Annotated in this window: 115 protein-coding genes and 6 pseudogenes (2 of these 121 only partly in view); 59 read left to right on the top strand and 62 right to left on the bottom strand. The window is 70.5% G+C overall.

Annotated elements, in window-relative coordinates:
• A protein-coding gene (locus QIY60_RS30265) for a class I SAM-dependent methyltransferase (protein ID WP_283145356.1) crosses the window boundary here: on the bottom strand, window positions 1–389 show its 5' portion. Its footprint begins 355 nt before the window's first position; 389 of the gene's 744 nt are visible here — the first part of the coding sequence; the start codon lies at window positions 387–389; the stop codon falls past the left edge of the window.
• A gap of 247 nt (window positions 390–636) precedes the next feature.
• Here QIY60_RS30265 and QIY60_RS30260 point away from each other — a divergent pair, with 247 nt between their 5' ends.
• Complete coding sequence (locus QIY60_RS30260) at window positions 637–966, top strand: hypothetical protein (RefSeq protein WP_283145355.1); 330 nt, start codon at window positions 637–639, stop codon at window positions 964–966.
• A gap of 308 nt (window positions 967–1,274) precedes the next feature.
• Window positions 1,275–2,528 (top strand): phosphatidylserine decarboxylase family protein, encoded by a 1,254-nt coding sequence (locus QIY60_RS30255; protein WP_283145354.1) that lies wholly within the window; start codon window positions 1,275–1,277, stop codon window positions 2,526–2,528.
• Window positions 2,529–2,546: 18 nt separating this feature from the next.
• On the opposite strand, the pseudogene QIY60_RS32815 reads toward QIY60_RS30255, so the two are convergent.
• Window positions 2,547–2,648, bottom strand: a pseudogene (locus QIY60_RS32815) (MerR family transcriptional regulator); the annotation flags it as partial.
• A 90-nt stretch (window positions 2,649–2,738) separates the two neighbouring features.
• Here QIY60_RS32815 and QIY60_RS30250 point away from each other — a divergent pair.
• Complete coding sequence (locus QIY60_RS30250; protein WP_283145353.1) at window positions 2,739–3,479, top strand: 3-oxoacyl-ACP reductase family protein; 741 nt, start codon at window positions 2,739–2,741, stop codon at window positions 3,477–3,479.
• A 110-nt stretch (window positions 3,480–3,589) separates the two neighbouring features.
• Here QIY60_RS30250 and QIY60_RS30245 read toward each other — a convergent pair whose 3' ends face one another.
• On the bottom strand, window positions 3,590–3,967 hold the full coding sequence (locus tag QIY60_RS30245) for a hypothetical protein (protein ID WP_283145352.1): 378 nt from the start codon (window positions 3,965–3,967) through the stop codon (window positions 3,590–3,592).
• A 247-nt stretch (window positions 3,968–4,214) separates the two neighbouring features.
• Between QIY60_RS30245 and QIY60_RS30240 the strand changes: the two genes are divergently transcribed.
• From QIY60_RS30240 to QIY60_RS30230, 3 genes are all read left to right on the top strand, one after another.
• Window positions 4,215–4,541 (top strand): hypothetical protein, encoded by a 327-nt coding sequence (locus QIY60_RS30240; RefSeq protein WP_283145351.1) that lies wholly within the window; start codon window positions 4,215–4,217, stop codon window positions 4,539–4,541.
• Complete coding sequence (locus QIY60_RS30235; RefSeq protein WP_283145350.1) at window positions 4,531–6,444, top strand: caspase family protein; 1,914 nt, start codon at window positions 4,531–4,533, stop codon at window positions 6,442–6,444. Before QIY60_RS30240 ends, QIY60_RS30235 begins: the two co-directional genes overlap by 11 nt.
• A gap of 225 nt (window positions 6,445–6,669) precedes the next feature.
• Window positions 6,670–8,043, top strand: a complete 1,374-nt coding sequence (locus QIY60_RS30230; RefSeq protein WP_283145349.1) for an esterase-like activity of phytase family protein — start codon at window positions 6,670–6,672, stop codon at window positions 8,041–8,043.
• A gap of 43 nt (window positions 8,044–8,086) precedes the next feature.
• Here the strand turns inward: QIY60_RS30230 and QIY60_RS30225 are convergent, their stop codons facing one another.
• Window positions 8,087–8,848: a helix-turn-helix domain-containing protein gene (locus tag QIY60_RS30225; RefSeq protein WP_283145348.1), complete on the bottom strand. Its 762-nt coding sequence runs from the start codon at window positions 8,846–8,848 to the stop codon at window positions 8,087–8,089.
• 6 nt (window positions 8,849–8,854) lie between these two features.
• Here QIY60_RS30225 and QIY60_RS30220 point away from each other — a divergent pair, with 6 nt between their 5' ends.
• The 3 genes and pseudogenes from QIY60_RS30220 to QIY60_RS30210 all read left to right on the top strand — a co-directional run.
• The gene (locus tag QIY60_RS30220) at window positions 8,855–9,226 is read left to right on the top strand and encodes a hypothetical protein (protein WP_283145347.1); all 372 of its coding nucleotides are present in this window, start codon (window positions 8,855–8,857) and stop codon (window positions 9,224–9,226) included.
• 502 nt (window positions 9,227–9,728) lie between these two features.
• Complete coding sequence (locus QIY60_RS30215; RefSeq protein WP_283145346.1) at window positions 9,729–10,229, top strand: VOC family protein; 501 nt, start codon at window positions 9,729–9,731, stop codon at window positions 10,227–10,229.
• A 106-nt stretch (window positions 10,230–10,335) separates the two neighbouring features.
• A pseudogene (locus QIY60_RS30210) lies at window positions 10,336–10,569 on the top strand (beta/gamma crystallin domain-containing protein); the annotation flags it as partial.
• 77 nt (window positions 10,570–10,646) lie between these two features.
• On the opposite strand, the gene QIY60_RS30205 reads toward QIY60_RS30210, so the two are convergent.
• The 6 genes from QIY60_RS30205 to QIY60_RS30180 all read right to left on the bottom strand — a co-directional run bounded on the left by QIY60_RS30205 (window position 10,647) and on the right by QIY60_RS30180 (window position 16,396).
• A complete protein-coding gene (locus QIY60_RS30205) occupies window positions 10,647–12,509 on the bottom strand; it encodes a glycoside hydrolase family 9 protein (RefSeq protein WP_283145345.1) in 1,863 nt (620 codons plus the stop codon).
• A gap of 129 nt (window positions 12,510–12,638) precedes the next feature.
• On the bottom strand, window positions 12,639–13,865 hold the full coding sequence (locus QIY60_RS30200) for a HAMP domain-containing sensor histidine kinase (protein ID WP_283145344.1): 1,227 nt from the start codon (window positions 13,863–13,865) through the stop codon (window positions 12,639–12,641).
• Window positions 13,862–14,527, bottom strand: a complete 666-nt coding sequence (locus QIY60_RS30195) for a response regulator transcription factor (protein WP_283145343.1) — start codon at window positions 14,525–14,527, stop codon at window positions 13,862–13,864. The genes QIY60_RS30200 and QIY60_RS30195 overlap by 4 nt, the downstream gene beginning before the upstream one ends.
• An 88-nt stretch (window positions 14,528–14,615) precedes the next feature.
• Window positions 14,616–14,993, bottom strand: coding sequence for a VOC family protein (locus tag QIY60_RS30190; protein WP_283145342.1), 378 nt, complete (start codon window positions 14,991–14,993; stop codon window positions 14,616–14,618).
• Between the two features lie 95 nt (window positions 14,994–15,088).
• Window positions 15,089–16,009: an NADP-dependent oxidoreductase gene (locus QIY60_RS30185; RefSeq protein ID WP_283145341.1), complete on the bottom strand. Its 921-nt coding sequence runs from the start codon at window positions 16,007–16,009 to the stop codon at window positions 15,089–15,091.
• A 186-nt stretch (window positions 16,010–16,195) separates the two neighbouring features.
• Entirely contained in the window at window positions 16,196–16,396 is a 201-nt protein-coding gene (locus QIY60_RS30180; RefSeq protein ID WP_283145340.1) for a hypothetical protein, read from the bottom strand.
• 222 nt (window positions 16,397–16,618) lie between these two features.
• Between QIY60_RS30180 and QIY60_RS30175 the strand changes: the two genes are divergently transcribed.
• On the top strand, window positions 16,619–17,440 hold the full coding sequence (locus QIY60_RS30175; RefSeq protein ID WP_283145339.1) for a helix-turn-helix transcriptional regulator: 822 nt from the start codon (window positions 16,619–16,621) through the stop codon (window positions 17,438–17,440).
• A gap of 187 nt (window positions 17,441–17,627) precedes the next feature.
• On the opposite strand, the pseudogene QIY60_RS30170 reads toward QIY60_RS30175, so the two are convergent.
• A pseudogene (locus tag QIY60_RS30170) lies at window positions 17,628–17,801 on the bottom strand (3-oxoacyl-ACP synthase); the annotation flags it as partial.
• Between the two features lie 66 nt (window positions 17,802–17,867).
• Between QIY60_RS30170 and QIY60_RS30165 the strand changes: the two are divergent.
• Window positions 17,868–18,320: an ASCH domain-containing protein gene (locus QIY60_RS30165; protein WP_283145338.1), complete on the top strand. Its 453-nt coding sequence runs from the start codon at window positions 17,868–17,870 to the stop codon at window positions 18,318–18,320.
• A 25-nt stretch (window positions 18,321–18,345) separates the two neighbouring features.
• On the opposite strand, the gene QIY60_RS30160 is transcribed toward QIY60_RS30165, so the two are convergent.
• Entirely contained in the window at window positions 18,346–20,535 is a 2,190-nt protein-coding gene (locus QIY60_RS30160; protein ID WP_283145337.1) for a PQQ-binding-like beta-propeller repeat protein, read from the bottom strand.
• A 265-nt stretch (window positions 20,536–20,800) separates the two neighbouring features.
• Here QIY60_RS30160 and QIY60_RS30155 point away from each other — a divergent pair, with 265 nt between their 5' ends.
• A complete protein-coding gene (locus QIY60_RS30155; protein ID WP_283145336.1) occupies window positions 20,801–21,505 on the top strand; it encodes a class I SAM-dependent methyltransferase in 705 nt (234 codons plus the stop codon).
• On the opposite strand, the gene QIY60_RS30150 is transcribed toward QIY60_RS30155, so the two are convergent.
• Window positions 21,470–21,784: a MarR family transcriptional regulator gene (locus QIY60_RS30150; RefSeq protein WP_283145335.1), complete on the bottom strand. Its 315-nt coding sequence runs from the start codon at window positions 21,782–21,784 to the stop codon at window positions 21,470–21,472. The genes QIY60_RS30155 and QIY60_RS30150 overlap by 36 nt on opposite strands.
• A 476-nt stretch (window positions 21,785–22,260) precedes the next feature.
• Between QIY60_RS30150 and QIY60_RS30145 the strand changes: the two genes are divergently transcribed.
• A complete protein-coding gene (locus tag QIY60_RS30145) occupies window positions 22,261–23,496 on the top strand; it encodes an MFS transporter (protein WP_283145334.1) in 1,236 nt (411 codons plus the stop codon).
• A 35-nt stretch (window positions 23,497–23,531) separates the two neighbouring features.
• Here the strand turns inward: QIY60_RS30145 and QIY60_RS30140 are convergent, their stop codons facing one another.
• Both QIY60_RS30140 and QIY60_RS30135 read right to left on the bottom strand, forming a co-directional pair.
• Window positions 23,532–24,011, bottom strand: a complete 480-nt coding sequence (locus QIY60_RS30140) for a hemerythrin domain-containing protein (RefSeq protein WP_283145333.1) — start codon at window positions 24,009–24,011, stop codon at window positions 23,532–23,534.
• 155 nt (window positions 24,012–24,166) lie between these two features.
• Window positions 24,167–24,493, bottom strand: coding sequence for a plasmid stabilization protein (locus QIY60_RS30135; protein WP_283145332.1), 327 nt, complete (start codon window positions 24,491–24,493; stop codon window positions 24,167–24,169).
• A 348-nt stretch (window positions 24,494–24,841) separates the two neighbouring features.
• Between QIY60_RS30135 and QIY60_RS32810 the strand changes: the two genes are divergently transcribed.
• Window positions 24,842–25,276 carry a hypothetical protein gene (locus tag QIY60_RS32810; RefSeq protein ID WP_349253969.1) on the top strand — a complete coding sequence of 145 codons (435 nt, stop codon included), beginning with the start codon at window positions 24,842–24,844 and terminating at the stop codon, window positions 25,274–25,276.
• 90 nt (window positions 25,277–25,366) lie between these two features.
• Here QIY60_RS32810 and QIY60_RS30125 read toward each other — a convergent pair whose 3' ends face one another.
• The 3 genes from QIY60_RS30125 to QIY60_RS30115 all read right to left on the bottom strand — a co-directional run bounded on the left by QIY60_RS30125 (window position 25,367) and on the right by QIY60_RS30115 (window position 29,051).
• Window positions 25,367–26,713 carry a phosphatase PAP2 family protein gene (locus QIY60_RS30125; RefSeq protein WP_283145331.1) on the bottom strand — a complete coding sequence of 449 codons (1,347 nt, stop codon included), beginning with the start codon at window positions 26,711–26,713 and terminating at the stop codon, window positions 25,367–25,369.
• A gap of 269 nt (window positions 26,714–26,982) precedes the next feature.
• Window positions 26,983–27,669: a CatB-related O-acetyltransferase gene (locus QIY60_RS30120; RefSeq protein ID WP_283145330.1), complete on the bottom strand. Its 687-nt coding sequence runs from the start codon at window positions 27,667–27,669 to the stop codon at window positions 26,983–26,985.
• A 101-nt stretch (window positions 27,670–27,770) separates the two neighbouring features.
• The gene (locus QIY60_RS30115) at window positions 27,771–29,051 is read right to left on the bottom strand and encodes a serine hydrolase domain-containing protein (RefSeq protein WP_283145329.1); all 1,281 of its coding nucleotides are present in this window, start codon (window positions 29,049–29,051) and stop codon (window positions 27,771–27,773) included.
• A 337-nt stretch (window positions 29,052–29,388) separates the two neighbouring features.
• Between QIY60_RS30115 and QIY60_RS30110 the strand changes: the two genes are divergently transcribed.
• From QIY60_RS30110 to QIY60_RS30100, 3 genes are all read left to right on the top strand, one after another.
• Window positions 29,389–30,177 (top strand): VOC family protein, encoded by a 789-nt coding sequence (locus tag QIY60_RS30110; RefSeq protein WP_283145328.1) that lies wholly within the window; start codon window positions 29,389–29,391, stop codon window positions 30,175–30,177.
• 253 nt (window positions 30,178–30,430) lie between these two features.
• Window positions 30,431–31,009, top strand: a complete 579-nt coding sequence (locus QIY60_RS30105; RefSeq protein WP_283145327.1) for a dihydrofolate reductase family protein — start codon at window positions 30,431–30,433, stop codon at window positions 31,007–31,009.
• A 711-nt stretch (window positions 31,010–31,720) separates the two neighbouring features.
• Complete coding sequence (locus QIY60_RS30100; protein ID WP_283145326.1) at window positions 31,721–32,209, top strand: hypothetical protein; 489 nt, start codon at window positions 31,721–31,723, stop codon at window positions 32,207–32,209.
• Between the two features lie 107 nt (window positions 32,210–32,316).
• Here the strand turns inward: QIY60_RS30100 and QIY60_RS30095 are convergent, their stop codons facing one another.
• Window positions 32,317–32,529 carry a hypothetical protein gene (locus QIY60_RS30095; protein ID WP_283145325.1) on the bottom strand — a complete coding sequence of 71 codons (213 nt, stop codon included), beginning with the start codon at window positions 32,527–32,529 and terminating at the stop codon, window positions 32,317–32,319.
• A gap of 183 nt (window positions 32,530–32,712) precedes the next feature.
• On the opposite strand from QIY60_RS30095, the pseudogene QIY60_RS30090 reads away from it, so the two are divergent.
• The 3 genes and pseudogenes from QIY60_RS30090 to QIY60_RS30080 all read left to right on the top strand — a co-directional run.
• Window positions 32,713–33,465, top strand: a pseudogene (locus tag QIY60_RS30090) (hypothetical protein); the annotation flags it as partial.
• Between the two features lie 346 nt (window positions 33,466–33,811).
• Entirely contained in the window at window positions 33,812–35,038 is a 1,227-nt protein-coding gene (locus QIY60_RS30085) for an epoxide hydrolase family protein (protein ID WP_283145324.1), read from the top strand.
• Between the two features lie 23 nt (window positions 35,039–35,061).
• Complete coding sequence (locus tag QIY60_RS30080) at window positions 35,062–35,607, top strand: GNAT family N-acetyltransferase (protein ID WP_283145323.1); 546 nt, start codon at window positions 35,062–35,064, stop codon at window positions 35,605–35,607.
• Between the two features lie 9 nt (window positions 35,608–35,616).
• Here the strand turns inward: QIY60_RS30080 and QIY60_RS30075 are convergent, their stop codons facing one another.
• The 8 genes from QIY60_RS30075 to QIY60_RS30040 form a co-directional block, all read right to left on the bottom strand.
• Window positions 35,617–36,915: a zinc ribbon domain-containing protein gene (locus QIY60_RS30075; RefSeq protein ID WP_283145322.1), complete on the bottom strand. Its 1,299-nt coding sequence runs from the start codon at window positions 36,913–36,915 to the stop codon at window positions 35,617–35,619.
• Window positions 36,912–37,421 (bottom strand): phage tail protein, encoded by a 510-nt coding sequence (locus QIY60_RS30070; protein ID WP_283146120.1) that lies wholly within the window; start codon window positions 37,419–37,421, stop codon window positions 36,912–36,914. Before QIY60_RS30070 ends, QIY60_RS30075 begins: the two co-directional genes overlap by 4 nt.
• 53 nt (window positions 37,422–37,474) lie before the next feature.
• A complete protein-coding gene (locus QIY60_RS30065) occupies window positions 37,475–39,433 on the bottom strand; it encodes a putative baseplate assembly protein (RefSeq protein WP_283145321.1) in 1,959 nt (652 codons plus the stop codon).
• The gene (locus QIY60_RS30060) at window positions 39,433–39,903 is read right to left on the bottom strand and encodes a GPW/gp25 family protein (RefSeq protein WP_283145320.1); all 471 of its coding nucleotides are present in this window, start codon (window positions 39,901–39,903) and stop codon (window positions 39,433–39,435) included. Before QIY60_RS30060 ends, QIY60_RS30065 begins: the two co-directional genes overlap by 1 nt.
• A gap of 43 nt (window positions 39,904–39,946) precedes the next feature.
• The gene (locus tag QIY60_RS30055; RefSeq protein WP_283145319.1) at window positions 39,947–41,857 is read right to left on the bottom strand and encodes a VgrG-related protein; all 1,911 of its coding nucleotides are present in this window, start codon (window positions 41,855–41,857) and stop codon (window positions 39,947–39,949) included.
• Window positions 41,857–42,609, bottom strand: a complete 753-nt coding sequence (locus tag QIY60_RS30050; RefSeq protein WP_283145318.1) for a LysM peptidoglycan-binding domain-containing protein — start codon at window positions 42,607–42,609, stop codon at window positions 41,857–41,859. Before QIY60_RS30050 ends, QIY60_RS30055 begins: the two co-directional genes overlap by 1 nt.
• A 90-nt stretch (window positions 42,610–42,699) precedes the next feature.
• On the bottom strand, window positions 42,700–43,122 hold the full coding sequence (locus QIY60_RS30045; RefSeq protein WP_283145317.1) for a phage tail protein: 423 nt from the start codon (window positions 43,120–43,122) through the stop codon (window positions 42,700–42,702).
• Window positions 43,123–43,178: 56 nt separating this feature from the next.
• The gene (locus tag QIY60_RS30040; RefSeq protein ID WP_283145316.1) at window positions 43,179–43,574 is read right to left on the bottom strand and encodes a hypothetical protein; all 396 of its coding nucleotides are present in this window, start codon (window positions 43,572–43,574) and stop codon (window positions 43,179–43,181) included.
• Between the two features lie 2,359 nt (window positions 43,575–45,933).
• Here QIY60_RS30040 and QIY60_RS30035 point away from each other — a divergent pair.
• Window positions 45,934–46,347 carry a hypothetical protein gene (locus tag QIY60_RS30035; RefSeq protein ID WP_283145315.1) on the top strand — a complete coding sequence of 138 codons (414 nt, stop codon included), beginning with the start codon at window positions 45,934–45,936 and terminating at the stop codon, window positions 46,345–46,347.
• A 197-nt stretch (window positions 46,348–46,544) separates the two neighbouring features.
• On the opposite strand, the gene QIY60_RS30030 is transcribed toward QIY60_RS30035, so the two are convergent.
• From QIY60_RS30030 to QIY60_RS30015, 4 genes and pseudogenes are all read right to left on the bottom strand, one after another.
• Window positions 46,545–46,703 carry a DUF6760 family protein gene (locus tag QIY60_RS30030; protein ID WP_283145314.1) on the bottom strand — a complete coding sequence of 53 codons (159 nt, stop codon included), beginning with the start codon at window positions 46,701–46,703 and terminating at the stop codon, window positions 46,545–46,547.
• Window positions 46,700–47,200 carry a hypothetical protein gene (locus QIY60_RS30025; protein WP_283145313.1) on the bottom strand — a complete coding sequence of 167 codons (501 nt, stop codon included), beginning with the start codon at window positions 47,198–47,200 and terminating at the stop codon, window positions 46,700–46,702. The genes QIY60_RS30030 and QIY60_RS30025 overlap by 4 nt, the downstream gene beginning before the upstream one ends.
• A complete protein-coding gene (locus tag QIY60_RS30020) occupies window positions 47,200–47,646 on the bottom strand; it encodes a phage tail protein (RefSeq protein ID WP_190092937.1) in 447 nt (148 codons plus the stop codon). The genes QIY60_RS30025 and QIY60_RS30020 overlap by 1 nt, the downstream gene beginning before the upstream one ends.
• A gap of 89 nt (window positions 47,647–47,735) precedes the next feature.
• Window positions 47,736–49,343: pseudogene (locus tag QIY60_RS30015) on the bottom strand (phage tail sheath subtilisin-like domain-containing protein); the annotation flags it as partial.
• 370 nt (window positions 49,344–49,713) lie between these two features.
• Here QIY60_RS30015 and QIY60_RS30010 point away from each other — a divergent pair.
• The gene (locus QIY60_RS30010; protein ID WP_283145312.1) at window positions 49,714–51,117 is read left to right on the top strand and encodes an RICIN domain-containing protein; all 1,404 of its coding nucleotides are present in this window, start codon (window positions 49,714–49,716) and stop codon (window positions 51,115–51,117) included.
• A gap of 1 nt (window position 51,118) precedes the next feature.
• On the opposite strand, the gene QIY60_RS30005 is transcribed toward QIY60_RS30010, so the two are convergent.
• The 3 genes from QIY60_RS30005 to QIY60_RS29995 form a co-directional block, all read right to left on the bottom strand.
• On the bottom strand, window positions 51,119–53,161 hold the full coding sequence (locus QIY60_RS30005) for an AAA family ATPase (RefSeq protein WP_283145311.1): 2,043 nt from the start codon (window positions 53,159–53,161) through the stop codon (window positions 51,119–51,121).
• Window positions 53,158–53,835 carry a DUF4255 domain-containing protein gene (locus QIY60_RS30000; protein ID WP_283145310.1) on the bottom strand — a complete coding sequence of 226 codons (678 nt, stop codon included), beginning with the start codon at window positions 53,833–53,835 and terminating at the stop codon, window positions 53,158–53,160. The genes QIY60_RS30005 and QIY60_RS30000 overlap by 4 nt, the downstream gene beginning before the upstream one ends.
• Before the next feature lie 163 nt (window positions 53,836–53,998).
• The gene (locus QIY60_RS29995) at window positions 53,999–54,646 is read right to left on the bottom strand and encodes a LuxR C-terminal-related transcriptional regulator (RefSeq protein ID WP_283145309.1); all 648 of its coding nucleotides are present in this window, start codon (window positions 54,644–54,646) and stop codon (window positions 53,999–54,001) included.
• 271 nt (window positions 54,647–54,917) lie between these two features.
• On the opposite strand from QIY60_RS29995, the gene QIY60_RS29990 reads away from it, so the two are divergent.
• Window positions 54,918–57,770, top strand: a complete 2,853-nt coding sequence (locus QIY60_RS29990) for an AAA family ATPase (RefSeq protein ID WP_283145308.1) — start codon at window positions 54,918–54,920, stop codon at window positions 57,768–57,770.
• Between the two features lie 172 nt (window positions 57,771–57,942).
• Here the strand turns inward: QIY60_RS29990 and QIY60_RS29985 are convergent, their stop codons facing one another.
• On the bottom strand, window positions 57,943–58,332 hold the full coding sequence (locus QIY60_RS29985; protein WP_283145307.1) for an SHOCT domain-containing protein: 390 nt from the start codon (window positions 58,330–58,332) through the stop codon (window positions 57,943–57,945).
• Window positions 58,333–58,593: 261 nt separating this feature from the next.
• Here QIY60_RS29985 and QIY60_RS29980 point away from each other — a divergent pair, with 261 nt between their 5' ends.
• Complete coding sequence (locus QIY60_RS29980) at window positions 58,594–60,915, top strand: PAS domain S-box protein (RefSeq protein ID WP_283145306.1); 2,322 nt, start codon at window positions 58,594–58,596, stop codon at window positions 60,913–60,915.
• Between the two features lie 22 nt (window positions 60,916–60,937).
• On the opposite strand, the gene QIY60_RS29975 is transcribed toward QIY60_RS29980, so the two are convergent.
• The 3 genes from QIY60_RS29975 to QIY60_RS29965 all read right to left on the bottom strand — a co-directional run bounded on the left by QIY60_RS29975 (window position 60,938) and on the right by QIY60_RS29965 (window position 64,338).
• Complete coding sequence (locus QIY60_RS29975; protein WP_283146119.1) at window positions 60,938–62,209, bottom strand: phosphatase PAP2 family protein; 1,272 nt, start codon at window positions 62,207–62,209, stop codon at window positions 60,938–60,940.
• Window positions 62,210–62,509: 300 nt separating this feature from the next.
• Complete coding sequence (locus QIY60_RS29970; protein WP_283145305.1) at window positions 62,510–63,658, bottom strand: winged helix DNA-binding domain-containing protein; 1,149 nt, start codon at window positions 63,656–63,658, stop codon at window positions 62,510–62,512.
• A 155-nt stretch (window positions 63,659–63,813) separates the two neighbouring features.
• Window positions 63,814–64,338 (bottom strand): hypothetical protein, encoded by a 525-nt coding sequence (locus tag QIY60_RS29965; protein WP_283145304.1) that lies wholly within the window; start codon window positions 64,336–64,338, stop codon window positions 63,814–63,816.
• 232 nt (window positions 64,339–64,570) lie between these two features.
• On the opposite strand from QIY60_RS29965, the gene QIY60_RS29960 reads away from it, so the two are divergent.
• The 5 genes from QIY60_RS29960 (at window position 64,571) to QIY60_RS29940 (ending at window position 67,754) form a co-directional block, all read left to right on the top strand.
• Window positions 64,571–64,978 carry a DUF1992 domain-containing protein gene (locus tag QIY60_RS29960; RefSeq protein WP_283145303.1) on the top strand — a complete coding sequence of 136 codons (408 nt, stop codon included), beginning with the start codon at window positions 64,571–64,573 and terminating at the stop codon, window positions 64,976–64,978.
• 194 nt (window positions 64,979–65,172) lie between these two features.
• A complete protein-coding gene (locus tag QIY60_RS29955) occupies window positions 65,173–65,397 on the top strand; it encodes a hypothetical protein (protein WP_283145302.1) in 225 nt (74 codons plus the stop codon).
• A 19-nt stretch (window positions 65,398–65,416) separates the two neighbouring features.
• Window positions 65,417–65,902 (top strand): hypothetical protein, encoded by a 486-nt coding sequence (locus QIY60_RS29950; protein WP_283145301.1) that lies wholly within the window; start codon window positions 65,417–65,419, stop codon window positions 65,900–65,902.
• 165 nt (window positions 65,903–66,067) lie between these two features.
• Window positions 66,068–67,060, top strand: coding sequence for a winged helix-turn-helix domain-containing protein (locus QIY60_RS29945; RefSeq protein ID WP_283145300.1), 993 nt, complete (start codon window positions 66,068–66,070; stop codon window positions 67,058–67,060).
• 109 nt (window positions 67,061–67,169) lie between these two features.
• Window positions 67,170–67,754: a TerD family protein gene (locus tag QIY60_RS29940; RefSeq protein ID WP_283145299.1), complete on the top strand. Its 585-nt coding sequence runs from the start codon at window positions 67,170–67,172 to the stop codon at window positions 67,752–67,754.
• Window positions 67,755–67,862: 108 nt separating this feature from the next.
• On the opposite strand, the gene QIY60_RS29935 is transcribed toward QIY60_RS29940, so the two are convergent.
• The gene (locus QIY60_RS29935) at window positions 67,863–68,822 is read right to left on the bottom strand and encodes an SMP-30/gluconolactonase/LRE family protein (RefSeq protein WP_283145298.1); all 960 of its coding nucleotides are present in this window, start codon (window positions 68,820–68,822) and stop codon (window positions 67,863–67,865) included.
• Between the two features lie 107 nt (window positions 68,823–68,929).
• Here QIY60_RS29935 and QIY60_RS29930 point away from each other — a divergent pair, with 107 nt between their 5' ends.
• The gene (locus QIY60_RS29930) at window positions 68,930–69,382 is read left to right on the top strand and encodes an Lrp/AsnC family transcriptional regulator (protein WP_283145297.1); all 453 of its coding nucleotides are present in this window, start codon (window positions 68,930–68,932) and stop codon (window positions 69,380–69,382) included.
• A 48-nt stretch (window positions 69,383–69,430) separates the two neighbouring features.
• Here QIY60_RS29930 and QIY60_RS29925 read toward each other — a convergent pair whose 3' ends face one another.
• Window positions 69,431–69,859 carry a MarR family transcriptional regulator gene (locus tag QIY60_RS29925; RefSeq protein ID WP_283145296.1) on the bottom strand — a complete coding sequence of 143 codons (429 nt, stop codon included), beginning with the start codon at window positions 69,857–69,859 and terminating at the stop codon, window positions 69,431–69,433.
• A 138-nt stretch (window positions 69,860–69,997) separates the two neighbouring features.
• Between QIY60_RS29925 and QIY60_RS29920 the strand changes: the two genes are divergently transcribed.
• On the top strand, window positions 69,998–70,882 hold the full coding sequence (locus tag QIY60_RS29920; RefSeq protein ID WP_283145295.1) for an MBL fold metallo-hydrolase: 885 nt from the start codon (window positions 69,998–70,000) through the stop codon (window positions 70,880–70,882).
• Between the two features lie 240 nt (window positions 70,883–71,122).
• On the opposite strand, the gene QIY60_RS29915 is transcribed toward QIY60_RS29920, so the two are convergent.
• Window positions 71,123–71,464 (bottom strand): hypothetical protein, encoded by a 342-nt coding sequence (locus tag QIY60_RS29915; protein ID WP_283145294.1) that lies wholly within the window; start codon window positions 71,462–71,464, stop codon window positions 71,123–71,125.
• Window positions 71,465–71,864: 400 nt separating this feature from the next.
• Between QIY60_RS29915 and QIY60_RS29910 the strand changes: the two genes are divergently transcribed.
• On the top strand, window positions 71,865–72,926 hold the full coding sequence (locus QIY60_RS29910; protein ID WP_283145293.1) for an amidohydrolase family protein: 1,062 nt from the start codon (window positions 71,865–71,867) through the stop codon (window positions 72,924–72,926).
• A gap of 184 nt (window positions 72,927–73,110) precedes the next feature.
• On the opposite strand, the gene QIY60_RS29905 is transcribed toward QIY60_RS29910, so the two are convergent.
• Both QIY60_RS29905 and QIY60_RS29900 read right to left on the bottom strand, forming a co-directional pair.
• Complete coding sequence (locus QIY60_RS29905; RefSeq protein ID WP_349253968.1) at window positions 73,111–73,728, bottom strand: GNAT family protein; 618 nt, start codon at window positions 73,726–73,728, stop codon at window positions 73,111–73,113.
• A 391-nt stretch (window positions 73,729–74,119) separates the two neighbouring features.
• On the bottom strand, window positions 74,120–75,025 hold the full coding sequence (locus QIY60_RS29900; RefSeq protein ID WP_283145292.1) for a LysR substrate-binding domain-containing protein: 906 nt from the start codon (window positions 75,023–75,025) through the stop codon (window positions 74,120–74,122).
• Between the two features lie 249 nt (window positions 75,026–75,274).
• Between QIY60_RS29900 and QIY60_RS29895 the strand changes: the two genes are divergently transcribed.
• Together QIY60_RS29895 and QIY60_RS29890 are read left to right on the top strand one after the other, a co-directional pair.
• Window positions 75,275–75,982 (top strand): hemerythrin domain-containing protein, encoded by a 708-nt coding sequence (locus QIY60_RS29895; RefSeq protein WP_283145291.1) that lies wholly within the window; start codon window positions 75,275–75,277, stop codon window positions 75,980–75,982.
• A complete protein-coding gene (locus QIY60_RS29890; RefSeq protein WP_283145290.1) occupies window positions 75,979–76,137 on the top strand; it encodes a hypothetical protein in 159 nt (52 codons plus the stop codon). Before QIY60_RS29895 ends, QIY60_RS29890 begins: the two co-directional genes overlap by 4 nt.
• Before the next feature lie 127 nt (window positions 76,138–76,264).
• On the opposite strand, the gene QIY60_RS29885 is transcribed toward QIY60_RS29890, so the two are convergent.
• Window positions 76,265–78,091, bottom strand: coding sequence for an ABC transporter ATP-binding protein (locus QIY60_RS29885; RefSeq protein WP_283145289.1), 1,827 nt, complete (start codon window positions 78,089–78,091; stop codon window positions 76,265–76,267).
• 139 nt (window positions 78,092–78,230) lie between these two features.
• On the opposite strand from QIY60_RS29885, the gene QIY60_RS29880 reads away from it, so the two are divergent.
• The 3 genes from QIY60_RS29880 to QIY60_RS29870 all read left to right on the top strand — a co-directional run bounded on the left by QIY60_RS29880 (window position 78,231) and on the right by QIY60_RS29870 (window position 80,146).
• Window positions 78,231–78,641 (top strand): hypothetical protein, encoded by a 411-nt coding sequence (locus QIY60_RS29880; RefSeq protein ID WP_283145288.1) that lies wholly within the window; start codon window positions 78,231–78,233, stop codon window positions 78,639–78,641.
• Between the two features lie 221 nt (window positions 78,642–78,862).
• Entirely contained in the window at window positions 78,863–79,369 is a 507-nt protein-coding gene (locus QIY60_RS29875; protein WP_283145287.1) for a hypothetical protein, read from the top strand.
• A gap of 267 nt (window positions 79,370–79,636) precedes the next feature.
• Entirely contained in the window at window positions 79,637–80,146 is a 510-nt protein-coding gene (locus QIY60_RS29870) for a hypothetical protein (protein ID WP_283145286.1), read from the top strand.
• 52 nt (window positions 80,147–80,198) lie between these two features.
• Here QIY60_RS29870 and QIY60_RS29865 read toward each other — a convergent pair whose 3' ends face one another.
• A complete protein-coding gene (locus QIY60_RS29865) occupies window positions 80,199–80,699 on the bottom strand; it encodes an alpha/beta hydrolase (RefSeq protein ID WP_283145285.1) in 501 nt (166 codons plus the stop codon).
• A gap of 116 nt (window positions 80,700–80,815) precedes the next feature.
• A pseudogene (locus QIY60_RS32805) lies at window positions 80,816–80,886 on the bottom strand (alpha/beta hydrolase); the annotation flags it as partial.
• A 228-nt stretch (window positions 80,887–81,114) separates the two neighbouring features.
• Between QIY60_RS32805 and QIY60_RS29860 the strand changes: the two are divergent.
• Window positions 81,115–82,365 carry an MFS transporter gene (locus QIY60_RS29860; RefSeq protein WP_283145284.1) on the top strand — a complete coding sequence of 417 codons (1,251 nt, stop codon included), beginning with the start codon at window positions 81,115–81,117 and terminating at the stop codon, window positions 82,363–82,365.
• A gap of 40 nt (window positions 82,366–82,405) precedes the next feature.
• On the opposite strand, the gene QIY60_RS29855 is transcribed toward QIY60_RS29860, so the two are convergent.
• Window positions 82,406–83,146: an NAD(P)H-binding protein gene (locus QIY60_RS29855; protein ID WP_283145283.1), complete on the bottom strand. Its 741-nt coding sequence runs from the start codon at window positions 83,144–83,146 to the stop codon at window positions 82,406–82,408.
• A gap of 147 nt (window positions 83,147–83,293) precedes the next feature.
• Between QIY60_RS29855 and QIY60_RS29850 the strand changes: the two genes are divergently transcribed.
• The 3 genes from QIY60_RS29850 (at window position 83,294) to QIY60_RS29840 (ending at window position 85,173) form a co-directional block, all read left to right on the top strand.
• Complete coding sequence (locus QIY60_RS29850; RefSeq protein WP_283145282.1) at window positions 83,294–83,785, top strand: Rrf2 family transcriptional regulator; 492 nt, start codon at window positions 83,294–83,296, stop codon at window positions 83,783–83,785.
• A gap of 312 nt (window positions 83,786–84,097) precedes the next feature.
• On the top strand, window positions 84,098–84,505 hold the full coding sequence (locus QIY60_RS29845; protein ID WP_283145281.1) for an STAS domain-containing protein: 408 nt from the start codon (window positions 84,098–84,100) through the stop codon (window positions 84,503–84,505).
• A complete protein-coding gene (locus QIY60_RS29840; RefSeq protein ID WP_283145280.1) occupies window positions 84,502–85,173 on the top strand; it encodes a hypothetical protein in 672 nt (223 codons plus the stop codon). The genes QIY60_RS29845 and QIY60_RS29840 overlap by 4 nt, the downstream gene beginning before the upstream one ends.
• A gap of 46 nt (window positions 85,174–85,219) precedes the next feature.
• Here the strand turns inward: QIY60_RS29840 and QIY60_RS29835 are convergent, their stop codons facing one another.
• The 3 genes from QIY60_RS29835 to QIY60_RS29825 form a co-directional block, all read right to left on the bottom strand.
• Entirely contained in the window at window positions 85,220–85,924 is a 705-nt protein-coding gene (locus tag QIY60_RS29835) for a hypothetical protein (protein ID WP_283145279.1), read from the bottom strand.
• Between the two features lie 476 nt (window positions 85,925–86,400).
• Complete coding sequence (locus tag QIY60_RS29830; RefSeq protein WP_283145278.1) at window positions 86,401–86,757, bottom strand: PRC-barrel domain-containing protein; 357 nt, start codon at window positions 86,755–86,757, stop codon at window positions 86,401–86,403.
• Window positions 86,758–86,948: 191 nt separating this feature from the next.
• On the bottom strand, window positions 86,949–87,227 hold the full coding sequence (locus QIY60_RS29825) for a hypothetical protein (RefSeq protein ID WP_283145277.1): 279 nt from the start codon (window positions 87,225–87,227) through the stop codon (window positions 86,949–86,951).
• 362 nt (window positions 87,228–87,589) lie between these two features.
• On the opposite strand from QIY60_RS29825, the gene QIY60_RS29820 reads away from it, so the two are divergent.
• The 5 genes from QIY60_RS29820 to QIY60_RS29800 all read left to right on the top strand — a co-directional run bounded on the left by QIY60_RS29820 (window position 87,590) and on the right by QIY60_RS29800 (window position 89,946).
• A complete protein-coding gene (locus QIY60_RS29820; protein ID WP_283145276.1) occupies window positions 87,590–87,829 on the top strand; it encodes a hypothetical protein in 240 nt (79 codons plus the stop codon).
• 118 nt (window positions 87,830–87,947) lie between these two features.
• The gene (locus QIY60_RS29815; protein WP_283145275.1) at window positions 87,948–88,112 is read left to right on the top strand and encodes a hydrophobic protein; all 165 of its coding nucleotides are present in this window, start codon (window positions 87,948–87,950) and stop codon (window positions 88,110–88,112) included.
• Window positions 88,113–88,129: 17 nt separating this feature from the next.
• On the top strand, window positions 88,130–88,303 hold the full coding sequence (locus QIY60_RS29810) for a CsbD family protein (RefSeq protein WP_283145274.1): 174 nt from the start codon (window positions 88,130–88,132) through the stop codon (window positions 88,301–88,303).
• A 76-nt stretch (window positions 88,304–88,379) separates the two neighbouring features.
• Window positions 88,380–89,147 (top strand): GAF and ANTAR domain-containing protein, encoded by a 768-nt coding sequence (locus QIY60_RS29805; RefSeq protein WP_283145273.1) that lies wholly within the window; start codon window positions 88,380–88,382, stop codon window positions 89,145–89,147.
• Between the two features lie 82 nt (window positions 89,148–89,229).
• Complete coding sequence (locus QIY60_RS29800; RefSeq protein WP_283145272.1) at window positions 89,230–89,946, top strand: GAF and ANTAR domain-containing protein; 717 nt, start codon at window positions 89,230–89,232, stop codon at window positions 89,944–89,946.
• A gap of 36 nt (window positions 89,947–89,982) precedes the next feature.
• Here the strand turns inward: QIY60_RS29800 and QIY60_RS29795 are convergent, their stop codons facing one another.
• Together QIY60_RS29795 and QIY60_RS29790 are read right to left on the bottom strand one after the other, a co-directional pair.
• Entirely contained in the window at window positions 89,983–90,615 is a 633-nt protein-coding gene (locus QIY60_RS29795) for an STAS domain-containing protein (RefSeq protein ID WP_283145271.1), read from the bottom strand.
• A 54-nt stretch (window positions 90,616–90,669) separates the two neighbouring features.
• Window positions 90,670–91,137 carry a DUF5994 family protein gene (locus QIY60_RS29790; protein WP_283145270.1) on the bottom strand — a complete coding sequence of 156 codons (468 nt, stop codon included), beginning with the start codon at window positions 91,135–91,137 and terminating at the stop codon, window positions 90,670–90,672.
• Between the two features lie 407 nt (window positions 91,138–91,544).
• Between QIY60_RS29790 and QIY60_RS29785 the strand changes: the two genes are divergently transcribed.
• From QIY60_RS29785 to QIY60_RS29775, 3 genes are all read left to right on the top strand, one after another.
• Entirely contained in the window at window positions 91,545–92,138 is a 594-nt protein-coding gene (locus QIY60_RS29785; protein ID WP_283145269.1) for a DUF5994 family protein, read from the top strand.
• A gap of 5 nt (window positions 92,139–92,143) precedes the next feature.
• Window positions 92,144–92,416 (top strand): hypothetical protein, encoded by a 273-nt coding sequence (locus tag QIY60_RS29780; protein WP_283145268.1) that lies wholly within the window; start codon window positions 92,144–92,146, stop codon window positions 92,414–92,416.
• 250 nt (window positions 92,417–92,666) lie between these two features.
• Window positions 92,667–93,668: an acyl-CoA desaturase gene (locus tag QIY60_RS29775; RefSeq protein ID WP_283145267.1), complete on the top strand. Its 1,002-nt coding sequence runs from the start codon at window positions 92,667–92,669 to the stop codon at window positions 93,666–93,668.
• 28 nt (window positions 93,669–93,696) lie between these two features.
• On the opposite strand, the gene QIY60_RS29770 is transcribed toward QIY60_RS29775, so the two are convergent.
• Window positions 93,697–93,927: a hypothetical protein gene (locus tag QIY60_RS29770; protein WP_283145266.1), complete on the bottom strand. Its 231-nt coding sequence runs from the start codon at window positions 93,925–93,927 to the stop codon at window positions 93,697–93,699.
• Window positions 93,928–94,042: 115 nt separating this feature from the next.
• Between QIY60_RS29770 and QIY60_RS29765 the strand changes: the two genes are divergently transcribed.
• Entirely contained in the window at window positions 94,043–94,624 is a 582-nt protein-coding gene (locus QIY60_RS29765; RefSeq protein WP_283145265.1) for a TetR family transcriptional regulator, read from the top strand.
• A gap of 82 nt (window positions 94,625–94,706) precedes the next feature.
• On the opposite strand, the gene QIY60_RS29760 is transcribed toward QIY60_RS29765, so the two are convergent.
• Complete coding sequence (locus QIY60_RS29760) at window positions 94,707–94,970, bottom strand: hypothetical protein (protein ID WP_283145264.1); 264 nt, start codon at window positions 94,968–94,970, stop codon at window positions 94,707–94,709.
• A complete protein-coding gene (locus tag QIY60_RS29755; RefSeq protein WP_283145263.1) occupies window positions 94,967–95,590 on the bottom strand; it encodes a hypothetical protein in 624 nt (207 codons plus the stop codon). The genes QIY60_RS29760 and QIY60_RS29755 overlap by 4 nt, the downstream gene beginning before the upstream one ends.
• A gap of 405 nt (window positions 95,591–95,995) precedes the next feature.
• Here QIY60_RS29755 and QIY60_RS29750 point away from each other — a divergent pair, with 405 nt between their 5' ends.
• On the top strand, window positions 95,996–96,415 hold the full coding sequence (locus QIY60_RS29750) for a TOBE domain-containing protein (protein ID WP_283145262.1): 420 nt from the start codon (window positions 95,996–95,998) through the stop codon (window positions 96,413–96,415).
• 61 nt (window positions 96,416–96,476) lie between these two features.
• Window positions 96,477–97,073: a GNAT family N-acetyltransferase gene (locus QIY60_RS29745; protein WP_283145261.1), complete on the top strand. Its 597-nt coding sequence runs from the start codon at window positions 96,477–96,479 to the stop codon at window positions 97,071–97,073.
• A 43-nt stretch (window positions 97,074–97,116) separates the two neighbouring features.
• Here QIY60_RS29745 and QIY60_RS29740 read toward each other — a convergent pair whose 3' ends face one another.
• Window positions 97,117–97,350, bottom strand: a complete 234-nt coding sequence (locus QIY60_RS29740; protein ID WP_266989503.1) for a hypothetical protein — start codon at window positions 97,348–97,350, stop codon at window positions 97,117–97,119.
• A gap of 729 nt (window positions 97,351–98,079) precedes the next feature.
• On the opposite strand from QIY60_RS29740, the gene QIY60_RS29735 reads away from it, so the two are divergent.
• Both QIY60_RS29735 and QIY60_RS29730 read left to right on the top strand, forming a co-directional pair.
• Window positions 98,080–99,189, top strand: a complete 1,110-nt coding sequence (locus QIY60_RS29735) for a serine hydrolase domain-containing protein (protein ID WP_283145260.1) — start codon at window positions 98,080–98,082, stop codon at window positions 99,187–99,189.
• Window positions 99,190–99,493: 304 nt separating this feature from the next.
• On the top strand, window positions 99,494–99,676 hold the full coding sequence (locus tag QIY60_RS29730) for a hypothetical protein (RefSeq protein WP_283145259.1): 183 nt from the start codon (window positions 99,494–99,496) through the stop codon (window positions 99,674–99,676).
• Between the two features lie 54 nt (window positions 99,677–99,730).
• On the opposite strand, the gene QIY60_RS29725 is transcribed toward QIY60_RS29730, so the two are convergent.
• Window positions 99,731–100,198, bottom strand: coding sequence for a MarR family transcriptional regulator (locus QIY60_RS29725; RefSeq protein ID WP_283145258.1), 468 nt, complete (start codon window positions 100,196–100,198; stop codon window positions 99,731–99,733).
• Window positions 100,195–100,689: a MarR family transcriptional regulator gene (locus QIY60_RS29720; protein ID WP_283145257.1), complete on the bottom strand. Its 495-nt coding sequence runs from the start codon at window positions 100,687–100,689 to the stop codon at window positions 100,195–100,197. The genes QIY60_RS29725 and QIY60_RS29720 overlap by 4 nt, the downstream gene beginning before the upstream one ends.
• 43 nt (window positions 100,690–100,732) lie before the next feature.
• On the opposite strand from QIY60_RS29720, the gene QIY60_RS29715 reads away from it, so the two are divergent.
• Window positions 100,733–101,497, top strand: coding sequence for a methyltransferase domain-containing protein (locus QIY60_RS29715; protein ID WP_283146117.1), 765 nt, complete (start codon window positions 100,733–100,735; stop codon window positions 101,495–101,497).
• Between the two features lie 19 nt (window positions 101,498–101,516).
• Here the strand turns inward: QIY60_RS29715 and QIY60_RS29710 are convergent, their stop codons facing one another.
• Entirely contained in the window at window positions 101,517–101,960 is a 444-nt protein-coding gene (locus QIY60_RS29710; protein WP_283145256.1) for a GNAT family N-acetyltransferase, read from the bottom strand.
• 234 nt (window positions 101,961–102,194) lie between these two features.
• Between QIY60_RS29710 and helR the strand changes: the two genes are divergently transcribed.
• The 3 genes from helR to QIY60_RS29695 all read left to right on the top strand — a co-directional run bounded on the left by helR (window position 102,195) and on the right by QIY60_RS29695 (window position 106,694).
• Window positions 102,195–104,366: an RNA polymerase recycling motor ATPase HelR gene (helR, locus tag QIY60_RS29705; RefSeq protein ID WP_283146116.1), complete on the top strand. Its 2,172-nt coding sequence runs from the start codon at window positions 102,195–102,197 to the stop codon at window positions 104,364–104,366.
• A 112-nt stretch (window positions 104,367–104,478) separates the two neighbouring features.
• On the top strand, window positions 104,479–105,444 hold the full coding sequence (locus QIY60_RS29700) for an aminoglycoside phosphotransferase family protein (protein ID WP_283145255.1): 966 nt from the start codon (window positions 104,479–104,481) through the stop codon (window positions 105,442–105,444).
• A 152-nt stretch (window positions 105,445–105,596) separates the two neighbouring features.
• Window positions 105,597–106,694, top strand: coding sequence for a methyltransferase (locus QIY60_RS29695; RefSeq protein WP_283145254.1), 1,098 nt, complete (start codon window positions 105,597–105,599; stop codon window positions 106,692–106,694).
• A gap of 80 nt (window positions 106,695–106,774) precedes the next feature.
• Here QIY60_RS29695 and phzG read toward each other — a convergent pair whose 3' ends face one another.
• Window positions 106,775–107,476: a phenazine biosynthesis FMN-dependent oxidase PhzG gene (gene phzG / locus QIY60_RS29690; RefSeq protein WP_283145253.1), complete on the bottom strand. Its 702-nt coding sequence runs from the start codon at window positions 107,474–107,476 to the stop codon at window positions 106,775–106,777.
• A 62-nt stretch (window positions 107,477–107,538) separates the two neighbouring features.
• Window positions 107,539–107,931 carry a nuclear transport factor 2 family protein gene (locus QIY60_RS29685; RefSeq protein ID WP_283145252.1) on the bottom strand — a complete coding sequence of 131 codons (393 nt, stop codon included), beginning with the start codon at window positions 107,929–107,931 and terminating at the stop codon, window positions 107,539–107,541.
• 99 nt (window positions 107,932–108,030) lie between these two features.
• Here QIY60_RS29685 and QIY60_RS29680 point away from each other — a divergent pair, with 99 nt between their 5' ends.
• Window positions 108,031–108,474 (top strand): MarR family winged helix-turn-helix transcriptional regulator, encoded by a 444-nt coding sequence (locus tag QIY60_RS29680; protein ID WP_283145251.1) that lies wholly within the window; start codon window positions 108,031–108,033, stop codon window positions 108,472–108,474.
• A gap of 81 nt (window positions 108,475–108,555) precedes the next feature.
• Here the strand turns inward: QIY60_RS29680 and QIY60_RS29675 are convergent, their stop codons facing one another.
• Window positions 108,556–109,058: the 3' portion of an acyl-CoA dehydrogenase family protein gene (locus QIY60_RS29675; protein ID WP_283145250.1), read on the bottom strand. 1,216 nt of this gene lie beyond the right edge of the window; only the last 503 of its 1,719 coding nucleotides appear in the window; the start codon falls outside the window, past its right edge; the stop codon is at window positions 108,556–108,558.

Raw genomic sequence — 109,058 nt, 5'->3', positions numbered from 1 at the left:
ATGTTGCGGCACATCCGCTCCATCACCGCGATGTCCTCGGCGTAGTTGAGGCACTGCACCCCCAACGCGATGTCGAAGGGCCGGGCGAGAGGCTGTAGTTCAGCCACGTCACCGACCTCGTAACGCACACCCAGCGGGTCACGCTGCTCGATCTCCCGCGCGGCCGCGATCATCTCGACCGAGATGTCGACGCCGAAGACATCCGCGGCGCCGCGCCGCTTGAACTCCCTGCTGTAGAAACCGGTGCCGCACGCCAGGTCGAGGACCGACTTGCCGCGCACGTCCCCGACCAGGCCCAGGAAGCTCGGCACCTCCCCGAAACGCATCAACGGCAGGGACTTGAACCCCTCGAACGCCTCGCCGATCTCGTCGTACTGCTGCACGCTCACGTGCCGTCCCCTCCTGTGGTTCATCCTGTACGTGGCCACGCCGGCCCTGCGAGCCCAGAGGCCCGCCAGGTCGTCGCGGCAGTGGCAGAAAGTCTCCACCGCCCCTCACCGGCCGCCGTACTGGCAGATGACACAAAGAAGTTGGCCGGCGGCCCTCGTATCACCCAACATCACCGGCGCACCCTGGCAGGGCAGCGCGGGGCCGGGTGACGGTATGTTGTCGCGAGGAGCTGCGACTGTCGACGGCATGACGATCACCGATGAGGGCTGCCTCCCCGAGACCCTGGCGTTCAACGAGCAGTTCGAGGCCGCCGCCGCAAACCGTCCAGCTCGTGTGCAGGCGCCGAGCGCGGCCACGCTGGCACTCCTGCGGCGCAACCGGCTCGGCGGTGACGTACCACCGATAAGGCTGCCGTACGGCCGAGACCGTGTCGTTGAGGGCAGGGTGAAGGCACGGGTCTTCGTGCCGGACCACGTCGACGGCGTATACCTACACATCCGCGGAGGCGGCTGGGTGTTCGGGTCCGCGGACGGACAGGACGATCCTCGACGGGGACACCCGGCCCGTCGTCGGTGACACGCACGCCGCCGTCCGGCGTGAGAGTGCCGTCGACAGAGCGGGCGCGGCCGTGCCAGGAGCTCGTTCACCGCCCGGCCGACGACCTCGAACACCGGTTGATGCAGGCCGCGTTGACGGGTCGAGCCGACATACATCCAGGGCCGCTTCCGGATGGCTTCGCACCCTTCCAGCACTTGGATACGGGTGGCTTCGTACGTGTTGGCGGCGGGCGGTGGCCCATTTCCCTCTCTTGTGGCGCATGCGCGAGGGAGGGAGGTTGGGCTCCGGCCGAGTCGTGGAGCAATGGACGCAGGGAGATGTCTGCGATGGGTGACCTCACAGAAGCCGTGATGGATGCGCGGTACCGGAACTCGTTCGGCCGGATCGCCGGCTATCTGCCGGAGAACCGGCAGGCGGTCGAGGCCTGGCTGACGGGCTTCGCGGGCCAGGCCCTGGAGCGCAAGGAGGAACTCAGCTCATCAGTGGCCGCCTTGAAGCAGGTGATCAAGGCCGATGGCAGCATCCAGATGCTGGTCGACGGCATGCTCGAAAAGCTCCCGCGACAACTCCGGTTCTTTGAGGGCATCGACCACCTGCTGAAGTGCGTGGACCAGGTCATCACCACCGCACCCGAGTACCACCCCGACCCGAACGAGCGGATCCTCTTCCCGCTCTCGGCCCTGTTCGCCCCTCTGTCGCTGACCCCGCCCGGCGCGGCCGTGCTGCGTATGCCCGCGTTCAACACCGCGCTGCGCAACGTCCTCAAGGCGTGGTGTGTGTTCCTGGACAGCGCGCAGAGCCGGTATGTCCTCACCGAGACGGGCAACGGGTGGCTGGCCGCACAATCGGTCGAACAGAACAAGCTGGATCAGTACGTGATCCCCGACCGCACCGCGGAGCACTGGGGCTTCGCCTCCTTCAACGACTTCTTCCACCGTAAGGTCAAGCCCGAGGCCCGCCCGATCGCCACGGACCCGAACGCCGTCATCGCGTCCGGCGACGCCGCATACGTCCGCGTCGATCAGAACGTCGGGAAGAGTGCCGGGAAGAGCGCCGGATTCCCCCTCAAAGGGCAGGGTTACACGCTGGCCGAGATGTTCAACCACCATGCCTACGCCGACCAGTTCATCGGCGCGAGCGTGGTCCAGCTCGTCCCTCCCGCCATGGGCTACCACCGCTGGCACTCCCCTGTCGACGGCGTCGTACGGCACGTGGAGACCATTCCGGGCCAGGTGTTCAGCGTCGCCGAGTCTTCCGGCCCCGCCCTCGCTGCTCAAGACGTCTCGTTCAGCGCCGAGGTGGCGGCCAACACCCGGGGCCTGATCTTCATCGAGAGCACCGCGCCGCGGATCGGCATGGTGGCCCTGGTGCCCGTCGGCATGAGCGAAGTCTCCTCGGTCACCATCACGGCGAACCAGGGCCAAGAGGTCAAGAAGGGTGATGAAATCGGCTACTTCAGCTATGGCGGCTCCGACATCGTCATGGTGTTCCAAAAGCAGAGCAACGTCACCGTTCTCCCGAACGCGGACAAGCACTACCGCGTCGGCGAGCAGATCGCCCTCGCGCACCTCACTTCCTAGCCCGCACCTGATGCAATCGGCAGACCGTTTGCTTTTCAGGCCCGCTGCGTAGAGCGTCTGGATGCGTACGACGCGGTCGACCGCCCACTCGCCATAGTCCTAGTGACCGCCGGGGGTACGTCACCTCGCACGACGGCGACTTGAACCTGACACCCGTGTCAACTTCTCACATGCCGACATCGCGAGCACGTCGTACATGGAGGAACAGCGATGGGTGAGTTGACCGGCAAGGTGGCCCTGGTGACCGGCGGCAGCCGGGGGATCGGCGCGGCGATAGCGAAGCGGCTGGCTGACGCGGGAGCGGCGGTCGCGCTGACCTACGTCCAGGCAGCGGACCAAGCACACGAGGTGGTCAAGCAGATCGAGGCCGATGGCGGCAGGGCTTCGGCCATCCAGGCCGACCTGGCCCGTCCGCCGGACGCGGCGGAGGCGGTGGAGCAGACGGTACGGGAGTGGGGCCGCCTCGACATCCTGGTGAACAACGCGGGCTTTCTCACCTACGGCCCGCTGGCGGAGGTGTCCGCCGCGGAACTGGACCGGGTGCTCGCCGTGGACGTCCGGTCGGTGTTCCTGGCCGCCCAGGCCGCCGCCCGGCACATGGGCGACGGCGGGCGGATCATCAGCATCGGCTCGTGCTTCAACGGGCGCGTTCCCGGCTCGAACTTCGTCCTGCAGGCCATGGCCAAATCCGCACTCATCGGGCTGACCAAGGGACTTGCCCGGGAGCTGGGGCCGCGCGGGATCACCGCCACCATCGTGGATCCGGGCCCGATCGACACCGACATGAACCCGGCCGACGGCGACACCGCCGCCTTCCAGCGCTCCCTCACCGCCCTGGGGCACTACGGCGAGGCCGAGGACATCGCCGACGCGGTCACCTATCTGGCGGGCCCCGGCGGCCGCTACATCACCGGCACCGCCCTCGCTGTGGACGGCGGCTACACCACCTGACAACAAGGCGCCCGTGGCCCCAACGACGGAGTCTCCGGGCAGACACCTCCGGTCACGCCGGGAATCCCCGAGCGTGACCGGAGACGCAGGTAGGTGCGGGTCCGCCGGGCTTACGCGAGGTGCAGCTGGGTCACCTTGCCGTCGATCCAGCTGACCTTCACGTAGAAGTTCTTGTACTCCACGATGCCGTTCTTGCCGTTGGCCTCGACGACCTCGCTGATCCGGCCGTTGGCGTAGATGTCGCCCCGGTAGTGGTTGGGGCCTACGTAGTAGACCCTGATGACGCTGCCGTCCTTGAGGGTGGCCGTACGGACGAGCTCCTCGTTGCTGACGTAGATCTCGCCGCTGCTGGAAGAGAACTTGATCTGCCGGCCCTTGTACTCGATGACCGAGGTCCCCTGGAAGGCGGTTCCGGTGGCGACGACCTTGCCGTCCTGATCGACGACTTCGACGCGGGTCATGTCGTTGCCGGTCTCGTACACCTTCACGAGTTCCATCTTCGCGTCGGCCGGGGCCTTCGGGTTGGGCGGTGCTACTGATGAGGAATCTATTGATCACGTATGACCGCAATTTCACGTCTACGTCACCAAATATCAACAGGAAACGGGCTAGGTTCCGCTGTTTCGTTCGAACGTGATACCTCCCGATCCCACGGCCCACGGCTTTTCGGTACGTCGGTGCCCGCTTTCTGGAACCATGGCAGTCAGGAACAGGCCAGACCCGAAGGGGGCGCGGGTGCGCACGGTCGAGATCTCTGCGGAGAACCCGGACGATTTCGACGTCCTGTACGGCGAGTTGCAGGGCCTCGGCGGAATCGCGGTGGAGGCAGTCCCCGCGCCGATGGAGCCCGGGGACCAGGGCTCGGTCGTGGACCTGCTGACGGTGGCCTGCGCGTCGGGCGGTGCCGTCGCGGTGTTCTTGGGGATCGTCAAGTCGCTGCTGGATTCCGGGGGTCCGGGTTTCGTCCTGAAGGTCAGGCGCGGCAACGTCCGGCTGAAGATCACCGCCGACACCTTCGAAGAGGTCCGGCCGGTCCTGGAGGAGCTGCTGGGTGGACCGTGACCTGACCAGGTCCCGCGCGATCCTGATCGGCAACGGCACATACCAAGACCCCCGCATCCCGGATCTGCCCGCAGCCGAGTGCGTGATCGCCATGACGGACCTGCTCACCGGCGAGCTGTGCGGATGGCCGGCCGAACGCGTCACCTCCCTGGTGGACGTGGCGTCCCCGGATGACCTGGCCCGCAAGGTGATCGAGGCGATCCGCGACACCCAGGACGTACTGCTGGTGTATTACGTCGGCCACGGGGTGCGCACCAGTGAGGGGCAACTCGCTCTGACTGTAGGCAACACCGACCCGGACTGGGAAGCGTTGCCGCACACCGCGATCCTCTACGAGAACCTCGCCAAGATCCTGCGCCGCTGCCGGGCGGCCACCAAACTGGTCCTCTTGGACTGCTGCCACGCCGAACTCGCCAACAAGGCCAATCACTTGTTCCAGTCCGTCGACTTCGGGGAGACCTACCCGATCGACGGCGTGTACGTCATCGGCGCCAGCAGCAGGGACAAGAAGGCCAAGACTCCCCTGTCCGGGACCCTGACCTGCTTCACCGAGGCCTTCTTGAACGTGGTGCGCACCGGCATCCCCGAATCGCCGGATCCGGCACTGCGCATGGAGCAGATCTTCCTCGAACTGCACGCCCGGCTCCGGAACGACGGCCTGCCCGAGCCGGTGGACAGCGGAGCCCGTGGAGCACGCCGTTTCCCCTTCGCCCTCAACGCCGCCCACCTCGATCATCACGTGGAGCTCCCCGAGGACACCCCGGAAGCACCTCCCGGACGGCTGCCCCGGGTGGACCGGCGTACGCTGCTGACCGCCGTCGGCGCCGTCGGACTGACCGTCGGCACCACGATCCTGACGCTCAAGGGCCATACCACTGATACGGCGACAGCCTCGCATCCCAGTAGGACGCCGCCGAGCAGCCAGGCCCCGAACACGGTGTCGCCGGTCGCGATGACCTCACTGGGGCAGCCGCTCCTCGGCCACACGGACGCCGTCCACTCGGTGGCCTTCCAGCCGGGCGGGCGGGTCCTGGCCAGTGGCAGCGCCGACCAGACGGTCCGATTCTGGGACCTCACCGATCCCCCGCAGCCCAAGCCCATCGGCGGCCCTTTCTCCGGCCATACCGACACCGTCTATTCGGTGGTCTTCAGTCCCGACGGAAACCTGCTGGCCGACGGCAGCGCCGACCAGAAGGTCCGGCTGCTGAAGGTGACCGACCCCGCGAAGCCGGTGCCCCTCGGCCGACCGGCCACCGGCCATACCGACGCCGTCTTCTCCGTGGCCTTCAGCCCCAGCGGCGAACTGCTGGCCGGCGGCAGTGGCGACCGCACGATCCGCCTGTGGAGGGTGACCGACCCCGCACACCCCGAACTGGTCGGCGAGCCCGTCATCGGACATACGGACGCGGTCCTGTCGATGGCCTTCAGCCACGACGAGAGCGTCATGGGCAGTGGCGGGTCCGACCACGCGGTCCGGCTGTGGAACGTGGCCGACCCTCCGGCACCCATCGGCCCCGCCCTCCCCGGCCACACCGACCGCGTCTACTGCGTGACGTTCAGCCCGAACGGGCACCTGCTGGCCAGCGGCAGCGGTGACCGGACGATCCGCCTGTGGAAGGTGGCCGACCCCGCGAACCCGGTCCCCCTGGCAAACCTCACCGGGCACACGGCCGCCGTCAACACGGTCGCGTTCCACCCCGACGGACGTGTGCTGGCCAGCGGCAGCAGCGACAAGACGATCCGCCTGTGGCGTGTAACCGAATCCGCGAACCCGGTGCCCCTCGGCCGACCCTTCACCGGGCATGGCGGCGCCGTCTACTCAGTGGCCTTCAGCCCGGACGGAAACCTGCTGGCCAGCGGCAGCGCCGACCAGACGATCCGCCTGTGGAGACTGGCCCGCTGAACACCCCTGGGCAGCCAGTGGATCCCCCCTGCGGAGCAGGAGACGACCGGTACGCAGTTCGGTCATAGCGGCCGACCAACCCGATCTGCATCCGGGGGTCGAAGGATGACGCCGACCCCTACAGTGCGCGCCCGTGCAAGCTCGAGTTCACCCCGGCGTCTCATCACGTTCGGAAGAAGCGGTCAGCTTGGCCCCTGTCACATGACTTGCCGGCCAGGAGGCCCGATGCCATCGCACGCGCACAAGCAGCGCACCACCGTACGACGTTCCCTGGCCGTGGGCGTGCCCATCGCCCTGCTCGCGGCGATCGGCGTGGCCGGGGCCGGGACCGCAGCGGGTGTGCCGGGCCCCGAAGGTGACAGGGCGCGGGGTGCGTATGTCGAAGGCACAGCCACCCTCGCAGACATCCCGCTCGGTGCGTTCAGCAATGGCCTCCTGCCCGGTTCGGTCGCGGACGACCGCGGCATCGACCTCGGTGGGATCGGCAGCGACATCTATCCCGCCGGCCGCAAGGGCGAGTTCTGGACGGTGAGCGACCGCGGTCCCAACGGCCAGATCAAGGTGGACGGCACGAAGCGCCGCACCTTCCCCGTCCCCGGCTTCGATCCGGCGATCGTCAAGGTCCGGGTGTCCGGCGACCGCGTGCGGGTGCTCCAGGCGATCGCGATCACCACGCGGTCCGGCAAGCCCGTCACGGGGCTGCCCAACCAGGCCTCGCGTGACGAGGCCCCGTACACGTACGACGCGAAGACTCCGCTCTCGTACGACCCGAACGGTCTGGACACCGAGGGAATCGTGCGGGCGGCGGACGGCACCTTCTGGCTCGCCGACGAGTACGGGCCGTCCCTCGTGCATGTCTCCGCCCAGGGGAAGGTGCTCACGCGGTACGTCCCCAAGGGGCTGAACCTCAAGGGGGCCGACTATCCCGTCGTGGAGTCGCTGCCCGCCATCCTGCTCAAGCGCAAGACCAACCGGGGCTTCGAGGGCCTGGCCCAACTCCCGGGCGGCGACCTGGTCCTCGCGGTGCAGAGCCCGCTGTCCGTTCCCGACACGGCCGCAGGCGAGAAGTCCCGCAACGCACGTCTGCTGCGCTTCTCGCCGAAGAAGCGCGCCGTGACGGCCGAGTACGGCTACCGCTTCGACGCGGTGGACGTCGTCGATCCGGGCGAGGACAAGACCTCCGAGCTCAAGATCTCCTCGCTGGTGGCGATCGGAAGCGACCAGCTGCTCGTGCAGGAGCGCACCGACAAGGCCTCCCGGATTCACCGGGTCACACTGCCGCACGGCCGAGGCATGCTGGGCAGTGCCTGGGACGACTCGGCGACCTCCCCTTCGTACGAGCAGCTGGACGACCCCGTCGCGGCCGGTGCGCCGGTGCTGCGCAAGACCCTCGTGGTCGACTTCAACACCGTCACGGGCGTACCCGGCAAGATCGAGGGCATCGCGCTGACGGGCCGGAACACCCTCGCGCTCATCAACGACAACGACTTCGGCATGACGGACGGCCCCGGAGCCTTCGACGCGCACGGCCGGCTGGTGGACAGCGGCATTGATACGACGGTGACGTACGTGCATCTGTCCAGGCCACTGCGCGGCTGAACTCAGGCAGGGGGCCGCCCCGACTACGCCGCTGGGCAGGTCGTCAGGGCGCCCCCTGTGCTTCGGCACGTCGCAAGGAGGCGGGCGTGCGCCCGGTGAAGTCCCGTGCCGTACGGGTGAGGTGGGCTTGGTCGGCGAAGCCTGCGGTGGCCGCGGCCAGAGCGGCCGTCGAGTCCGGCAGGCCTGCGATCGCGGTGCGCAGCCGGCCCCATCGACGCAGGCGGGCAAGGGCGATGCCCACATCCTCGCGGACCAGGGCGCGCAGCCGCGGGGCCGACAGGCCGACCTCGGCAGCGATGGAGGCGATGGGCAGGTCCGGATCGCGCACCGTACACAGCTCGACAGCGTGGGCGACTCTCGGATCGAGCGGGGGCGGGCGCCCGGTGAGTGTCCGCAGCTCGGCGTATCCGCCGCCCAGGTCAGCGCAGGTGCCGGGGCCGTCGGAATCGGTGGTGCCGAGCGCAGCGAGCAGGCGGCGCACCTCGCCGACACTGAGCCGTACCGGCCCCGGGCGCGGGGGCAGCAGCCAGGAGTCGATGAACAGGGCGAGGTAGGGCGCGGTCGCCGTGCAGGAGTGGGCGAGCCGGGGCGGAACGATCAACCCCGGCGCCGCCACCAAGGGCCGTCCCGGCTGAAGGAGTTCGGCGTGGCCGCCGATCGGCAGCACGGCTTTCCAGGCGGGCAGCCGGTGTTGGGCGACGCGGAACGGGCGGGACTCGGCGAACATCGTCGCCTCGGGGCCGGTCGCGAAGACGGTGCGGCGATCGTTTTGTTCAAGTGCCCAGGCACGAGGTGAACGGATCATCGTGCCATGCACGCTATCGCTTCCGTCGCCTTGGCGGTGTTCCTGGTCGTCACGGGGGTCATGCATTTCCTGTCCCCCGGCTACTTCCGCACGCTGGTACCCGCATGGATCGGCCGGGAGCGGCTCCTGGTGGTAGGTAGTGGGGTAGCCGAGATCGTGTCGGGTGCGCTGGTACTGGTTCCGGGCGTCCGGCAGGCCGGGGGCTGGGCCGCTGCCGCGCTGATCACCTGTTACCTGGTGTCCCACGGGGACGCGCTACGACGGGCGCGGCCGGACCGGCCCAGGCTGCTGGAGCGGCCGGTCGGTGCGGTGGCTCGGCTGGTGGTGAACGCCCTGTACATCGCCTGGGCGGTGGCAGTGGCCGGCTCCGCGCCCTGACGCCGATGCGCGGCGCCCCGAACGGGACGCGCCGCAGCGGTTTACAAGGAGGCTGTCGTGCTAAGCACGGTGGGTTTCGGGGCGCGGGGTGTGCCGGTCGGGGAGGAGCCGGATTCCTGAGCTCACGGCGGCAGGGGGGGCTCTGGTCGGTCGCAGCACCGCGATGCAGCGCCGGCCCGGCGGCCGGGACGGGCATCGTCACGGGCGACGGAGCACGACGGCCAGGAAGTGCGGCTGCCTCTGGGTCTTCTCACACCGGCGGGGATCGACAGGTGACGGGGACGGCACAGGCAACAGGCCACCCGGCTCGGACCGGCGGGTCGAGTGATCACGGCAGGGTGTCGTCGAGCCACGCCTCACCCCACGTAAGCCCATTCGATCAGCCCGATTACGCACCGTAACGCAAGACTCGCGGATCCGAGGGATTTACTTGAAGTCTCACATTGTTTTATGGTCGCAAGCGAGGCCACCGCCTCACCCTTCGCTGCCCCGGGAGAGCCCCATGCCTGTACGCCGCCTCAACCACGCGGTGCTCTACGTGCGTGACGTCGCACGAGCCGTCGAGTTCTACACCGACGTCTTCGGCTTCAAGCTCGACGTCGACATCCCCGGCCGCGCCGCGTTCCTCAGCGCCGAGGACACGCTCAACGACCACGACCTCGGCCTCTTCTCCGTCGGACCGGACGCGCCCGGCCCCGAGCGCGGCCGCGTCGGCCTCTACCACCTGGCCTGGGAGGTGGGCACGCTCGGCGAGCTGGTCGCTGTCGCCGACAAGATCAACAAGCGTGGCGCCCTGGTCGGCTCCACGAACCACGTCGTGTCGAAATCCCTGTACGCCAAGGACCCCGACGGCAACGAGTTCGAGATCATGTGGCGCGTACCCCGCGAGGACTGGCCGACCGCAGGCGAAGAAACCCGCCCCGGCCCGCTCGACCTCGAAGAATCGCTCAAGCGCTGGGGGCCCGACCTCAAGACGGGCGCCGCGGCCGGATCCGCCACCTGAAGGACGATCCATCGCCGAGGCCGAGTTGCCCCTTCCTGAAGACGTCTTGCCCCTTCGTCCCGCCCGCGCTGCCCTCGCATACCTGGTCCACGCAACGCACTGCCCCATGGCCATGCCGACCGGCAACGCCTTCGCCATCGATCACGTCACCTGTCGCGGTGGGAAGAACTTCCTGAAGATCTGGTCGCACAGCGGGGCGCGTCAGAGCGTGGACTGCTACGCGAACCGCGGGAAGACCGACTTCGGCGGGTGGCGGGTCGACAAGATCTCCACCGGGAACAACGACCTGATCTACTACGACGCCAACGGCGACTCGGTGAAGATCGAACGCTGGCACGAGAGACACCGCCAATTACCGGGCGAGCTGGAGGGGGTTCCGCCGCTGCCGTCGTCGGGCGCCGTGACCTCGCCGGGCTCTCACCCCGCCGTCAGCGCGAACGCGAGCAGCGCGGTGGAGGTGAAGTCGTCGGCCGGTTCCACCGTCTGCCACGCGCCGACGTGGTCGAGGTAGCGGGCACCCTTGCCGTCGAAGCGCTTCCAGGTGTCCGTTCCGTACGCGCAGGGGCGCATCGTGTCGAAGGAGTTGAGCTCGGACAGCTTGGCCGCCGCGTTCGGGCCGTTGACCACCGCACCGCGCAGGGGGGCGCCGGTGAGGTTGGCCGCCTGGTGCTCGGGGCAGTGCGGAGAGGTCTCGCCCGCGCCGACCATGAAACCGGTGCCCCAGGCGTTGGCACCCAGCGCCCAGCCGCGCTGACGCTCGGCGAAGGCGTCATAGCGGTGGTCGCCGGTCGCCCGCGCGTACAGCCGTGCGGTGGCGACCAGCCCGAAGGTGTGAGGCACCGCGTCGAAGTCCGTGTAGACGGCGCCCGCCCGGAACGGGTCCTTGTCGGCCCGCCGCTCACCGTCCGACAGCTGCCGCCGCAGATCCGCCACGGCCGCGCCGGACGGCGCGAGGCGCAGCAGGTCGGCGTGGGCGAGGGCGCTGACATCGGCGACGCCGAGTGTGCCGCGCGCGTCCGACGCGAGGTACTTCCGCATCCACTCCCCCGCCTCGCGCTGCCACCTCCCCGCCCGCTCATCGCCCAACTGACGTGCCGCCAGGGCCAGTTCCGCGGCGCCGAACTCCATGTCGTCCTGCCAGGACTCCTCCGGGTAGAAGCCGTGCGGGAACGCGGTCACCAGCTCGCCCGAGTGCTCGGTGTCGGCCTGCCCGTAGACGGCCGCGGCCTTCTCCAGCCACTGCCGGGCCCGCTCCGGGTTGTCCTCGGCGTCCGCCTGGGCGGCGAGCGCGAAGGCCCCGGCGACCCGGCCCGCCAGGTTGGGGCTGATGGGCTCGCCCGGCTCGTTCGCCCGGAAGACCGGCCGGTGCTTGATGGTGTAGTCGGGGTCGCCCTGGCGGACGTCCAGCGCGTCGTCCGCCTCCGGCAGCCGCCAGACGTCGTGGTCGCTGCGGAACTCCTTGCTGCCCGCGCCGATCCCGACCTGGGCGTAGAGCGTGCCAGTGCGGCCGTCCCACATCCGGTCGAGCCAGGCCAGGCCGTGGCGCGCCTCGGCGTCGAGCCCCGGCACGTCGCCGAACGAGCGCTGGGCGAGCAGCAGTTGGGCGGTCGAGTAGGACGCGGTGTGGGTGAACTTGAGGAAGTCGCCCGCGTCGAACCAGCCGCCCGAGACGTCGACGGGCCCTGCGACGCGCCGCAGCGGCTCGGTCAGTTCGGTGCCCTCGTCGTCGTAGCGGGGCGTGGCGTACACGGTCGCCGCGCGGTCCGCGAGGTGGGAGGGCTTGCGGTCCAGTACGCCGGGTACGACGTCGGCACCGTCGCGCTGGGCCTGGAAGAACCGCACGTTCTCGGCTGCCAGGCCGCGCATCAGCTCACCGGCCGGGGCGACCTTGAAGCGCGGCGAGGTGCCGGTGGCGGTTCCGGTCAGCTTGAGCCGGTAGGTGCCGGGTGTGGTCAGCGCCGTGAGGTCGAGGGTGCGGACCGTGTCGTACTCCGTATTCCAGGCGCCGGTACGAGGTCCGGTCCTGCCGCTCAGAACCGGACGGCCGGACTCGTCGACCACCTGGAAGCCCGCGCTCGCGACCGCGTCGTCGTCGCTGCCCATGGCGAACGCCTCCTTGGGACCACCGGTGAGGTACCCGGCCTGGTTCACCCGGACCACGACGGGATGTGCCTCGACTCCCCGCGAGGGCAGGGCATACCAGACGGCTCCAGAACCGATGAGGACGGCGGTGGCCAGGGTGACGGATGCGGCGCGCGGGCGCCTGACTTTCGCGAACATGCGGCCAGACTGGCGGACGCATCATGAGGAGAAGATGAGGGCTCCCGCCGTGCGGAGAGAATCCCGCCATGCGGAGGGAATCCCGCCGTGTCGGCGGATCGCCGCTCAGGAACGGCCCGGCCGGTCTGCTCAGGAACTCGCCCGGTCCGACCGCTCCGGTTCGAGCCGCAGCCGCAGCCGCACCAGCGCGCCGCCACCCGGTGCGGCCCCCGCCTCGACCGTGCCGCCGTGCAGCTCGGCGACCCAGCCGACGATGGCGAGGCCGATTCCGTTGCCGCCCGCGCCGGTGCGGGTGCCGAAGCCCGGACCGTGGTCGCGCACCGCGACCCCGTCGGGGTGCACCCGTACCTCGACGGGAGTCGCGCCGCCGTGCCGCAGCGCGTTCTCCACGAGGTTGCGCACCGCCTGCTCCAGCAGGTCGGGGTCCCCGGCGACCACCACGGGCTCGGCCGACACCGTGACCTCGGCCCCGGGATGGGCCCGTGCCACCTCCTCCACCGCCTGCTCCACCAGCTGGTCGAGCCGGAGCGGGGTCAGCTCCACCTCCTGGGTGCCCGCCTCCACCCGTGCCCGGGTGAGCAGCCCGCCGACCAGGCGGCCCATGCGGTCGACGATCCGGGCGGACTCGGCGCCGCCGTCCGACTCCAGCGTCGCCCGCAGCGTGGCGAGCGGGGTGCGCAGCTCGTGGGCCGCCTCGGCGAGGAACTGCTCCTGCTGGTCGAGCGCCCGCAGCGCGGGACGCATGCTGCGCCCGGAGAGCAGATGCCCGATCAAGGCGGCGGCCAGGACCAGGGCCGCGCAGCCCAGCGCGAGCCAGCGCACCAGGAGGGCATGGTCGCGCCGACCCGGGCCCGGATCGGCGCCGGCCAGGACGGCCGCGCCGATGCTGTCGTCGTCCCACACCGGCGAGACGGCCCAGCGCAGGGTCGTACCGTCCCGGGAGGTCTCGGTCGCGTACACCGTGTCCTGCTCGGACAGGACCCGCCGCCACAGCCCGTCGAGACGGTCGGGCGCGGGCAGCGCGCCCGGGCCCGGGCGCGACCAGCGCACATCCGGGTCCCGCCGCCCGCCGACGACCGTGAGCGCGCCGGGCTCCCGGGCCAGCGCGTCCTCCGCCAGGGGTTCGAGGTGGAGGACACCCTTGTCCATCCACACGGCCCGGGCCAGACCGTCGGCCCGGCGGCCGACCTCCTTGTCGAGCCCTTCGGTACGGGAGTGGGCATCGATGGAGGCGGCGACGACGGCGAGGACGACCAGGCAGGCGGCGGTGGTCCCGGCGAACAGGACGGTCAGCCTCCGCCGCAGCCGGGCGAGGCGCGCCACGGCCGGGCGCGGGCGCCGCCGCGGAGCGCTCACTCGGGGCCCGCGATGCGGTAGCCGACACCACGCACGGTCCCGATGAGCTCCGGGGGACCGAGTTTGCGGCGCAGCTGTGCGATGACGACATCGACGACGTTCGACATCGGGTCGCTCATCTCGTCCCAGCAGCTGTCGATCAGCTCGCTCCGGGTGACGACCTCGCCGGCGCGCACCATCAGCGCCTCCAGTACGCCGAACTCCTTGGCGGTCAGGGTGAGGAGCACCCCTGCCCGGCGTACCCGGCGGCGCGGCAGGTCCAGCTCCAGGTCCTCGACACGCAGCTCCGGCAGCCGCGCGGGGTGCCCCCTGCGGCACAGACTGCGCACACGCGCGGTGAGCTCGGCGAAGGCGAAGGGTTTGACCAGGTAGTCGTCGGCGCCGTGCTCGAACCCGGCGACCCGGTCGTCAACGGTGCCGAGCGCGGTGAGCAGCAGCACCGGAAGTGCGGACCCGGCGCGCCGACGGTCCCGTACGAGGTCGAGGGCGTCCCCGTCGGGGAGCCCCCGGTCGGCGACCAAGCAGTCGTACGTATTGACGTCCAGCTTGAGATCGGCCTCGTCGATCCGCACGGCGAGGTCCACGGCGAACCCGGCCGCACGCAGCCCCTCCACGACGACGGGCCCCAGCTCGGGGTCGTCCTCCACCACCAGCACACGCATGGGACGGCAGCTTACGGGCAGTCCGAAGCAGCTATCCGGCTCCGGTCGTGAACCCGCGGGGCTGCGGCTCCATTCCGGTGGTCTGCCTTCAATGACGAACCAGGCAGAACGGATGCCCCGCCGGATCGGCATAGATGCGCCAACTCCGCCCGTCGGAGCCGTCATCCAAGAGCGTCGCCCCTTGCGCCAGCACCTGCTCCTGGGCCCGGTCCAGGTCCGCGACACCGAGATCCAGATGGAACTGCTGGGGCCGGGCCGGGTCGGGCCACCGCGGCGGCCGATAATCCGCGGCCCGCTGGAAGGCGAGGACAAGGCCGGACGGCGTGTGCAGAGTCGCCCAGTCATCGTCGAGCGCCCACCGCTTGTCCTGCTGGTTGACGGTACCGCCGAGCAGGGACCGGTAGAACGCGGCGAGTTCCGCCGGATCCGGGCAGTCAAGGACCACGCATTGCAGATCAGCGATCATCCACCGATCCTAGGCGCCCCAGAGCGCCCCGGCCCTCGCACAGTCAAGACCGCAGGGGCACCACCCGGTCGCCCAGCTGTAGGTGAGTCAGGGTGCTAAACGGTCAGGACGATCTTTCCTCGGGTGCGGCCCGCCTGGCTCAGGCGCCACGCTTCGGCGGTCTCGGCCAGCGGCAGCGCGTGTTCCACGGGCACCGTCAGCTTGCCCGCGTCCGCGAGCGCGGCGAGCTCCGCCAGATCACCGCCGTCCGGGCGTACCCAGACGTAGTGGCCGCCCCGGGCCGCGGCCTCCCCGTCGGTGATGGACGCGATCCGCTCACGCTCGCGGAGCAACTGCTGCGAGACGTCGACCGCACCCTCGCCGATGAAGTCGAGGGCCGCGTCGACACCGTCGGGTGCCAGCTCCCGTACGCGGTCGGCGAGCCCGTCCCCGTAGGTGACCGGTTCCGCGCCGAGCTCGCGGAGGAAGTCGTGGTTGCGTTCACTGGCGGTGCCGATCACCCGGGCACCGAGCGCGACGGCGATCTGCACGCCGAGCGAGCCGACACCGCCGGCCGCGGCGTGGATCAGCACGGTCTCGCCCTTGGCCAGACCGACCCGCTTGATCGCCTGGTAGGCGGTGAGCCCCGCGAGCGGCGCTCCGGCGGCCTGCTCCCAGGTCAGCGCGGCGGGCTTCTTGGCCAAGGTACGGACGGGCGCGGCGACGAGCTCCGCGTACGTGCCGTTCTGCGCCCAGTCCTTGCGCACGTTGCCGAAGACCTCGTCCCCCACCGCGAACTCGGTGGCGTCCAGGCCGACCCGTTCCACCACGCCGGCCACGTCCCAGCCGGAGATCAGCGGGAAGCGGACTTCCATGATCGGGTCCAGGTAACCGGCCGCGAGTTTCCAGTCGACCGGATTCACCCCGGCCGCCTTCACCCGGACGAGGACTTCACCGGGCGCGACCTTGGGATCGGGCAGCTCGACCAGCCGCAGATCGTCGGCGGCTCCGTACGATTCAAGCGCAATTGCCTTCATGGTCCAGGACCGCTTTCCGGCCGGTCGCTGCGCTCCGGCCCAGTCGACGGGGGCTCTCCCCCTCCTGTGTCCAGCATTCACACGGCTGGGCGACATGGGCAACTCCAGCCGACAGCCGGAGCCGGCGGGACCTCGGACGCCCACCGGAGACCACCCACTCGCCGCGTCGGGGCGGGCGACCTCTCGTCAGTGCCTGGACGCCGACGGTGGCGCGGGTGCGAGGACGTAACCGCTGACCAGCCTGGCGACACCGAGCGCGCAGTCCAAGGCGATGACCGTGGACTGCGAGGTGCCGCCGCGCGCGATGATCAGGACGACGCCGGTCACGAGAACGGCGAGAAAGGTCGAGTAGTGGCGGCGGAGTGACGCCGCGAAGTCGATCGGCATGTCGTGCTCCCCTTCCTGTTCCTGGGCACTGCTGGACTGAGGTGTCCTCCATTCGACCGGTCGCCGTACCGGCCGTCCAGGGAATCCAACGGACCTCGATGTGCCGGGAAAGGGACCAGAAGTTCGGCCTTTTTCGGTGGAATTCGGTGAAGTTCCACGCTCTCGGCGTACGAGGTGCGAGCATCTCGGCCATCCGGCGTGTGTCAGGCACTTGGGGGGAACATGGAGGGCTACCCACGCGGCGCGCTGCCGCCCGTGCAGCGGTTCGCCGCGGCTCTGCGACGGCTCCGCATCACCGCGGGCGACCCCCAGCTCAAGACGATCGCCGCGCGGGCACAGTGCAGTCAGGCGACGGTCTCCGAAACGCTCAACGGCCACCGCCTGCCCAGTGAGACTCTGACCCGTCGGTTGGTCACCGCTCTGGGCGGCGACTGGGAGCGGTGGAAGGAGCTCTGGCGGGACGTCCGGACCGAGCTGGACGACCTGAAGCACAACACACCCGAGCCTCCGCGGACGCTGCAGGCGGAGATGGTCTGCTATCCGAACCCGCCCGCGTTCTACCGGGCCGCGGCCGACCGTGTACGCGCGGCCCGAAGCGAGATCCGTCTCACCTACGTACGGCTTCATCCTCCCGGCCAGTGGGTCGCCTCGGAGGTGGCCGCGTACTACGAGACGGTGCTGCAGTGGGCCAGGGAGCACGCCGGCGACTCCGCCAGCGTCCGGCGCATCATCGGCGTCCCGGAGCGCGACGGCATGCCGCCACCGGCCTATCTGGCCTGGCTGCGAGAACACCAGTCAGAAGTCAGGGACGTGTACTCGTACGAGGCACGGGTGATGTCCTGGAACAGCTCCTGCGCCTGGCACAACACAGCCCTCATCGACGACTCCGTCACCTTTCTCTCCTTTTCCGGCGCCGGCCGCCAACAACTCACCGGCTTCAGCGTCGAAGGGCCAACCTTCCTGGCGCACTTCGCATCCACTTTCGACCGAGCGTGGGGTGCGTTGCAGACGCTCGACGAATACGTTGCCCGACAGAGCCGGTGACGGCACACGTCGGCAACGGCTCTGCCCCCACGCGACGCGGCAGTTCCAGGCTCTCGAAGGTGCAGTCGCCGGTGAGTTCGTCCGTGGGCAGGCCGAACGCCGAGACCAGGTAGGTGCGGATGTAGTCGAAGGGCTGCTGGGCTGGCTGGCTCATGGCCGTGGTCTCCTTCACGGCGTGGGCACCCACGGCCAGGCCATGGGTGAATCCGGAGCAGGCGGCCGCGATGTCGAATGCCGGGACCGTACCGAGGTCCAGTCGTGCGGCAACCCAGGGGGCCGTCCCCGGCGAACGGTGATCGGGTGTCGTGGTCGTCAACACCACCAGATCCACCACCCGGTCGCCCGCGCTGCGCAGAGCGGCCCGCAAGGAGGCCCCCCGCCCGTTAATTGCTACCGCTTCGAGCGAGCGGATCGCTACCGTGACCGTATGACCACTGACGCCGCCTCACCCGATGACATCACCTTGCTGCCCCGGGCCGAGTTCGCCTTCCCCGGTCCGCTGCGCGACCAGCTCGTCGCGGCCATCCTCGATGGTTCCAAGACCTCCACCACCGGACTCGTGATCGACTACGAGCATGAAGGGGAGACGCCGCCGTCCATCGGGAGCCGCGCGGTCGTCGTCGACTCGGACGACCGTCCGGTCGCGGTCATCGAGGTCACCGGCGTGCGTGTCGTGCCGCTCGCGCAGGTGGATTTCGCTCACGTGGTGGACGAAGGCGAAGGCGACACCAGTATCGCCGGGTGGCGGGCGAACCACGAGCGGTTCTGGCACAGCGACGAGATGCGCGCGGCGTTGGAAGACCCGGAATTCACCGTGGACGACGAGACCTTGGTGGTGCTGGAACGCTTCCGCCTCGTCACCGACCTTCACCCGGTCTGATTGACCGTCCGAATGGTCTCCACGTTTACACCGGCACCGCATACAGTCGCTCAAAGGTACTGACGTAGACCAGCCCGTTCACCACGACTGGCGTGGACGCGGCATCGTGGGTGGGGAACCTCCACCGCTGTTCGCCGCTCGCGGCATCCACCGCGTACAGGTACTTGTCGTCGCTGGCGGTGGCGACGTACACCACCCCGTCGGAGACCGCCGGTGAGGAAAGGCTGCTGCCGACGGGGAAGATCCACCGCTGGCCTCCGGTGGCGACGTCCAGCGCGTGCAACTGCTTGCCACCGCAGACGTACACCAGCCCGCCTGACACCGCCACCGAGCCACCACCGCCGTTGGAGAACTCCCACTTCGGCTTGCCGTTGGCGGCATCTACCGCAAAGAGCCGACCGCCGGAGGTAGTGCAGTACACCACGCCGTCAGCCAGCACGGGCGGCGCCCAGGACACGATTCCGACGTGGGATTTCCACCGCTGCTCACCGGTGACGGCGTCCAGCGCGTACAGCAGCCCATCGTCGATTTCACCGACGTACACCACCCCGTCGGCCACCGCCGGCGAGGCCCGGAACGCCGTGGCGTCGGTGCGGAATTTCCACCGCTGTTTGCCGTCGGCGGCATCCACCGCGTACAGGTACGCGTCGCCGCTGACGTAGACCAGCCCGTCGGTCGCCGCCGGCGCATACGCATCCCCGCTGGTGGGGAAGTTCCACCGCTGCTTGCCGGTAGCCATGTCCACCGCGTACAACCGCTTGCCGCCACAGACATACACCAGCCCACCGGACATGGCCAGCGACGAAGGCTCTTCGGCGTCCTCCACGGTGCCGAACTTCCACCGCTGCCTGCCCGTGGCGGCGTCCACCGCGTACAGGGATGCTTCGCGGCCGCTCACATACACCACCCCGCCGGACACCAGCGGCGTCGCGTAGTTGGAACCACCCTTGGTGAACGTCCACTTGGGTTTGCGGGAGCCGCCCTTCACGAAGTACCAGCCCGCGACACCGAGTCCGCCGGCCGTGACGGTCCCGGCGAGGCCGAGCAGAGCCCGTCGACGGGAGACTCCGGTGGGCCCGGCGGCCGCAACCGTGGAGGGCTGGGGCACCCGGCGGGGAGAGTGCGCGTACGCCCGGGGCACGGGCTCGGTGGTGCCGATGACAGGAGTGGTCGCGGGGGACGTGTTACGTGGGTGAGCATCCGTACGGTCCTGCTCGGCGATGGTCGGCCGGGGCGGCACCGGGTCGGTGGCGGGTGGGGCGGCGCTCTGCGGGTCGGGGGTCCGCGCCGACGTGGGGCTGGGCGGCGGCTCCGGCGAGGGCGCGGTGGTCCGCAGCCGTACGGTCCGGGCGACGGCCTCCGGCATCCACTCGGCCTCTGTGAGCACAACGGGGGTGGCCCGCCCTCCTCTTGCGGACTCGGCCAGCTGGTCCAGCAGTTCGGCCGGGCCGGGCCGTTCACCCGGGTCCTTCACCAGGCACCGCGCCACCACTGCCCGAAGGGGCGCAGGCAGCGCGGCGAGGTCGGGTTCTTCATAGACGGTACGGAAGTTGAGCACGTGCCCCGAGCCGGTGCCGAACGGCCCTACACCGGTGGCGGTGAACGTCAGCACCGCGCCCAGGGCGAACACGTCACAAGCCGGTCCCACCGGCCGAGCGGTCAGTTGTTCAGGGGACATGAAGCCGGGTGTGCCGGGCATGACGCCGGTCCGGGTCAGCACGCTCGCCTCACCGGCCAGCGAGATCCCGAAGTCGATCACCCGGGGCCCGTCGGCGGCCAGGAGCACGTTCGACGGCTTGAGGTCCCGGTGGACCACCCCGGCCGCGTGGATGACCTCCAGCCCTTCGGCCAGCCCCGCCCCCAGCGCCAGCACCGGCTCCAGCCGCCACGGCCCGTGCGCTGCCACCGCCTCCCCCAGCGAAAGACCCGGCACGTACACCGTGGCCAACCACGCCGGCGATCCCTCTGGATCGGCGTCCACCACCCCTGCGGTGAAGGCCCCGTTCACCCGCCTGGCCGCGGCCACCTCCCGGGCGAACCGGCGCCGGAACTCCGCGTCCTCCGCCAGCTCGGGACGCACCACCTTCACGGCCACGGCCCGCCCGCCGGGCGAGCGGCCCAGGTACACCCGCCCCATGCCACCCGCGCCCAGTCGCGCCACGACCCGGTAGCGCCCCACCCGACGCGGGTCCCCCGCCTCCAGCGCCTCGAACACCCTTACCCCACAACCCTTTTGGCCTGCCGGACGGGCCGACCCCTCCGGCCTGAACGGAGAGAGCCCACATGATGCCCGAATCCTCATCAGCGTGAATACGGCCCTGCGCGTGGCGTAGCACGAGCGGGACGCGAGGGCGACACCCCGGCGACCCAAGCCTCGGCCCCTTCATGGACAAGCCGCTGCATCTGGCAGTCTCAGTGATAATCTGTCCTCCTGTCGATTTGCTCAGGGCTCTTCCCAACACGCGGAGGTACGAGCGCAGATGACGGATTCGGCGGAGTTCTGGGACCGTCGGTACACCCACGGCAACCTCGGCTGGACACTCGTTCCCCATCCGCTGGCGGTCGCGGAGCTCGCGCTCGTGCCCCCGGACGCGTCCGCCGGGCCGAACGCGCCGGGACGCCTGGCACTCGACCTCGGCGCGGGTGCCGGACGCCATTCCCTGTGGCTCGCCCGCCGCGGTTGGCGGGTGACGGCCGTGGACTTCTCCGCGACGGCCCTGGAGCGCACCCGCCGAGATGCCGCGGCCGAGGAACTGGATGTGACGACCGTCCTCGCGGACCTGGATTCCTACGAACCGCGGCAGGGCGCCTTCGGTGTCATCCTCATCACGTACGTGCACCCCGAGCCGCCGCTGCGGGCCGCGCTGTTGGCCCGTGCGGCCAAGGCGCTGGCTCCGGGCGGGCGGCTGGTCGTCGTGGGGCACCATCTCGACAACCTCGGCAGGGGCCTCGAAGGCCCGTCCGACCCGGAGCGGATGTTCACTCCGGAGCGCCTCTCCGCGGAGCTGCCGGATCTGCGCGTCGAACGGGCCGAGCGGGTGGTCCACATCGTCCCCACCGCGTCGGGCGAGCGCGAGGCGTACGCCACCGTGATCAGGGCGAGCCGCGCCACCGCCGACCGCCCGGACCTGCCCGCGTCAGCGGCCGGGCTACCGCACCACGAGACGTACCAGGAGACTCCGTAGGGCATCACACTCCTCGGCGGACAGGGGACTGAGGAACTCCCGATGGACCTCGGCCAGCACCTCCTGCGCCTCCAGCAGCCGTGCGATGCCCTGTTCGGTCAGGTGCAGGGCCGACGTCCGGCGGTCGGGGCCGCGTCTGCGCTCCATCAGCCCGGTCCCCTCCAGCTTGTCGACCAGGGCGACGATGGTCGTCCGGTCGATGCGGAGCTTGTTGCCCACGGCCCGCTGGTTCAGCCCCGGTTCGGCCGCGACGACGCTCAGCACACCGAATTGACGCATCGTCACATCAAGGGGGCACAAGTCGCGTTCGGCGCATCCCGTGACCGTCTGGGCGGCCTTGCGCAACAAGAAGCCGTGCCACTGCTGAAGCCCTTCGAACAAAGGCCGGTCCCCAACACCGAGTTCCCCGCTCACCGTCAATTCTCCGGCCCCCCTCGGATCCGACAGCGGCACCGACTGTCTTTCGGACAGAACATCAACGCTGCCGCGACCCGTCAAGCCTTCAACAGCGGGCGCGCGCACCCGTGACGAGCCGGGCAGGTCGCCCGTTACCCCAACTGAGCTCTCCCTTCGACCAGTTGGCGCCCGCGAGGGCCGCCCCCCGCGTTGACGATTCCGTCGGGCAGTCCCATACTGACCCATCAGGGCCTCTGACTATCAGCTTCATTGATTAATTGGCCTTCCGGGACAGTCATGGAGGCGCGGGCGCAGGCAGCCGCAGCCCGTCAGCAGGCCACGGGGCCGGAGGGAACACGATGAACAAGCACGTCAGCGACGCCCAGGACATGCGGCTGGTCTACGCCGGGTCCTTCCTCGGCAACTTCGACCGGATCGTGATCACACCGCTGCTGCTGCCCGCGTCCAAGGGGCTGGGCGTCAGCGTCTCCCACGTCACGATCGCGCTCACCGTCTATCTGCTGCTGTTCGGCCTGATGCAGCCTGTACACGGCCTCATCTCCGACGTATACGGGCGCGTACGGGTCATGCGCGCGGCCCTGTTCGCCATGTGCGTCGCCGACCTGGTGTCCGCGCTCGCCCCCAACCTGGGCGTACTCATCCTCGGGCGCGCGCTCGCGGGCGCGTCGGCGGCCGCCCTGCTGCCGGTGATGGTGGCGTACGTGGGCGACCGGCTGCCCTTCGCCCAGCGGCAGCGGACCGTGGCGAGCGTCCTGGCGGCCGGGGCGGTCGGCACGGCCGCCGCGACCGTGGTCGCCGGTGTGTTCACCCACTTGTGGAGCTGGCGCGCGGCCATCCTGCTGGTCGCGATCTGCTCACCGCTGCTCGCCCTCGCCTTCGGCCGCCTGCCGGAGGCCTCCGCCCCGGCGCCCAGCGGCACGAGCGTCAAGGCCCGGCTCGGCATGGTCTTCCGTATCGGCTGGTTCCGGTTCCTCGTGGTGTTCGCGGTCTTCGAAGGCGCGGCCATGCTGGGCTTCTTCAACTTCTTCAACACCGCGCTGCAGTCGGGCGGGCACAGCGTCGTGTACGCCGGTCTCGTCACCGGCAGCTACGGACTGGCCGCGGTGGCGGGCGGCGTGGCGGTGCGCACCCTGGGCAATCGGGTGTCGGCAGCGACCCACTTCGCCGTCGGCAGCGTACTGCTCGGCGTGGGCTATCTGGTCTGCGTGCCCGCCCAGTCGATGGTGACCGTGCTGGCGGGCAGCGTGTTGTCCGGACTCGCCTTCGCACTGGTCCAGTCCACCGTGCAGACGTGGGGAACCGAGGTCGCGCCGCCCCAAGTACGCGGCATCGCCACCTCATTGGTGGCCTGCGCCGTGTACACCGGGGCCGCCCTCAGCACGTATCTGGTGAGCGGGCTGGCGGACGACGAGCACTTCGGCACGCTCTTCGCGATCGCCGCCGCCGTCACCCTGCCCGTGGCACTCGTCGGGCCGGTCGCCCGCGCGCGGTTCTCGGCCGCGCTGGCCGACCGGCGCGACCAGCACCACCCGGCCGAGGCGCCGCCGGCCAGTCCCGCGAGCCGAAACCCGTAACAGCAGCGCTTCGGGGCGCGCTCAGCCGGGGGCTGTCACGCGGCCACGGTGTCCCACATCGCCCGTGAGGAAGGGCGGCGGGGGTGCTGAGGAGCGCGCTCGGCGAGCGTCGTCATCCAGGCGCCGATCTCCTGCAGTTCCTTGCGCCCGACGGCGGCCCGTACACGCGGGAACCACCTGCGGTCCTCCGCGTCCATGTGCCGTTCGACGATGTCCATCAGCAGACGGGCCTTGGCGTCGAAGGCAACGGCGTCGGGGCGCATGTCGTACAGCTCGGCGGCCAGCACGTCGGCGATGTGGTGCTCCTCCACGAAGCCCAAGACGTCCGGCTCGGTCTCGGGGACGAGGACGCAGACGCGCGGATACATGCCCTCCCGCTCGATGTACGTGTACACGGTCAGGGTGCGCAGGAAGGGCTCTATCACCTCGGCGTTCCGCTCGACCCGATAGGAGCGGATCAGCCGCCTGATCTCCTTGTGGCCTTCCCTCAGCATCACGATCGCGTCGGTGGACATGGGCAGCTCCCTGAGGCACAGGACTCACTTCCGCTCAGCCCCCTACCCGGCAAAGCGGATGAACATGCGCCGCTTTCGGGGCTGGCGGGCGTCGCGGGCGGGCTGATGCGCCCGGCCCCTCCCCCGACCTCGAATCCGGGGTCAGGCGTGTTCTGTCACTTGCCGTCGAGCGCGCGCTTGAGCTGGGCCTTGTTCATGTCGGAGCGGCCGTGGATGTTGCGGCGCTGGGCCTCGGCATAGAGCTGGTCGTACGTCGGCCCCTGCGAGCCGCTGTGCGAGCGCCGGCCTCCGCGCTCGGAGGACGACATGTCCTGCGTGGAGCTCTTGCTGGCGGTCTTGGACTCACCGGAGCGGGCGCGCTCCTTGTTCACGGTCCTGGCGGCGATCTCCTTCGCCCGCTCGGTGCTCTCGCCGCGCTCTTCGGCGCTCTCCTTGATGTGTTCGTACTGACGTTCCCGCTTCGGGCTGGATCCACGAGGCATGACGACTCCTTGGCTACCCTGGGCGATTGTTTACCTACTCAATCTCACCTTGTGCTGCTGCAACCGGCTCCGCAATTGGGGGGGGCGGGAGCGGCTGGGGGGCCGGGTCCTGGAGAACGCTCCCCTCGGGGTCGAACGTATGCGTCCATGGCCATCGGGTGCCCCGCCCGCGTCCGACGATGCGTTGCTCCGGCGGTTTCAAGTGAACGACGGCTCTCAGCCCAGGTCCATCACTTCGGTCGCCGCCGGAGCCCGTACCTCCACCGGCTTACGGCCCTCGTCACAACCGCCGGTGCCGTACGCACGACGTCCTCCCTGGTCACTCCTGCTGACGATCTGTCCCACTTCATGGAAGCGCTGTTCCGCGGTGCGCTGTTGCCGAAGCACATCAGGGAGAAGCTGTTCACCCTGCCACCTGCCGGGGTGCGCATGCTGGACGGGAGTCCGGCCCGCTACAGCATGGGGCTGCAGAAGGCCACGGTGAACGGTGTGACCTTCTGGGGGAAGACAGGAGAGTGGTACGGCTACCGCACAAGGGTGTGCTCCACGCGCGATCAACAGGCCCGGGCCGGTCGCGCCGGAGCACTTCTCCCCGGACGTCGCGTACCCGGCTCCAAGGCGGTGAATGCCGTCGGCCCCGGCTTCACGGCCACCGGGCTGAACCACGGCACCGGGAGCCAGAGCGGGGAGCAGGGCGCCGAGGTCATCGTGCGCTTGCCGCGGGTCGGCGCCGACGGCCCGACGGGGACGTTCCAGAACGCGGTCGGCGTCCTGCCCTGGTGACCGCGAGCCCGGCGCCCTGACACCGGCGGGGCCGACGCGCCGGTGTCAGCCGAGCGCCCCGGCCCTGCGCCGCGCGTCCTACAAAGACACTCACGCCATTTCGGGCTGCGGTTGCAATTCCCGTTGCCGCGCCAGCGCGGTCTGCGGTTCCCACGATTTCGTGGTCCGCACATAGGCGTAGACAACTGAACTCAGCGCCAGAAGGAGAAGCGGTCCGAACACCCACGGGTGATCGGCCATCTGCATCGGCAGATAGCGGTACGACACCAAGAGCGCAGCGAAGACCACTGTGCCGTAAGCGACCAGCTGAATCGCCGACCGGTCCCAGCCGCGGTTGAACGAGCGCATCGCCGCCTCGATCGTCAGCGCGAACACCACACCGGCAATGAGATCCGCACCGTAGTGGTAACCGAATCCCAGCGTCGCGCTGAGCGTGGCGACCAGCCAGAACGTGCCTGCGTATCGCACACCCCGTGAGCCCTTGCGGGAATGAATGAAGATCGTGGTGGCCCACGCCGTGTGCAGGCTGGGCATGCAGTTGCGAGGGGTGATCTGGTCGTACGGCATCGGGTGCGGGTTGAGCGGCGGCGGCGTGTTCGGCCACAGGTCGGCCACCACCCAGTGCCCGCCGCCGGTGCCGAAGGCGCCGTCGCCGTAGGCGAAGACCGGCCCGACCACCGGGAAGATCATGTAGATGGCCGGCCCGAGCAGTCCGATGACCAGGAAGGTGCGCACCAGATGGTGCTCCGGGAAGCGGCGCTCGACCGCCACCTTACGCAGCTGGTACAGCGCGACGAGAGCCGCTGCCAGCGGAAGCTGGCTGTACACGACGTGGAGAAGATGGGAGCCGACGGGGCCGGTCGCCTCGACCACTTGGCCGGCCAGCCACGACGGGTTGCCCAGCGCGTGGTCGGCGGTGGCCACGTACTGGTCGAGCACCATCGGGCGGGTCTTCGACGTGATGAGCAGCCAGGTGTCGCCGGTCTTGTGACCGGCCACCAGCAGCAGGCCCAGCCCGACGCCCTTCAGCAGCAGCGCACGCTCCCGGCCGGTGCGGCGCGTAATAGCGATGACCGCGCAGCCCAGAATCACCCACAATGCGCCATTGCCGAAGGCCAGCTTGGCATCGAGCGCCCACCGCAGCAGCAGGATAACGGCGTCGATACCGATCGCGACACCGATCGCGATGAACCGTTGCCTCCAGGTGAGCACCACCATCGTCAACGCCATACCGGCGTACAACAGCGGCCCCGATTTGGGGGCGAATACCACCTCCTGCGCCTGATTGGCGATCGGACCCGGCAGTCCGTAGTGACGCGCGGTGATCTCCAGGCCGATGAGGAATCCGAGGGTTACCACACCCGCCGTGGCCCACAGAATCGCCCGCGGCTGACGCCACGCGGCGAAGTCAATTCTATGGGCTATTCGCGAAAGCACCCGCGTTGTTATAGAAGTCAATTGTATGGCCGATTTGTTAGATTTTATTTGTATAGGTCATTTTCCGTGCCGGACAGCATAAATTTCCGGTGAAGGGCGGGCGACGGGAAGGCGACCACCGTTCGATCATGTTATAGGAGCGATGCGGGTGGGTTTCGCTGGTCACCCTTAGTACGGAGACCACTCGATCCTGCACGCTCAGTGACCCGGCGTTTCGGCATGACCATGAAAACTCGCGACGCCCGGCGGGCGGGAAATCAGGGGAACACTCATTCCCCTCTTACGCCTCGGAAGCCCTTGGGGGCAGCCGCTTCCAGAGCCCTTGGGACAGCCGCTTCCAGGTCGGCGATGCTGCCGGACATGATCGTCCGTACGTGCTCGGTGATGTGCTCGGCCGGCCAGTCCCACCAGGCCACGGCCAGCAGCCGGGCGATATCCTGCTCGCTGTAGCGGGTACGGATGAGGCGGGCGGGGTTGCCGCCGACGATCCCGTAGTCGGGTACGTCACTGGTGACCACGGCGCCGGAGCCGATGATCGCGCCGTGTCCGATCCGTACGCCGGGCATCACCGTCGTCTCGTATCCGAACCAGACATCGTTGCCGACGACGGTGTCCCCCCGGTTCGGCAGGCCGGTGAGCAGGTCGACATGCTCGGACCAGGAGCCGCCCATGGTGGGGAAGGGAAAGGTCGAGGGACCGTCCATGCGGTGGTTGGCTCCGTTCATGATGAACTTCACCCCCGTGCCCAGCGCGCAGAACCTGCCGATGATCAGCTTCTCCGGCCCGTAGTGATAGAGCACGTTGCGCGTCTCGAACGCGGTCGCGTCGTCCGGGTCGTCGTAGTAGGAGTACTCCCCGACCTCGATCAGCGGGGACTTCACCAGCGGCCTGAGCAGCACCACCCGCGGCTGCTCGGGCATCGGGTGGAGGACCGTCGGGTCGGCGGGCACAGGCATGGCGAGTGATTCCTTCCGGGCTGTGTGTTCGTGTCCATATCCGCTCCATGATCGCGGCACCGCGCCGGCCAGGAAACCGTTTTGTGTGTATGAGGACAGGATCAGCTGATCGGTTCCGCGATCGGCGCGGGCTTGTCGAACAAGGCGCACATCGCCGCGGTCTGGAGCGTCTTGGCCGCTGTGGCGAGCTCGGGGAAGGCGTCCGGGTGCTCGGCGAAGGCCTCCGTCGCCACGAGGACGGTCGCCGTGCGCCTGCCTGTGGAGTCGGTGACGCTCGTGCTGAGGTAGCCGGGGATGCCGCCGTCGTGCGCCCACACCGTGCCGCACGGGGTCGCGGCGGTCTCGATGCCCAGCCCGTAGCCGGGCCCGTCCGGCCGGTCCGGGAAGATGGGCACGGTGGTGCGCATCTGGGCCAGCTGGGCGGCGGGCAGCAGCCTGCCGGACATCAACGCGGCGTGGAACCGCCCCCAGTCCTGCGCGGTGGACACCACGGCCCCGGCCGCGCCGCCCCACGAGGGATTGTTGTGGGAGACGTCCACATGACCGCCGCGGTGCACCCCGGCGAAGTCCCTGAACTCGGCCGGCACACCCGGCGGCATGTGGGCCGCATCGGGTTCGTAGCCCCGGGCGTGCGGGCCGTGCCAGGTGGAGTCCGTGGCGTAATAGGTGTGCTCCAGGTGGAGCGGACGGGCGATCCGGTCACGGACCAGATCAGCCAGGCTCCGGCCCGTGGCCTTCTCCAGGACGGCACCGATCGCGGCGTAGTCGGTGTTGCTGTACGCCCACCGGGTGCCCGGCGCGAAGAGCGGATCGTGCCGCACGCCGAGTGCGAGCAGTTGCTCCGACGTCCATCGCCGCTGGTCCTTGCCCATGGCCGAGGGCAGGACCGCGGGATCCTCGGTGTAGTCGAACAGGCCGCTGGTGTGGTTCAGCAGCATGCGCAACGTGATCGCGCGGCCGTTGGGCACCTGGCCCGGCAGCCAGGTGTCCACCGGGTCGGCCAGGGCGAGCTTGCCCTGACCGACCAGTTGCAGCACGAGCGTGGCCATCATGGTCTTGGTGTTGGAGCCCATCCGGAACTCGTCCTCCGCCCGGAGCCGGTGATCCTTCCTGGTCCAGGGGGCCTGCTCGGCAATCTCCAGGGGGCGGCCCTGGCCGTCGTCCACTCGTACGATCACGCCGGGTGCTCCGGCAGCCACCAATTCCCGTACCAGTCGGTGCAGTTGGGTACTCTGCCGCGACTTGACCCCGGTGGCGAAGGCGGAGCGGGCTGGTGGAGCGGCAGAGGCCGTACGGGCGGCCGCTTGTCCTTCTTGATCGAGTGCGCCGACCAGGCAGGTCAGCGTCAGGCCGGTCACCGCCAAGAGGGACGCCGACGCCATGAGGCGCTCACGGCGTCGGCGGGCAGCAGGTCGAGTCCGGGATGGTTCGTGCGCGCTGGTGGAGCATAAGTCCGTCGTCATGCCGATCACCCTTACGCACTTGCGGGCGCCGTGTCACGGCGGTACGCCACCCACTTGAGGTGGGGCCAGCCCCCAGGCAACTCCCGGCCAACCAGACCCAGTCCACGGCGGCGTCACCGGTAACGCGACCGTACGCGCGCGATCCCCCGCTCCCCTGGCTTCCTTGTTCGGGAGCCATACCGGTGGAAAAATCACTGGTTGCTCAGAGCCGCGCCGCCCTTTCGCATTCCGTTCCCTCAGCTTACGGAGACTGCTCATGCCCGACGTCAACAGCCCCTACAAGCCCGGCACTCCCTGCTGGGTCGACCTCATGGTCCCCGACCAGCAGGCGGCACTCGACTTCTACCGCGGCCTCTTCGGCTGGGAGGGCGAGGTGGGGCCGCCGGAGACCGGCGGGTACGCCGTCTGCACCCTCGGCGGCAAGCCGGTGGCCGGCATCGCGACCGCGATATCGCCCGAGGACGGGCCCACCCCACCGACCGTGTGGACCACCTACCTCGCCACCTCCGACGCTGACGCCGACGAGAAGAGGATCACCGACAACGGCGGCACCGTGGTCATGCCCGGCGTGGACGTGCTCACGCTCGGCCGCATGGCGCTCGCCGCCGACCCCACGGGCGCGGTGTTCGGCCTGTGGCAGGCCCGTGACTTCCTCGGTGCGCAAGTCGTCAACGAGCCCGGTGCGTTCATCTGGAGCGAGCTGAACACCAGCGACCCGGATGCCGCTGCGCGCTTCTACTCCAACGTCCTGGGCATCACGAGGGCCCCGATGGACGGCGAGGACGGCTACTTCGCCCTCGAAGTCGACGAGCGGACCGTCGCCGGGATGCAGGGGCTCGACAAGATGCCGCCGGGCACGCCCTCGCACTGGCTGACGTACTTCGCCGTCGACGACACCGACAGCACCGTCGAGGCCCTGATCCGCGCCGGCGGCAACGTCCTCAAGCCACCGTTCGACATGGCCTCCGGGCGGATGGCCGTCGTGCGGGACCCGCAAGGCGGCAAGTTTGCCGTCATCGCCCCTTCTGCCACCGAATCCAGCTGACCCCGGCTGACCCCGGCGCATAGACGCGGGGCGAGCTCTCCTGGTGCCCGGATCGGCCCGTCTGCCCATGTTGGTAGGCGGGCCGGACATCGCCTTCCACACCGACCACCCATTGCCGCCCTGGACCCGGGTGGTTCGAACGGGTGCACTTTTCCCTCCGGCTGCGCAAGTGCGATGAGTTTCGCGGTGGGCTCCGGTCTGTATCCACACACGCGATCAACCGCGCTCATCAACCGCACCCGAGGAGGGCATCATGACCGCCACCTACACATTCGACGTCTTCTCCAGCCTCGACGGCTTCGGCGGCGCCGGCGGCAACTGGACCGGCTACTGGGGCAAGCAGGGCCCCGAGCTCCTCGACCACCGCCTCGCCCTGTACGGCGAGGAGCAGCGGATGGTCTTCGGGGCCAACACGTATCGCGCGTTCGCGCGGATGCTGGCCGAGAGCACCGAGGAGTCCGACGTACGTGACCCGTGGGTCACACGGATGAGGAGCCTGCCGGCAACGGTGGTGTCGACCACACTGGAAGAACCCCTCGACTGGCCGGATGCGAACGTCGTGAGCGGCGACGCCGTCGACGTCGTCGCCCGGCTCAAGGAGGAGTCCGACGTACCGCTGCGCTCGCACGGCAGCCTGTCGATGAACCGGGCGCTGATGGCCGCCGGTCTGGTCGACCGCGTCCAGGTGACGGTCTTCCCTGTGATCACCGGCCAGACCGGGCTGGACCCGATCTTCCAGGACGCGGCCGACTTCGACCTCGAACTGATCGAGCACCGGACGCTCGACGGCCACATCCAAGAGCTCGTCTACCGGCCGACCCTGCATGTCTGAGTCCATCCATGGGGCGTTCGACGAGCTGCCCCGCCGAGCCGCTCGTCGCGTTGGACTCGGCCTCCGACTGCCGCCACGACCGCAAGCGGCAGCCCATGCACACGGTGGCGGTGCGATTGCGGTGAGTGCTTGAGATGTGGCGCGGGGGGTGAGAAGGTCGCAGAGCGCAAGGCCCCTCAGGCGCGGCCGAAGAACGTTCGGAGGGATACCGCGATCCTTCGCGGTCCGCTCGGCCGACACCGGCGAGATCATCCACGTACACGAAGAGCTCACGTTCCCCCACACACCTCCCGGCGAAGACCGCGGCGAGGACCACGGCGAGGACCGGGTACTCCGTCTCGTCGGAGAACGCGCCCGCGACGCCACCGTCGAAGAGGTCGAACCGGGCTACCGCCACCCCATTGCCCTCCCGGGCGGCCCCTCACTGGCCTGACCCGGCGGGGTTTACCTTCGACAGCCCCCGGCGCGCCCTGTTGCTCCCAGGTGCGCAGCCGTGGCTGCGCGGTGCTGTGCCCACTGTACGGACGGTCACCTTGACGGCCATCGATACTTAGGCCAGCCTTACCTTCGCTCGCCGATTGCTGGTGCGAGCGCACCCTGCAGAAGATCCCTGGAGCAACCATGTCCGCCGCCGACGCCACCGCGAGCCCCCACAGACCTGGACGGGATGCGGAACTGCTCCAGCTTCCCCACTGGTGTCGGACCGCGGCGGTGTCCCTCGCGGTATGTGTCGGCTGGGCGGCCACGACATGGATCGCCCTGCACCTGCAAGCCGACACCGCGCTTCACACCGCGGCGCTGTTCGTCCACCTCGCCTCCCTGGTCCTGGGCTTCGGTGCGGTACTCGCAGTCGACTACTACGGTGTCCTGTGGCTCACGGGCCGCAAGACCCTCCGCGAGGTGCTCGACTTCACGGCCCCCTTGCACGTCCCGGTGTGGGTCGGCCTCGGCGGTCTGCTCTTCAGCGGTGCCTTCCTGCATCCCGATCTCGGTTCACCGCTCACGTGCGTCAAGCTCGGGCTCGTTCTCGTGCTCTCACTCAACGGTGTCCAGGCGTCGGCCCTGCACCGCCGACTGACCGCCGTCAGCGGCGCCCCGGTCCGCCTCTCGCTGTTGATCCGCAGTGCCGTGACAGCAGTGGTTTCACAGGCCGCTTGGTGGGGCGCGGTCACGATCGGCTTCCTGAACAGCCAGCACTGATCGCCCCGACCGAAGCCGTGTGTGGCGCCTTCGGCTCCGCTCCGCTGGGACAGCTCCCAGCGAAGACCGCCAGGCGCCGGAGTGAGTGCACGGCCCTTCGGCGGCCTTCAGCTGAGCTGCTCGGCCAGACCGACGATGATGCCCTCGATGTCGTCGACGGCGAACATGACGCGACGAATGCCCAGCGTGTTCGCCGGTGCGTCCTTCGGCTCGGAGCGGATCGCCTTCGGCGTGTGGAACATCGCCAGCTCGATACGGCCGTGGCCGTCCGGGGTCCGCAGCACGGCGACGTCCTGTCGGACGTCATCGATCCCGATCACCCGCTCCACCCAACGTCCCTCGATCGGTCCCTTGCCCTCCAAGCAGGCCGACGGCCACTGGCTGCTGACCGCCTGCCAGACCAGGTCGCCGCCGACTAGGAATTGTCCCGGCCCATCATGGGCGGAGCCAAGAGACAACGACCGTCGGTACTCAGGTGGAGACCCAGCAGCCCGCCGAGTGGCGCTGCCCAGGCGGTGCTGGCCGAGGTCTACTCGCTGGCTCAGTTCTTCGTGGCCTACCAGCCCGACAGCAGCCTGCTGTGGCGCATCGCCGAGCGCGGCATGGTCGCAGCCCAACAGAGCGACAACCCCCATGCGGTGGGCGTCGCAGCCTGGTTGATGGCACGGGCTCACCGCGACTCGGGACCGGGCCACTACGACGCCGCCGACACGGTCACCCTCGAAGCACTGCGGTACTTGGCGCCTCAGCTGCCGGACGCGGCTGATCCTGTCCTGGCCGTCGCCGGAGCCGTCACGTTCGGGCCGGGTATACGGCGGCTCGCCGGGGCGACACGGGGACGGCGTGGCGATACTGGGACACGGCGCGGGACATGGCCGGACGTCCACCGGGCGACTACTTCCACCCCGTGACCAGCTTTTCGCGGGCCATCATGGGTGCGCATGCCGTGACAGTGGCGGTCGAGCTGCACGCCGGTCCGGAGTCGGTGAGGCAAGCCGCGCGCGGACACCACCACGATCCCCTCGCGGCCGCGCAGGGCCCGGCATCGGATCGAGGAGGCTCGGGGCTTCCGACTCGACGGCCAACCGGACGTGGCGATCGTGACGCTGGACAAGGCGTACGAGGCGGCCCCGGAGACGATCCGGTACAACGGCTACGCGAAGTCGATCCTCCTTGAGGAGACAGAGTCGAAGATCAGCGCCCGCCGACGCCGAGCGTCCGAGCTCGCACTGAAGATCGGCCTGCTCGCCGCGTGAGCAAGGGGACACCATCAGTGTCCTCGACTTCATTGGCCCACCCCTACGTTCGTCATCGAGCAGACCACCGACGACGACAGGGGCTCACCTGTGTTCGCAATCCCCATCGGAACCGGCAGGGCCGACAGCCGTGCAAGCGTCGCTCTATACGCCTGGAGGATGCCCGGATCGAGGGCGTGGTGACGCCGTCGGCGGCTCACCTCGCCGTCGCCCTGCCGCTCAGCAGCCGTCGACGGATCCCTCGCGCCATCGCCGCGCCGACCGTCCGCACCTCGCACCCGCTACCCGCTCACCCCCATAAACCCCCTTGATCTCTCATCGGAGCGGACACCTAAGCTGCGCCATCATGACGACATCTCCGGACGACAGCATCCGACCGTTCCGCATCGCCATCCCGGACAGCGACCTGGACGACCTGCGGCTCCGCCTCGATCTCACCCGTTGGCCCGACGAGCTGCCGGGCGTAGGCTGGGCCTACGGTGTTCCGCGTGACTACCTGCGGGAGCTCGCGCACTACTGGCGGCACGAGTACGACTGGCGGGCGGCGGAAGCGCGTCTGAACCAGTGGCCCCAGTTCATGACCACGATTGACGGCGCGGACATCCACTTCGCGCACATCCGCTCCCCCGAACCGGACGCCACGCCCCTGATCATCACGCACGGCTGGCCGGGCTCCATCGTCGAGTTCGAGCACATCGCCGGCCCGCTGACCGACCCCCGGTCGCACGGCGGCGACCCCGCGGACGCCTTCCACCTGGTCCTGCCGAGCATCCCCGGCTTCGGGTTCTCCGGCCCCACCCGCGAGAGGGGCTGGGAGTACCAACGCGTCGGGGCCGCCTTCGCCGAGTTGATGCAACGCCTGGGATACGAGCGTTACGGCGCTCAGGGCGGCGACTGGGGGTCGGCCGTCTCCCGCGAACTCGGCCGTATCCGCCCCGACCAGGTCATCGGCGTCCATCTGAACATGATCCCCGGCGCCGGGGCGACGGCCGAGCCGACCGACGAGGAACTCGCCGCCCTCAGCCCCGCGGAGCAGGAGCGCACCCGGGCCTCCTGGGCGCGGATGCAGGCGTGGAGCCGTGAGAAGCAGGGCTATGCCGACCTCCAGTCCACGCGGCCGCAGACCCTCGCCTACGCGCTCACCGACTCCCCCGTTGGCCAACTCGCCTGGATCGCCGAGAAGTTCAAGGAGTGGACCGACTCCGTCGACCGACCGGAAGACGCCGTCGACCGCGACCACCTCCTCACGAACGTGATGCTGTACTGGCTGACCGGGACCGCCGGCTCTTCCGGGCGCATCTATTACGAGCGCACCCACGCGTCCTACTCGGGGCAGCCGCCCGAGCCCTCACCGGTCCCCACCGCGTTCGCCGCCTTCCCGCACGAGAACTTCGTCATCCTGCGCCACATCGCGGAACGCACCAACAACATCGTGCGCTGGACGGAGTTCGACCGGGGAGGCCACTTCGCCGCGATGGAGGCGCCCGATCTGCTCATCGGCGACATCCGAGCCTTCTTCCGCGACCTGCGCAACACCGGAACAGGAGGGGATGGCAAGGAAACAAAGGCGTAATCTGCGCTGGCTACCGTCATCCGATGAGCATCAGGGTGAACGGGGCAGCCGTGGGTACGCAGGTCCGGGCCGGTACCGAGGACGACCTGGAAGAGTTGACCCGTATCTACAACCATTACGTCGTCGCGACCCCGATCACCTTCGACATCGAGCCGTTCACGGTCGAGCAGCGCCGCCCGTGGCTGGCGGCCCACCCCGATCACGGCCCGCACCGGCTTCTCGTGGCCGAGGAGGGTGGACAGGTCCTCGGGTACGCGACCAGCAGTGCGTTCCGGCCGAAGCAGGCGTACGAGACCTCTGTCGAGACCAGTGTGTACGTGGCGCCCGAGCAGGTGGGGCGCGGCGTCGGCGGTCTGCTGTACGCCTCGCTCTTCGAGGTGCTCGAACAGGAGGACGTACGCCAGGCCCTCGCCGGAATCGCCCTGCCCAACGAGGCGTCGCAGCGGCTCCATCTGCGCTTCGGTTTCCAGCCCGTCGGGGTGTACCGGGAAGTCGGGCGGAAATTCGGGAAGTTCTGGGACGTGGCCTGGTTCCAACGACCGCTGTCGCCAGGCCCCGCCACACCCTGATCCTTTCGGTCAGATGCGGTTCGAGCTGGAGCGGCCGAAGAACTCGACCTCCGCGAGGGCTACCTGTTTGTCGCCGGAGGCCGCGTAGGCCGACTCGATGGTGAGGCGGACCTTGACGGCCTCGCCGACGCGGAAGGGGCGGCGCTGGCCGCCCGCCCCCTGGTCGAGGGTGATGTCGCGGGTCGTGGTCTTTCCGTCCTTCAACGTCACCGTCGCCTTGATGCGGTGCGGCAGCGCCGACGCGCCCAGTTTGTCGGCACGGGCGGAGACGCCGGGGGTGATGATCACGTCCAGGAGGCGGGTGGGCTCGGCGAAGGTGACTTCGATCCACTCGCCCTGGCCGGACTGTGCGACGCCGGGACCCCACCAGGTGTTGCTCCGCTTGTCGAAGGCGAGCTGCGGCTGGTGCCCGGGGTAGGAGCGGGAGGCCCGGACGCCGTCCGGGGCGACCGGGGCGCGCTTGGCGAAGTGGTCGCGCCCGGCGTCGACGCCGTCGGGGATGTAGAGGATCCCGAGAACGATGAGGGTCAGGGCGACCGCGGCGGCGATCCAGGTGCCGATGCGGTCGAACACGCGGCGCAGCGGCGGCCGTTCACCGGCCCAGGGGGTGTCCCGTTGCCGGTCGAAGAGCCTGCGCCACCAGGGGCGGCGGCCCGGGGGCTGTGCGGCGGCGCCGTCGTCGGCGAGGGGCATCGCGCAGCGGGCGCAGAAGTGGCGGTCGGGGCGGTTGGGGGTGGAACACCAGGGGCACGGCGGACCGTTGCCGACGTCCTCGCTGAAGCCGGGGCCGCGAACCTGCGGACGGTCGGCGTCGGGGCGGCCGGGCAGGACGGGGGCGACGCTGGGAGGTGGCGCGGGACTGGAGGCGTCCGGGTCGGCGACGGGGACGAGCAGGGAGCGGGCTCGGTCGCTCTCCGGGGAACTGTCCGGTGCGTCGGCGTCGGCGCCCGATGCCGCTACAGGGGCCACTGGGACGGTGGGCGCGGTGTCGCCCGCTTCGTGCGCAGCGGGGGCGGCGGGAGCGTGCGCTGGATTCTCGACAGTGGCAGGGCGGTTGCGTCCGTCCGTGGTCGCATCTGCCGTCGTGTCGGTGTCGTTCCGGCCGCCGACGGGAGCCGAGTCCGGCATACCCCGTGGGGCGGGCGCCGGGCCGGAGTGGTCGGCGGCCTCCCGGGGGACGGCTGCGGCCGCGGGGCGGGATGTCCGGGCACCTGCCCGGTCCCAGCCGAGTACGGCGCCGCAGGAGTCGCAGAAGGACTGGCCCGGTTCCGCGCGGGTTCCGCACTCGGCGCAGTGCTGGGTGGTCATCGCTGCGGTGTCCTTTCAGCGGTGGTTACTTCGACGGTGTAGGGCATGTGGGCGGGGCGGGCCGTGGCGACGAGGGTGTCCAGGCGGTGGGTGTCGGCCGGGGCGGGGTCGGGCAGCCGGAGGGTGACGTGGAGGTGGGGGCGCGGGGTGCCGGGGAACGGGCCGAGGGGGCGCGCGTTCCAGGCGGCGCCGCCGCTCTCGGTGATGTCGGGCGTGACGCCGAACACGAGTCGTATCGCCTCTTCGAGACCCCGCCGGGTGCCGCGTACGCGGTGCAGAGCGGCCGCGGCCGCGACGGCGGCGCGCAGGCGGGGCTCGGGTTCGGTGCCATCGGTCTCGGCGCCGACCCAGGTGCCGAGCCACCGGGCGAAGTCGGCGGGTGTCAGGGCGGGGTCGAAGTAGGTGTCGAGGCAGTCGAGGACGTTGAGGACGGGGGCGAGGACGTCGTCGAGTCCGGCGACGAAGCGCAGGGCGAGGTCGTCGTCGGCGAACACGGCCGGGAGCATGGCGCCGATGGGCGCGGAGGAACCCAGGCCGTCGACGGAGCCCCTGCCGCCGCTCACGTTCCGTCCCCGATGACACGGACGCGGTGGTCGTAGGAGAAGACGAGGGACGGGGCGTCGAGGTCGATGCGGTCGGTGGGGTCGCCGCGCTTGCCGGTGAGGGGGTCGGCGGGGTGCAGGACGACCTCGTCGACGAGTTCGACGCCGGGGACGCGTTGCAGGACGGCGAAGACCTCGCCGGACTGGACCGGGCGGCCGAAGGGCCAGCCGCGGCCGTCCGCGCCGCCGGTGAGCGGGTCGAGATGGCGGTAGAGGGCGTCGTGGGCCTGGCGGCGTACGCGGTCGGTGTCGGTGCCCCGGAAGGCGTGCAGGGTGGCGACGACGGTGACGCCTTGGTAGTAGGGCGGGCCGACGGCGAGGCGGGTGCCGATGAGGCGGCGTTCGTCGAGGTGGCGCGTGATGCGGCCGAGCAGGTCGTCGCCGGGCACGAGCTGTTCGAAGCGGAGCCGGCCACCGGGGTCGGGGACGGCCTGCGGGACGACCACGACACGTACCGCGTAGGCGCCGTGTTCGCCCTCCTCGCCCTCCAGGCAGGTGATGCGGGCGGTCTCGGGGGCGGCGCGGCGGGCGAGTTCCTCGTAGTCGCGCAGGGTGACGGCGCGCTCCTGGGCGCGCAGGGTGACGGGGGCCCGGAGCTTGGCCTCCTCGACCGTCTCGCCGTCGACGCCGCCGCGGGCGGCCTCGCGGTTGACGACTTCGGCGACGTACGGGATGGAGGTGCGCAGCACCTGGACGGCGCCGCGGGCCACGTTGCCCGACCGGCCGCCGCCGGTGCGGTAGCGGCGGGCGCGGACCACGGCACCCTTGGGGGCGACGGCTCCGTACTGACGCAACGTGCCGTCGGGTTCGCGGACGGCGGGGCCGAAGGCGATCTCGCCGGTGGTGGCGTCCAGGGTGATGTGCCGGTCGTCGGGGCGGGAGGCGGCGAAGTGGGGGACGACCCGCCAGTCCTGCCATCCGTCGTGCGCGGTGGTCTGGAGCAGCAGGGGCGGGTCGTCGGCGACGACGGGGGTGTGGGCCAGGCGCAGGCGCTGGCCGGGCAGGCCGGTGGATTCGCCGAGGGCCTCGTTGTAAACCGTTTCGGCGTGCACGGCGCGGGTGGTGGCGCCGATGGTGTACGCCTCGGCGGAGCGGATGGTGGGTGTGGTGGTGTAGAAGGGCTGGCCGGGTCGGGGGTCGGTGACACGGCAGCGCACCCACCCGGCCTCCTGGCCGCCGGTGCGGGACAGGACGTGGCCGCCCGGGACGTGGAGGACGATGTCGCCGGGGCGGTTGAGGCCGCCGGTGCCGTCGCGGTCGACCTCGCAGGGCCGCCAGCCGTCCTCGGTCCACGCCTCCCACACCAGCGGCGGCTGACGGGGGTCGACGCCGACGCCGTCCACGCGGCTGTCGAGTTCGAGCGCGAGCGCGCAGTGCGGGACGGCGGCGCTGAGACCCAGGAGCAGACAGTCGCCGGGGCGGGGTGACTCGGCGAAGCACGCCAGGTCCCGGCCCTCGACGAGGTCGGCGGTGCGGTCGGCGACGGGCTCGCCGTGGTGCTGCACCACGAGGTGGCCCAGCGAGCACGGGACGACGGTCAGGTCGCGCTCGGTGGCGAAGACGACGGCCTCGTCGCGTTCCGTGCGCGTGGTGGAGACCTCGGTGCCCATCGGCACGGATATGGGCTCCTCCTGCGGTGCGGACAGCCAGAAGGTGACGTCGGTACGGGCCGCGCCCGGCGGGAACAGGGTGATGCCGACCAGGTCCAGGAAGGCGAGGTGGTTCTTCTCCGGGACCCGGTTGAGGCGGTAGACGATCTGGTCGGCCATGTGAGCGACCGTCTCGATGAGGGTGACGCCGGGGTCCGAGACGTTGTGGTCGGTCCACTCGGGGGCGCGCTGCTGGATGTAGCGCTTGGCGTCGTCGACGAACTGCTGGAAGCGGCGGTCGTCGAGGTTGGGCGAGGGCAGGGACATCAGTGTTCGCTTTCGGGGAGGGTGCCGGGGCCGGCCGGTCCGCCGGGACCGTCCGAGGGACCCGGCACTCCGGGCTCCTCGTGGGAGGGGATGACGTAGAAGGGGAAGACGAGGCTGCGCGGGTTGTTGGTGCCGCGGATCGAGTAGCGGACGTCGATGTACAGCACGCTCTGGTCGGCGCCGGCGGTGACCTCCACGTCGTGGACCTCGATGCGCGGCTCCCAGCGGTCGAGGCTGACCAGTACCTCGTGCTGGATGCGGCCCGCGGTCTGCTCGTTGACCGGGGCGAAGACCAGGTCGTGGATGGCGCAGCCGAATTCGGGGCGCATCGGCCGCTCCCCGGGCGAGGTGGCCAGCACGAGCCGGATGGCCTCCTCCACCTCGCGCTCGCCGCTGACCAGGGCGATGCCGCCGGTGGGCCCGATGCGCAGGGGGAACGCCCAGCCGGACCCGACGAACTGTTCGGCCATCAGAGAACCACCCGTCCCTTCCCGTAGATCACTTGAGTCCTCGTCATGAGGGGAGCGGGTACTTCTTGTTGTTGACCATGACCAAACCGTTGAGCAGGAGCGTGCCGGCCCGGATGCCCACATTGGCGGTGGAGTTGATCTGCACACCGGCGTCGGCGAACATCGTCGCGGCGGCACCCGCCTTGATGTCGAGGACACTCGCCGCGGACACGCCCACCACACCCCCGAGAGACCGGAGGCTGACCAGACCGCTGCCCTGGATGCTGATCGAACCACCGCCGCGGATGGACACGTTTCGCTTGGCCCGGAGGGTGAGGTCGGTGCCCGCCTCGACCGACACCGCACGCCCGCCCTTGATGGTGACGGCACCCGCACTGTCCACGGTGATCTCGGTCTCGGTGCGGTCGAGGTTGATGGTCAGCTTGTCGTTGCCGGTGGCGATCCGCACACCCTGCTTGCGCCCGCCGCTCTGCTGGCTGAGCAGGTCGACGCGGTTGCCCTTGCGGTCGGACAGGGTGTGCCGGGCGGCCTGCTTCTTCAGTCCGTGGTGCAGGGGCACGTCGTTCACCGTCGGTTTGTCGCGGCCGTTGTAGAGCCCGCCGATCACGAAGGGGTGGTCCAGGGCGCCACGGTCGAAGGCGACGAGCACCTCGTCGCCCACGTCCATGGGGAAGACACCGCCGCCGCCCTTGCCGCCCAACTGCACGCTGCGCGCCCAGTCGCTGACGTACGCGTCGTCGAGCCAGGGGAAGGTGAGTTTGACCCTGCCTTGCTCAAGGGGGTCCTGTACGTCGGTGACGACGGCGTTGACGACGCCGGGCAGCCGCGCCCCCGCGCCGTCCGCGCCCGCCCCGCCGGACACCAGTCCGTACAGGGAGCGCCACTGTCGTCCGCTGACGGTCACCCAGGACTCGTAGTGCTTGCCGTCGCCGAAGACGGGCCGGACCGAGGTGGCGGTGTACTTGCCCTCGAAGGGCCTGCCGACACGGGAGAGGGCCACCGGCACGCCGGGCCGCAGCTCGGGGTTGCCTCGGACGGCCACCTCCAGCTCGGCGAACGACGAGGTGACGTCGGCGGCGAGGGCGTCGGCGGCGTGCCGGACCTCGGCCTGCTTGTCGTAGGGCACACCGGTCTCGACGAGCCTGGCGGCCTTGAACTTCTTCGCGATCCGGCTCGGGGTGGTGCCGATGCTGATGCCCGTGTCAGTGCTGACGTTCTGGGTCTCCTTGATCTTCTTCTTGGTGGTGACGTTCCAGCCGCGCGACTCGACCTTGCCCACCTGGTCGGCCGCGGTGACCGCGGCCCGCAGCCGCAGGATGTCGCGTTTCGCCCGCAGCACGAACGGGCTCGTGTCGCTGTCGGCCCGGGGCGAGGGTGCGCCGGAGGACGCCTTCGGCTTGACGAACTGGAAACGCCCCTCGGCATCCAGCGACATGACCACCTGGTTCTCGTCGGCGAGCCGGGCGAGGAAGTCCCAGTCGGTGACGTTGGGCTGGCTGATGAACTCGTACAGCGTGTCCGTCGACTGGATCCGGCCGATCCGGACCCCGTCCTGGACGGCGAGCGTGCGGGCGATGTCGGACGCGAGCTGATTGCGGTAGGCGACGACCCGGCGCTGGCGCATCAGGCGGTGGCCGTAGTCGTAGCCGCGGATGACGGTGTAGGTGCCGGTGCCCTCGAAGTCGGCCTCCAGACCGGTCACCTCCCCGGTCAGCAACGGGTCGCCCTTGCCCCGTCCGTCGGCGATCGGGGTCAGGACCACCTCGGTGCCGAACTGCGCCTTGAGTTCGTCGAGGACCAGTCGGCCGGGGTCGCGGAAGGTGAGCCGGAACGCGGCGGGCACGCCGGCCCCCTGGTCGACCCAGCCGTCGACGAGCAACGGGGCGATGTCCGGCGGCAGTTCCTTGCCGCCGATGGTGACGTGGATGAGGGTGGAGAACGCGGGCTGCACCATCAGCGGCGCACCTCCTCGGCGGCCGGCAGGACGAGTTCGGTGCCGGACCCGAGCCGGGACGGGTCGTCGATGCCGTTCGCCTCGGCGATCGCACGCCAGACGGTGGCGTCCCCGTATTCGCGCCAGGCCAGCGACGGCAGCGTGTCCCCGGCGACGACCCGGTGCACCCGCCGCGCGGTGAGCGCGCCCGAGGTCGGGTTCTGCCGCTTCGTCTTGGAGGGGATCTCGTGCAGCCGCATCTGGCACGTGGCGCGGATGGGAACACCGGTGGTGCCGAACAGCGTGTAGGAGGCCTCGACGGAGGAGACGTACGCGGTGAACCGGGCCGTGGAGAACGACCCCCACTCGAAGACCACCCAGGGCGGCGACGGCTGGTCGGCGAACATGCTCGTGTCCGTGGTCTCGCAGCAGCTCAGCAGCGTCTCCACCTTCTTCAGAACCGTGTCGCCGGTCGGCTCGTCGGAGGAGTCGAGGAAGATCTCCAGGCTCATCTCGCGGGCCTCCGGGCCCAGGAACTCCGGCTTGGAACCGTCCCGTACGGCCGGGGCCACCGTTACGTGCCACTGGGCGCGGCGGCTGAGGGAGAGCTGCGCGGGGTTGAAGTCGAAGTCGAACGTCTCGATCAGCCCGCCGGGCGTGGTGCTGGTGCCGAGCGGGGGCTCGTGGATGGCGAGGGTGGCGCGTACGAGACTCTTGCCCGCGCCCTTACCGCCCGAGCCCTTGCCGCCCGCGCTCTTGCTGTTCTTGGCCATGCTCTCTTCCTCTGCGGTCCTTCGTGCTGTGGGCCCTCGGGCCTGTCGTCAAATTCCCCGGGAATTTGGCGACAGGCCCCAGGGCCGCCGTCAGTCGGTGAAGCCGTGGTGGGCGATCTCCAGCACCTCCGTGGCGACGGCGGGACTCGACGGGTCGAGGGTCGGTCCCTGCCAGCTGACGGGCAGGACGTCGATCAGCCCCCAGCGGGCGACCTCCGACCCGTCCGCCCGCAGCGCCGAGATCTGAGCGGTGGGCCGCTTGACCCCGGTCTGCACGGAGGAGATCCACTTGGCGACCTTGGTGGTGTCCGGGGTCAGCGGGCGGGTCAGCCGGATGGTGGAGAAGGTGACGCGGGTGGGCAGCGCCCAGACGAAGCCGTTGTTGCCTCCCTCCTGCCGGTGCTCGATCTCCACCTGCGACGACAGGCCCTGACACCCGTTGAAGTAACCGAGGCTCTCGCCGTCGATGGCGAGGGTGAACCAGATGGTGGAGCCCGGGTCCTGACGGGGCATCGGGGTGAGCCTTTCTGTTCTGTCGTGGCCGTGGCCGTTTCGCTGGTGGTGCCCGGTCAGGGGCGGGGATCGCGGAGCCGGCCGATCCGCTCGCGGTCCAGGCGCAGTTCGGTACGGATGAGGCGGGTGATCCGCCCGATGATCCGGTGCACCAGCTCGTCGAGCTGGAACTCGGTGAGCTCGCGCGGATCGAACCCGCCCGCGGGCACCGCCGTGTACGCGGGTAGCGAGTCCGCCGCCGCCGAAGGCGTGGGGCCCGGTGTGTAGGAGGGCAGGCCGTCATCCGGTGTCGCGCTGTACGACGGCAGAGGGTCGGCCGATGGGGCTTGGCCGGTCGAGGAGCTCCCCAGGTGGTCCAGCGTGGTGGCCACGGTGGACGCCGTGGAGGCGGCGAGCGCGCCGATGCTCCGGCCGGGCAGACGCTGGACCGTCGGCATCGACGTGGTGCCCACGGGGGCCTGGGCACCTGCTGCTGGTACGGGGGCGGAGTGGAGCGGGTGAGGGGGTGTCTGCGGGGGCGGAGTGAGACGGGTGACGGGCAACGGGGTCCGGGTGCCGACGGCACCGGGCGCGGAAGGGCGGAGCAGGGGCACGGTCTTGGAGGGCGCGGGACGGGTGCCGAGTGCGCGCTGGACCAGGGGGTCGCTCCCGGTCGCCGGGGTCGTGGCCGGGGCGTGGTGGACCGGCGGCGGGGGCGCCATGGGCAGGGAAGGGGCGACCCCCGGCGAAGGGGGCGGGAGCGGCACCGCACCGCTGGTGGTCGGTGCGGCGGCTCTCTGGACCGGCGCGGGTGTACCGCCGTTGGTGCTGCCGACGCCCGGGCCCGGTGCCGTACGCCGCCCGGCGAGCGGCATGGTGTCGGCGGGCGGGGCGGGGAGCGGGGGACCGAGCGGTGAGCGCCGGGCCGGGGTGGAGTTGTGCGGAGCCGGAGTGGTGGCGGCCGGACCCAGCCCGGGAGCCGGAGCCGGGCCGGGAGTCGGGGCCGGGCCAGGAACCGGACCCGGGCCAGGAACCGGGGCCGGGTTCCCGGGCGAGGAGGCTCGAACGGCCGGGCTCGGGCCGATGGCGACGGGCCTCGACAGGACGGGGGCGCCGAGACCCGCACGGGCTGCCGAAGTACTGCGCTGGACCGGGTGTACGGAAGTGTCGACGGGGTGCCGGAGGGTGGCCTTCCCGGTCGTCGGTCCCGGCAGGGAGCTGGAGGTGGCCGGGGTGGCGCCCGGGATCGTCATGGATCGCTGCACCGGAGGCGTCGCAGGACCCGGAGGGACGGCGGGAGCGCTGGTATGCCGAGCCGTACCGGACGTCGACGGAGCCGGTGTGGTCGGCGTGCGGCGCGCCTGTGCCGGGGAGGGCTGCCTCGTCTCCGGTCGGCGACCGGGGGCTGCTGCCCGTCGCTGCACGGTGTCCGCCGCGTCGGTTACCTGGGGCGAACGATCTCCGTTGGACGGTGCGTTCACCGAGGGCCGCACCGAAGGCAGCTGCGCCGCAGGCGCGTCGGCCGCGGTGCGCATCGGCGCAGGGGCAGGGGCAGGAGCGGGTTGGCTCCGGGCGCCGACAGAGCCGGGGGACGAATCCCCGGTGCCGGACGGTCGGTTGGCGCCCGGCACCCCTCCCCCGCCGGAGCTCGGCGCGGACGTCGGTTGGGACACGGCCCGCTGGACCGACGCAGTCGGCAGCGGCGCGCGTGACGTGCCGAGACCTCCACCGGCCGAGACTCCTGACCGCGCCGTGCTGGACGTCCGGTCGGCGCCGGGCGCACGCTCCGGCCGGTCGGCGGCCCGGGAAGGGCGGCCGTCGTTGGGCATCGCGCCGTCAAGGGCGGCTGTGGGCCCACTCGTCGGCGTACGACGGGGCGCCGGGGAGGGTCGGGAGCCGGACGGCCCGGCAGATTCGGTCCGGGCGGTCGATGCGGGGCTCTGCGCCGAAGCCGCCCGCTGTACGACCGGGCTGCCGGGCGCCATACGGGTGTTGGGAGCAGAATCCGCACCGCCGCCGGGCGAGGTCGCGGGGCGTATCGGGTCGGGACGAGCGCCGGGCTCGGTCGGCGCGGGCCCGCGCGCGGGCACAGCACGCTGCACCGGAGCGCCCGGAGACGTACCCAACCCAGGGCCAGACGCAGCAGAGCCGCCGGGCATATTCACGCGAGATCCCGCATCGGGGCGCGGCCCATGCCCGGTCGGTGCGGAGCCACGCGTGGGCACCCCACCCCCAGCCCGAGCGCCCGGAGACATACGCGCCCCGGCGTCAGACGCAGCAGAGCCACCGGGCGTATTCACACGAGATCCCGCATCAAGGCGCGGCCCATGCCCGGTCGGTGCGGAGCCACGCGGCGGCACCCCACCCCCGACCTGGGCACCCGGAGACGTACGCGCCCCGTTGTCCGGCACAGTCCGGTCGACTGGTCGATTCGCGGTACGTACCGGATCAGGACCAGCAGCATCGGGAGTACGGACCGTGGCGGCGGGCCTGGGCTCCTGCGCGGACACCGCCCGCTGCACCGGCCGACCGGCCGACGCCGGGGCATCGGCGGGCGCGGATCCACGGGTCGCGGACGAGCCCGTCGCAGGCGCGACGGGGACAGGATGCGGCGAGGCCTGGCCGGTTCGGTCGTCGTCGGGGGACGACTGCGCCGCCGCGGAGGACCCCGGCTCGGCACCCGTCGTACGGCGGGTGGCGGGCAGGGCGCGGCGCTGTATGGCCGCCGCCTCGGTCGGAGCCTTGGTCAGGGAGGGCCGCGCGGGCGGGGCGGAGGGCACGGGTGTCGCGCGAATGCCTCGGGCGGCCCGGGGATGCGTGTTCACCGGTGCCGTGAGAGAAGCTGCCCGCGCGGAGTGCGCCGCCCGCTGGACCGAGCGGGCGGGGGCCTTGGACCGGGCCGTGGGTGCGGCAACCGCGCCCGGCCGCACCGCCGTAGGTGCGGACGCCGTGCTCGCCGCCGGTACCGACCGCAGCGGCGCGACCGGCATCCGTTGCGACACCGGACCACCGGCGGACGAGCCCAACAGGCCTGCTCGCGTGGGCTGTTCGGGCTCCGCCGAGAATGACGCCGAGCCGGTGAACGCGCGCGAGAGCAGGCTGCTGCCCGCCGCCGGGTTCAGCACGGCCGGGGACGGCGCTGCCGTGAACGACGGGTTCTGCCACGTCGGCAACCGTCCGCCGAACCCGGCGTCCACGACCCCCGCACGCGCCCCGCCCACCGCCCGCTGGATCGGCGGCATGTGAGGCCAGGCCGCGACGGCCGTTCGCACGGGCACGTCCGGACTCGCCGGGCCGCTGACCAGGAGGTCCGGGTCGGAGCCCGTCGCCACGCCCACACCCGCACCCACACCCACAACGGCACCAGGACCGCCGCCGTCCCCGCCGACACCCTCCCCGCGCTCGTCCCGACGGCCCCGCAGCCGGTCCAGGAATCCCACCGCTCAGCCCTCCGCCGCGCCGCGCGTCACCAGGGACGCGATCTGGTCCGTATACCTGCGGCGGTCGTGGTGCTCCAGGTCCAGGATCGCCTCCAGACTCCAGTGGAAGTGGTAGGCGACGTACGCGACCTCCTCGTGCAGCCGGTCGGTCGCGTACGTCACGATTCCCCCAGGCGGCTCCCGCCGAGTTCCACCTCGAAGGGCTCCGAGCAGTGCGGACACCGGACGGCTGCCCGGGTGTGGCCCTCCGCGTTGATCTGGCGGTAGAAGTCCTGCAGGAACGCCAGGTCGGAGGCGAACATGTTCTCCACGATCCCGTCGTGCACCATCGCCAGCGTGCCGAGCCGGGTGATGACCCGGCCGAGCAGCACGACCGAGAGGTACGCGGGGTTCTCCTGGACGCGCACGTCGCGCAGCGGGACGAGTTCGTCCCGCGCCGTGGACAGGCGCATCACCCCGTCCCGGTGCACCGTGCCCGACTCGTCCACGTATCCGCGCGGCAACTCGAAAGGGAACTCGGTGCGCAACCGGTCCCGTTGAACCGTCTCGGCAGGTTGCTGCTCGGGGGATGCGACGGCGGGAGCCGACTGGGGGTAGTCCTCTCCCGCCGCCGCGCTCATGGGGGCGGCGCCCGGCGCCGTGGCCGTCGTACGCCGCATTACTCGATGACCAGTTCTTCGAAGACGATGGTGACGGTCTCGGTCAGCGCGGCGGCCTCGCCCGCCTTCACCGCACTCGCGTCGATCTTGCTGCACCAGGCGTTGCGCAGGTTGTACCGCTTCACCGGGTTGTCCTCGAAGTCCATCAGGATGATGGAGGCGTTCTTGCGGGCCGTGGACATCCGGCCGTTGATGGAGTCGTTGATCCACTGGGTGAACGAGGACGACTGGGTCATACCGCGCACCACGGTGCACTGGCCGTCCTTCTGCGTGCCCGGCAGCAGGGCGATCTCGCTCTTGCCGGTCGCGCCGTTGTTCTGCGGGTACTTGATGACGTCCTGTTCGAGGCTGAGGCCGCTGACCTCGGCGAGGTACTCGACCATCACCCCGTCGATCTGGAGGCCGAAATTGTGTGAGGTAAGGGAGTCACCCGGCTGGAGAGACATCTGTTCGCTGTCCTTCTAAAGGAAAAGGGAAGGGAAAGGGCCGGCGGCGGGCAGGGGCACCGGGATCCGGTGCCGAGAGGCCCGGCCTGCTCCTCCAGCTCCCCGCTTCCGCTGGAGAACTGGGCAAGCCGGAAGATCACGAACTCGGCGGGCTTGACCGGCGCGATGCCGATCTCGCACACCACCCGGCCGAGGTCGACCGACTCCGGCGGGTTCGTCTCCTCGTCGCACTTGACGTAGTACGCCTCCGAGGGGCTCTGGCCGAAGAGCGCTCCGCTGCGCCACTCGTTGACCAGGAACGCCGAGACGTTGCGGCGGATGCGGGCCCAGAGGTTGTGGTCGTTCGGTTCGAACACCACCCACTGGGTGCCGATCAGGATGGACTCCTCCAGGTAGTTGAAGTACCGGCGGATGTTCAGGTAGCGCCAGGCCGGGTCGGAGGAGAGCGTGCGGGCTCCCCACACGCGGATGCCGCGGCCGGGGAAGGCGCGGATGCAGTTGACGCCGACGGGGTTGAGGAGGTCCTGCTCGCCCCGGGTGATCTGGAGTTCGAGGTCGACGGCGCCGCGCACGACCTCGTTGGCGGGGGCCTTGTGCACACCGCGCTCGGAGTCGTTGCGGGCCCAGATGCCGGCGATGTGGCCGCTCGGCGGGATGAGGCGGGACTGCCCGGAGGCCGGGTCGAAGGACTTGATCCAGGGGTAGTACAAGGCCGCGTACTTGGAGTCGTAACCGGCCGTCTCCTGGCGCCATACGCGGATCTGGCGGGCGTTCTGCCCGGGCGGCGGGTCGATGATGGCGACCCGGTCCCCCATCAGCTCGCAGTGGGCGATGAGGCCGAGCTGGACGGCCTTGACGGCCTCCAGGTCGATCGCGCCGCGCTGGTAGACGGCCATCAGGTCGGGCACGGCGACCATGGAGATCTCGTCGATGGCCTCCAGGCCGCCGAAGCCGGTGCGGTCGGCGGAGTCGCCGAGGTAGTGCGCCGGGCCGGGGTGCGCGGCCTCGTCCGGTCCGGCGTCGCGGGACGCGGCGGGAGCGGGCGCGGGCGGCGCGGGCAGGGTCACCGTCTGGTTCTCCGGCCGGGCCAGCTGCGCGGAGGGCGCCGCCTCGGTCACGGTGATGAGCCGGGACTGCTCCTTGACCTGTGTGACGACGTAGGAGCGGTTGCCCTTCTTGGCGCTCACGTCGAAGGTCTCGACCGGCTTGCCGCCGTCCTTGACGATCAGCCGGAACCGCTCGGCGGGACCCTCGCCCTCGGGGTCGGCGACCTCGACGGTCAGCGGACCGTTCGCGCCGGCGGCGGTGGCCGTCACCGCGAACGTGCCGAGCTGCACGGGCTCGGCGGCGGGCAGGGCGGCCGGGGCGGAGGTGCCCGCCACCGCGGCCGGGTTCGACGCCGCGCCCCGGCCGTTCCCGGCGGCGCCGTCGGCCGAGCCGCCGACCCGGACCACATACGCGGCGGAACCGCCGTTGTTGAAGAACCCGTAGACGGAGTGCGCGAGGTAGTAGCCGTCGGAGAAGTCACCGAAGGCCGCGACGTACTGGGTCCAGTTGGTCACCAGGGTCGGCTCGTTGAGCGGCCCGGTCGGGGCGAGCCCGACGAAGGCCGCGACCGACGTGCCCACGCCCTCGATCGGGCGCGAGCCGCTGGCCACCTCCTCGACGTAGACGCCGGGCGACAGATAGGACGGCATGCTCTGCTCTCCTCGGGGTACGCGACAGGACTCTCCTCACTCTCACTCGCGCGCCACCCTCACCGAAACGGCCTCAGGGGCCGGTGCGGGGGCAGTGGGGTTGCCCTCGGCGGTGCCCGTAGGGACAGGGGGACCGCGTCTTGGCCGAGGCCGTTCCGGCGACGCCGTTGTACCCGTCCGCGCACCGGGCCGACAGGGCCGTTGGGGCACCCTTCGAGGCAGATCCGGCAGGTATACGGTCACACCGGATCCGATACGTCCGTGGAGCCCCCTCCCGTGTCCGCGCGGGCAAACAGGCAGGTGATGCCGGGCAACTCACCCTGTCCCAACGGCTCCTGACACCACGGAAGAAGCCCCCTAGCGTCATCGTGTGAGCCTATGGACTTCCCTGGAACCCGCGTCCGCGACCGTCGACCCCGGCAGCACCACCCAGGTGCGGCTGCGGGTGCGCAACACCGGTGACGTGGTGGACGAATACCGCTTCGAGCCCGTGGGCGGGCCCGCGCCCTGGACCACGGTGGAGCCGCAGACCTTGCGGCTTTACCCGGGAACGACCGGGACGGTGGAGCTGACGTTCGCGCCGCCCCGCACCCCGGACGCCACGGCCGGGCCGAACCCGTACGCGGTGCGGATCACCCCGACCGAGCACCCACAGGCGGTGACCGTCCCCGAGGGAAACCTCACCGTCACGCCGTTCAGCGAGGTGCGGGCGGAGCTCGTGCCGGTGACGGTCAAGGGGCGGTTGCGCGGACGGCCACGGCTCGCGGTCGACAACCTCGGCAACACCAAGGTGACCGCGTCGGTCAGCGGCAGCGACACCGGGGAGCACCTCTCGTACGAGATCCGCCCCGCCGCCGTGCAGATCGAGCCGGGGCGGGCGGCGTTCGTGGACGCGGCGCTCAGGCCCCGGCGGATCATCTGGTTCGGCTCCAAGGGGGAGCGGCCGTTCACCCTGGCCGTACGCCGCTCCGGAGCCGAGCCCACCCAGGTGCAGGGCACCTACGTGCAGCGCGGCTTCCTGCCCCGCTGGCTGGCGACCTCCCTCGGCCTCGTCACCGCCCTCGCGATCACCTTCGTCATGCTGTGGATCGCCTACAAGCCCCAGGTACGCAGCAGCGCCACCGAGCAGACCCAGCAGGCGGGCAACACCCTTCCGCCCAGCGCCGCACCCAAACCGCTGGCTACGCCCAGTGCCGCCGAGCCGCCCCAGAAGGAACAGCCGCCCGGCGGCGACTCCAAGGGCGGCGGCGGTGACCCGGCACCGGCCAAGAAGCCTGCCGACCCGCCCCCCGTGGTGCCTGCCACCAACATCCTGCTGCGCAACACCACCACGAAGATGTGCGCCGAGCTCCCCGGGCGCGACAAGGGGCAGCTCAACGGCCCCGTCCAGCAGGCGACTTGCCATGAGACGGGAGACAACCAGAACTGGAACCTCGAAGTGACGGATCCCAAGGGGGGTCCGGGCGGAGTGCCGCTGTTCCTGATCCGCAACGTCAAGGACCAGCTGTGCATGGACCTGCCCTACTACGGGGCCCAGCCCGTCCGTACCGGGATCACCGAGTTCACCTGCGACGGCACGACCGCCGACAACCAGCTGTGGTGGATCCAGAAGCAGGACAGCGGCGCCTACTGGATCCGTAACGTCGCCAGCGACAACAAGTGCCTGGACGTCGGGGGCTACAGCGACGGCGGTGTCGGCGCCAGGCTGACGCTCTTCGACTGCAGCAACACCGACGACCAGGAGTGGCAGGTCATCCACCCCGCGAAGGGTTGAGTCACCAGCCACCCTCCCCCGGCACCAGGCGGCCCGCCTTGCGGTATTCGCGGCGGGCCCCCTCCAGGAGGTCGGCGGCGGTCACCTCGTCCCCGCGTCCGGCGGCCAGGTAGGCGGCGGAGACCACCGCGCTGCGGATCGACCCGCCGGCCATCTCGAAGTCCCGCGCCAGCGGCTCCGGGTCGATCCCGTCGACGCACGGTACGTGCGCCAGGCCGTGCCGCCACAGGGCCAGGCGCTGCCCGGCGTCCGGGAACGGGAAGTCGACCACCAGGTCCAGGCGCCGGGTGAACGCCTCGTCGATGTTGGCGCGCAGGTTGGTGGTGAGCAGCGCGATCCCGTCGAAGGACTCCAGCCGCTGGAGCAGATAGGCGCTCTCCATGTTGGCGTACCGGTCGTGCGCGTCCTTCACCTGGGACCGCTTGCCGAAGACGGCGTCGGCCTCGTCGAAGAGGAGTACGGCGTCGGTGCGGTCGGCCTCCGTGAAGATCCGCTCCAGGTTCTTCTCGGTCTCGCCCACGTACTTGTCGACGATCGACGACAGTTGGACGGCATAGAGGTCGAGGCCCAGGTCGGCGGCGACCACCTCCGCCGACAGCGTCTTGCCGGTGCCGGACTCGCCCGCGAACAGACCGAGGACGCCCCGGCCGCGCCCGCCGCCCGCGCTGAGCCGCCAGTCGCCCAGCACGCGGTCGCGGTGGCGGGCGCGCACGGCCAGTTCGCGCAGCTGGGTGAGGGGACCTTCGGGCAGGACGAGGTCCCGCCAGTCCACGGCGGGCCGGATCCGCCGGGCGTGCCGTTCCAGACCCGAGGCCGACTGGCGGCGGGCGGCGAGGCGGACGTGGGCGGCGGTCACCGGCGTACCGTCGAAGGCCGCGAGGGCGCGGGCGGCCTGCGCGGCACGCTGGACGCGGTCGCCGCCCAGGCGGTAGGGGGCGACGGTGGCGGCCAGGTCGAGGCCGTCGGCGTCCGCGCCGAGCGCGGCCTGCCAGGCGGACGTTCCTCCGGCCCGGCGGCACGGAGCTTCGAGGACCAGCGGGTCGTACGGGGACCAGTGCGGGTCGTAGGGGCGGGGGTCCGTCAGCAGTACGGTCACGTCCGGTGCCTCGGTGAGCGCCCGCACCAGCGGGCCGGGGTGTTCGGGCAGCCCCGGCACGACGACCGCCCGCCCGCTGAGGCGTGCCTCGCGCAGCAGCTCGGGGACGCGGTCCGCCGGGTCCGGGCAGCGCAGTGCGTCGAGGCCGGCGGCGCGCAGGGCGGTGGCGAGGGCGGCCAGGCCGTCCCCCTCCCGTGGTTCGCGCAGGTAGGCGATGAGCGGGCCGGTGCGCAGGCGGGCCGCCAGCCGAGCCGTGAACTCCTCGGCGCCTGGGGCGGCCGGCAGCGGGTCCGGCATCGGGTGCAGCCGGCCGAGGAGGGCGGCGTCCGGGGTGTCGTCGCCGAGGAGATGGCCGATCAGCCGGTCGGGCACGCGCAACGCGCGGCTGAGGAAGGGGCGTTCGGGGTCCTCGTCCTCCAGCAGGCCGAGGGCGCGCAGGGGCGCCGACGCGTGGAGGCGGGCACGGGCCTGCGCCGTGGACGCGGGCAGCCCGCACAGGTCGAGGGCCAGGCCCGCGGTGGCGCGGCGGCGGCTCACGTCGTCGTTGAGGTAGCCGTACAGCGCCTCGAAGGTGCGGTCGACGTCCGGGGCGAGGGCGATGAGCAGGACGGTGGTGTCCCACTCGGTCAGCCCCGTCCGCTCGGCCAGCCGCCCCAGCCGGTCGGCGGGGCCCATCGGCCGGATGGCAACGGGTACGACGGGCTCACTGTCGCCCTCGGTGGGCGGCCAGGTGTGCAGCAGGTGGTGCACCGCCTCGTCGGACAGGTAGAGGCCGCGCAGCGGCTCGTCGGCCGTGGGGTCGGCGGCGACGCGGTGCTCGACCAGCGCGGTCACCCGTTCCCGGAGGGCGGCGAGGCGGGCGAGCAGCGCGTGGGCGGGCTCGTCGTACGGGTCGGGCACCGGCGCGCCGGGGGCAGCGGCCGGTGTCTCGGCGTATCGGGCGTTCATCGCGGTTCCGGACGATCGGGCGCCGCGGCCTCGCGGACCTCGCGCGCGGAGGCCACCTGGTGCGGCCGGTGGGAGCGTTCGGAGGACCGCTGTGGACCACCGCCGGTGCCGTGCAGCCGGACCGTCGCCCCTTCGGTGACCGCGGGCCCGGCGTCGTACTCGGGGAAGGCGGGGAAGGGCACGGTCACCACCAGATCGAGGGACGGCCTCAGTTCGCCTCCCAGGGCGGACCAGATCTCGGCGAGGGAGCGGGACTCCGTCCGGCTGCCGGCCACCGTCACCGGCACCGAAAGGCCCAGCGCCGCCAGGGAGCCGGGGAGTTCCGCCGGCGGCACCAACTCCCGTGTCAGCAGGGTCGCCAGGACCGCCGACAGCAGCCGGTGTTCGTCCTGCGGGGTCTTCGTCCACGCCGTCACCAGGTACGAAAGGCGGAACCAGCGCGGTGGCCGACGGCGGCGCACCACGATGTCCCGCTCGTCGCGCACCGGCATGTGGCCGCGCTGACGCCGGTCCACGTCCTCCCGGAGGTCGTACAGGTACGTGTTGACCACGGGCGCGTTGCGGCGGGCCGCCCAGTCCCGGGTGGGTGCCTCGAAGGACACGTCGATGCCGGAGCCCGCCAGCGCTCCGCCGCCGAGGAGGCGTTTGAGTACCTCGTCCACCTCGTGGATCACGTTCGCGCTCCCGCCATGCCGGTCCGCCGACTCCCTCGCTGTCGCCTTCCGCCACCGATCGTGCCCCGCGCACCCCCCGGCCCGCAGGCACGGCGGGACCGACGGCCGGGCAGACGTCCTTGCCCGTACGGACCGAAGTGACCGCCCGGGCGTGCCCGTTCGGTCAGATGTAGCCCTCCCGCAGGGCGTAGGCCACGGCGTGCGCGCGGTTGCGCAGGTGCAGCCGTGTGGTGAGGCCGTGGATCACGTTCTTGACGGTGCGTTCGGAGTAGGACAGCTTGCAGGCGATCTCCCCGGTGTCGAGCCCCTCGGCGACCAGCCGCAGCACGTCCACCTCGCGGGGCTGGAGGCCCAGCGAGGGGGCGCCGAGGCGGTCCGCCGCGCCCCGGTGCAGGGTGCCCACCTGGTTGATGAGCCGTCCGAGCAGGTCCGCGGGCAGGTCTCCGTCGCCTCGGGAGGCGGCGAGGACCGCCTGCACCAGCCGGTGGGCGGTGGCCTCGTTCCGCCAGACGATGGCGCCGATGCCGCATCCGACGATGTCCAGCAGCTCCGTCTCACGGATCGCGTCGACCACGACCACGGCCCGCGCGCCCTCACTGCGCACGATCCTGCGCAGCCGGGTGAGCGCCGCCTCGTCGAGCGTGTTCTCGATGAGCAGGGCGACCGTGTCGGGGCCGGGCTGCTCACGCAGCTCGATCTCCGGATGCCGGCGCAGCTGGCTGACCGCTCCCTCCCGGCTGATCGGGTCCGGGGCGGTGACCGCCACCGGGACGCGCCGAGGGACGGCGTGGCCTTCCGCGACGTCGGACACCGTGGCGGTCCGCGATGAGTTGAGCAACCGTCTCCCCTGTTCACGAGCGTGCCGTACGGATTCGTCCGGCATCGGATGGCTTCTTCACCCTTTGGTGCCGCGGCGGTGTGCGCAATCGTGGAGCACCACGAGGCACACCACGAGACCGTCACGTCCGCCCCCGCGAACAGCGCGCCGCACCCCCTCAAGTGATCGATCTCACCCCCACCTTCACCGGCCTCCGCACGTCTTTTCCAAGGAAGATCGTCTTACCGGGCGTCAGGAGGCAGCGATGAGCGGACCGTTCCGCGCGGGCGAACGCGACGGCGCCGACGCGCTGATCACGGCGCGGATCGAGCGTGCCCGGTCCGGCGCCGGCGGCCTCGTCGTGCTGCGCGGCGCCACGGGCACCGGCCGCACCGCCGTACTGGAGGCCGCCGCCGAGCACGCCGCGGAGTGCGGTCTGCGGGTGCTGCGCGTGCGCTGCTCGTCCGAGGGCACCGCGGTGCCCTTCGCCGCGGTGCGGCATCTGCTGGCCCCCGTACCGGAGTTCACGGGCACCGCGGCCGACGCGGACGACCGCGCCGACGCGGCCCGGCTGTGGCGGCTGCTGTGCTCGTACGCGGCCGAACGCCCGCTGCTGCTGGCCGTGGACGACGTCCACCTGGCCGACGACTCCTCACGTCACTGGCTGCGCGAGGCGGCCCGGCACATCGACCGATTGGCCGTACTGGTGGTGGCCACCGAGCGCAGCCAGTACGACATCGAGCCACGGCCCGCCGGACTCACCCAGCCGCTGTCGCCCTCCCTCGTACGCACCCACACCCTCGCCCCGCTCGGCGACCGGGCGGCGGCCGATGTGGTCCGGGAGGCCTTTCCCACGGCCGGACCGCGGTGGACGGCGGCCTGCGTGCGCGCCGCCGCGGGCAGTCCGCTGCTGCTGCACGCCCTCCTCGACGACCTGGGCGGCGCCCCTCAGGACGACCTGCCCCCGACGGGCGAGCCGCCCCTGCCCGAGACCTGCGCGGCCCTGTACCCCGGGGCCTATCCGGCGGCCGTCTCCTGGTGGCTGCACAGCGCCGGTCCCGCCACGGCCGAGGTGGCCCGCTGTCTGGCGGCACTGGAGCAGGCCTGGCCGCCGGAACCGGCCGTGGACGACCCGAGCGGAAAGGCCGCGAGCGATCCCGTGCACCTCCTCTCCGAGGCCACCGGTGCCGACCCCGTCCGGATCGCCGGCTGGCTCGCCGCGATGACCCGGCTCGGCCTGCTGCGTCCCGACGCCACCGGCCGTCCCCGCTACGCGCATCCGCTGCTGCGCGACGCGGTGCTCACCGGCTGGCCCGAGACGAGCCGGCAGGCGGCGCACCGGGCGGCGGCGCAGGCGATGCTGCACCAGGGCGAACGGGCCGAGGCCATCGCCCGGCACCTGCTGCGGGCGCCGGGCGGCGAGCCGCCCTGGGCGCTGCGCGTCCTGCGGGACGCGGTGACGGTCGCCGTGCACGACGCCCGGCCCGACGACGCCGTCGGCTATCTGCGCCGCGCGCTGGACGAGCCGCTTCCCGACGCCCAGCGGCAGCGGCTGCTGACCGAACTGGGTTCCCTGCACTACGCGTCGGCCGACGTCCCGGCAGCCATCGCGCGCCTGGCCGAGGCACAGCACCTGGCGGCCGAGCCCCGGAGCCGGGTGCGTACGGCGGTGGCCCTGGGCACCGCGCTGGCGGGCCGGGGCGAGGTCCGTACGGCCCTGGAGGTCCTGCACCGTACGCAGGGACAGCTCTCCGGCCACCCGGACCTGGCCCGTACGGTACAGACCGCGGCGGCCCTGCTGTCCGACGAGGACCCGGCGGCCCGGCAGCGGGTCTACCGGTGGCTGTGCGAGGCGGCGGACACCTCTCCGGAGCTGGTGGGCACCGCCGGACAGGCCCTGCTCGTACGGTATGCCGCCACGGCCGCGCTGATCTCGGCGCAAGAGGCGATGACCCGGATGCGGGACCTGCTCGCCCGGCCCACCGACCCGCTCGCCGAGCCGTTCCTGCTGGGGACGGCCGCCGCCGTGGCCCAGTGGGCCGACGAGCTCGACGAGGCGGACCGGCTCGTGGAGCAGGGGCTGGCCGGACAGCGCCCCGGGCTGCTGCACCCGATGCGGCACGCGCTTCTCAACACCCGCGCCGACATCGCCGCTTCCCGTGGCGATGCCGTCGGCCTCCTGACCGCTTATTTCGGTGCCGGCACGACGGTCGGTCCTGTGGAGTCCCGCTCCGGCCCGACCAACCGGGACGCCACCGCGCTGCTGGCGCTCGTCCACACCAGCCGCATCGAGGAGGCACAGCGGTTCGCCGCCGGGTTCGACCTGAGCGGGGCAGCGGAGAACTTCGAGCTGAACCGCTTCCTCTACGCGCGGGGCGTGCTGCGGGTCACCTCCGGCGACCCGGCGGGCGCGCTGCACGACTTCCTGGAGTGCGGGCGGCGCCAGTCCGCCCGCGGCGAGTTCAGCCCCGTCGTCACCCCGTGGCGGACGGCGGCGGCGCAGTGCCGCCTCGCGCTGGGCGGTGGGCCCGACGCGGTGACCCTGGCGGCGGAGGAGCTGCGGCTGGCCCGGGTGTGGAACACCCCGCGCACGGTGGGCCGCGCTCTGCGCGTGCTGGGTGCGGCCACCGGGGGGCGGCGCGGTCTTGAGCTGGCCGAGGAGGCCGTGGCGACCCTGCGCCCGGCGTCCGCCGCCACCGGCATGGAACTGGTCCGGGCCCTGCTGGCACAGGGCCGCCAGCTCCATGCCGCCGGCGAACGCACCCACGCCCGCGACTGCCTGCGCGAGGCCGCCGAACTGGCCGACGGCAAGGGCGCCGTGGGCATGGTCACGCTGGCCGGGCAGGCCCTGCGGCAGAGCGGCGCCCGGAACCCCGTCGTGTCCCGCACCGGCCCCGGAGCGCTGACCGGCAGCGAGCGCCGCATCGCCGAACTGGCCGCGGACGGCCTGACCAACACCGAGATCGCCGATCTGCTGCATCTGGCGCGCCGCACCGTGGAGACCCATCTGACCAGTACGTACCGGAAGTTGCGGATACGACGCAGAACGGGACTGGCCGAGGCGCTGGACCGGGACCCGAGCGGCACCGCTGGTCTGACGGCTTCGTCCGGTCAGTGAGGCCTTGGGGCGAATGGACCTGTGGCCCGGACCGTGCGCGCTCCTCGTCGGCCCCGGCCTCTTGGCGTAAACGTTTGGCGTAAACGTGTGGATGCCGGGGCCTCGCGATATTCGAGTCCAGTGGCGGCGACGGGTCTGCGGGAGCGACACCCGCTTACGGAATTCCGCCCTTTCAGGCCAGAAGTTCAACCTTTGCCCGGTCGAACTCTTCCTGGGTGAGATCACCCTTGTCTTTGAGGGCGGACAGCTTGCTCAGCTCGTCGGCCGAACTCGTGACGTTCCCCGCCGTCTTCCGGATGTACTGGCGGACCGCTTCCTCATACCCCTTGGCCTGCTGTGCGTCACGTTCCCCCATCCCCTTCCCCCGGGCGACGAGGTAGCCGAGGACGCCGAGGTACGGCAGCAGGAGTACGAGGACGAGCCATCCCGCCTTCCCCCACCCGCTCAGGCCGTGGTCACGGAAGACGTCCGTGACGACCTTCACCAGGAGGAAGAACCACATCACCCACAGGAACAACCACAGCATGGTCCAGAAAAGGTTGAGGAGTGGATAGTCGTCCATGCTTCGCTCCGATCACGGATGCGCTGCTTCATTCATTCAGGCGATTCAAATCTGCCGCACGCACACCGAGTACCGCCGCTTCTTTTTCGCCCATATGAAAGGCCGGGGGACGATGGCCGGATAAGCCGGATGGCCACCGCCGACGATCGCAGCTGAACAAATCAGGCCGTTGTGCTATCAGTTAGCGCCATACGGGAACGAACACGCCCCGGGTGCGCTGGAATTGCCCGATTCACCGGATACGGCGTGCGGGCAGGGAACATGCGAGACACGATCACCACCACGGCGACCTCGGCCGACGATGCCCCCCACCCCGAGCGGGTGCATTGCTGCCGGAGCGCTGATCGCGCGACCGTGTCGGGAGCGGTCGAGGAGCGGTTCAGCGAGTTGCTCGAAGCCGCACCGGACGCCATGGTGATCGTGGCCGACTCCGGAAGCATCCGCCTGGTCAACGCACAGACCGAGAAGCTCTTCGGGTACACGCGCGACGAGCTGCTGGGGCAGCCGGTGGAGATACTGGTCCCCGGCCGGTTCCGCGACCAGCACGCCTCGCACCGCGGCGGCTACGCAGCCGCCCACCAGGTACGGCCCATGGGCGCGGGCCTGGAACTGCACGGGCTGCGCAAGGACGGCACCGAATTCCCCGTCGAGATCAGCCTCAGCCCGCTGGACACCGCAGACGGGCTGTTCGTGTCGGCCGCCGTACGCGACGTGAGCGAGCGCAGGGCCGCCGAACAGCGGTTCCGGGGCCTGCTGGAAGCGGCACCCGACGCCATGGTGATCGTGGACGACTCCGGGATCATCCGGCTCGTGAACGCACAGACCGAGGCGCTGTTCGGCTACCGGCGCGAGGAACTGCTGGGCCGCCCCGTGGAATACCTCGTCCCGCACCGCTTCCGCGCCCACCACGCGTCGCACCGCAACAGCTACAGCACCAACCAGCAGGTGCGGCCCATGGGCGCCGGCCTGGAACTGCACGGACTGCGCAAGGACGGCACCGAATTCCCCGTCGAGATCAGCCTCAGCCCGCTGGAGACCGCAGACGGGCTCCTCGTCTCCGCCGCGGTCCGCGACGTCAGTGAACGCAAGGCCGCCGAACAGCGCATCAACGAGCTCGCCCATCTCGTCGAGTCCTCCCAGGACGCGATCCTCTCCAAGACCCTCGACGGCCGCATCGCCTACTGGAACTCCGCCGCGCAGCGGATGTACGGCTACACCTCCGAGGAGGCCATCGGCCAACCGGTGACGATGCTCGCCCCGCCGGGCCACGAGGACGAGATCGCCGCACTCCTGGAGCGGCTGGCCCGGGGTGAGAAGGTCGAGAACTACGAGACCCTGCGCGTCACCCGTACCGGCCGGATGCTGGACGTCGACGTCACGCTGTGGCCCACCCGGACCACCGACGGCATGGTGAACGGCGCCTGCGCCATCGTCCGTGACATCAGCGACCGCAAGCACGCCGAGGCCGAGCTCACCGCGCTGTACGAGCAGCAACGCCACATCGCGCTCACCCTGCAGCGCAGCCTGATGGGCACCCCGCCGGCCATCCCCGGTCTGGCCACCGCCAGCCGCTACCTGCCCGCGACCCAGGGCGCGGGGGTCGGCGGCGACTGGTTCGACCTCATCCCGCTCGGCGCGGGCCGGGTGGGGATCCTGATGGGCGACGTGATGGGCAGGGGGCTCGAAGCAGCGGCCGTGATGGGGCAGTTGCGCTCCGCCGCCCACGCCCTGGCCAAGACCGGCATGGAACCGCGCCGGCTGATGCAGGCCCTGGACTCGGTCGTCGCCGACCTCGACGTCCCCGACCAGCTGGTCACCTGCTGCTATCTGGTCATCGCCCCCGACGCCGGAGCGATGACCGTCTGCTCGGCCGGGCACCTGCCGGCCCTCGTCGCCACTCCGGGCGACTCCGTGCGGGCCCTCCCGGTGCCCGTGAGCGCACCCCTCGGCGTGGGCGGCATCCTGCACCAGCAGAGCCGTGTCGTCCTCCCGCCCGGCGCCACGCTCGTCCTCTACACCGACGGTCTGATCGAAACCCCCGGCAGCGACATCGAGCACCGGGTCGCCGAACTGATCACCACACTGGAGGGCGCCTTCGCCGCCACCCAGGACCTGGAAGCCGCCGCCGACCACGTACTCACCGCGCTGCTCCCCGACACCGAGGGCCACGACGACGACGTCACGCTGCTCCTGGCCCGGCTGCCCGCCGCGCCGCTGGCCTCCGCCACCGCCGATCTGCCCGCCGCCCCCTGGACCGTCGCCGAAGCCCGGGCCCTCCTCACCAAGGTCCTCACCACCTGGGAATGCCTCCAGCGGTGCGACGACGCACGGCTGCTGCTCTCCGAAGTGCTCACCAACGCGATCCAGCACGCCCAGGGGCCCCTCGGCCTCCACCTGCGCCGCACCGCCACCGAGCTGACCGTCGAGGTCTGCGACCAGAGCCCGCAGCTGCCCCAGCCCCGGCTCGCCGCCGACGACGACGAGTCGGGCCGCGGACTCATCCTCGTCGACACCCTCGCCGACAATTGGGGCGTACGCACCAACGACAAGGGCAAGACGACCTGGTTCACGCTTGAGCTGTGACGCCCCCCGGATGCGCCGTGGCTCAGACCAGCTCGGGTTGCGGTGCCGGCTGCCGTGCCGGTGCGGCCTTCGGTTCCCACGATTGGGTGGTTCGTACATAGCCGTAGACCACCGAGGTCACCGCCAGAACGAGAAGCGGCCCGAACACCCACGGATGTTCCGCCATCTCCATGGACAGGTAGCGATAGGACACCAGGAGCGCGGTGAAGACCGTCGCACCGTAGGCGACCAGCTGAATTCCCGACCGGTCCCAGCCACGGTCGAGCGAGCGCATCGCCGCCTCGATCGTGACCGTGAACACCACGCCCGCAACGATGTCCGCGCCGTAGTGGTAGCCGAATCCCAGCGTCGCGCCGAGCGTGGCGATCAGCCAGAACGCGCCGCCGAATTGCAGAATCCGTGGACCCTTGCGGGAATGAAGGAAGATCGCGGTGGCCCACGCCGTGTGCAGGCTGGGCATGCAGTTGCGAGGGGTGATCCCGTCGAACGGCATCTGGCCCGGGGCGCTGATCGACGGCGGTGTGTCCGGCCACAGGTCGGCCACCGCCCAGTGCCCGCCGTCGGCGCCGTAGGCGAAGATCGGTCCGACCACCGGGAAGATCATGTAGATGGCCGGCCCGAGGAGGCCGACGACCAGGAAGGTGCGCACCAGGTGGTGGCCCGGGAAGCGGCGCTCGACTGCCACGTTGCGCAGCTGGTACAGCGTGACGGCGACCGCGGCCACGGCGAGCTGGATGTAGACCCAGTCGAGGACATGGGCACCGATCGGGCCGGTGGCCTCCACGATCCGGCCTGCCACCCACGACGGGTTGCCCAGCGCGTGATCGGCGGTGGCCACGTACTGGTCGAGCACCATCGGGCGGGTCTTCCATGTGATGAGCAGCCAGGCGTCGCCGGTCTTGCGGCCCGCCACCAGCAGCAGGCCCAGCCCGACGCCCTTCAGCAGCAGGACGCGCTCCCGGCCGGTGCGGCGCGTGACAGCGATGACCGCGCAGCCGAGGATCACCCACAGCGCACCATTGCCGAACATCATTTTGGCGTCGAGCGCCCACCGGACGGCAAAGAAGGCGATGTCGATGCCGATGGCGGCACCGACCGCGATGAACCGCTGCCGCCAGGTGAGCACCACCATCATCAACGCCATGCTGGCGTACAGCAGCGGCCCCGATTTGGGGGCGAATATCACCTCTCGCACCTGGTTGGTGATCGGCCCCCGTACGCCGTAGTGGCGCGCGGCGATCTCCAGCGCGACGAGGAATCCGAGAGCCACCGCACTCGCCGCAGCCCACAGCATCACCCGTGGCCGACGCCACGCGGCGAACTTTATTCTGTGGTCTATTTGGGAAATCACCCGCAATTTTACATTTCACAATCGTTCGGCCGATTAGTTGATTGCCATCACCCTTTATGACGGAAAGTACGGCTTTCCGGTGAAGGGCGCGATGAAGGCGATCACCGCAAGCTCGAACATGTTAGCGGAGCGGTACGGGTGGGTTTCGCTGGTCCCGGTCGGAGTCGACGGGTTCCCGTTGCCCCTTGCAAAGCAGGAAACGAGGAAACACACACCGTCGGCGCCCTGTGCAGGAGCCCCAGGTCAGTCGCCGGGGAGCAGCCGGGTCTCGGCGGCGGGCACGCCCTTGGTCCACCAGTGGTCGTAGCGGGCGTAGGCCCGGGGGTCGCGGGCGGCGAGGAAGGCGACGAGGGACCGGGCCTCGGCCGCCAACGCCTCCCAGACGGGCTCCGGCAGGGGGTGGAAGGCGCCGCCTTCGATGCCGCCGTCGGTGGCGCGCCAGACACCGGCGACCTGGCCGTCGACCAGCAGGGTGGGCAGCACGTCGCCGTTCACGCGGGTCACGTGCTTGCGGTACGCGGGCGGGATCACGCGGCTGCGGTCGGCGTAGGCCAGCAGAACGCTGTCCCACATCGCCATCAGCCGGGGCGGTGCGGGCACGTCCTCTTCTGGCCTGAGTGCGCCGGGGACGTCGTACAGCACCGTGCCGTCGGGCCCCTGCAGCTCCTCCACTTCGTCCGCGAGCGCCTTCACGGCCGCTCTGACCCGGGGCCGGTGGACCAGCGCGAACTGCGCCATGTCGGCCGTCGACGCCGGTCCGAAGCCCGCCAGGTAGCGCAGGAGCAGGGCCTGCAACCCCTCGTCGGGCGCCTGGGAGTCCCCCAGGGCGGGCCGCTCTTTCGCCGCGACGTACGAGAGCCGGTTGGTGAACGCCCAGGGCCCGCCCGTGGGCGCGTGCCACAGCGGCGCGTACTGCCGCAGCATCCGCTGCGCGCCGACCTCCAGCGGCCGGCCGAGGCGCTTCTCGAACCACTCCCCCAACTCGGCGCTGCTGCGCGGCCGCTGGACGTACCTGCGCAGGCCCGCGACCAGGGCGTCGGCGTCCTCGGCGGTGAGCCCGGACGAGCGGAAGCGCGCGTCGCCGAGCCGGGAGGAGCGCAGCGTCGGTTCCATGGCCTCGCGAAAGCTCCGGTAGTCCTCGACGTGGACCGCGTGCAGGGTGAGCCGCATGAGGGTCGCCTTCACGATGCGGCGGTCGGCCAGCGCCGCGTCGAGATCCGCCGGGTCGAAGCCGCGCAGCCGGTTCCACAGCGCGATGTAGGGCGAGGCGGGCTGCTGCGCCTGGAGGGCGACCACGCGCCGCAGCGCCTCCTCGACGTCGAGCGACTCGCGGCCGAGCAGCAACTGCCGGGCGAGCGTGGCACGGTTGAGGGCACGCGCGGAGATCACCATGCCGCGATTCTGCCCCGCCCGCGCCCGCCGCAGAACCCTGACCTGCCGGGCACGCCGGCCCCCGGTCAGCCGCAGCCCGTCACGCCGTGGCCGGGGCAGCCTCGCGGGTCGGGCCGACCGCGGCCATGACCGCCTGCCACGGGGCCGAGTCGCCCCTAACGCGTTCCCCACCACGCCGGCGAAACGTTCAACGCCCACACGTCGCCCGCCTGGTGAATCTCTGGATCGTCCACGTCATAGTCGCCGTCCCCATAAGGATCGGGGTCCTCGATAACGAAGATGCGCGCGCCGGACTCGGGCACGCGATAGCGGTGGACATCGCCTGAGAGGTCCTCGGGCTCGACCGTACGCCCCAGGGACAGGATCCCGGACCGCAAGTCCTGGAACCGGACACGGGGCGCGAACCCCCCGTACTCCCGCTCCAGAGTCGGCGGCACGGCGGAGTGGCCGTGGATCAACCGGTGGACCTGCACACTGATCCCGAAACAGGACATGGACCCTTCGGCACCCGAGAAGGAGACCTCCACCAGCCCGTAGTCCCGGCGCAGCAGCCCCGCACCGCGATCGTCGAGGTAGCCCGGCCCCACTGCGGCCTCCCATGCATCGGGACCGGATCCGATTCCGGTCCCGAGGACGTCGCCGCGCGTGGCGACGTGGGCGTAGAAGTCCAGATCGGACACCCGTTGATCTCCTTGGGCTTGGTCATACGTACGGACCAGACCTTAACGAGTGCGGCATTCACCGTGCGGCGGGCACCTCCCAGCCCGGCCCGCGCGGGGCGTACGTGATGCCCCCAGGGCTCCCCCGGGCCAACCCCCCGACTAGGCTTGAGCGTGTCCTTTTCCGTTCCCCGGCGGGAGCGCATCGGTCGGCAGCCCCGGCTGTCGCCGCGTGACATAGGAGAGTGATCCGGTGACACAGCGCAAGCCTGCGGGTGTGAGCTTCGAGTCGTGGGTGGACCGGCAGATCCGCGAGGCGCAGGAGCGCGGCGAGTTCGCCGAGCTGCCGGGCTTCGGCAAGCCGCTGCCCGATGCCGCGCAGCCGTACGACGAGATGTGGTGGATCCGCCAGAAGATGGCCCGTGAGGGCGTCACCGCGATGCTGCCCCCGGCCCTGGCCCTGCGCAAGGAGATCGAGGACGTACTGGCCGCGGCGGCCGAGGCACCGTCCGAGCGGGCCGTGCGGGCGCTCCTGGAACCGGTCAACGAGAAGATCGCCGCCATGCTCAGGCAGCCGCCCCCGGGGCCGCTGCTGGGGCGCGACCTGATCGACGTGGACGCCGTCGTACGGGAGTGGAACGAGGCACACCGCCAGGCCTGACGGTGTGCCTGCGCATCCCGACCGACCTCCGCGCCGCCCGCCACACCATCGTCACCGCCGGCCCAAGGGCCGCCGCCCGCCCGGCAACCTCCCCGTGGCTCAAAAGTTACGCCCCAAAACGACTTCCACGAACGGGAGTTGGTGCATACCGTCGCCTCTGTCAGTCGTGACGACAACGTTCAGGGAGGGACAGTATGAACCCCAACATAAGAGCGGCAGCCGCCACCGCGGCGCTCCTCACCGGGCTCCTCGCGGCCGCCGGCACCGCCAACGCGGCCGAACGCATCGACGCGCAGCACCTGGCCGCACACCTCGACAAGGCGATCGCCGCCGAGCAGGCAAACGGGGAAACCACGGGCGGGCCCATCCTGGGTGCCCTCACGAGCAGTCCTGACGGCGCCGACACCGTCAACTCCTGAGCGGGCGCGGGTGCGCGCCGTGGACAACCCGAGGGAAGACGGGAAAGCCGGTGAGGACCACGTCACTTGGTGCCCCAGCGGGGAAGCCCACCGTCCGGAATCCGTCGTTCTGGGCGTCAGGTCGGGGAACGACGGCCAGGTCGTCTATCTGGCCGAGCCGGTACCGGCAGCACAGGTGCTGCCCGACATCCCCGAGGGCATCGCGCCCCACCGGGTGCTCCGGTTCGCCTCGCACTGCGTGTCCGGGTGCGCGAACCGGGTCGGCGACGCCTGCGGCCTGATCGAGCGCATTCAGACCCTGCCGTCACCGGACGCCACGGGAACCGTGCCACGGTGCCATCTGCGTCCCCACTGCAAGTGGTGGACTCAGGCAGGCGTGGACGCCTGCCACCGCTGCCCCGCCATCACCACGCTCAACTCCCCCGACGACCCGCTCGCCGTACTCGTCGCGGACCCCTCCACCACCACCGAGCAGTTGCAGGACTGGATCGCCTCGGCCGAGTGAAGCACGGCGGCCGGATCGCCAAACCCTCACACCACGGAGAAAGGTGCCGGTCGCAAGGTCGTCCACGCGCCCCCGCGACCGGCACCGGCGGGGTGGGGGAACCGATCAGCCGTCTTCCGGCCACGGGGCAGGGACGGCCCAAGGGGCCTCAGGGGGAGGGTCACCGTGCTGCGCATCGATCTCGCGCCGCCCGTCCTGGCGAACACACGGTTCGCGATATCGCCGCTCATCACCGCGTTCAACAGCCTGTGGCTGATACGTGAAGGCGCGCAGGGCCCCGACCACGGGTGGGGCCACCATCTGCGCACCACCGTGCGCGACCTTCGCCTCGTGCTGCTCGGATCCATCTTCCAGGGCCCTTGGGACTACCTTCCCGACTTCCTGAATCCGCAGCCCGAGGTCTACGAGCCCGACCTGCAGGACGAATTGCACAAGGTGGCCACGGTCGGCTCCGAACGCCTGAGCCGCGAGATCGCCCTCATGCTCCAGGGCAGGGCCGACACCCGACTGTCGGGAGGCGCCGCGCCGCGGCCCCTGCTGCAGATCCTGGAACAAGGCGAGACGGCGGTGGCGGAGCGCGCGGCCGCCGAGCTCCAGCACTTGTGGCAGGCCGCCGTCGAACCGGCCTGGCCGGGCCTGCGTTCGCGGATCGAGAACGACATCGCCCGCCGCGCCCAGACCGCCACACGCCAGGGCATGGCCACGATGCTGGCGGGCCTCCACCCGCGGATCGCCTGGAACGACGATCACCTCTTGCTGGTGAACCGCTACCAGGGCTGTGTCCCCAACGCCACGTCGCTGATCCTGACACCTTCGGTGTTCGCGACCGACGTGCACTTCACCCTCGACCCCGTTCCGGGCCAGGACAAACGCCAACCCATCGTCGCCTACCCGGCCCTGCCCGTACCGGACAGCACCGCGCCCACACCCCCCGTCCACGAACTCCTCGGGGTGATGCGGGCCCGGCTCCTGTCCGACCTCGGCCTCCCCCGAGCCACCGACGAACTGGCCGAACGCCACTGCCTCTCCCCCAGCACCGTCTCGTACCACCTGGGCATCCTGCACCGCGCCGGTCTGGTCACCAAGACCCGGATCAAACACCGCGTCCTGTACCAACGGATCCACCGAGCCGACGCGCTCCTGTCGTTGCCCGCATAGCTCATCGGGACCCACCATGGGGAACCGGCAAGGCGTTAGGCACACTTTGTGTGGTGTAGTCCCTTACCGAGACCCACACCAAGAGCCACCTCAAGAGAATGAGCCACGCATGATCACGCTTACGAAGGAATCCGGCCCGGCGGACCTGGACGGAGTAACCCATCTGTCCATCGGTGTGTCCTGGGACCCGACGGCCGGCAGCAGCGGTGGAGTCGTAGGCCTGCTCCGCCGCAAGAGCGGTACCGACCTCGACCTGATCGCCATCGCGATGCAGGGCGGGGACCCGGTGCGCCTGGCGGGTCTCGACTCGCTGGACCCCATGGGCAACGGCTCCTTGGTGCACAGCGGCGACAACCAGACCGGGCGCGGGGACGGCGACGACGAAACCGTCACGGTCGAGTTCGCACGCATCCCCGACCACATCACGTCGGTCGTGTTCGTCGCCGCCGCGTTCAAGAAGGGCAGCTCGTTCCAGAAGGCCCGCAACATCAGCTTCAAGGTCTACGACGCGACCGGGGGCAGCGCCCAGCAGGTCGCCGACATCTGGCCCAGCCTGCTCACGCAGGACAACGGCTGCGCCGTGGCCAAGGCCATGCGGGTCGGCAACTCCTGGAAGCTCGAAGTGATCAACATGACGGGGAAGATAAAGCAGGGCGACGAGCACGCCCTGATGCGCTTCGCCATCAGCAAGTAGCCCGTCCCCCCGACTTGGTACCGAGCAGTGATCGGGCCTGTCGGGCATCGCACGCGCCTCTGGCTGTCGCCGGTGCACGGCATCAGCGACAGCCGAGGGCTTCCTCGATCAGAGGGACTTCGCATCCAGCCAGCGACGGCGGCCCGGCCCCGTCGGATGGGTGCCGGTGACGCCCATGACCACCGAGTAGAGGCTGGTCTCCGCGGCGATGAACAGGCGGTTGCGCTTGGCGCCGCCCCAGGAGATGTTGGCGACCGCCTCGGGGACGTTGAGCCGCCCGATGAGGGTGCCGTCGGGGTCGTAGCAGTGCACCCCGTCGCCCATCGCGGCGGCCCAGAGCCGACCGCCGTCGTCGAAGCGGAGGTTGTCGAAACGAGCCTCCTTGCGAGCCTGCGCATCGGCGAACACCTTGCCGCCGGACAGGGTGCCGTCGTCGCGTACGTCGAAGACCCGGATGCAGCCCGCGCGGGTGTCGGAGACGAAGAGCTGCCGCTCGTCCTGCGAGAAGACCAGCCCGTTCGGCGCTCCGAAGCCGTCGGCGACCAGCCGCACTTCGCCGGTAACAGGGTCGATGCGGTAGACGTTGTTGGCCCCGATCTCGCTCTGCGCGCGATGGCCCTCGTAGTCGCTGGTGATGCCGAAGTCCGGGTCGGAGAACCAGATCGAACCGTCGGACTTGACGGCCGCGTCGTTGGGGCTGTTCAGGCGCTTGCCCTGCCACCGGTCCGCCAGCACGGTGACGGTGCCGTCGTGTTCGGTGCGTGTCACGCGGCGGTTGCCCTGCTCACAGGTGATCAGCCGCCCCTCGCGGTCGAGGGTGTTGCCGTTGGTGTGCCCGGCGGAGCGGCGGAAGACGCTGACTGCACCGGTCTCTTCGTCCCAGCGCAGCATCCGGTCGTTGGGGATGTCGCTCCAGACCACCTGTCGCCAGGCGGGCAGGTAGATCGGCCCCTCGGCCCAGCGGCATCCGGTGTACAGGACCTCCAGGGCGTCGTCTCCGTTCATGCAGCGTCCGGTACGGAACCGGTCGTCGAGCATCTCGTACAACCCAGGGCGCTCGCTGGTCATGGGGCTCTCCCTCTCCTACAGACATCACACACCGAAGGTCATTCGGCCTGCTCCGCAGATTGCAGGATGAGCTATGGTCACCACAAGACGATGCCGAATGGAGAGTTGTGGATCACATTGATCGGGTCCTGCTGGCGCAGCTCCAGCAGGACGCAACGCAGTCCTATGCCGCGCTGGGCCAGGCCGCCGGCCTGTCCGCCGGTGCCGCCCATGAACGCGTGCGCAAACTGCGGGAGCGCGGCGTCATCCGGCGCACCACCATCGAGGTGGACCCGGCCGCGGTGGGCAGCGCCGTCCTGGCCTACGTCCTGGTCGACTCGACCTCGTGGATGGGTGATTCGGCGAACGACTTCGCCGCGCTCCCCGAAGTCCTGGAGGCGCACATCATCGCCGGCAGCGCCTCGGTGCTGGTGAAGGTCAGGACCGCGACCACCGAGCAACTCCAGGACGTACTGCGCCGGATCTACGCCATCGACGGAGTCAGCGGGACCCAGGCGACCGTGGTGCTGGAGACCTTCTTCGAGCGGCCGCTCTCCCCTCGGACCGCCGACCGGACATGAGCGCGGCCGCCCAGGACCTCGGCCGGGGCCCACACCCCTCGGGCCATCTCACCGAGAGGTGATGGCCTGCTCCAACAGGCCGTGAAGGGCGCGCTGCTCCTGCGGGGCGAGTCCGGACAGCGGGGAGTCCACGGCGAGGAGTGCGAGGAGGCGTTCGCGCAGTGCGGTGCCCTCGTCAGTGAGGACGAGGTGCTTGGCGCGGCGGTCGGTGGGGTGCGGGTGGCGCTCGACCAGGCCCTGCTTCTCCAGTTTGTCGACGACGAAGGTGGTGTTGGAGGGCTCGCAGCTCATGCGTTCGGCGAGCTCCCGCATGGTCATCGGCCCGCTCATCTCCCGCAGCGCGGTCGCCTGGGGCGCAGTGAGGCCCAGGGTGGCGGCGCGCTCCCGTACGTGCTCGGCGATCCGCTGGGCCAGCCCGTTCACCAGCCCGCACAGCTGTCGCTCGGCGATGGCTTGCCGCTCTGGGGACGTCGTCATGCCACCAGCCTACCAACTCCATCAAGGCAACATATTTACAGCTTGAATGATTCGAACTTGATGCTTATGGTTGGGCCTCGCCGCCGCAGGAGACGCGACGGCGCCAACGACCTGACGGCAACTCACAGGGGAGAACTCATGGCTGACTTGACGGTGGATCAGGACGTACGACTGCGCCGCCCGGCGGGAATCCGCTCGATACGGCTGGGCGACACGAAGGTGTCGTACGTTCCGGACGGCGATGTACGGCTCCGGCCGCTCCACCTGCTCAAGGACACCACCGACGAGGTGTGGGCCGCACACCCGGAGTACCTGGACGCCACGGGCCACCTCGTGGGAAGCGTCGGCGCCCTGCTGGTCGAGCACGGTGACCGCGCGCTGCTGATCGACACGGGCTTCGGCCCGCAGACCCACGAGGAGCCGGAAGGCCCCCTCGGTGTGATCCAGGGCGGCGCGCTCCTGCGCAGCCTGGCCGAGCTCGGCCGCGGCCCCGAGGACATCGAGGCGGTGGCCTTCACCCACCTCCACGCCGACCACATCGGCTGGGCCTGCCACCCCGCCCCCGGCGGCGACCAGCCGGTGTTCGCCCACGCCGACTACCTGATCTCGGAGCCCGAGTGGGACCGGCGCGACCTCCTGGAAGCGCAGGGCATGACCGCGCAGGTCGCGGCCCTCGCACCTCACGTACGTACGATCACGGACGGGCAGGAGATCTTCCCCGGCGTACAGGTGCGGATCACCCCCGGCCACACCGTCGGGCACGCCGAGTACGTCATCACCGGGGGCGGACGGCGTCTGATCGCCTTCGGTGACGCCGTGCACTCGCCGATCCAGATCGACCATCCCGACTGGTCCTCGGGCTTCGACCACGACCTCGCCCGGACCGCCGACCACCGCCGCCGCCTCGTCGCCGAGCTGGCGGAGCCCGGCACGATCGGCTTCGGCGTCCACTTCGCCGACGTGGTGTTCGGACACGTCCGGCAGGACGGAGACGGCCCGGCCTGGCGGCCCGTGGACGCCTGATCCGCCGGAGCCGGACGGTCGAGGTGATGGTCAGGGTGGTTGCGGGCGTCGTGGGGGTGGCGGGCACGGGGGTGGTCCACCGGAACCGCGACCCGCTCCGCAGCGGACCGGCGTCCAGGCGCTTCACGCCGGTGACGGGCGGCTGCCGTGTGCCGCCGCCGAGCCGGGGCGGCTACCCGACTGTGGGCGGGGGTGCGCTTGGGAACCTCGTACTGCTGCGGTGCAGCAGGAAGGCGAGGTCTAGCGCAGTTGTGTGCAGGAGGTGCCGACGTAGGTGTTTCCCTCTTCCACGCGCAGTTCAGCGGCGAGGTTGCTCGCGGGGCTGACGAAGAAGTACACCGGGGGGTCGTTCAGGCACCGCCAGGTTTCGGCGGTGTAGTGATCGAGCAGGGTGATCTTGGTGGTCCTGTCGGACGGAAGCTGTCGGTTGCAGTGGATCCCAACCGTGGTGAACGAACCACCTCGGCCGATCAGGCATGTTGCGTGCGGCGTCGCGGACGCAGGGGCCGCGGCGCTGAGGGTGAGACCGGCCACGGACAGGGTGGCAATGCCGAGGGAACCTAACAGGCGGGCTGCCTTCATGGCGTACCCTCCTCCTTCTTCTCTCTCGTTGGTTGGCGGCACGATGGCCTATCGCGCACTCTGTCAGGCGGTGCTCCACAACCGCCAGCGCGACTTGCTCCTCGGGTGAGGTATCGGCCATCAGATCTTGGCGGAGATGGATTCCGGGGGCGTGGTGTGCCCGCGGAGCGCGGGAATGAGGGAAAGCGGAGGGCGGCGCACTGGTGCCCGGGTGACGTGTCGAACAATTTCGCCCCGCCGCCCGGACCGCACGGCAAGGCTGCGGCGCCTATTCCTCGGGCACGTTCCCAAGGTCCGTGCGGCCGCGACGGATTGGCCGCCGGGGTCCCCAGGTCGCGACAGACGACCACGTCAACCGGAGGTCATCATCGGCACGTCACACACCAGCAGGCGCCTCGGCATGGCCGGTGCCGTACTGACAGCGGTGGCCATCGCCGCCTCGCCCGCGGGCGCGGGTTCGGCGGTGGCAGGAACGGAGTGCTTCGACCGAGCGAGAGAGCCCTACACCTCACAGGTCGACAGCCATCTGCACTTCCGCCCGTTCGGCGGGCCCGCGATCGGGTTCGAGGAACTCACCGGCTACCTGCAAAAAAGCGGTGTCCGGCACGCGAGCATGTACGGCATCGGGCAGATGCTCCCGGTGAACTCCCCCTGCACCTACTACCTGGACTGCCCCGGCACTCCCGTGGTGCCGAGCATGAAGAACGACTTCGCCAACGCCGAGAACTATCTGGCGGCCAAGCCCAAGGACCCCGAACTCGCGGTCTCCATGACCTTTATGGACCTCAACCACCCGGAAACCATCCCGCCCGGCATCGCCCTCTACGACAAGGAGTTCCCGGGAGTGTTCCGGTGGGCGGGAGAGGTCAACCTCGTCAAGCAGGCACTGTTCCCCAACCACCACACGGCCGCGACGAGCGAGAACATCAAGAACTGGGCGCCGTTCATGAAGGTGCTGCGGGAACGCGGGATCCCCATCACCATCCACTCGGACCTCGGGAGCAATGCGGATCAGACGAAGTATCTCCATCTGATGGAGCAGACCCTTCGCCTGTACCCGGCGAACAAGATCGTGTGGGCACACATGGGCCTGTCCAAGGAGCTCACCGCCATGGATCCCGACCGGCACATCGGGATCATGAAGAGGCTGCTGGACACATACCCCAACCTCACGCTGGACCTCAGCTGGCGGGTCCTGGAAGACAACTACTTCAGCAAGCCGGGAGTACGGCAGAAGTACGCCGCATTCCTCGACCGGTATCCCACCAGGGCCATTCCCGGAACCGACTTCGTGGCCTCACGCGACAAGGACTACCACACTTATTCCCAAGAACTCGAAGTCACCAGCCGCATCAACAAGGCGCTGGACGACCGGGCCTTCCGTGACATCGCCCTCGGCGAGAACTACTACCGGCTGCTCAACCTCAAGGAGAGCGCGCCGCGGGTATGCAGGGCGAGGTGACGCGGCGGGCCGCCAACTGACGCCGGGTGTGCAGGGGTTCAAGCGCCCCAGTAGATCGTAGGGGTGAACTCCGCCAACGCCGGCCTGAACGAAGGCCGGGGCTCGGTGAACCGGTCAGACGACAGCACGTCGTCTGACCGGTTTCACTGTTGTTCGGATGACGTGCGGTGTGCGGCGGTCACTCTCAGGGACCTGTTACGGAGCAACCGGGCTCGCTCATCGAGTGCAGCTGGGCGAACTCGTCGGCGAGCATGCCCATCATGACGAGATCATGGTGTCGCCCGGCAAGGAACACGTGATCGCGGAGGCGGGCCTCCTCGACGAAACCGAGCCTGCGGTGAAGCCTCAGCGACGCCTCGTTGTGGGCGAAGATCCGCGCTTCGCACTTGTGGAACCGCCGCTCGGCAAACATGAAACGCAGCAGCATCACCACGGCTTCCGCTGCATAGCCTTTGCCTCGGTGATCAGCGCCGACGGTGACCCCGTACTCGAACCAACCCGCACGCGGGTCAGCGTGGTGCGAGCCGACAGCACCGACCGTCTCTCCCGTGTCGACGGCCTCGATCGCCAACCCGAAGCAGTCACCGTCGGACTTGGCAGCGCTCTGTTCCTTCGCCCAGTCACGGAAACTCTCGGCGGAGCGGGGCGGGTTCAGCAGGTCGCCCATCCGCTCCTCGTCCACGGCGAAGCGCATGAACGCGGACCAGTCGTCAGGCTCGATACCGCGCAGGCGTATCCGGCTGCCGCTCCAGAACGATGTCATCCCGTATTCGATCACGTCCCAGCGCGCGAAGTACAGCAAACAAGCGCCACCATGCCGGGCCCGCTCCGTCGCGGCGCGCCACGTGCCATCGTGCTCGCGATCGCCTCGACCGTCGTACGAATCGTCCGTCGTACGAAGTGCCCTCGGCCAGTGGCCGTAGACAGCCCAAACGGCGCGGGCCGCTCCAGCAGATCGTGGTCGGCTTCGATACGGAAGGGGACGTACGGGGCCTCCGTCACACTCACCTCGTTCAGCCTCGATGTGGGCAGTCCTGGGAGGTGCCCCTGCCACGGGGCCGCTGCCGCAGGGCCGTCTCCGCCTCGCGGAACGGTTCCACCCAGCGGGTCTGTGACGCCGCGTTCTTCGCGCTCGTACCGGGCAAGTGCCCCACCCGGTTCCGGTACGTCCACGCGCTCTCCCAAATTGGCGCTCAGCACACCCCGTCGCTGATGTGACACGTGCCGAGGTCCTGCGCCGTCTGGACGAAGGCCCGCAGCCGGGCACTCTCGCCCGCGGTGGGCCACACGAGCGCCCACTCCGTAAGAGGCGCATCGTGGACCGGCAGGAAGGCGATGCCGGGAGGTGTGTAGTACCGCCGGACGTGGGCGTTGACGGGAGTGGCGATGTCCCCGGCGGCGACGAGGGCGAGCACTTCGTGAAAGGTCCGGGCGACCAGCCCGCGCGTGATACGGCGCCCGGTCGGCGTGTACGTGGGAACCATGGCCTCGAACCAGTACGCGGGCGCCTCGGGGCCGGGATCGAGGAGGCGCAGGCCACCGAGGTCTTCCAGGGACACGGACTCCCGCTCGGCCAGAGGCGAGGCCGTGGTGACGGCGAGGGCGCGGCCTTCGGTGAGAACGGTGGGGCCGACGCTGAGGTCGGGTTCGTGGACGGGGCGCCACAGCAGCTGCACATCGGTCTTGCCGGTGCGCAGCGGCGTGAACGGGTCGCTGAAGTGGAACTCGACGAGTTCGACGTCACAGTCGGGGTACTGGGCCCGGAACGCGTCGATCAGGGGCCGCAGCTCGTGGGCCAGCACGCCCATGACGCCCAGCCTGATGGTCCCCCGCACCCCCAGCGCGGCCTCGCTCGCGCGGGCCAGCCCGCCCTGGATCAGGTCGTACGCCTGCTGGAGCTCGACGCGCAGGACCTTGCCGACCGGGGTCAGGGTGACGGAGCGGCTGGTGCGGTCGAACAGGGGCGCACCGATGCGCCGTTCCTGCTTCTTTATCGCCTGGCTCACCCGTGCCTGGGAGATCCGGAGCCGTTCGGCGGTCCGGCCGAAATGCAGTTCCTCCGCCAACGCCAAGAAGATCTCTATGTCACGTAGTTCCATCGTCGCCCCCGCACCGCGATAACCGCAGAGTTATCGATCACCGCGCGAAGTCTACGTTGATCCGGACGCGGCGCCGTTGGAAGCTGGAGACACCTGGAGACACCCGGGAAACGCACCCTTCGAGGGCGAGCCCGTGCCATCCCCTGACCATCCCGTGCCCGGACGCCCATCAGGTCGCGGACCTCCTGACCGTTGCCCTCACACCTGACGCCGACTCGGCCGACTTGCCACACGAGAAGACAAACCCACGTGAACGACAGACTCGACATGACCGTGATGTACGCGATGCACAACGCGCTGCGAAGGGAGCTGCGCCACATCGCCCGGATCACCGCCCGATACGACCCCGACCCCCGGCGCATCCTGCACGGCGCGGCCGGCTGGGAGATGTTCAGGCGGGCCCTGCGCGCCCACCACGGCGCCGAGGACGACGCCCTGTGGCCCGCACTGCGCCAAGCCCTCGACGGCCGACCGTACGACCTCACGCGACTGGAGGCGATCGAAGTCGAGCACACCGTGATCGCCCGCCTCGTCGGGACCGTCGACGAGGCCCTGGCCGACCCCGGCACCGATCCGGTCCTCCTCAGCGAGCTAGCCAACTCGCTGGTCACCGGCCTCGCCGGGCATCTCGCCCACGAGGAGGACGCCGTGCTCCCGCTGGTCCAGGCCGTCGTGAACGAGCAGCAGTGGGAGCACTTCCTATGCGCCCACGCCCAGCGGATCGCTCCCCATGCCGCGCAGCTCCTGCCCTGGCTCCTGGAAGGCGCCGACGACCACACGACCACCGTCGTACTGGCTCAGCTGCCGACACACGTACGCCGTGCGTATACGTATCAATGGCAACCCACGTACGCGGTGCTCGACCGGTGGAGGATCCAGGTTCCCTCCTCTTCCTACCTACTGCCCACGGCCGCGTCCACGACCGTGGGCCCGCAACCACTCAAGGAGTTGTCATGACGACCGTCGAGCCCACCGAGGAAACCGGCTCCGGTTTCACGCCGGGACCGGATCCCGAACCGTCGGCACCAGTATCGTTGGAACGATGGCTCGCCCTGGTGGCCGTGGCCACCGGCACGTTCTCCAGTGGGTCAGCACGGGCGTCGGCCTCCTGACTACCCTGTGGGTCTGGCGGCCCCGCGGAACGTCTGCGTGGCGCCTCACCGCCAGGGCCTGGGCCGCGCTCCCGAAGCGGTTGGCGGGCTGCGGAAGGAGGCGCGGTACCGCCCGCCGGATCCGCGTTCAGTGCCGGTCCGCCCGCTCGGGGGTGTCGTCGAGGAAGCCGCCCGACTGGTGCTGCCACAGCTTCGCGTAGGCGCCGCCCGAGGCGAGCAGTTTGTGGTGCGTGCCCTGTTCGACGATCCGTCCGCGGTCGAGGACGACCAGTTGGTCCATGGTGGCGACCGTGCTCAGCCGGTGCGCCACCACGAGCGCTGTTCGCCCGTCCATCAGCCGCCACAGCGCGTCCTGGACGAGGATCTCGCTCTCGGAGTCCAGCGCACTGGTCGCCTCGTCGAGCAGCAGGATCGGCGCGTCGCGCAGGATGGCCCTGGCGAGGGCGACCCGCTGGCGCTGGCCGCCGGACAGCTTCACCCCGCGCTCGCCCACCATGGTGTCGAAGCCGTCGCGAAGCGCGTCGGCGAACTCCGTGACGTGTGCCGCCTCGGCCGCGCGACGGATCTCGTCGTCGGTGGCGGACGGCCGGGCGAACGCGATGTTGTCCCGCAGCGTCCGGTGGAACATCGCCGGGTCCTGCGGCACGTACGCGATCAGGCTGCGCAGTTCGCCCTGCCGCAGCCTGCTGATGTCCCGCCCACCGATCAGGATCCGCCCGCCGTCGATGTCCGTCATCCGCAGCAGGAGCCTGGTCAGGGTGGTCTTGCCTCCGCCCGACCGGCCGACGAGCCCGATCTTCGTCCCGTTGGGCACCGCCAGGTCGAGTCCCTCGAAGAGCGGTTCCGCGCCCGCGTGGGCGAAGGTCACCCCTTCGAAGCGCACCTCGCCCGCCCGGGCCGGCAGCGGTTCCGGGGATGCCGGGTCGAGCACGGTCGGCGGTTCGAGCAGCAGCTCGGTGAACTGCGAGGCCTCCGTCATCGAGCTTTCCAGGCGGCGGTAGATCTGGTTGAACTCGAACATGATCCGCGTCGCGTTGGCGTAATAGGTGAAGGCGACGATGACCGCTTCGACGCCGTGCTCTCCCCCGCCGAGCCCGATGGCGAGCAGCAGGCCCAGCACATTGGTCAGTACGGACATGGGTGCGACGAGCGTGTCGATGCGCAGGTTGCCGTAGTCCCAGGAGCGCAGTGTGAGCCGCCGCGACTCGGCGACGCGGGACCGGTGTTCGGCGGCCTCGCGTTCCTCGGCGGCGAACGACCGGACCGTGTCCATGTTCATCAGACTGTCGGCGACATGGCCCGACACGCGGGCGATCGCCTGCTCGCGCTGGGCGACCAGCGCCTGACGGCGCCGGATCAGGGGTGCCACGCACACCGCCGTGAGCACGATCAGCACCAGCAGCCCCACCACGAGCAGCGGGTCGTACTGCCACAGCACCACCGACGCGAACACCAGCGGCACGAAGCTGCCGACGACGTTGAACGTCAACGTGTCGACGCAGTCCTCGAAACGGGTGGCGAAGCTCAGCACCCGCTTGGTCAGCGACCCGGCGAAGTTGTCGTGGAAGAACGCGGCGTCCTTGGCGAACAGCTCGTCCATGCCGATCACATACAAGTGCTCGATACCACGGGCATCGAGCCGGTTCAGGCAGTGCAGCCCGATGCGCCACAACGCCTCCGCGAGCAGCAGCACCCCGGCGAAGCCGAGGACGTAGGGCAGCATCGGCCCGATGCCGACGCTGCCGCCGTCCCCGGCGATCCGGGCGACGAGCTTGGCGACGACCAGCGGAGCGACGTACTGGATGCCGATGTTGCCGACCGCCGGCAACAGCATCGCCGGCGCGGTCAGCCGCCGCAGCCGGGCCAGTTCGCGCCCGTAGTAACAAAGTGCGAGGAGCACCGAGCCCCTGCTCGGTAAGCCCTCGTGCGATTCACGCGACTCAGGTGATCCCATCCCAACCCTGTGCTCTCGGACCGGCAGGTGAGCACACGAGTGTCCCGCGCCGGCAGGCGCAGGGTCCACGGGTTTTCGCCCGACCGGCTATCGCACATACGCGCATACGAGTCGCCGACTTCGACGTTACTGTGCACAGATGTACGAGATCACCCGGTGCACCAACCTGAGGCACAGCACGGTGAGCACCCGCGCCCTCTACGGCAACTTCAAGAGCCGACCGCCGTTTCCGCCTCTGACGGCCGCAGCCACCGGCACCCCGGTTGTCGACCTTGAAAACCTCGACCCCGGGATATGGGGCGCCACCGCCATCCGTACGTGCAGCGTCTGCGATCAGCGCATCGGGGGAGGGCAGCTCCACCAGGTCTGGATCTCGCTGTGGACATCGGGCGCCGACGTACTGCCCTTGCTGGTCAACGCCTGCTCGACAGCATGCATCGACGCGCTGCCGACGCCTGCCGAGGGCTACGTCCAGGTACCGCACACTGGCGGACCTGGCGTCGATCAGCCGCCGACGGGATGGGTGCGCCGATCTCCCGGGACCGACTGAGGGCGGATGCCGACGAGGAGATCGCGGCTCGGACGACTGTCCAAGGCTGTCCCAGTCCGTCCAAACCCACGGTCGGACAGTGGCCAAGGGCGCTAGGTTTCCGTGCAGCGGAGGGCTCTCCGCGCCCGCCCTGCAGCGCGTAGAAGCGCGTATTCACCTGCCAGATCCCGAGGGGCGTACGCCGCGTCGACTCGACCGGCGGCCCCGGATTGGACAGTTCGATGAAGCTTCGTCATGAAGTGCCATGGATCAGGAGAAAAGCCGCCGTCAGTCTCTCTGCCCTGGCGCTCGGCACCGGAGGCCTGGCAGGTCTGGCCACCGCACCGGCCCATGCCGCCCCCAACTCGTGTCTGCGGTCGGTGGGGCCCGTCCAGCACCTCTCCCTCAACGGCCACAGCATCGGCGACTTCATCCAGGGCTTCAATTCCTGCAATCGCACCACCTACGCCGAGTTGCACTTCTTTGACCTCGGGGTGTCCCAGCGGGCAACCACCGGCTGGATCGGAATAGCCCGGGACGGCGGAACAGGCCCGAAGAACGGCCCTCCGAACGGCGCCACCTGGTGGGACGCCGGCCCCATACCCGTCGCGACGTCAGGCACGGAGAGCTACACGGCGGCATTCACGTTCACTTGGTGGACAGGGAGCAAAAACGCCACCTGCGCCGGACTGGTCGACTGGGACTACTCCAGGGGCAACACGCTGATGTACGGCGTCGACTGCCGGTAGACGACCGGCAGCGCGTACGAGCGACACGCTCGGCTCCGGTGCGACCAGGCTGTGGTCGAGTTCGCCAGCAACGAGCAGGCGGACGATCCGGGGCTACCACGCCTACGGTAGGGGCCGAGTCTGGGCGGGGTGGTCGGCAACGGCCCGCCGCGCCCGCGCCTCGGTCCCCCTTGCGCGCTCTGGGCCGTACACAAGCAAACTCATTGGCGACGGCGTCAGCCGTCGTGCGAGAGTGCTTTGCCCCAGGTGCCGACGGAGAAGCCCGAGATGAACCAGGACGACGCACTCAAACAACTCAGCCACATCGCGCGCGAAAGGGCATTCGACAGACATGTCGGTTCCGACCGGCTCATCCAGGCTGGACTGGACGCCCTGATCGCCGGGGTCCACAGCCCCTCGCTCGCCATGCTGGCCGGTCTCCTGCGCAGTGAGGAGCCCGAAGCCCCTGAGCTCTTCGACCAAGTGCTGGAGGAGCTCGGACTGCTGTTCCGCGCGCCGGACGACCCCCGGGCCGCGAAGTGGGCTCTGGTCTGTTGGATCGCCGAACAGATCGTTGACGGATCCCTCGATCCCGCCACCGGGACGCTGCTGATCTGGATGGACATCGCGGATGACCTCGGCTACCCCGAAGACCTGAAGCCACTGGTCCACTGCGCGCACAACCTGGAGAACTGGGAGGAAAGCTGGGGCGTCCCCGTCGAGGAACTCAATCGGGACGCGGTCGAGGCCGCGAAGCGGCTGCTGAGTACGAGAGCGGCGGAAGGGCCCAAGGTCTGATCGGCGGCGTGCCGCACCAGGTTGCTTGATCTGCCCGCACGCCGCACGCCTCTCACGCGCCCGCTCGGACGTACGCCTCCAGCCGGTCGGCGAGCTCCCTGGGGTGGCTCAGTGCCGCCAGGTGTCCGCCCGGCACCTCGTCCGGCGTGATGCCGAGGCGGTCCTGTGCCACTTGGCGCTGGAAGGCGGCGGGGAAGAACCGGTCGTCGCGGCCGACCACGGCCCGGGTCGGTACCCGCGGCCACGCGTCGAGGGTGAACGGCGTGGCGAAGACCGCGTCGGACTCTTCCTCCGCGTGCTCCCCCGAGGCGTCGATCTCCGCCTGCGGCAGGTCGTGCAGGAAGTAGGTCGCCAGGTCGAAGGGCGCGTCCGGGTCACGGCCCTCGCGCACGTCGTTCGCGCGGCGCGCCGCCTCCTGGCCGGTGTGGGCCCACCACTCCCCCGGTGTCTCGCCGGGGCGCGGGATCATTCCGTTGACCAGTACGAGGAGCGACACGGGCAGTCGCGCGCACACCAGGGGCGCGGTGAACGCGCCGAGGGACTGTCCCACCACCACCAGCTCCGCGCGCGCCGACTGCGTCGACCACCGTATTCACGTACTCCGGCAGCCCCGCCCCCGCATCGGCTCCCGGCAGGTCCACGGCCACCACGTCCCGCCCCCGGCGGCTCAGTTCGTCCGTGACGCCGTGCCAGTACCAGGAGGAGCCGCCGGCTCCGGGAATCAACACGTACGTAGTCATGGGTGCACCCTCCGCGCCGGGACGTCGCCTTCTCCCCATGTGACTGTCGGTCCTCGCGAAACTCATCGCATGCCGACAGCAGTCGCCGATCCGGCGCCCCGGCCCCTGCGTACCGAACACAGCCATCGGTACACAGGGGCCGCTTGCCGGTCGTCGCCGCCGCGACGGCGAGAGCCACTCAGTTACATGGCCCAAGACGCGTGCGTCGTCCGCTGATACGGTCCGATCATGCCGCGCCTGGTCGACGTCCCTGGATACATACGCTTCTGGACCGCCTCGGCCATATCGGCCTTCGGTTCACAGGTGACCGGCCTCGCCCTGCAGATCCTCACCGCCGTGACGCTGAGCGCGTCCGCCACGCAGGTGGGACTCGTCAACGCCGCCCGCTGGGTTCCGTATCTGCTCTTCGGACTGGTGGCCGGAGTGGTGGTGGACCGCTGCCGGCGCAAGCCGATCCTGGTCGCCACGGATGTCGGACGGGCGGTCCTGCTCGGCGCGATCCCCCTGCTCTACGCACTGGACCGGCTGACCATCCCCACACTGTGCCTGTTCGTCTTCGCCTTCGGGGTGTTGTGCCTGCTGTTCGACGCGGCCAACCAGTCGTACGTGCCCCGGCTCGTTCCCCAGGAACAGCTCAACGCGGGATACGCCCGTGTGGAACAGGCCAACGCGGTGGCCGGCTCGACCGGCCCGCTGATCGCCGGGGTGCTGATCAGACTCGTCGGCGCACCGCTCGCCGTCCTGGTGGACGCCCTCAGCTATCTGGCGTCCGGCCTGCTGATCGCCTCGGTGAAGGCGCACGACCCCGTACCCGATCGCGGCACGCGGCACAGCCTCGGCAAAGAGGTGCGCGAGGGGGTCGCCTGGGTCTACCGGCATCGCACGCTGGCACCGATGGCCCTGACGTCGCACGCGATGCTGCTGTTCAACACCATGGTCAGCACGGTTTTCGTGGTCTTCGCCCTGCACGAGCTGAAGATCGGTGACTTCGGCCTGGGAGCCACCTACGCGTGCGGGGGCGTCGGTGCGGTGCTCGGCGGTGCGCTCTCGGGGCCGGTGTCCAGGAGGCTCGACGTCGGCGCCACCCTCATCGCCTTCCGGCTGGTGGCGGCCATCGGCTGGCTGCCCCTGGTCCTCGCCGAGCCCGGACCGTGGGCGCTCGCCTCCGCTTCGCTGGCCTTCTTCGTGGTGTCCCTGGCCATCGGCATCGGAAGCCCCGTCGAAATGAGCTACCGCCAAGCAGTGACGCCCGACCGGCTGCGGGGGCGGATGAACGCGACGATCCGCTCGTTCAACTGGGGAATGGTGGCGGTGGGCGCGCCGCTGGGCGGAGTGCTCGCCGACCGGATCAGCTTCCGCTTCGCGCTGTGGATCGGGCTGTCCGGAGCGGTCGTCCAGGCACTCGTACTCGCCGTCTCCGGCACCCGGGAGGCGCGCACCGCCGATCAACTCGCCCCCTCACCCTCCACTGCCGCTTGAGGTTTGAGGGGACTCCGAGCCCTGCCCGCGGGTCGTACGGTCAGCGGGAAGCGCTGAGCCAGCCCTCGTAGCGGGTGGGGGCCACGCGCGCGTCCGGTCCGGCGACGAGCACGTCGCCGTCGACCGCGGCGAACATGCCCGCCTGCTCGTCGGTGACGACGGTGAGGTGGTCCTGGCGGGCCGACACCGTGAGGCGGCCGAGCTCGTCCAGCGGGAAGACGTCGGGGCCGGCGACGTCGAGGATGCCGTTGCGCGGGGGTGCGGTGGCGACGTCGGCGAGGGCGTCGACGACATCGTCCGCAGCTATGGGCTGAAGCCGGGTGGAGGGCAGTCGGACCGTGCGGTCCTCGGTGGTCCACGACATGACCGCGTCCATGAACTCGAAGAACTGGGTGGCGCGCACGATCGAGTACGCGGTGGGTCCCTGCCGCAGCAGTTCCTCCTGGAGCGCCTTCGCACGGTAGTAGTCCAGTTGCGGCACCTGGTCGACTCCGACGATGGAGAGGATCACCTGGTGGCGCACACCCGCGCGTTCGCCCGCGGCCAGCAGGTGGCCCATGGTGGTGCGGAAGAAGTCCGGGGACGCTTCGTCGAACGTCGGGGAGTTCGTCACGTTGACGACCGTGTCCGCGCCTTCGAGGGCCTGGTCGAGCCCCACGCCGGTGAGCAGGTCGACTCCGGTCGACAGGGATGAGGCGACTACGTCGTGTCCGGCCCCGCGGAGTCGGGAGACGAGCTGGGAACCGATCAGTCCGGTGCCTCCGATGACCGTGATCTTCATGACCATGTCCTTCCGTGTCCGTCTGCGTCTGCCTGCGTCTGTCCGTGTCCGTCGTGAGCCGAGCGCCGCCGACCCGCCGCAAACTCGGATACCTGATGTCCGAGATAATACTCGGATACTCTATGTCCGAGTCAAATGGGAGGTCGCGTGAAACTGTCCGGTGGCGTGGAGTGGGCGCTGCACTGCTGCGTGGTCCTGACGGCGGCGACCGAGCCGGTCCCGGCCGCCCGGCTGGCCCAGCTGCACGACGTCTCCCCCAGCTACCTGGCCAAGCAGATGCAGGCCCTGTCCCGGGCGGGCCTGGTGAAGTCCGTACAGGGCAAGACGGGCGGATACGTACTGACCAAGGCAGCCGCCGACATCACGGTCCTGGACGTGGTGCAGGCGGTCGACGGCGCGAATCCGGCGTTCGTGTGCACCGAGATCCGGCAGCGGGGTCCCCTGGGAACACCGCCCGAGGAGTGCACGAGGCCGTGCCCCATCGCTCGTGCGATGTCCGCCGCCGACGCCGCCTGGCGGGCCTCATTGCGGGGCGTCTCGGTGGCGGATCTCGTCGGCTCGGTGGAGCGGGACAGCGGACCCGAGGCGCTGCCGGGCATCGGCGCGTGGCTCAACTCGGCGAACTCCTCCGGCGACTGAAAGCTCGCGATAAGGGCGGCTCCGCTGCCTCTCGTCGGCTCCGTATGCGGGCTATCCTGCTGTACGGACGCCCAAGCCCCCGGCGGCACATGTCGGTTGACCACGATGCCCGTCGGAACGGACCCCGGTCCTCTCGGCAGGCGCATCCTTCGAGGAGCGACCCGGAATGCCGGGCCGGGATTCGCGCCCGGCGCCGAAGCCGCTCGTCCGCCTCCGCGCGCACCGAAACCCGCACCGCGACATGCGGGCCGAGGCGCCGACTCCGGCCCCGCCGTACCGCATTGCGCGGCGGGCCACTTGAACCGAGGCACCATGCCCCTCCCTCAGCTGAACGTCTACCGTCACGACCGCAAGACCCGGGCCCTCATCACCCTGGCCGGTGAGATCGACCTCGCCACCGCACCACTGCTGCAGGAGACACTGGCGCGGTGCCTGCGTGACGGGATCCGGACCGTCGACGTCGATCTGATCCCTGTCACCTTCTGCGACTGCACCGGGCTCAACACCTTCCTGGAGGCGGCAGAACTCACGACGGCCGCGGGAGGGGCCCTGCGACTGCACTACCCGTCGCCCGCCCTGCACCGGCTCCTCGAACTCACCGGCTCCACCTTCCTGCTTCATTCGCTCCCCGACCCGCCGACTCCGACGCTCCCCCGCCCCGGCGCGGTGTCGCATCAGCCCGTTCCGGTCGCGGTCACGAACGCGGGGGGTATGCGATGACGGCCTGGCCCGGACGCGAGCGGCAGCAGAGGCACCCCGGCGCGGGCGAAGCCCCCATGGAGGGGATGCGGCTGCGGCGGCTGAGCCGCTGGCAGGCCGAGGACCTTCGGGAAGACCTGGCGGATCTGTACGTGGAGTCCTATCTGTACATGGTGGATCCCGGCTGCCCGTTCGCTGCGGAGCACACCAGCCGACAGGGCTTCCTGCGCCGCCTCGCGGCCAACGTCCGACAGCCGGGGTTCGCCATGCTGATCGCGGAGACGACGGCGCCGGCCGGGTGCGCCTTCGGCTATCCCGTACGACCGGACGGAACCTGGTGGCTGGGCTTCGAGGGAGCACTGCCTCAAAGAGTCGACCGACTCACCGCATCCGGGCGTGTCCTCGCGGTCACGGAGATCGTGGCACACCCGCGCGAACAGGACCACGGCCTCGCCCAGCAATTACAGGAGCAGTTGCTCGCCGCCCGCCACGCCTCGCTCGGCGTGGCCCTGGTGAACCCGGCAGACCGTACGACCCACGCCGCGTTCCGGTCCTGGGGATGGGAGGACCTCGGCGAAATACGGCGGCCGTCCAGCCAGACCGTGCGGCGGGTTCTGGTCCTTCCCTGCGACGGCAGCCCCGCAGCCCCTCGTGCGCCACGCCGGGGATCTGCCACGGCTCACCTCTAGGACATCACCAGCATCGGCGCCCGGGCCGCACCTCGTTGCCGACCGGTCACCTCATGCCCGGGTCCAATCCGTCCGCTTCACGGGGCCGCTCCGTCTCCGGGTTGTGGGCCAGGCCGTCCGGTTTCGAGGGTGTCCATTCGCCGAGGCGAAGAACCAGCGCACGCAGGAGTACGGGGCCGGGCTGCCGGCGGATCCCTCCGATGTCCTGCCAGCCCCAGGACCGGAACGCGTCGTACACCACATGGTTGGTCTGATCCACCAGCGTGGCGCCCAGGGATGCCTGGTGGTCGGCGAGCAACCGTTCTTGCAGATGGCGCGCGAGGCCACGATCACGCTCGTGCGGATGGACCACGACCTCCGTGATCGCGAAGACGTGGCCGGACGCGGTGAGTTGCTCGATGCGTTGCGGGAGTGCCCCGAGGAACCCGCGCCACCAGGTACCGTCGCGCCGCACGGGGAAGCCGAAGGCACACCCCACCAGGACGGCGGCCTCGCCCGGCACCGTGGCCTCCGCGGCCGTCATGTCGAAGCCGGGCCGCCGCACGTCGACGGCGAACCGGCGCAGGAAGCCCTCCCTGCTGTGGTACTCCTCGCCGGACACCGCGCCGGTGGACTCCACGTACAGGTCCGCGAGGTCTTCCCGCTGGGACTCGGCCTGCCAGCGGCTCAGCCCCCGCAGGTACACCGCGCCGCCCGTGGACGGGTTGTAGCCTTCCAGCCTCTGTGCCTGCCCGGGGCTGGAGCCGGCCATCACAGGGCACCTGCCCGGACGGCCGACGCGCCCGCAGCGGGACACGGCGCTGGGGTGGCGGAACGGAGGCCGGGCCCGGGCAGCATCCGTCGGTGAGCGGGCGCGGGGCCGGGGGGCGGGCAGCCGGATCGGGGCGAGCGGCCGACGGTACGGTCGCGGACCGGCGCCTCGTTCTTCCTGCCGCGCCGGTGGGCGGTCGAATTCGGGATGGGCATGGCGGTGCTCCGGGACGGACGCAGTGGACGCACGGGAAGACGGACCGACAGCCGGTCCGGCGGCCCGAGTTCAGGTGCCATACCGGTCGGTTCCGTCAGGGGGATGCGCCGGAGACCGGAGGGAGGCCCGTTTCCAGCGGCATCGCAGCCAACTCGCGTTGCGGCGCCGGGGTCTGGGACGTCTCCTCAGCAGCATAGCCCCGGATCGCACAGGTGGCGGCCGACCGTGATCCGGCCGACCGCCACCTCGGAAGCCCCGTACTATCGGGGCATGTTGCGCGGGGTCTGGTAGTACGCGCCAAGGCTCCGGTGGTAGTCCTCATCACCCAGGTGCTTCTCCTTGTCGAACTCGGGAGCGTTCTTGATCTCGTCCTTCGTCCGGGACACGTACACCTTTCGCGCGGACACGTCGACGCTCTTGACCGTGCCGGCCGGTAGCAGCACATGCTTGCCGAAGATCCATACGCCGGTATCGACCACGATATACGCGGAGCCGACCTCGTCGGAATGCTTGTCGACCTTGCCGATGGTGCCGTCGGTGGCCTCCACCTTGTAGCCGGTCAGGTCATTTCCCGCCTGATATCCGGCGGTCTGCGGGTAGCCCCACATGTCAGTCATGAATGCCTCTCCATGTAATTTCTCAGGAGAACAGAGGGGGCGATTCCCCTCCGCTCGACTGTCGTTGTCCGGGTCCCCCCATCTGACTTCACCAAACATCCGAATAAAATTGGGAGAACCGGCCAGTGGCCGGAAATGGGTAAATGTAGGTGCCAGTACGTGAAATAGCTGAACGTACGCCCCGGACGCGGTCACCAGTGACGCTCGCGGTCCTGGCGGTCTTCCCGGTCCTGGCGGTTCCACCGGCCCCGGCGCTGACGGCTGTAGCGACGGTCCCAGCGGTCCACGCGGTCCCGGTAGTTGCGGTAGTTCCGGAATCCGGAATCGTCACCGCGGCCCCAGCCGTCGTAGCCGTCCCGCCCGTACCGGAGGAGACCGAACACCACCACGGCCGCGACCACCCACCACATGCCGTTCAGGAAACCGAGCCCGAACAGGACCATGACGAGAAGAGCGAGCAGGACGATCATGGCGGGGCCTCCGGGCGCGGATCGGGTCATCGCAACCGGGGACTGGGGCCTCACTCGACAGCGTAGTCCCGCGGGAGGGGTGCGGATACTCTCCGCCAGGCCCCTTCCGTAATGAAGCGCGCAGATGGCGCCTTGATGACTGTTCAGAGTGCGCCGACCGCACTAGCGTGCGCGGAGCGTGCCCAGGAACCCGGCAGCGCCGAGCAGTTACCGCGCCCCCTCGGGAGCGCACCCCGGCGCATCGGTGCCCACGTCCTCGCACCGCGACCTGGACCGGACGGCCTCGATGCTCCCTACATCGGGCAGCCCAGGCATGGTTCCACTGCCTCTCTGCCCCACGTCCAGACAAACAGGCGGTACACATGTACGCGCTACTGTTCCCCACTCTCACCCCCTTCATCCTGCTCTCCATGGTCATGGGCCTGGCCTGGTGGGAGGACCGCGTTCTGCCGCGGACCGAGCCCGACCGGACTCCCGCCGCCGCGTCCGCCGCGTCCGGAGCAGAGGCCACCGAAGCTCCGTTCGCCCCGGGGGACCCGGCCCCGATCCCCCGACTCGCCGTGACCACCATGGCGTTGACAGGGGAGATCGCCCGGAGTTGACTGGCAGGTACGGCGTAGGGCCATGCCGCTCCGGATCGTTCGGGCCGGGCATCCTCTTCCCGTTTCGCCCGGACCCCGCGGAATCCAGGAACTCCCCTTCCGACCCGGAGGCCCGGCCATGGTGTGGATTCTTCTGCTCCTGCTCGTCCTGATCCTGTTCGGTTTCGGCTTCACCATGCAGATCCTCTGGTGGGTCGCCGCCGTCCTGCTCGTCATGTGGATCGTCGGTTTCACCATGGGCGGACGCGGCGGCGGCCGACGCTTCAGCCGCGGCCGCCGGTAGTCCGAGAGGGAAAAGTCATGAGGGTTGGGAACAAAATCAGGAACACGGCACAGACGATCACCGGAAAAATCAAAGGAGGCGTCGGCCGGGCCACCGGAAACAGGCGTCTGAAGCGGGAGGGACGGGCCGACCGCGTGGCCGGCAACCTCAAACAGTCCGGCGAGCACGTCAAGGACGCCTTCAGGCGCTGATCCAGCCATCGGCCGACCCCGGCTCCGACGCCACCGCACGACTTGAGCACCACTCATCGGACGGACGGTATGTCCCATGACGACGGGTAACCGGTCGGCGCGGATCCGGAACCAGGTGGCGCGGCAGGCGGCGCTGCGCGGTGCCCGGGTCGGCGTGGTGGACGTGTGCGCCGCGGCCGTGGCGGCGCTGCCGGTGGGTGGGGCGGGAGTGTCGGCGATGTCCCGGCGCGCGGCCAGCCATCCGCTGTGCAGCACCGACGACATCAGCGAGCGGCTCGAAGAACTGCAACTCATGCTGGGCGAGGGGCCGTGCGTCGATGCCTTCGCGCAGGGCACCGCCGTCCTGACACCGGATCTCCTGACGAGGAGGCTGCAGGATTGCTGGCCGGTGTTCTCCGACGCCGCCCTGGAAGCCGGAGTACGCGCGGTCTTCGCGCTCCCCCTGCAGGTCGGGGCGATCAGCCCGGGGGTCCTGGACCTGTACTCCAGCGTGCCCGTCGAGTTGAACGCCGAGGAGGTGGCCGACGCCCTGGCCTTCGCCGACTTCACGACGCTGGTGCTCCTCGACGCGCAGATCGACGAATCGGGAGTCCGGTCGGTCGACCTGTCGATGGACGGACGGAGGGAGGACCTGGGCAGGTACCGGGCCGAGATCGACCAGGCCACCGGCATCCTCACGGTCCAGCTCGGCGTCGGCATCGACGCCGCCTTCGTCCGGCTCCGTGCCCACGCGTACGCCACGGGCCTCCGTCTCGCCGACGTGGCCGCCGACGTGGTGGCCCACCGGCTCCGTCTCTCCCCCGATTCCGGGTCCGGCGAGGATCTGTGCGATGACGAGGAGTGACGCGCCGGCAGGCATCCAAAACTACGCCGCCCGGTCGGCCGTCTCCTTCCCGGTGGAACCACTCCCAGCAAAGGGTGTCGCCATGCATGAACAGCTCCTGGCCAAGACGTTCGTCGAGCTGGCGGACAACCTGGTCACCGACTTCGACCTGATCGACTTCCTGCGCCTGCTGACGGACCGGTGCGCCGGTCTGCTCGCGGCCAGTGCCGTCGGCGTGCTGCTCGCGGACCGCGACGGCGAACTCCGCGTCATGGCCGCCTCCGACGAACGCGTACGCCTGCTGGAGCTCTTCCAGCTCCAGAACGACGAGGGTCCCTGTCTGGAGTGCTTCCGCACCGGCGCCCCCGTAGACGTCCCCGACCTCGGCAAGGAGGCGGCCCGCTGGCCGCGTTTCACCGCGTTGGCCCGGCAGAGCGGCTTCTCGGCCGTCCAGGCCCTGCCGATGCGCCTGCGCGACGACGTCGTGGGCGCGCTCAACCTCTTCCGTACCGTCCCCGGCCCCTTCGACCCTTCGGCCACCCACATCGCCCAGGCTCTGGCCGACGTGGCCACCATCAGTCTCCTCCAGCACCGCACCACCCAGCGCAGCACCGTCCTCAACGAGCAGTTGCAAACCGCACTGAACAGCCGGGTGCTGATCGAACAGGCCAAGGGCAAACTCGCCGAACGCCAGGGCATCGACATGGAAGAGGCCTTCACCGCCCTGCGCGGCTACGCCCGCGCCCACAACCGCCGTCTGTCCGACCTCGCCCGAGCGTTCATCGACAATTCGGAGCCACTCACGGGCCTTGGCACCTGACGTCCGCCCCCCCGAAGCAGCAAGCGGGTACGTCGCCTACGCCGCCTTCCCGAACTCCGGTGCGGGCGCGGCGAACACGGTCCCGGTCGCTGTGCCGAGGTCGGAATGGACGTGAAGGAGCCGGGTCAGCCCGGCTGCGCCCAGCGCCGCGGCGGCGCTGGGGCTCGGTGCGAGGAGGCACAGCCCGCCGCCGAGGGAGCGGGCCCGGCGTGCGGTGGCGACGAGCAGTCCCAGGCCGAGGGCGTCACAGGAGGTCACGCCCGACAGGTCGAGGACCAAGGAGCTTCCGGGACCGTGGGATACCCGCAGAAGGCGCTCACGCAGCCGCGGAACAGTGGTGAGACCCAGACATCCCCTGACGGTGACGACCGCGCATCCCCCGGTACCACGGGTGAGCGGGGCACGGCTGCCCGGGACGGTGGGCGAAGGCGGGGACCTGCGCCCCTGTGCGGACGTACGGGCGCCCTCCCCGCCGGAGTGCAGACGCAGTGCACCGGCGGGCGAAGAAGTGGTTCGGGGACTTGTCGACACCCTGGGCCTCCTCGGAGCGGATCGGCACGCTGCCGGGGGCTGGGGCGCTGCCCTCACCCTAGTCCTGCCCTTCACCCACGAACAGCCCGCCGGGTGCACGGGATCGGGCACCCGGCCCCGGCACGGCTCCTGCACCATCGGGCCGGAGCCGGGCCGCCCTTCCGCTTGCCGCGCCGGCCGTCGGATCGGTCCTCAATCGGGGACCGTCGCTATGAGGAGCTGTGCGGCCTGAGTGATGTTGTCGGCGTGAACGGCTCGGGCCATCGCGGTGCGCGCGGCGTCGGCGGTCGTGTCCGGAGGGACCACGAGCAGCGAGAAATGGTCGTTGTCGCCCCGGGTGATGAGGACGGTGTCGTCACCGACCGGGAACGAGTCGAGGTGCACGACGCGGTCGTCGATCACCAGGCGCGTCGGGATTCCCCGCCAGGCGGTGGCGTCGAGGCCGACCCGCGTGATCGGGCCGAGGTGCTCGGTCAGCGCGGTGATCAGAGCGGGCAGTTCCGCCGCGATGTCACGGGAGCGCGGCCACCACGCGCCGTCGAGCACCCCTTCGCGGGACCGGGTCGTCTCCAGCCGGAGGAGCGCCGTTCCGGGCTTCACCGCTCGGTGAATGGCGTCCGGAAGGAGTCTCGGTGGGGTGGGGATGTCGGATTCCGCCATGGTGGTTCGCCTGCCTGCGGGTGTGCCGACACGTCGCCCTGCGCCGGTACGGACATCGATGGGGTGGTTGAGCGGCGAGATGACGCCGTTGTTTCACGGTACTCCGGGTGGCTGCGGCGCCGCTCACCGCCGCAGGGCGCAGCGCGGCGATCCGCCCTCCGACCGGCATCGGGATCCGCCCGGCCCACACGTGCCGGGCGGGTCCCCGGGCTTTGCGTCGACCGCGCTGCCGCGACGTTCAACAGCCGATTCTCCCTCCCCCGTACTTGTCGTTTCGGCCCGACCGAGGAGTAGTCTGGAGGTACCGAGAGCACTTCGTACCCCGGCCTCCGTGTCGGCGTCGTTCTCGGCGAGCGAAGACACCAGGCCGCTGTCCACGGGCGGCGACCTGGAGACGGGTTCGCGTGATGTCCGCGACCATTGACCTTCCCGGGCCGCGGCGCGAGAGCCCCGCAGACCCGGCACCGACCGCACGTCTCGCGCTGAAGGCCGCCGGTGCTCCCCGTGGACTTCTGGACGGAGCCTGGTGGCCCCGCTCCCGCGATCTGCTGAGCGAACTTCCCGCCCTGGTCGATGTGCTGGACCCCACGTGGGCCCGGATCACCCGTATCGCCGTCAATCCTCAGCACTGGCCGGTCATCCCGCGCAAGATTCCCGTACACGGGCATGTGGTGAAGGCCGGCTGGTTCACGCCCGAGCTGGATCCGCACAAACTGCTCCTGCTCTCCTACGGCGTCGGCCGCTGGGATCTGCTGGTGATCCCCCCGCAGACCGATGAGGCCACCGCCGCACGGCTGATGGCCGCCGCGACCACCGCCACCGGGCCGCCGCTGACCGCGAGCGCGCTCATGGCGGCCGAGGGCGGCCCCGACGCAACCCCGACCGCCGGTCGGTCGCGGGACGCCACCGAGTCGGAAGAGGCATGGGAGTACGAGGGCGGGGCGCCCTCGATCCCCGTCGACGTTCCGGCCCGGCCCAGCCGCCTCCTCGTGGGGATGTGACCGCCATGACCACGGCCCTGACCATCCTCGTCATGGTCTTCCTGATCATCGGCGCGGCAGGCCTGATCCACCGACTCAACGCCCAGCACGCCGAGCGGATCACCCTGCACCGCTACAGCCGGTTCGCACCCGGCCGCCAGGGCGACCGCGACAGCACCGCACAGCCGGTCCCCGGGAAGCCCGAGCCGCTCGCCGTCCCCGCCCGCCGCGACCAACGGGACGGGGGCCGAGGACGTCTGCGCCCCCGGCGCCGGATCCGGCACGCGCACGGGCACTGATCCGGAACGCAGGGATTCCGCAGCCGCCGCACCAGCACCGGCCCCGGAACCGGCACCCGAGCCGGTCGACCTCGCCAAGGCCGCCCACGCGCGGGGACCGAAAGCGAACGGCGCGATCCAGCAACCGGTCTGACTCCCCAACCGAGCCGACCCGCAACCGTTCCATCCCGCACCACCAACGCCCACCCCCAGAGCCCCAGACCCCGGCCGCTTCACCCGTACCACCCCCACCGAGGTCAAGGAGCCCTGTATGTCCGCCAGTTCCACCTCCCCACCGCCCGTCGGCCCGCCGCCGACGCTCCCGTCGTCGCAGGAGTACGACGGGAGCGTCCCCTTCCCCGTCGACGACACGCAGCCCGCGCGCACCGGCGGCCGACGGCTGTACGCGGCGGTGACCGGCGCGATCGTGGTCATCCCGTTCCTGGCCCTCGGCCTCGGCGGCTGGCTGCTCTGGGGCAGCCTCGTCCATCCCACGGACGTCCTGCTGGCCCTCGGCCTCTACACGGTGACAGGGCTGGGAGTGACCGTCGGCTTCCACCGCGGTCTCACCCACGGCAGTTACACCGCCGTACGCCCCGTGCGCATCGCGCTCGCCGTGGCGGGCTCGATGAGCTTCCAGGGCGATCCCATCGGCTGGGTCGCCACCCACCGGCGCCATCACGCCTTCACCGACCGCCCCGGCGACCCGCACTCCCCGTACCGCTACGGAACCCATCTGCGCGGGCAGCTGCGCGGTCTCGGCCACGCCCACGTCGGCTGGCTGTTCCGCGACGGGCAGACACCGGTCGCGCGGTACGCACCGGATCTGCTGGCGGACGGCGACATCCGCGCGATCTCCCGGGCCTTCCCCGCCCTGTGCGTCCTGACGCTGGCCCTGCCGTTCGGTGCGGGCTGGGCCATCGGGGGCACCTGGCGGTACGCGGTGACCGCTCTGCTGTGGGCCGGATTCGCCCGGATCGCCCTGCTCCAGCACGTGACCTGGAGCGTCAACTCCCTGTGCCATCTGATCGGCGAGCGGCCGTTCCGTACCCGGCGACACGACCGGGCCACCAACTTCTGGCCGCTGGCCCTGCTCTCGTTCGGCGAGAGCTGGCACAACCTCCACCACGCCGACCCGACGAGCGCCCGCCACGGCGTCGACCGCGGCCAGATCGACCCCTCCGCCGCCGTCATCCGCCTTCTCGAACACCTCGGCTGGGTACGCGATGTGCGCTGGCCGACCGCGGACCGCATCGCGGACCGCCGTGCATGAGGTGTCACCGGGACGGCGCGCGGCGCGGTCAGCGGCGGGCCAGCGCGGTGTTGGCCTTCAGCAGCAGCGGGATGAGGACGTAGGCGGCGATGGGGACGACTATCACCGTGAGGATCAGCGTCCGCAGCAGCAGTGGGAGGTGGGCGGTGGTCGGGCCGAGCAGGCCGAGGACGGCGGTGATGGTCGGGTAGACGGCCAGCCAGGTGATCACAGCGCGGCGGTGGACGGACGGGGCGGCGGCAGATGTGTTCGTGGACATGGAAATCTCCCGGTCAGGGTGGCTGGAGGCTCGATCCCCAACCGTCGGGTTGGATTCTGACATCCCCTCACCTCCATGTCCAACCCAATGGTTGGGAATGAGTTAAAGTCATGGCATGGCCTGGGACACAGCACGCACGCGGCAGCTCCTGCTCGACGCCGCGGTCGAGGAGTTCGCCGAGCACGGCCCCGAGGGGGCCCGGGTCGCCCGCGTCGCGACACGTGCGGGCGTCAACAAGGAGCGGATCTACCAGTACTTCGGCAGCAAGGAGAAGCTGTTCGTCGCGGTGCTGGAGTCCGAGCTGCAGAAGCTCGCCGCAGCGGTGCCCCTGACCGATGAACAGGCCGCCGACCTGGGCGACTACGCGGGCCGGGTCTTCGACTACCACCACACGCACCCGCACTTCGTACGGCTGCTGGCCTGGGAGGGCCTGCTCTGCCAGGACCGGGTGGCCGCGGAGTGCGAACGCACCGACCACTACGCCGCGAAGATCGCCACGGTTACCGCCGCCCAGCAGAACGGGACGCTGACCGACGCGGTCGGCCCGGGCGAGCTCATGCACGCGGTGATCGCACTGACCGCCTCCTGGTTCACCCTTCCCCAGCTCACCCGCATGCTGATGTCCCCCGCCGCCCAGAGCGGCCCCGAGCACCAGCGCGAGGCCCTGGTCACCCTGGTCCGCCGACTGACCTCCTGACCCGCACGCGCGCACGGGCCACGGTGACGGATTCACCCGAGCAGCAGCGCGATCCGGCGGTCGGGCGTTCCCATACGTGGCATCACACGACCATGCAGGTCATGGCCGCCCACAGCAGCGGCGAGTGTTCGATCCGGCCGTCGGTCCGCCAACGGTCGAGTGGTTCGCGCTGCCAGCGGCCGAGCCGGTGCACGGGGTCGTGGTGCTCGTGCGCGGCGTCCACGGCGATGATCGCCTCGGACAGCGGCCGTACGGACTCGGGCAGGTCGGCAAGCCGGTGGAAAGCGAAGCTCGTCGGGAGCACCCAGCGCGTGGCGGTGACCAGTTCGGCGCCGTTGTGGATCATCGCTGTCGCCAGGCCAAACGATTCGGCGAACCGGAGATCGCCGCCGCTTTCGCAGCCGATGAGGGCGACGCGCGGCGGCGCGGGCCAGATCCGCGCACCCGGCTCCCCGTCGGCCGCAGGGGAAGCGTGCCCAGCAGGAGGTCCTTCGCCGACAGCGGCCGATGCGTGCGGACCGGCTCGGCCAGGCCTTCGGTCTCCGCGCCGCAGCTCAGGTGGAGCGCGCCGTCCTCGCTCTGTCCGCCTTCGCGGCGCGCTCCGCTCACGTGCCCGACGTACAGGAGCCCGCGCGCCCGCTTGCGGAGCACGCCGCCGAGCCAGTCCCGGTCGAGGTCGGTGCGGCGCAATGCCTGCGCCGTGGTGGCGACGGACGGCACGGCGCTCCCCGCGTCGATCCGGCTCTGGACGAAGGAGAGCAGCGCCGGGTCCGAGCCGGGCGGTCCCAGGACCGAGCCGAGCGCGGACTCGGCCCGGAATCCGGGGATCCGAGAGTCGAGGACGAGCACGACCGCGTCGGTGGCCGCGTTCGGCGCCGGGTGTGGCGCGGGAGCCTGCCGCCGCAACGACGCCGGGGCGGTCTTCACCACGTCCGCCAAGTCGATGAGCTGGACACCTTCGTCCACGGCCAGCAGTTCCCAGGGGACCTGGGCGCCCCGGGGTGACGGCTGAACGCGTATCAGCGGACGGCGGCCCGCGCGCCGCCACCTGGCGTATCTGCTCCGTCAGCCCCGGCGGCCACAGCGCCTCGGCCAGCACCCGCGCGAGCCGGTGCTCCTTGACGGGATCGGTCAGCGCTCCCGAGGAGAAGGCACGCCGCATCCCCTCCGTTCCCTCACCCACTCCCAGCAGGACAGTCCTTGAGGCCTGTGGACTTGAGGCCCCTGGACTGCGCAAGCAATTCACCCCCATTCGGCTGGCAAATACACTGTCGGCGCTTCCGGCGAAAATTCCTTCCGGTACCGTCGGCCGTGAACGCAGGTCACAGAAGTGCTTGCTGAATCGCATCCGATCGTATGAGGCGTGTTTTCATGAGCCTGTCCATCCGTAACCAGATCCCCGGCACCGTCACCACGGTCGCCACCGGTGAGGCCATGGCGTCGGTGAAGGTACGGCTGATCGGCGGCCAGGAGATCACCGCGGCGATCACCGCCGAAGCCGTGAAGGACCTCGGCCTGTCCGAGGGCGCCTCCGTCAAGGCCCTGGTGAAGTCCACCGAGGTGTCCCTCGCGACCGGCCCGGTCGAGGGCATCTCCATCCGCAACCAGATCGCCGGCACGGTCACCGAGGTCGCGACCGGCGGCGCCATGGGCGCGGTCAAGGTCACCGTCGCTGGCGGCGAGTTGACCGCCGCCATCACCAAGGACGCCGTCGAGGCCCTCGGCCTGGCCGCCGGTACGTCCGTCGTCGCGCTGATCAAGTCGACCGAGATCTCCCTCGCCGCCGTCTGATCACCGCCGCAACCTCCGGATCTCCCTCTCCAGCCGCTCGATCTCGCCCTATGATCGGCCGGTGAACGTCTCCGTCATGCTCACCGCCGCCGCGACGCCGACCGCTCCCGCTCTCGTCCTTCGCCCCTGGTGCTCGGACGACATTCCTGAGCTGATCGAGGCGTACAAGGATCCCGCTCTGCGCCGTGGGGCGCGCTCCCCGCTGGAGAGCGAGGAGGACGTGCTGCGGTGGATGCGGATGCAGGATCAGGGGTGGGAAGCGGGCGACCGGTTCGGCTTCGCCGTCCTCGAAGCGGGCCAAGACGCCGGGCCGCCGGAGTTGGTGGGCAATGTGGTGCTCAAGGACGTGGCCACCGGGGAGCCCTGCGCCGAGGTCGGGTACTGGACGGCAGCGGCGGCGCGTGGGCGCGGTGTGGCTCCGCGCGCCCTGGAGGTTCTCACCTCCTGGGCGTTCGGCACCTTCGGAGCCGACGGTCTGGAGCGCCTCGAACTCCTTCATCAGGTCGACAATCCGGCATCGTGCCGCGTCGCGGAGAAGTGCGGGTACGCCTTCGACCGGATTCTGCCTTCGTGGCCGCCCACGTACCCGCTCGACGGGCATCTGCACATCAAGACCGCACCGGGGCACGGCACTTCAGGTGACGTGCGGGCCGATTGAGGCGGTCCGCCCCGGTCCCCGTACCGGTTCCCGTATCGCTCCGCTATCCGCGCAGGAAGCCGTCTCCGTGCGCGGCGATGTGCGCCTCCAGGGCGCTCAGCGCCTGCTGCGTCGCGTCGGGGGTGCCTGAGCCGCGCCGCTCCGCGTAGTAGGCCGCCCCGAGCTGCTTCAGCAGGTCGTTTCCGGCTCGTTGCTGTTGGACCTCGTCCACCTTCTGCTTTCCCTGGTTCAGGGCGGACTGGGCCTGTTCCTTGGCCCGGTCGAGGAATCCCGGCATGACAACCTCCGCGTTTGGTGTGCGGCCATTCTGCTTGCTGGGGCGAGCCGCCCGCAGCAGGGCGCGCCGCTGTGCCCGCTCACGGGCTTCACGCAGTGCTTGCTCATGGGCTTCGCTGGGCGCGGCGGGCCGCGACGCGTACGCGCGTACCGCGGCGCGGTGAACGGCCGGGGCGTGGAGGCAATCCTGGAGGAGACCTCCACCGGCTCCCGTCACACCCTGCGGGCGGACTGGATCGTGGGTTGTGACGGGGCAGGCAGCACCGTACGCGCCGGGGCGGGTGTCCCCATGGAGGGACCGACCGGCCTGGGCGGGTATCTGAGCATCCGCTTCGAGGCGCCGCTGGGCGAGGTGGTGGCCGACCGTGCCGGCGCCTCACCGGGCGGATCCTTGAGCGGTTCGACGGAGGCGACCACGTCGGATTCCTCCTGGAGCCCCTGGCCGCAGTCAGGGCGAACGACGGCAGGCCGCTGTCCCTGCACCAGACACTCGACATCACCGCCGGGCATCCCACCCAGCTCCGCGCCGATAGCACCCGCTGTCCGAGCCACCGGGGGTTAGCCCTACCTGGAGCCGGGCGGGTAGCAGGATCGCCCCGGGGTTCCGCTTCCGGAGAGGCTGGGCACGGCACACACCGCCGTTTCCCGACGATTCCCCAGGAGTTGACTCGTGCGCGAGCAGGCATGGCAGAGGTTCCGTTCTTCCGGGCGACAGCAGAGCGGTCGGCCCATGGCCGTACCGGCCGCGGTCGCGGTGGCCGTGAGTGTCATGACGATGGGGGCCCTGGCGCCGCCCGCGGCGTCCGCGGCCGCCAGGCCGGACACCGTCCAGCAGGGCCTCAACGCGCTGGTGCACTCCGATGGCCTGCCCGCCGCGCTGGCCGGCGTCAAGGACCGCGACGGCCACACCCGTACGTACACCGCGGGGGTCGGCGACGTGGCCACCGGGTCGGAGGTACCCAGGGACGGTCAGGTGCGGATCGGCAGCAACACCAAGACGTTCACCGCGGTGGTCGTGCTGCAACTGGTCGGTGAGGGGAAGATCCGCCTCGACACGCCGATCGACAGGTATCTGCGCGGCCTCGTACGCGGGGACGGCATCGACGGGCGCCACATCACCGTCCGTCAGATCCTGCAACAGACCAGCGGACTGCCCGACTACCTGAACCACCTCGACGAGGACATCCGGTACTACGAGCCCCGCGAGCTCCTAGACCTCGCGCTCCAGCACAAGGCTCACTTCGACCCCGGGAAGAAATGGGAGTACAGCAACACGAACTACGTGCTGGCGGGCCTTCTCGTCGAGAAGGTCACCGGCCGCCCCCTCGCAGCCGAGATCGATCGGCGCGTCATCAAGCACATCGGGCTGCGCCACACCTACTTCCCCGCCCCCGGTGACGCGACCATCCGAGAACCCCACCCTCATGGCTACTACCGGGATTCAGCGGACCAGCCGCTGAGTGACGTCACGCAGATGGACCCCTCCTGGGCCTGGGCGGCAGGCCAGATCATCTCCACCAACTCCGACCTGAACCGGTTCTTCACCGCGGTCCTCGACGGCAGCCTCCTCCGGCCGGCCGAGCTGGCCCAGATGCGCACCACCGTCCGCGCCGGAGCCCCCTTCGCCGACGGCGCCCGCTACGGACTGGGGCTCGTGCGCACACCGTTGTCGTGCGGCGGTGTCTACTGGGGTCACGGCGGCAGCTTCCCGGGATACGAGACCCGGGGCGGAGTCACCGACAAGGGCCGCGCTGCCAACGTCGCGGTGACCGTCCAGCAGACCGACAAGACACCCATGAAGCACGTGGAGGGTCTCGTGGACACGGCCTTGTGCCGCTGAGCCACCCGGCTCCGCGACAGCGGTGGGGGGCTTGCGGCACGGCCGCAGACCCCCTGCTGATGCCATGCCGAAGGGCAGCCACACCGCTCACGCACACCACGAGCCATACGACGATGTTCCTTCTCATGACGCCCTCTACTCCCCTGTGTCGCCGGCCTGTTGAGATAGCGGATAGCGGCGATGAGACGGCGCCGAGCGGGTGGCGGTTCCTTTGGACGACAGCCCCACGGTCACTCCGTGTCGAAGTCCGTCCCCCTGGAAACCTTCCCCCACTCGGCGAGTTCGGCCCGTACGGAGTCCAGGTGTGCGGTCAGCCCGACCCGGACGAGCCCTTCCTCTGGTCGCCCGGGACGAGGTGATCGCCGTGCCGGTCCGGGGCATCTTCCCGTCCCGACTGACGGTGGCCGCCCGCAAGGACGACAAGCGGCCACTGGTTCTCGCCTACCTGGCCGCAGCCCGGGAGGTAAGGTCCACAGCCGCGCCCTGATCCGGCGCACGGCGTTGCCTACCAGCCCCTTACTCAAGGGCCGCTGACGGTTTGTCAGGCAGCCAGCGTCGCAAGCTCCGCGTTGGCCCGCTCGGCGACCAGGGTGAGGACACGTCCGGCGGCGGCCAGATCCTCGGCGGCCAAACCGCCCCAGATCCGGGCACCGATGGGGGCGGTCTCCGCCGTGGCGGCGGCGATCAGCTCGCGCCCCGCGTCCGTGGGGCGAAGGTGCGCACCGTCCGCGACGAGCAGTCGCTTGGCCAGCAGCTCGTCGAGAGTGGTGCGGATGTCGGCCGGATCGGCCTTGAGAGAACCCTGGACCTGGCTGACGAGATCCTCCGGCGTCGGCGGGACGTCGGCGGTGACAGCGGCGCGCAGGGCGATCTGCTGCTGGAACGTGATGCCGTGCCGGGCCAGGACGCACTCCAGGACGCCCCGGGCGGCGTAGTGGGCCAGGGCGAGGGCGCGGGGGTCGGCGACGGGTGCGGTGGTGGATACGGCGCTGGATGCGGTGGCGGTCATGGCGTTGTCTCCTGGGTGCTCTCGTCGTTCGGTACGGACGGGCCGAGCGGTGCGTCGAGCAGGGTTCTCAACTCGTCGGTGAACGCACGCGTCCGCGAGGCGTCGAGGCCGCCGAGCGGCTCCAGCAACTGCTGATGCAGTTCCTGGACCACCGTGATGGCCTGCCGCGTGACGGCCCGGCCCTGCTCGGTGAGGGCGAGCTGCACGGCGCGCGGGTCTCGGGGATCACGGGTGCGCTCGATCAGGCCGGCCGACTCCAGGGCGCGCGCCAGCTTCGAGACGTACAGCGCTTCCAGGCCGGTGTGGTCGGCGAGCCGGCGCTGACTGGGCCGCTCGCCGCCGCGCTGCATGCCGTGCAGCGACGCGACCACCGAGTACTGCGCGTGGGTGAGCCCCAGTGGAGCCACCGCGCGATCGACCGCGACGCGCCACTTGTTGGCGAGTCGCCATACGAGGAAACCGGGTGTGGGACCCGGCGAACCGTTGCTCATGACAAATAGAGTACATAGCTACTATGTCCATGGCTACTGTTTTCTGACGGAGTACGACCGGCTGTACTCCTCCGTCGACCGAAGCCGTCGCGACCCGGTGACGTTCCGGCACGTGGACCGGCTCGGGATCGGTCCCGGCATGCGGTGCTGGGAGGTCGGCGCCGGTGGCCCCTCCGTGCCCCTCGGGCTGGCCGAGCGGGTCGCCTCGGCGGGGACGGTGGTCGCCACCGACATCGACGTGTCCTGGACCCGGGGTGTCTCCGACGGTGTGATCGAGGTGCTGTCCCACGACGTGGCGGCCGACCCGCCGCCGCCCGGCGCCTTCGACCTCGTACACGCCCGGCTGGTCCTGACGCACGTCAGCGACCGAACCGAGGCCCTGCGCCGGATGGTCCAGGCGCTGCGGCCCGGCGGCCGGCTGCTCCTGGAGGGCGCCGACCCCACCTTGCAACCGCTGCTGTGCCCGGACGAGTCGGGGCCCGAACAGCGGCTCGCCAACCGGCTGCGGGCGGGCTTCCGCACCTTGATGGCGGCGCGCGGCGCGGACCTCGCGTACGGGCGGACCCTGCCCGGAGTGCTGCGCGAGGCCGGTCTGGAGGATGTGCGGGCCGACGCGTACTTCCCGATCACCTCGTCGGCGTGTGCCGTACTGGAGGACGCGACGGTGCGTCAGATCCGCCACCATCTGATCGGGCAGGGGCTCGCCACCGACGAGGAGATCGAGCGTCACCTGGCCAACGTCGCCGCCGGAAGCCTCGATCTGGCCACCGCCCCGATGATCTCCGCGTGGGGACGCCGCCGCCCGTAGCGGCGATCCGGAGCAGTACCTACGAGGACACGTGGCGCACCATGAACACGTCCACCGGGTCTTCGCTCTCGACCACGAACCCGTGCCGCTCGTACAACCGCCGGGCCGCGCTGCCCTGCAGCACGTTCACACGCACGGGGAATCCGCCGCGGTCACACCGCTCCAGCAGTTCGCGCAGGACGCCCGAGCCGATGCCGGTGCCCTGGAGGTGCGGAGCCAGGTAGAAGTGCTCCAGCCAGTGGGCGTCCTCGGCCGGTCGCAGGGCCACACAGCCGGCGAACACATCGGCCACCTCGATCACCCAGGTGTGGGCCGGGTCGAAACGGTCGCGCAGCCGCCGGCGCACCCGGTGCTCGTCGTACCGCCCGAGCCGTTCCAGGTCCGGCCGCATCACGACCGCACGCAGCTCGACCACCGCCTCGACGTCCGCCGCCGACGCCGCCCGTATGTTCCAGTCCGCCATGATCGCCACGCTACCGCCATGGCGTTGCACCCTGGCCAGCGCCCTCGCCACCGGGATCTCTACGCTCTCCGGCGGCAACTACCTCAACGTAAAAAGGCAAGGAGGTATATCCACTCCTTGCCACTCTCAACTTATAGCGCACTGGGGGGCTTGCCGCAAGGCCCCGGGGGTGGGGCAGAATCGCCGACCTAGGTCAGCACCTGGAGCACAAGGGGGATTCACGAAGTGCGTGTGTTGTCGTCGGTTCACAGGTCCGCGTTCGACCTTCCCGAGCGCCTCTCCCACAAGGCCGACCCGGCGCTGATCGACGGCGACGAGCGGCACTTCGCGGCGATCGCGGAGAGCCTGGAGCAGTCGATCGCCGAACTGTCCGACCGCCTGGAGGCCGCGCGCAGGGCGCCCGGCGGCATCGGCCGGGAGGCGATGGACCGGGACACGGAGATCCACCGGCTCACCGGTCGGCTGCGCACCTTGCGCCGCTTCGGCCTGGACCTGTGCCTCGGGCACGTCGTCCCCGCGGACGGCGCCGAGCCCGTGTACATCGGGCGCCTCGGTCTCACCGACAGCACGGGCCGCCGACTGCTCGTCGACTGGCGCTCCCCCGCGGCCGAGCCGTTCTTCGCCGCCACCCACGCCAACCCGATGGGTCTGACGAGCCGCCGCCGGTACCGCTGGACCCGCGGCCGGATCAACGACTACTGGGACGAGGTGTTCACCGCCGAGGGGCTGGAGGGGCGCGCCGCACTCGACGACCAGTCCGCGTTCATCGCCAGCCTGGGCGGCAACCGGTCGGCCCGGATGCGCGATGTGCTGTCCACCATCCAGTCCGACCAGGACGCCGTCATCCGCGCGGGCTCCCGCGGCGCTCTCGTCGTCGACGGCGGTCCGGGTACGGGCAAGACCGTCGTCGCCCTGCACCGCGCCGCCCACCTGCTCTACTCCGACCCGCGCCTCGGTCACCGCCGGGGCGGCGTACTGTTCGTCGGCCCGCACCGGCCCTACCTGGACTACGTCGCCGACGTCCTGCCGAGCCTCGGCGAGGAGGGCGTACAGACGTGTCTCGTACGGGACATGGTCGCCGAGGGAGCCACAGCGGCGGCCGAGACCGACCCGGAGGTGGCCCGTCTGAAGTCGTCCCCGGAGATGGTGAAGGCGATCGAACCGGCCGTGGGCCTCTACGAGGAGCCGCCCACCAAGGGCATGACGGTCTCGACCCACTGGTCCGACGTCTGGCTGAGCGCCGCCGACTGGGCCGCGGCGTTCGCGGCCGTGGAGCCCGGCACTCCGCACAACGAGGCGCGCGACCAGATCCGCGAGGAGCTGCTCACGATCCTGATGGACAAGCACGCGGACGAGTACGAGGACGACGACGAGGTCTCGCCCCAGCTGCTGCGGAGGTCGCTGCTCCAGAACCGGGAGCTGATCGGGGCCCTCAACCGCGCGTGGCCGATGCTGGAGGCGACCGACCTCGTCGGCGACCTGTGGACGGTGCCTGCCTACCTGCGCAAGTGCGCTCCCTGGCTCGGCGCCGACGACGTACGCGCGCTCCAGCGCGAGGAGGCGCAGGCCTGGACGGTGTCCGACCTGCCGCTCCTGGACGCCGCACGGCAGCGGCTCGGCGACGCGGAGGCCTCGGCGCGCAAGCGTCGCCAGGAGGCCGCCGCCGAGGCCGAACGCGCGCGTCGGGCCGACGTCATGGACAGCCTGCTGCAGAACGTCGAGATCGACGAGAGCGAGGGCGCGCTGGGGATGCTGCACGGGCAGGACCTGCAGGACACCCTGATCGACGAGAGCGCGCTGCCCACCGCCGAGCCGGACCTGCTGGCCGGTCCGTTCGCCCACATCATCGTGGACGAGGCGCAGGAACTGACCGACGCCGAGTGGCAGATGCTGCTGCTGCGCTGCCCGTCGCGGAGCTTCACCATCGTGGGCGACCGCGCCCAGGCCCGGCACGGGTTCACCGAGTCGTGGCGGGACCGGCTGGAGCGGATCGGGCTCGACCGGATCGAGGTGGCCTCCCTGAGCGTCAACTACCGCACCCCGGAAGAGGTCATGGCGGAGGCCGCGCCGGTCATCCGGGCCGCGCTACCGGACGCCAATGTGCCGACCTCGATCCGCAGCAGCGGCATCCCCGTCGTGCACGGATCGGTCGCGGAGCTGGATGCGATCCTCGACGGGTGGCTCGCGACCCATGACGAGGGGGTGGCCTGCGTCATCGGTGATCCGGGGTTCCGGGAGAGGTCCCGCGTGCGGTCGCTGACACCGACGCTGTCGAAGGGGCTCGAGTTCGACCTGGTCGTCCTCATCGACCCGGATACGTACGGCGGTGGCATCGAAGGAGCCGTCGACCGCTACGTCGCGATGACCCGCGCGACCCAGCGACTCGTCATCCTCACCAGCGCCTGACGGCAACGGCCCCCACCGCACCTGGGACGTGTGGCGGGGGCCGAGCGGTGGTGTGAGGGCACCCACAGGAAAACCTGTCGCTTCCCCGTGCCACGTCGTCGACCATGACGGCATGACCATCAGCGCACCGTCCGCCACCGGAGTCCGCACCGACTGGGACCGAGTTCCCGAGCACGTCCGGTGCGGCCTTGAGGCGCGGCTGGGCGCACCGGTCACCGAGGCGGTGACCCAGCACGGCGGATTCTCGCCCGGAGTGGCCGCGCGCGTGCGGCTGGCGGACGGGCGGCGTGCCTTCGTGAAGGCGGTGAGCGCCGAGGCCAACCCCGCCAGCCCGGCGCTCCACCGCGCCGAGGCCCGCGTCTCCGCCGCCCTGCCCCTCGGTGTCCCCGCGCCGCGGCTGCTGGCCACCCACGACGACGCCACCTGGGTAGCTCTGGCTTTCGAGGACGTCGACGGACATCAGCCCCACGTGCCGTGGCGCGCGGACGAGTTGTCGCGCGTCCTGCACGCGGTGGGCGAGCTCGCGCACACCCTCAGCTCCGTGCCCCTCGACGTCCCGACCGTCGTGGAGAGCGAGGCCGAGTCCTTCCGGGGGTGGGAGCAGCTCCTCGACGGCGACGAAAGCGCACGGGACCGGCTCGACCCCTGGGTGCGGCGGAACCTGGCCACGCTCGCCGATCTCTCCGCACGTTGGGGCGAGTTCGCCGTGGGCGACACCCTCGCCCACGGCGACCTGCGCGCTGACAACATCCTCTTGACCGCCGACGGCCGCGTCGTCTTCGTCGACTGGCCCCACGCCGTACGCGCGGCGCCCTGGTTCGACCTGCTCCTGATGCTGCCCTCCGTGCGTGCACAAGGAGGCCCCGACCCCGACGAGGTGTTCACCGCGCACCCCGTGGGCCGGGACGCCGAGCCCGAAGGGGTGACCGCCACCCTCGCCGCGCTGGCCGGCTATTTCGTACGCCAGTCGCTGCGCAGCGCACCACCCGGACTGCCGACCCTGCGCGCCTTCCAGGCAGCCCTGGGCGCCGCCGCGATCGAGTGGCTCAGGACACGCCTGGGCTCGCGACTCCCGTAGCCGCCACGTGGGCGCACGCCCGGCGCCGACCCAAGACTCACGCGGCACTCAAGCGAAATGCCAAGTCCCGGACGTAGGCTGGAGCGCCGCTGCTAAGTCATACGTACCATGCACTCTTGTTCGCACAAGAGTTGAGAGAGGGGACCTCACCCATGGCAGGCGCTCGCCCGGAAGCCACAGGAGCTTCACAGACGTCCGGCACCCCGCACGGCTCGGAGACCGAACAGCCCCTGGGCTCCTCCGGCGCCCCGGACCAGTTGACGGGCGAGTTACTCGAACTCTCCCTGGGCTACCTCTACTCGGCGGCCCTGCACACCGCCGCCCGCTTCGGCATCGCCGACCACCTGGCGGGCGGACCGCGCAGCGCCGACGAACTCGCCAAGGCCTCGGAGGTCGACGGCCCCCACCTCTACCGGCTCCTGCGGTTCCTCGCCACCAAGGGCGTCTTCCGCGAGGACGAAGAGGGCCGCTTCCACCTCACCCCGCTCGCGCAGCCGCTGCGCACGGACACCGAGCGCTCGCTGCGCGACTACATCATGGTGCGCGGCGAGCCGGTCTTCTGGCAGTCGGCGGCCCAGCTCCACGAGGCCGTACGCACCGGCAGCACCGCCTTCGAGAACGTGTACGGCGTGCCCTTCTACGACCACGTCGCCGCCGACCCGGAACTCGGCAAGGCCTTCAACTCCAGCATGGCGGCGTTCTCCGAGACGCTCAGCAACGACGTCGTCGAGGCCGTCGACTTCTCCGGCGCCACGAGCGCCGTCGACGTGGGCGGCGGGCGCGGCGGTCTGCTGCGCGCGATCCTGCGTCGCAACCCGCACATGACGGGCACCCTGGTCGACCTGGAGACGGTGGTGGCCGGGCACGTGCTCGACACCCCGGAGCTGACCGGGCGCTGGAGCGCCCAGGCGGGCGACTTCTTCGCCTCCGTGCCGTCCGGCGCCGACGTCTACCTCCTCAAGCACGTGCTGGCCAGCTGGCCGGACGAGGAGTGCGTACGCATCCTGCGGACGTGCCGCGAGGCGATGCCCGCGCACGCACGCCTCCTGGTCATCAACGCGATGATCCCGGCGGGCAACGACCCGCACCCGGGGAAGACCATCGACGTGCTGATGATGACGGTCCTGAACGGAAAGGGCCGTACCCGCGCGGAGTACGAGGCGCTGCTCGCCACGGCGGGATTCTCGGTCGTACGCGTTCTGGACCCCTCGCCGCACGCGTCGGTCATCGAGGCGGTCGCGGCCGACTGAGGCTCCGCACGACGTGAGGGAGCGGGGAGGCCGGGCCGGCGCATGCCCTGGGAACTCGGCGCGCCGACCCGGCCCGGCCGTCACGGCTGGAGCCTGCTGACCCTCCAGTCGCCGCCGGTGCGGTCGTAGCGCAGCCTCTCGTGCAGGCGGTCGGTGCCGTTGGCCCAGAATTCCACGCTGTCGGGCGCGAGTCGGTAGGCGGTGAACGTCGCGGGGCGCGGTAACGGCCGCTGCGGCTCCCCCAGCTCCCGGGCCCTGTCACGCAGTTCGACCACGTGGTCGAGGTCGTCCATCGGCTGACTCTGCCGGGAGGCCGTGCTCATGGCGTGGGTGAAGACGGGCCGCGCGAACCACATGTCGTCCGCCTCGGCGTCGGGCAGCCGGCTCACCGGGCCTGCCAGCGTGATCTGCTGGCTGGTCTCCCTCCAGTAGAGGACGCCGGACGCCCAGGGGTTCTCCGCCAGTTCCCGGCCCTTCTGGCTGCTGGAGTGGGTGAGGAAGACGATCCCGGCGTCCGTCATCGAGCTGAGCACCACGATGCGGGAGGACGCACGGCCCCGGGAGTCGGCGGTGGCCAGGGCCAGCGCGCGTGGCTCCCGTACCCCGCGCTCGACGCTGCTCTCCAGCCACGAGGCCAGCAGCCCCATCGGCTCGGGGGGTGGCGTGCGGAACTCGGGGAATTCCACCTCGATGCTGCCGGTGAGCGTCTCGGAACGGGGGGAGCCCGCACGGCTGTTGGAGGCGTTGACGGGAGATCCGTTCGACTGGGACAGGTCAGGCATGAAGAATCCTTTCGATGGTCGAAACAATCATGTCCCTCGACCTCGACGGCGTCGACGGGGCCTCAGCGGGTGCTGCCCAGATTCCGGTCGGCGTCGGAGCCCCGAAGCATCAAGGTGGCCTCCTCGATGCGGTGGAAGCGTCCGTCGGGCGCGAGGTCGGCGAAGACGTACACCTCCATGCTCACCGTCGAGCCGTCGTTCTTGGTGACGTCGACGGTGTGCCGGTCGGCGTACTTGCCGCCGTCGTACAGCTCCTCGTGGACCGTGACACGGCCGTCGGCGACGACGGTGCGCAGATGGGAGATGTGCTCGACGAACTCGGCGCGGTCGGCCCACTCCCCGTCGGTGCGCTGGCGGTACTGCGCGGTGAAGTGGCGGTCGGCCGCCTCCGCCACGGTGATGCCGGTGTTGAAGAGCAGGTCGTTGAGGGCGGCGCTGATACCGGTGCGGTTCATGGTGGTTCCCTTCACACAAGACCCATAGCGCGTGCGCGGCGCACGCATCAATGACACCGTAACAGGCGAAGCGTGCGCTGCGCACGCTATTCTTCGGGGGTGGAGAACGAAGTAGGGCACGAGATCGCGGACGCGCTGGGGATTCTGCTGCGCCGCACCACGCGCGCGCAGTTGCACAAGCAGCTCACCACCGGCATGGGCGAGGGGGTGGACGAGGTGACGTACCCGGTGCTCAGCGCACTGGCACGGACGGGGCCGCGCAGCGCGGCCGACCTGGCCCCCGATGTCGGTATCGATCGCTCCGGCGTCACCCGCCGCGCCTCGCGGCTGGAGGCGGCCGGGCTCATCCGCCGTGAGGCGGACCCCCACGACCGGCGGGCGCAGCTGCTCGTCCTCACCGAGCGGGGTCGGCTCGCGGTGACGGAGCTGCGTACGCGTCTGGCCGCCCACATCACGGCCAGTCTGTCCTCCTGGCCGCCGGGCGAGGCCGAGGCGTTCGCCCACCAGCTGCGCCGTTTCACGGCCGAGGGCCCGTTCGCCTAGCGAGCGCCGTAAAACGCGCATGGCCCACCGGCGGCGGTCGCGCCGGTGGGCCATGACAGGTGGGCAGGCGGGGTCAGTGCGTCACTGCGCCATCTCGTACGCCCCGGACAGCGCCTCGACGCGCTCCCAGACCCGCGCCGAGCGGGCCTCGTCCACGACCGGACGCCGGACCGCGCCGAGCGCCCAGGTCTGCTGCTGCTCGGTGGCGGAGTCCTTGCCGTACAGCTCCACGGCGTGCGCGGAGAAGTCCCGTACGAGGACGGCGAACAGCTCGTCCAGCACGTCCTCGTCCAGGCCCGTCAGACGGGCCTGCTCCAGGATCAGCTGGCCGTGGACGACGAGCGCGAACAGCTGGCCGACGGCGAGCAGGAGGTCCAGGTCGCGGCTCTGCTCCTCGTCGGGCGCGGCGGTGGTGACGAACTCGCACAGCGCGTCGGCCTGCTCGCGGAAGCGCGCCACGTTGGGCAGGGCGGCGAAGGCGTCGAAGGCGGGGCGCCAGTCGTGGAAGCGTACGGAGCCAAGGCCCCGGGCCGGGCCCTGCTGGAAGAGGAACGCGTCGTCGGCCGCGTCGAGGCGGGTCGGGA

This window comes from Streptomyces sp. BPTC-684 (assembly GCF_030028635.1).
Lineage (GTDB): Bacteria > Actinomycetota > Actinomycetes > Streptomycetales > Streptomycetaceae > Streptomyces > Streptomyces noboritoensis.
The sequence above is the reverse complement of the archived record's forward strand: the minus strand, read 5'-3'. Positions and strand labels throughout refer to the sequence as shown.

Excerpts from the sequence above, each read along its gene's own strand:
- QIY60_RS29735 (WP_283145260.1), top strand. The coding sequence starts at position 98,080 with ATGGCCGTACCGGCCGCGGTCGCGGTGGCCGTGAGTGTCATGACGATG.
- QIY60_RS29795 (WP_283145271.1), bottom strand. The coding sequence starts at position 90,615 with ATGGTGCAGGAGCCGTGCCGGGGCCGGGTGCCCGATCCCGTGCACCCG.
- QIY60_RS29805 (WP_283145273.1), top strand. The coding sequence starts at position 88,380 with ATGACGACGGGTAACCGGTCGGCGCGGATCCGGAACCAGGTGGCGCGG.
- QIY60_RS29910 (WP_283145293.1), top strand. The coding sequence starts at position 71,865 with ATGGCCGGTGCCGTACTGACAGCGGTGGCCATCGCCGCCTCGCCCGCG.
- QIY60_RS29840 (WP_283145280.1), top strand. The coding sequence starts at position 84,502 with ATGACGGCCTGGCCCGGACGCGAGCGGCAGCAGAGGCACCCCGGCGCG.
- QIY60_RS29890 (WP_283145290.1), top strand. The coding sequence starts at position 75,979 with ATGACGACCGTCGAGCCCACCGAGGAAACCGGCTCCGGTTTCACGCCG.
- QIY60_RS30065 (WP_283145321.1), bottom strand. The coding sequence starts at position 39,433 with ATGTCCCTGCCCTCGCCCAACCTCGACGACCGCCGCTTCCAGCAGTTC.
- QIY60_RS30185 (WP_283145341.1), bottom strand. The coding sequence starts at position 16,009 with ATGAAGGCAATTGCGCTTGAATCGTACGGAGCCGCCGACGATCTGCGG.
- QIY60_RS29775 (WP_283145267.1), top strand. The coding sequence starts at position 92,667 with ATGTCCGCCAGTTCCACCTCCCCACCGCCCGTCGGCCCGCCGCCGACG.
- QIY60_RS29790 (WP_283145270.1), bottom strand. The coding sequence starts at position 91,137 with ATGGCGGAATCCGACATCCCCACCCCACCGAGACTCCTTCCGGACGCC.
- QIY60_RS29870 (WP_283145286.1), top strand. The coding sequence starts at position 79,637 with ATGAACCAGGACGACGCACTCAAACAACTCAGCCACATCGCGCGCGAA.
- QIY60_RS29720 (WP_283145257.1), bottom strand. The coding sequence starts at position 100,689 with ATGAGCAACGGTTCGCCGGGTCCCACACCCGGTTTCCTCGTATGGCGA.
- QIY60_RS29835 (WP_283145279.1), bottom strand. The coding sequence starts at position 85,924 with ATGGCCGGCTCCAGCCCCGGGCAGGCACAGAGGCTGGAAGGCTACAAC.
- QIY60_RS30180 (WP_283145340.1), bottom strand. The coding sequence starts at position 16,396 with ATGCCGATCGACTTCGCGGCGTCACTCCGCCGCCACTACTCGACCTTT.
- QIY60_RS29825 (WP_283145277.1), bottom strand. The coding sequence starts at position 87,227 with ATGATCGTCCTGCTCGCTCTTCTCGTCATGGTCCTGTTCGGGCTCGGT.
- QIY60_RS29785 (WP_283145269.1), top strand. The coding sequence starts at position 91,545 with ATGTCCGCGACCATTGACCTTCCCGGGCCGCGGCGCGAGAGCCCCGCA.
- QIY60_RS29970 (WP_283145305.1), bottom strand. The coding sequence starts at position 63,658 with ATGGTGATCTCCGCGCGTGCCCTCAACCGTGCCACGCTCGCCCGGCAG.
- QIY60_RS29695 (WP_283145254.1), top strand. The coding sequence starts at position 105,597 with ATGGCAGGCGCTCGCCCGGAAGCCACAGGAGCTTCACAGACGTCCGGC.
- QIY60_RS29985 (WP_283145307.1), bottom strand. The coding sequence starts at position 58,332 with ATGGACGACTATCCACTCCTCAACCTTTTCTGGACCATGCTGTGGTTG.
- QIY60_RS29740 (WP_266989503.1), bottom strand. The coding sequence starts at position 97,350 with ATGCCGGGATTCCTCGACCGGGCCAAGGAACAGGCCCAGTCCGCCCTG.
- QIY60_RS30110 (WP_283145328.1), top strand. The coding sequence starts at position 29,389 with ATGCCCGACGTCAACAGCCCCTACAAGCCCGGCACTCCCTGCTGGGTC.
- QIY60_RS29940 (WP_283145299.1), top strand. The coding sequence starts at position 67,170 with ATGATCACGCTTACGAAGGAATCCGGCCCGGCGGACCTGGACGGAGTA.
- QIY60_RS29925 (WP_283145296.1), bottom strand. The coding sequence starts at position 69,859 with ATGACGACGTCCCCAGAGCGGCAAGCCATCGCCGAGCGACAGCTGTGC.
- QIY60_RS29760 (WP_283145264.1), bottom strand. The coding sequence starts at position 94,970 with ATGATCCACAACGGCGCCGAACTGGTCACCGCCACGCGCTGGGTGCTC.
- QIY60_RS29920 (WP_283145295.1), top strand. The coding sequence starts at position 69,998 with ATGGCTGACTTGACGGTGGATCAGGACGTACGACTGCGCCGCCCGGCG.
- QIY60_RS29710 (WP_283145256.1), bottom strand. The coding sequence starts at position 101,960 with ATGGCGGACTGGAACATACGGGCGGCGTCGGCGGCGGACGTCGAGGCG.
- QIY60_RS29955 (WP_283145302.1), top strand. The coding sequence starts at position 65,173 with ATGAACCCCAACATAAGAGCGGCAGCCGCCACCGCGGCGCTCCTCACC.
- QIY60_RS29975 (WP_283146119.1), bottom strand. The coding sequence starts at position 62,209 with ATGCTGTGGGCTGCGGCGAGTGCGGTGGCTCTCGGATTCCTCGTCGCG.
- QIY60_RS30135 (WP_283145332.1), bottom strand. The coding sequence starts at position 24,493 with ATGCCTCGTGGATCCAGCCCGAAGCGGGAACGTCAGTACGAACACATC.
- QIY60_RS29830 (WP_283145278.1), bottom strand. The coding sequence starts at position 86,757 with ATGACTGACATGTGGGGCTACCCGCAGACCGCCGGATATCAGGCGGGA.
- QIY60_RS29875 (WP_283145287.1), top strand. The coding sequence starts at position 78,863 with ATGAAGCTTCGTCATGAAGTGCCATGGATCAGGAGAAAAGCCGCCGTC.
- QIY60_RS30165 (WP_283145338.1), top strand. The coding sequence starts at position 17,868 with ATGACCACTGACGCCGCCTCACCCGATGACATCACCTTGCTGCCCCGG.
- QIY60_RS29700 (WP_283145255.1), top strand. The coding sequence starts at position 104,479 with ATGACCATCAGCGCACCGTCCGCCACCGGAGTCCGCACCGACTGGGAC.
- QIY60_RS30225 (WP_283145348.1), bottom strand. The coding sequence starts at position 8,848 with ATGATCCGTTCACCTCGTGCCTGGGCACTTGAACAAAACGATCGCCGC.
- QIY60_RS29750 (WP_283145262.1), top strand. The coding sequence starts at position 95,996 with ATGAGCCTGTCCATCCGTAACCAGATCCCCGGCACCGTCACCACGGTC.
- QIY60_RS29900 (WP_283145292.1), bottom strand. The coding sequence starts at position 75,025 with ATGGAACTACGTGACATAGAGATCTTCTTGGCGTTGGCGGAGGAACTG.
- QIY60_RS29860 (WP_283145284.1), top strand. The coding sequence starts at position 81,115 with ATGCCGCGCCTGGTCGACGTCCCTGGATACATACGCTTCTGGACCGCC.
- QIY60_RS30230 (WP_283145349.1), top strand. The coding sequence starts at position 6,670 with ATGCCATCGCACGCGCACAAGCAGCGCACCACCGTACGACGTTCCCTG.
- QIY60_RS29725 (WP_283145258.1), bottom strand. The coding sequence starts at position 100,198 with ATGACCGCCACCGCATCCAGCGCCGTATCCACCACCGCACCCGTCGCC.
- QIY60_RS30025 (WP_283145313.1), bottom strand. The coding sequence starts at position 47,200 with ATGCGGCGTACGACGGCCACGGCGCCGGGCGCCGCCCCCATGAGCGCG.
- QIY60_RS29845 (WP_283145281.1), top strand. The coding sequence starts at position 84,098 with ATGCCCCTCCCTCAGCTGAACGTCTACCGTCACGACCGCAAGACCCGG.
- QIY60_RS30105 (WP_283145327.1), top strand. The coding sequence starts at position 30,431 with ATGACCGCCACCTACACATTCGACGTCTTCTCCAGCCTCGACGGCTTC.
- QIY60_RS30205 (WP_283145345.1), bottom strand. The coding sequence starts at position 12,509 with ATGTTCGCGAAAGTCAGGCGCCCGCGCGCCGCATCCGTCACCCTGGCC.
- QIY60_RS30145 (WP_283145334.1), top strand. The coding sequence starts at position 22,261 with ATGAACAAGCACGTCAGCGACGCCCAGGACATGCGGCTGGTCTACGCC.
- QIY60_RS30140 (WP_283145333.1), bottom strand. The coding sequence starts at position 24,011 with ATGTCCACCGACGCGATCGTGATGCTGAGGGAAGGCCACAAGGAGATC.
- QIY60_RS30120 (WP_283145330.1), bottom strand. The coding sequence starts at position 27,669 with ATGCCTGTGCCCGCCGACCCGACGGTCCTCCACCCGATGCCCGAGCAG.
- QIY60_RS30080 (WP_283145323.1), top strand. The coding sequence starts at position 35,062 with ATGAGCATCAGGGTGAACGGGGCAGCCGTGGGTACGCAGGTCCGGGCC.
- QIY60_RS29770 (WP_283145266.1), bottom strand. The coding sequence starts at position 93,927 with ATGTCCACGAACACATCTGCCGCCGCCCCGTCCGTCCACCGCCGCGCT.
- QIY60_RS30190 (WP_283145342.1), bottom strand. The coding sequence starts at position 14,993 with ATGATCGCTGATCTGCAATGCGTGGTCCTTGACTGCCCGGATCCGGCG.
- QIY60_RS29990 (WP_283145308.1), top strand. The coding sequence starts at position 54,918 with ATGAGCGGACCGTTCCGCGCGGGCGAACGCGACGGCGCCGACGCGCTG.
- QIY60_RS30055 (WP_283145319.1), bottom strand. The coding sequence starts at position 41,857 with ATGGTGCAGCCCGCGTTCTCCACCCTCATCCACGTCACCATCGGCGGC.
- QIY60_RS29765 (WP_283145265.1), top strand. The coding sequence starts at position 94,043 with ATGGCCTGGGACACAGCACGCACGCGGCAGCTCCTGCTCGACGCCGCG.
- QIY60_RS30220 (WP_283145347.1), top strand. The coding sequence starts at position 8,855 with ATGCACGCTATCGCTTCCGTCGCCTTGGCGGTGTTCCTGGTCGTCACG.
- QIY60_RS29935 (WP_283145298.1), bottom strand. The coding sequence starts at position 68,822 with ATGACCAGCGAGCGCCCTGGGTTGTACGAGATGCTCGACGACCGGTTC.
- QIY60_RS29885 (WP_283145289.1), bottom strand. The coding sequence starts at position 78,091 with ATGGGATCACCTGAGTCGCGTGAATCGCACGAGGGCTTACCGAGCAGG.
- QIY60_RS30215 (WP_283145346.1), top strand. The coding sequence starts at position 9,729 with ATGCCTGTACGCCGCCTCAACCACGCGGTGCTCTACGTGCGTGACGTC.
- QIY60_RS29820 (WP_283145276.1), top strand. The coding sequence starts at position 87,590 with ATGTACGCGCTACTGTTCCCCACTCTCACCCCCTTCATCCTGCTCTCC.
- QIY60_RS30085 (WP_283145324.1), top strand. The coding sequence starts at position 33,812 with ATGACGACATCTCCGGACGACAGCATCCGACCGTTCCGCATCGCCATC.
- QIY60_RS29780 (WP_283145268.1), top strand. The coding sequence starts at position 92,144 with ATGACCACGGCCCTGACCATCCTCGTCATGGTCTTCCTGATCATCGGC.
- QIY60_RS30155 (WP_283145336.1), top strand. The coding sequence starts at position 20,801 with ATGACGGATTCGGCGGAGTTCTGGGACCGTCGGTACACCCACGGCAAC.
- QIY60_RS29815 (WP_283145275.1), top strand. The coding sequence starts at position 87,948 with ATGGTGTGGATTCTTCTGCTCCTGCTCGTCCTGATCCTGTTCGGTTTC.
- QIY60_RS30075 (WP_283145322.1), bottom strand. The coding sequence starts at position 36,915 with ATGACCACCCAGCACTGCGCCGAGTGCGGAACCCGCGCGGAACCGGGC.
- QIY60_RS29880 (WP_283145288.1), top strand. The coding sequence starts at position 78,231 with ATGTACGAGATCACCCGGTGCACCAACCTGAGGCACAGCACGGTGAGC.
- QIY60_RS29810 (WP_283145274.1), top strand. The coding sequence starts at position 88,130 with ATGAGGGTTGGGAACAAAATCAGGAACACGGCACAGACGATCACCGGA.
- QIY60_RS29800 (WP_283145272.1), top strand. The coding sequence starts at position 89,230 with ATGCATGAACAGCTCCTGGCCAAGACGTTCGTCGAGCTGGCGGACAAC.
- QIY60_RS30005 (WP_283145311.1), bottom strand. The coding sequence starts at position 53,161 with ATGAACGCCCGATACGCCGAGACACCGGCCGCTGCCCCCGGCGCGCCG.
- QIY60_RS30070 (WP_283146120.1), bottom strand. The coding sequence starts at position 37,421 with ATGCTCCCGGCCGTGTTCGCCGACGACGACCTCGCCCTGCGCTTCGTC.
- QIY60_RS29855 (WP_283145283.1), bottom strand. The coding sequence starts at position 83,146 with ATGAAGATCACGGTCATCGGAGGCACCGGACTGATCGGTTCCCAGCTC.
- QIY60_RS29915 (WP_283145294.1), bottom strand. The coding sequence starts at position 71,464 with ATGAAGGCAGCCCGCCTGTTAGGTTCCCTCGGCATTGCCACCCTGTCC.
- QIY60_RS30255 (WP_283145354.1), top strand. The coding sequence starts at position 1,275 with ATGGGTGACCTCACAGAAGCCGTGATGGATGCGCGGTACCGGAACTCG.
- QIY60_RS30020 (WP_190092937.1), bottom strand. The coding sequence starts at position 47,646 with ATGTCTCTCCAGCCGGGTGACTCCCTTACCTCACACAATTTCGGCCTC.
- phzG (WP_283145253.1), bottom strand. The coding sequence starts at position 107,476 with ATGCCTGACCTGTCCCAGTCGAACGGATCTCCCGTCAACGCCTCCAAC.
- QIY60_RS32810 (WP_349253969.1), top strand. The coding sequence starts at position 24,842 with ATGGAAGCGCTGTTCCGCGGTGCGCTGTTGCCGAAGCACATCAGGGAG.
- QIY60_RS30115 (WP_283145329.1), bottom strand. The coding sequence starts at position 29,051 with ATGGCGTCGGCGTCCCTCTTGGCGGTGACCGGCCTGACGCTGACCTGC.
- QIY60_RS30060 (WP_283145320.1), bottom strand. The coding sequence starts at position 39,903 with ATGGCCGAACAGTTCGTCGGGTCCGGCTGGGCGTTCCCCCTGCGCATC.
- QIY60_RS30195 (WP_283145343.1), bottom strand. The coding sequence starts at position 14,527 with ATGCGTGTGCTGGTGGTGGAGGACGACCCCGAGCTGGGGCCCGTCGTC.
- QIY60_RS30250 (WP_283145353.1), top strand. The coding sequence starts at position 2,739 with ATGGGTGAGTTGACCGGCAAGGTGGCCCTGGTGACCGGCGGCAGCCGG.
- QIY60_RS30150 (WP_283145335.1), bottom strand. The coding sequence starts at position 21,784 with ATGCGTCAATTCGGTGTGCTGAGCGTCGTCGCGGCCGAACCGGGGCTG.
- QIY60_RS30260 (WP_283145355.1), top strand. The coding sequence starts at position 637 with ATGACGATCACCGATGAGGGCTGCCTCCCCGAGACCCTGGCGTTCAAC.
- QIY60_RS30045 (WP_283145317.1), bottom strand. The coding sequence starts at position 43,122 with ATGCCCCGTCAGGACCCGGGCTCCACCATCTGGTTCACCCTCGCCATC.
- QIY60_RS29685 (WP_283145252.1), bottom strand. The coding sequence starts at position 107,931 with ATGAACCGCACCGGTATCAGCGCCGCCCTCAACGACCTGCTCTTCAAC.
- QIY60_RS30050 (WP_283145318.1), bottom strand. The coding sequence starts at position 42,609 with ATGGCCAAGAACAGCAAGAGCGCGGGCGGCAAGGGCTCGGGCGGTAAG.
- QIY60_RS29980 (WP_283145306.1), top strand. The coding sequence starts at position 58,594 with ATGCGAGACACGATCACCACCACGGCGACCTCGGCCGACGATGCCCCC.
- QIY60_RS30175 (WP_283145339.1), top strand. The coding sequence starts at position 16,619 with ATGGAGGGCTACCCACGCGGCGCGCTGCCGCCCGTGCAGCGGTTCGCC.